The organism is Parabacteroides timonensis, assembly GCF_900128505.1.
Taxonomy (GTDB): domain Bacteria; phylum Bacteroidota; class Bacteroidia; order Bacteroidales; family Tannerellaceae; genus Parabacteroides; species Parabacteroides timonensis.
Genome location: NZ_LT669940.1, coordinates 1556165 through 1671507 on the forward strand (window position 1 = coordinate 1556165; position 115343 = coordinate 1671507).

Annotated in this window: 94 protein-coding genes, 2 tRNA genes, 3 rRNA genes and 1 other RNA gene (2 of these 100 running past the window's edge); 38 read left to right on the forward strand and 62 right to left on the reverse strand. The window is 40.6% G+C overall.

The genetic code is table 11. The annotated features are described in order from the left end of the window. Positions 1 to 392, reverse strand: partial view of a FecR family protein gene (locus BQ7394_RS06700; protein ID WP_075556657.1) — the beginning only. Its footprint begins 589 nt before the window's first position; the window shows 392 of its 981 coding nt (coding positions 1–392); its start codon is at positions 390 to 392; its stop codon lies beyond the left edge, outside the window. 65 nt (positions 393 to 457) lie between these two features. Next, the gene (locus BQ7394_RS06705; RefSeq protein WP_075556658.1) at positions 458 to 1054 is read right to left on the reverse strand and encodes an RNA polymerase sigma-70 factor; all 597 of its coding nucleotides are present in this window, start codon (positions 1052 to 1054) and stop codon (positions 458 to 460) included. A gap of 182 nt (positions 1055 to 1236) precedes the next feature. Here BQ7394_RS06705 and BQ7394_RS06710 point away from each other — a divergent pair, with 182 nt between their 5' ends. Next, a complete protein-coding gene (locus tag BQ7394_RS06710; RefSeq protein WP_075556659.1) occupies positions 1237 to 3300 on the forward strand; it encodes a DNA topoisomerase 3 in 2064 nt (687 codons plus the stop codon). A gap of 95 nt (positions 3301 to 3395) precedes the next feature. Here BQ7394_RS06710 and BQ7394_RS06715 read toward each other — a convergent pair whose 3' ends face one another. Continuing rightward, positions 3396 to 3644, reverse strand: a complete 249-nt coding sequence (locus BQ7394_RS06715) for a hypothetical protein (protein WP_075556660.1) — start codon at positions 3642 to 3644, stop codon at positions 3396 to 3398. 100 nt (positions 3645 to 3744) lie between these two features. Between BQ7394_RS06715 and BQ7394_RS06720 the strand changes: the two genes are divergently transcribed. Next, the gene (locus BQ7394_RS06720; RefSeq protein WP_075556661.1) at positions 3745 to 4236 is read left to right on the forward strand and encodes an NUDIX hydrolase; all 492 of its coding nucleotides are present in this window, start codon (positions 3745 to 3747) and stop codon (positions 4234 to 4236) included. Positions 4237 to 4410: 174 nt separating this feature from the next. Here BQ7394_RS06720 and BQ7394_RS06725 read toward each other — a convergent pair whose 3' ends face one another. From BQ7394_RS06725 to BQ7394_RS06835, 23 genes are all read right to left on the reverse strand, one after another. Next, a complete protein-coding gene (locus BQ7394_RS06725) occupies positions 4411 to 6474 on the reverse strand; it encodes a BT4734/BF3469 family protein (RefSeq protein ID WP_075556662.1) in 2064 nt (687 codons plus the stop codon). Further along, complete coding sequence (locus tag BQ7394_RS06730) at positions 6471 to 7085, reverse strand: HU family DNA-binding protein (RefSeq protein WP_075556663.1); 615 nt, start codon at positions 7083 to 7085, stop codon at positions 6471 to 6473. The genes BQ7394_RS06725 and BQ7394_RS06730 overlap by 4 nt, the downstream gene beginning before the upstream one ends. 476 nt (positions 7086 to 7561) lie before the next feature. Then, positions 7562 to 8083, reverse strand: a complete 522-nt coding sequence (locus BQ7394_RS06735; protein WP_075556664.1) for a hypothetical protein — start codon at positions 8081 to 8083, stop codon at positions 7562 to 7564. A 195-nt stretch (positions 8084 to 8278) separates the two neighbouring features. After that, positions 8279 to 9121, reverse strand: coding sequence for an Lcl C-terminal domain-containing protein (locus BQ7394_RS06740; protein ID WP_075556665.1), 843 nt, complete (start codon positions 9119 to 9121; stop codon positions 8279 to 8281). Between the two features lie 15 nt (positions 9122 to 9136). Beyond that, the gene (locus BQ7394_RS06745; protein WP_075556666.1) at positions 9137 to 9856 is read right to left on the reverse strand and encodes a tetratricopeptide repeat protein; all 720 of its coding nucleotides are present in this window, start codon (positions 9854 to 9856) and stop codon (positions 9137 to 9139) included. A gap of 52 nt (positions 9857 to 9908) precedes the next feature. Then, a complete protein-coding gene (locus BQ7394_RS06750; RefSeq protein ID WP_075556667.1) occupies positions 9909 to 10484 on the reverse strand; it encodes a hypothetical protein in 576 nt (191 codons plus the stop codon). Between the two features lie 201 nt (positions 10485 to 10685). Then, positions 10686 to 11957, reverse strand: a complete 1272-nt coding sequence (locus BQ7394_RS06755; RefSeq protein ID WP_075556668.1) for a hypothetical protein — start codon at positions 11955 to 11957, stop codon at positions 10686 to 10688. A 2-nt stretch (positions 11958 to 11959) separates the two neighbouring features. After that, positions 11960 to 12511, reverse strand: a complete 552-nt coding sequence (locus BQ7394_RS06760; RefSeq protein WP_075556669.1) for a retropepsin-like aspartic protease — start codon at positions 12509 to 12511, stop codon at positions 11960 to 11962. After that, positions 12508 to 13134 (reverse strand): hypothetical protein, encoded by a 627-nt coding sequence (locus tag BQ7394_RS06765; RefSeq protein WP_075556670.1) that lies wholly within the window; start codon positions 13132 to 13134, stop codon positions 12508 to 12510. Before BQ7394_RS06765 ends, BQ7394_RS06760 begins: the two co-directional genes overlap by 4 nt. A gap of 1 nt (position 13135) precedes the next feature. Further along, the gene (locus tag BQ7394_RS25885) at positions 13136 to 15034 is read right to left on the reverse strand and encodes a hypothetical protein (RefSeq protein ID WP_075556671.1); all 1899 of its coding nucleotides are present in this window, start codon (positions 15032 to 15034) and stop codon (positions 13136 to 13138) included. A gap of 35 nt (positions 15035 to 15069) precedes the next feature. Beyond that, entirely contained in the window at positions 15070 to 16017 is a 948-nt protein-coding gene (locus BQ7394_RS06775) for a hypothetical protein (RefSeq protein ID WP_075556672.1), read from the reverse strand. A gap of 23 nt (positions 16018 to 16040) precedes the next feature. Continuing rightward, the gene (locus tag BQ7394_RS06780) at positions 16041 to 17114 is read right to left on the reverse strand and encodes a hypothetical protein (RefSeq protein ID WP_075556673.1); all 1074 of its coding nucleotides are present in this window, start codon (positions 17112 to 17114) and stop codon (positions 16041 to 16043) included. Between the two features lie 284 nt (positions 17115 to 17398). Next, positions 17399 to 18166: a LytR/AlgR family response regulator transcription factor gene (locus BQ7394_RS06785; RefSeq protein WP_075556674.1), complete on the reverse strand. Its 768-nt coding sequence runs from the start codon at positions 18164 to 18166 to the stop codon at positions 17399 to 17401. Next, a complete protein-coding gene (locus BQ7394_RS06790; RefSeq protein WP_075556675.1) occupies positions 18163 to 20211 on the reverse strand; it encodes a tetratricopeptide repeat-containing sensor histidine kinase in 2049 nt (682 codons plus the stop codon). The genes BQ7394_RS06785 and BQ7394_RS06790 overlap by 4 nt, the downstream gene beginning before the upstream one ends. 484 nt (positions 20212 to 20695) lie before the next feature. After that, complete coding sequence (gene glmM / locus BQ7394_RS06795) at positions 20696 to 22084, reverse strand: phosphoglucosamine mutase (RefSeq protein ID WP_075556676.1); 1389 nt, start codon at positions 22082 to 22084, stop codon at positions 20696 to 20698. Positions 22085 to 22092: 8 nt separating this feature from the next. After that, the gene (locus BQ7394_RS06800; RefSeq protein ID WP_075556677.1) at positions 22093 to 22668 is read right to left on the reverse strand and encodes a BamK family beta-barrel-assembly machinery protein; all 576 of its coding nucleotides are present in this window, start codon (positions 22666 to 22668) and stop codon (positions 22093 to 22095) included. A 55-nt stretch (positions 22669 to 22723) separates the two neighbouring features. Then, positions 22724 to 23773: a DHH family phosphoesterase gene (locus BQ7394_RS06805; protein ID WP_075556678.1), complete on the reverse strand. Its 1050-nt coding sequence runs from the start codon at positions 23771 to 23773 to the stop codon at positions 22724 to 22726. A 44-nt stretch (positions 23774 to 23817) separates the two neighbouring features. Then, positions 23818 to 25101 carry a ComEC/Rec2 family competence protein gene (locus tag BQ7394_RS06810; RefSeq protein WP_235848682.1) on the reverse strand — a complete coding sequence of 428 codons (1284 nt, stop codon included), beginning with the start codon at positions 25099 to 25101 and terminating at the stop codon, positions 23818 to 23820. 34 nt (positions 25102 to 25135) lie between these two features. Beyond that, on the reverse strand, positions 25136 to 25786 hold the full coding sequence (gene rpe, locus BQ7394_RS06815; protein WP_075556679.1) for a ribulose-phosphate 3-epimerase: 651 nt from the start codon (positions 25784 to 25786) through the stop codon (positions 25136 to 25138). Between the two features lie 76 nt (positions 25787 to 25862). After that, positions 25863 to 26039, reverse strand: coding sequence for a hypothetical protein (locus BQ7394_RS25955; protein WP_165359931.1), 177 nt, complete (start codon positions 26037 to 26039; stop codon positions 25863 to 25865). A gap of 83 nt (positions 26040 to 26122) precedes the next feature. After that, positions 26123 to 26716 carry an RNA polymerase sigma factor gene (locus tag BQ7394_RS06825; RefSeq protein WP_046148865.1) on the reverse strand — a complete coding sequence of 198 codons (594 nt, stop codon included), beginning with the start codon at positions 26714 to 26716 and terminating at the stop codon, positions 26123 to 26125. 201 nt (positions 26717 to 26917) lie between these two features. Continuing rightward, the gene (locus tag BQ7394_RS06830) at positions 26918 to 28528 is read right to left on the reverse strand and encodes an OmpP1/FadL family transporter (RefSeq protein WP_075556681.1); all 1611 of its coding nucleotides are present in this window, start codon (positions 28526 to 28528) and stop codon (positions 26918 to 26920) included. Positions 28529 to 28615: 87 nt separating this feature from the next. Continuing rightward, positions 28616 to 29980 carry a hypothetical protein gene (locus BQ7394_RS06835; protein ID WP_075556682.1) on the reverse strand — a complete coding sequence of 455 codons (1365 nt, stop codon included), beginning with the start codon at positions 29978 to 29980 and terminating at the stop codon, positions 28616 to 28618. Positions 29981 to 30608: 628 nt separating this feature from the next. On the opposite strand from BQ7394_RS06835, the gene BQ7394_RS06840 reads away from it, so the two are divergent. The 9 genes from BQ7394_RS06840 (at position 30609) to BQ7394_RS06880 (ending at position 40115) form a co-directional block, all read left to right on the forward strand. Next, positions 30609 to 31802, forward strand: a complete 1194-nt coding sequence (locus tag BQ7394_RS06840; RefSeq protein ID WP_075556683.1) for a saccharopine dehydrogenase family protein — start codon at positions 30609 to 30611, stop codon at positions 31800 to 31802. Continuing rightward, positions 31802 to 32260: a thioredoxin-dependent thiol peroxidase gene (gene bcp / locus BQ7394_RS06845; RefSeq protein WP_075556684.1), complete on the forward strand. Its 459-nt coding sequence runs from the start codon at positions 31802 to 31804 to the stop codon at positions 32258 to 32260. The genes BQ7394_RS06840 and bcp overlap by 1 nt, the downstream gene beginning before the upstream one ends. A gap of 5 nt (positions 32261 to 32265) precedes the next feature. Further along, on the forward strand, positions 32266 to 33309 hold the full coding sequence (gene recA / locus BQ7394_RS06850; protein ID WP_075556685.1) for a recombinase RecA: 1044 nt from the start codon (positions 32266 to 32268) through the stop codon (positions 33307 to 33309). A 108-nt stretch (positions 33310 to 33417) separates the two neighbouring features. Beyond that, positions 33418 to 34371 carry a GNAT family N-acetyltransferase gene (locus tag BQ7394_RS06855; protein WP_075556686.1) on the forward strand — a complete coding sequence of 318 codons (954 nt, stop codon included), beginning with the start codon at positions 33418 to 33420 and terminating at the stop codon, positions 34369 to 34371. After that, a complete protein-coding gene (locus BQ7394_RS06860; RefSeq protein ID WP_075556895.1) occupies positions 34368 to 35669 on the forward strand; it encodes a UDP-2,3-diacetamido-2,3-dideoxy-alpha-D-glucuronate deacetylase VimE in 1302 nt (433 codons plus the stop codon). Before BQ7394_RS06855 ends, BQ7394_RS06860 begins: the two co-directional genes overlap by 4 nt. Beyond that, positions 35666 to 36751: a non-hydrolyzing UDP-N-acetylglucosamine 2-epimerase gene (wecB, locus tag BQ7394_RS06865; protein ID WP_075556687.1), complete on the forward strand. Its 1086-nt coding sequence runs from the start codon at positions 35666 to 35668 to the stop codon at positions 36749 to 36751. The genes BQ7394_RS06860 and wecB overlap by 4 nt, the downstream gene beginning before the upstream one ends. Continuing rightward, positions 36748 to 37995, forward strand: coding sequence for a glycosyltransferase family protein (locus BQ7394_RS06870; RefSeq protein ID WP_075556688.1), 1248 nt, complete (start codon positions 36748 to 36750; stop codon positions 37993 to 37995). Before wecB ends, BQ7394_RS06870 begins: the two co-directional genes overlap by 4 nt. Further along, complete coding sequence (locus BQ7394_RS06875) at positions 37988 to 39118, forward strand: mannosyltransferase (RefSeq protein WP_075556689.1); 1131 nt, start codon at positions 37988 to 37990, stop codon at positions 39116 to 39118. The genes BQ7394_RS06870 and BQ7394_RS06875 overlap by 8 nt, the downstream gene beginning before the upstream one ends. Beyond that, entirely contained in the window at positions 39111 to 40115 is a 1005-nt protein-coding gene (locus BQ7394_RS06880) for a class I SAM-dependent methyltransferase (RefSeq protein ID WP_235848683.1), read from the forward strand. Before BQ7394_RS06875 ends, BQ7394_RS06880 begins: the two co-directional genes overlap by 8 nt. On the opposite strand, the gene BQ7394_RS06885 is transcribed toward BQ7394_RS06880, so the two are convergent. Beyond that, positions 40044 to 40463, reverse strand: coding sequence for a 2-amino-4-hydroxy-6-hydroxymethyldihydropteridine diphosphokinase (locus BQ7394_RS06885; RefSeq protein ID WP_075556691.1), 420 nt, complete (start codon positions 40461 to 40463; stop codon positions 40044 to 40046). The two genes, BQ7394_RS06880 and BQ7394_RS06885, sit on opposite strands and share 72 nt — an antisense overlap. Before the next feature lie 148 nt (positions 40464 to 40611). Here BQ7394_RS06885 and feoB point away from each other — a divergent pair, with 148 nt between their 5' ends. The 6 genes from feoB (at position 40612) to BQ7394_RS06920 (ending at position 48818) form a co-directional block, all read left to right on the forward strand. Beyond that, a complete protein-coding gene (gene feoB / locus BQ7394_RS06890) occupies positions 40612 to 43095 on the forward strand; it encodes a ferrous iron transport protein B (RefSeq protein ID WP_075556692.1) in 2484 nt (827 codons plus the stop codon). Between the two features lie 299 nt (positions 43096 to 43394). Further along, positions 43395 to 44879: an MBOAT family O-acyltransferase gene (locus tag BQ7394_RS06900; protein ID WP_075556694.1), complete on the forward strand. Its 1485-nt coding sequence runs from the start codon at positions 43395 to 43397 to the stop codon at positions 44877 to 44879. 5 nt (positions 44880 to 44884) lie between these two features. Next, positions 44885 to 45805, forward strand: a complete 921-nt coding sequence (locus BQ7394_RS06905) for a hypothetical protein (protein WP_139317682.1) — start codon at positions 44885 to 44887, stop codon at positions 45803 to 45805. A 182-nt stretch (positions 45806 to 45987) separates the two neighbouring features. Continuing rightward, a complete protein-coding gene (locus tag BQ7394_RS06910; RefSeq protein ID WP_082211749.1) occupies positions 45988 to 46509 on the forward strand; it encodes an acyltransferase in 522 nt (173 codons plus the stop codon). Next, positions 46493 to 47548 (forward strand): glycosyltransferase family 4 protein, encoded by a 1056-nt coding sequence (locus BQ7394_RS06915; protein ID WP_082211690.1) that lies wholly within the window; start codon positions 46493 to 46495, stop codon positions 47546 to 47548. The genes BQ7394_RS06910 and BQ7394_RS06915 overlap by 17 nt, the downstream gene beginning before the upstream one ends. A 475-nt stretch (positions 47549 to 48023) precedes the next feature. Further along, positions 48024 to 48818 carry an O-antigen ligase family protein gene (locus BQ7394_RS06920; RefSeq protein WP_235848684.1) on the forward strand — a complete coding sequence of 265 codons (795 nt, stop codon included), beginning with the start codon at positions 48024 to 48026 and terminating at the stop codon, positions 48816 to 48818. On the opposite strand, the gene BQ7394_RS06925 is transcribed toward BQ7394_RS06920, so the two are convergent. Together BQ7394_RS06925 and BQ7394_RS06930 are read right to left on the reverse strand one after the other, a co-directional pair. Next, positions 48813 to 49553, reverse strand: coding sequence for a WecB/TagA/CpsF family glycosyltransferase (locus tag BQ7394_RS06925; RefSeq protein WP_075556698.1), 741 nt, complete (start codon positions 49551 to 49553; stop codon positions 48813 to 48815). The two genes, BQ7394_RS06920 and BQ7394_RS06925, sit on opposite strands and share 6 nt — an antisense overlap. Before the next feature lie 77 nt (positions 49554 to 49630). Next, complete coding sequence (locus BQ7394_RS06930) at positions 49631 to 50758, reverse strand: sialidase family protein (RefSeq protein ID WP_075556699.1); 1128 nt, start codon at positions 50756 to 50758, stop codon at positions 49631 to 49633. A gap of 164 nt (positions 50759 to 50922) precedes the next feature. On the opposite strand from BQ7394_RS06930, the gene BQ7394_RS06935 reads away from it, so the two are divergent. Continuing rightward, positions 50923 to 52122: a glycosyltransferase family 4 protein gene (locus BQ7394_RS06935; RefSeq protein ID WP_082211692.1), complete on the forward strand. Its 1200-nt coding sequence runs from the start codon at positions 50923 to 50925 to the stop codon at positions 52120 to 52122. A gap of 15 nt (positions 52123 to 52137) precedes the next feature. On the opposite strand, the gene BQ7394_RS06940 is transcribed toward BQ7394_RS06935, so the two are convergent. The 13 genes from BQ7394_RS06940 to BQ7394_RS07000 all read right to left on the reverse strand — a co-directional run bounded on the left by BQ7394_RS06940 (position 52138) and on the right by BQ7394_RS07000 (position 65425). Continuing rightward, positions 52138 to 53274 carry a hypothetical protein gene (locus BQ7394_RS06940; protein WP_075556700.1) on the reverse strand — a complete coding sequence of 379 codons (1137 nt, stop codon included), beginning with the start codon at positions 53272 to 53274 and terminating at the stop codon, positions 52138 to 52140. Further along, the gene (locus tag BQ7394_RS06945; protein WP_082211694.1) at positions 53271 to 54533 is read right to left on the reverse strand and encodes a lipopolysaccharide biosynthesis protein; all 1263 of its coding nucleotides are present in this window, start codon (positions 54531 to 54533) and stop codon (positions 53271 to 53273) included. Before BQ7394_RS06945 ends, BQ7394_RS06940 begins: the two co-directional genes overlap by 4 nt. Positions 54534 to 54660: 127 nt before the next feature. Next, positions 54661 to 55398, reverse strand: coding sequence for an SDR family oxidoreductase (locus BQ7394_RS06950; protein ID WP_075556701.1), 738 nt, complete (start codon positions 55396 to 55398; stop codon positions 54661 to 54663). Next, on the reverse strand, positions 55382 to 56311 hold the full coding sequence (locus tag BQ7394_RS06955) for a Gfo/Idh/MocA family protein (protein ID WP_075556702.1): 930 nt from the start codon (positions 56309 to 56311) through the stop codon (positions 55382 to 55384). Before BQ7394_RS06955 ends, BQ7394_RS06950 begins: the two co-directional genes overlap by 17 nt. Then, positions 56308 to 57033: an acylneuraminate cytidylyltransferase family protein gene (locus tag BQ7394_RS06960; protein ID WP_075556899.1), complete on the reverse strand. Its 726-nt coding sequence runs from the start codon at positions 57031 to 57033 to the stop codon at positions 56308 to 56310. The genes BQ7394_RS06955 and BQ7394_RS06960 overlap by 4 nt, the downstream gene beginning before the upstream one ends. Positions 57034 to 57050: 17 nt before the next feature. Further along, positions 57051 to 58091 carry a nucleotidyltransferase family protein gene (locus BQ7394_RS06965; RefSeq protein WP_075556703.1) on the reverse strand — a complete coding sequence of 347 codons (1041 nt, stop codon included), beginning with the start codon at positions 58089 to 58091 and terminating at the stop codon, positions 57051 to 57053. A gap of 1 nt (position 58092) precedes the next feature. Then, positions 58093 to 59247 carry a UDP-N-acetylglucosamine 2-epimerase gene (gene neuC, locus BQ7394_RS06970; protein WP_075556704.1) on the reverse strand — a complete coding sequence of 385 codons (1155 nt, stop codon included), beginning with the start codon at positions 59245 to 59247 and terminating at the stop codon, positions 58093 to 58095. Then, a complete protein-coding gene (gene neuB / locus BQ7394_RS06975; RefSeq protein WP_075556705.1) occupies positions 59244 to 60248 on the reverse strand; it encodes an N-acetylneuraminate synthase in 1005 nt (334 codons plus the stop codon). The genes neuC and neuB overlap by 4 nt, the downstream gene beginning before the upstream one ends. A gap of 4 nt (positions 60249 to 60252) precedes the next feature. Then, entirely contained in the window at positions 60253 to 60891 is a 639-nt protein-coding gene (locus tag BQ7394_RS06980; protein ID WP_075556706.1) for an acetyltransferase, read from the reverse strand. Then, a complete protein-coding gene (locus BQ7394_RS06985; protein WP_075556707.1) occupies positions 60888 to 62027 on the reverse strand; it encodes a LegC family aminotransferase in 1140 nt (379 codons plus the stop codon). Before BQ7394_RS06985 ends, BQ7394_RS06980 begins: the two co-directional genes overlap by 4 nt. Then, positions 62020 to 62997 carry an NAD-dependent 4,6-dehydratase LegB gene (locus tag BQ7394_RS06990; protein ID WP_075556708.1) on the reverse strand — a complete coding sequence of 326 codons (978 nt, stop codon included), beginning with the start codon at positions 62995 to 62997 and terminating at the stop codon, positions 62020 to 62022. Before BQ7394_RS06990 ends, BQ7394_RS06985 begins: the two co-directional genes overlap by 8 nt. 4 nt (positions 62998 to 63001) lie before the next feature. Then, complete coding sequence (locus tag BQ7394_RS06995) at positions 63002 to 64615, reverse strand: GumC family protein (protein ID WP_317043284.1); 1614 nt, start codon at positions 64613 to 64615, stop codon at positions 63002 to 63004. A gap of 12 nt (positions 64616 to 64627) precedes the next feature. Beyond that, positions 64628 to 65425 (reverse strand): polysaccharide biosynthesis/export family protein, encoded by a 798-nt coding sequence (locus tag BQ7394_RS07000; RefSeq protein ID WP_075556709.1) that lies wholly within the window; start codon positions 65423 to 65425, stop codon positions 64628 to 64630. A 278-nt stretch (positions 65426 to 65703) separates the two neighbouring features. On the opposite strand from BQ7394_RS07000, the gene BQ7394_RS07005 reads away from it, so the two are divergent. Beyond that, the gene (locus tag BQ7394_RS07005; RefSeq protein WP_075556710.1) at positions 65704 to 66549 is read left to right on the forward strand and encodes a CvfB family protein; all 846 of its coding nucleotides are present in this window, start codon (positions 65704 to 65706) and stop codon (positions 66547 to 66549) included. A 391-nt stretch (positions 66550 to 66940) separates the two neighbouring features. Here the strand turns inward: BQ7394_RS07005 and lepA are convergent, their stop codons facing one another. Further along, positions 66941 to 68728: a translation elongation factor 4 gene (gene lepA / locus BQ7394_RS07010; protein ID WP_075556711.1), complete on the reverse strand. Its 1788-nt coding sequence runs from the start codon at positions 68726 to 68728 to the stop codon at positions 66941 to 66943. Positions 68729 to 68812: 84 nt separating this feature from the next. Between lepA and BQ7394_RS07015 the strand changes: the two genes are divergently transcribed. Beyond that, positions 68813 to 70981, forward strand: a complete 2169-nt coding sequence (locus tag BQ7394_RS07015) for a tetratricopeptide repeat protein (RefSeq protein ID WP_075556712.1) — start codon at positions 68813 to 68815, stop codon at positions 70979 to 70981. Positions 70982 to 71036: 55 nt separating this feature from the next. Here the strand turns inward: BQ7394_RS07015 and BQ7394_RS07020 are convergent, their stop codons facing one another. From BQ7394_RS07020 to BQ7394_RS07055, 8 genes are all read right to left on the reverse strand, one after another. Next, positions 71037 to 71960 (reverse strand): AraC family transcriptional regulator, encoded by a 924-nt coding sequence (locus BQ7394_RS07020; RefSeq protein WP_075556901.1) that lies wholly within the window; start codon positions 71958 to 71960, stop codon positions 71037 to 71039. Between the two features lie 129 nt (positions 71961 to 72089). After that, positions 72090 to 72200, reverse strand: a 5S ribosomal RNA gene (rrf, locus tag BQ7394_RS07025). Positions 72201 to 72316: 116 nt separating this feature from the next. Further along, positions 72317 to 75193 (reverse strand): 23S ribosomal RNA (locus tag BQ7394_RS07030). 111 nt (positions 75194 to 75304) lie between these two features. Further along, positions 75305 to 75378 (reverse strand) — tRNA-Ala (locus BQ7394_RS07035). A gap of 24 nt (positions 75379 to 75402) precedes the next feature. Beyond that, a tRNA-Ile gene (locus BQ7394_RS07040) sits at positions 75403 to 75476 on the reverse strand. Positions 75477 to 75624: 148 nt separating this feature from the next. Then, a 16S ribosomal RNA gene (locus BQ7394_RS07045) occupies positions 75625 to 77151 on the reverse strand. Together the 16S, 23S and 5S rRNA genes with 2 tRNA genes alongside form the textbook arrangement of a ribosomal RNA operon. Before the next feature lie 546 nt (positions 77152 to 77697). After that, on the reverse strand, positions 77698 to 78558 hold the full coding sequence (locus BQ7394_RS07050; RefSeq protein ID WP_005641668.1) for a sigma-70 family RNA polymerase sigma factor: 861 nt from the start codon (positions 78556 to 78558) through the stop codon (positions 77698 to 77700). A 143-nt stretch (positions 78559 to 78701) separates the two neighbouring features. Beyond that, positions 78702 to 80279, reverse strand: a complete 1578-nt coding sequence (locus tag BQ7394_RS07055) for a Do family serine endopeptidase (RefSeq protein WP_075556713.1) — start codon at positions 80277 to 80279, stop codon at positions 78702 to 78704. A gap of 339 nt (positions 80280 to 80618) precedes the next feature. Between BQ7394_RS07055 and rnpB the strand changes: the two genes are divergently transcribed. The 3 genes from rnpB to BQ7394_RS07070 all read left to right on the forward strand — a co-directional run bounded on the left by rnpB (position 80619) and on the right by BQ7394_RS07070 (position 83726). Continuing rightward, an RNA gene (gene rnpB / locus BQ7394_RS07060) (RNase P RNA component class A) lies at positions 80619 to 80975 on the forward strand. Positions 80976 to 81018: 43 nt separating this feature from the next. Beyond that, positions 81019 to 82395: a YihY/virulence factor BrkB family protein gene (locus BQ7394_RS07065; RefSeq protein ID WP_075556714.1), complete on the forward strand. Its 1377-nt coding sequence runs from the start codon at positions 81019 to 81021 to the stop codon at positions 82393 to 82395. Beyond that, positions 82392 to 83726 carry an MATE family efflux transporter gene (locus tag BQ7394_RS07070; protein ID WP_075556715.1) on the forward strand — a complete coding sequence of 445 codons (1335 nt, stop codon included), beginning with the start codon at positions 82392 to 82394 and terminating at the stop codon, positions 83724 to 83726. The genes BQ7394_RS07065 and BQ7394_RS07070 overlap by 4 nt, the downstream gene beginning before the upstream one ends. Before the next feature lie 67 nt (positions 83727 to 83793). On the opposite strand, the gene BQ7394_RS07075 is transcribed toward BQ7394_RS07070, so the two are convergent. Continuing rightward, complete coding sequence (locus BQ7394_RS07075; RefSeq protein WP_075556716.1) at positions 83794 to 84396, reverse strand: riboflavin synthase; 603 nt, start codon at positions 84394 to 84396, stop codon at positions 83794 to 83796. Between the two features lie 132 nt (positions 84397 to 84528). Here BQ7394_RS07075 and BQ7394_RS07080 point away from each other — a divergent pair, with 132 nt between their 5' ends. The 5 genes from BQ7394_RS07080 (at position 84529) to BQ7394_RS07100 (ending at position 87862) form a co-directional block, all read left to right on the forward strand. After that, complete coding sequence (locus BQ7394_RS07080) at positions 84529 to 85869, forward strand: hypothetical protein (RefSeq protein ID WP_075556717.1); 1341 nt, start codon at positions 84529 to 84531, stop codon at positions 85867 to 85869. A 67-nt stretch (positions 85870 to 85936) separates the two neighbouring features. After that, positions 85937 to 86278, forward strand: coding sequence for a TM2 domain-containing protein (locus BQ7394_RS07085; RefSeq protein ID WP_075556718.1), 342 nt, complete (start codon positions 85937 to 85939; stop codon positions 86276 to 86278). 14 nt (positions 86279 to 86292) lie between these two features. Continuing rightward, a complete protein-coding gene (locus BQ7394_RS07090) occupies positions 86293 to 86664 on the forward strand; it encodes a DUF2752 domain-containing protein (protein ID WP_075556719.1) in 372 nt (123 codons plus the stop codon). A 55-nt stretch (positions 86665 to 86719) separates the two neighbouring features. After that, complete coding sequence (locus BQ7394_RS07095; protein WP_075556720.1) at positions 86720 to 87055, forward strand: TM2 domain-containing protein; 336 nt, start codon at positions 86720 to 86722, stop codon at positions 87053 to 87055. A 33-nt stretch (positions 87056 to 87088) separates the two neighbouring features. Then, on the forward strand, positions 87089 to 87862 hold the full coding sequence (locus tag BQ7394_RS07100; RefSeq protein ID WP_082211696.1) for a tetratricopeptide repeat protein: 774 nt from the start codon (positions 87089 to 87091) through the stop codon (positions 87860 to 87862). A 72-nt stretch (positions 87863 to 87934) separates the two neighbouring features. Here the strand turns inward: BQ7394_RS07100 and BQ7394_RS07105 are convergent, their stop codons facing one another. From BQ7394_RS07105 to BQ7394_RS07155, 10 genes are all read right to left on the reverse strand, one after another. Continuing rightward, entirely contained in the window at positions 87935 to 89581 is a 1647-nt protein-coding gene (locus BQ7394_RS07105; RefSeq protein ID WP_075556722.1) for a diphosphate--fructose-6-phosphate 1-phosphotransferase, read from the reverse strand. A gap of 200 nt (positions 89582 to 89781) precedes the next feature. Further along, the gene (locus tag BQ7394_RS26070) at positions 89782 to 91836 is read right to left on the reverse strand and encodes a DUF805 domain-containing protein (RefSeq protein WP_210436522.1); all 2055 of its coding nucleotides are present in this window, start codon (positions 91834 to 91836) and stop codon (positions 89782 to 89784) included. Positions 91837 to 92240: 404 nt separating this feature from the next. Beyond that, positions 92241 to 92891, reverse strand: a complete 651-nt coding sequence (locus BQ7394_RS07120) for a DUF1349 domain-containing protein (protein WP_075556902.1) — start codon at positions 92889 to 92891, stop codon at positions 92241 to 92243. Positions 92892 to 92956: 65 nt separating this feature from the next. After that, positions 92957 to 94189, reverse strand: a complete 1233-nt coding sequence (locus BQ7394_RS07125) for a phosphatase PAP2 family protein (protein ID WP_139317684.1) — start codon at positions 94187 to 94189, stop codon at positions 92957 to 92959. A gap of 64 nt (positions 94190 to 94253) precedes the next feature. Then, positions 94254 to 95324: a sensor histidine kinase gene (locus BQ7394_RS07130; RefSeq protein WP_075556723.1), complete on the reverse strand. Its 1071-nt coding sequence runs from the start codon at positions 95322 to 95324 to the stop codon at positions 94254 to 94256. Then, positions 95321 to 95995: a response regulator transcription factor gene (locus tag BQ7394_RS07135; protein ID WP_075556724.1), complete on the reverse strand. Its 675-nt coding sequence runs from the start codon at positions 95993 to 95995 to the stop codon at positions 95321 to 95323. The genes BQ7394_RS07130 and BQ7394_RS07135 overlap by 4 nt, the downstream gene beginning before the upstream one ends. Then, positions 95992 to 96408, reverse strand: coding sequence for an EamA family transporter (locus BQ7394_RS07140; RefSeq protein ID WP_075556725.1), 417 nt, complete (start codon positions 96406 to 96408; stop codon positions 95992 to 95994). Before BQ7394_RS07140 ends, BQ7394_RS07135 begins: the two co-directional genes overlap by 4 nt. Before the next feature lie 52 nt (positions 96409 to 96460). Next, complete coding sequence (locus BQ7394_RS07145; protein WP_075556726.1) at positions 96461 to 99586, reverse strand: efflux RND transporter permease subunit; 3126 nt, start codon at positions 99584 to 99586, stop codon at positions 96461 to 96463. A gap of 9 nt (positions 99587 to 99595) precedes the next feature. Then, the gene (locus tag BQ7394_RS07150) at positions 99596 to 100489 is read right to left on the reverse strand and encodes an efflux RND transporter periplasmic adaptor subunit (RefSeq protein ID WP_075556727.1); all 894 of its coding nucleotides are present in this window, start codon (positions 100487 to 100489) and stop codon (positions 99596 to 99598) included. Between the two features lie 15 nt (positions 100490 to 100504). After that, entirely contained in the window at positions 100505 to 101794 is a 1290-nt protein-coding gene (locus BQ7394_RS07155) for a TolC family protein (protein WP_075556728.1), read from the reverse strand. Positions 101795 to 101992: 198 nt separating this feature from the next. Here BQ7394_RS07155 and BQ7394_RS07160 point away from each other — a divergent pair, with 198 nt between their 5' ends. The 10 genes from BQ7394_RS07160 to BQ7394_RS07205 form a co-directional block, all read left to right on the forward strand. Further along, on the forward strand, positions 101993 to 102895 hold the full coding sequence (locus BQ7394_RS07160) for a DUF6268 family outer membrane beta-barrel protein (RefSeq protein ID WP_082211702.1): 903 nt from the start codon (positions 101993 to 101995) through the stop codon (positions 102893 to 102895). Between the two features lie 46 nt (positions 102896 to 102941). Beyond that, positions 102942 to 103700 carry a LytR/AlgR family response regulator transcription factor gene (locus tag BQ7394_RS07165; RefSeq protein ID WP_075556729.1) on the forward strand — a complete coding sequence of 253 codons (759 nt, stop codon included), beginning with the start codon at positions 102942 to 102944 and terminating at the stop codon, positions 103698 to 103700. Between the two features lie 10 nt (positions 103701 to 103710). After that, on the forward strand, positions 103711 to 104718 hold the full coding sequence (locus BQ7394_RS07170) for a sensor histidine kinase (RefSeq protein WP_075556730.1): 1008 nt from the start codon (positions 103711 to 103713) through the stop codon (positions 104716 to 104718). 300 nt (positions 104719 to 105018) lie between these two features. After that, on the forward strand, positions 105019 to 105633 hold the full coding sequence (locus BQ7394_RS07175) for an HU family DNA-binding protein (protein ID WP_075556731.1): 615 nt from the start codon (positions 105019 to 105021) through the stop codon (positions 105631 to 105633). Between the two features lie 77 nt (positions 105634 to 105710). Next, positions 105711 to 107273, forward strand: coding sequence for an ATP-binding protein (locus tag BQ7394_RS07180; RefSeq protein WP_075556732.1), 1563 nt, complete (start codon positions 105711 to 105713; stop codon positions 107271 to 107273). Positions 107274 to 107300: 27 nt separating this feature from the next. Then, positions 107301 to 107693 carry an MmcQ/YjbR family DNA-binding protein gene (locus BQ7394_RS07185; protein WP_075556733.1) on the forward strand — a complete coding sequence of 131 codons (393 nt, stop codon included), beginning with the start codon at positions 107301 to 107303 and terminating at the stop codon, positions 107691 to 107693. A 68-nt stretch (positions 107694 to 107761) separates the two neighbouring features. Then, entirely contained in the window at positions 107762 to 110998 is a 3237-nt protein-coding gene (locus tag BQ7394_RS07190; RefSeq protein WP_075556734.1) for a DUF4132 domain-containing protein, read from the forward strand. An 8-nt stretch (positions 110999 to 111006) separates the two neighbouring features. After that, positions 111007 to 112119: an ATP-binding protein gene (locus BQ7394_RS07195; RefSeq protein WP_075556735.1), complete on the forward strand. Its 1113-nt coding sequence runs from the start codon at positions 111007 to 111009 to the stop codon at positions 112117 to 112119. Further along, positions 112080 to 114473 carry a DUF5682 family protein gene (locus BQ7394_RS07200; RefSeq protein WP_075556736.1) on the forward strand — a complete coding sequence of 798 codons (2394 nt, stop codon included), beginning with the start codon at positions 112080 to 112082 and terminating at the stop codon, positions 114471 to 114473. The genes BQ7394_RS07195 and BQ7394_RS07200 overlap by 40 nt, the downstream gene beginning before the upstream one ends. Next, on the forward strand, positions 114458 to 115343 hold the 5' portion of the coding sequence (locus BQ7394_RS07205) for a VWA domain-containing protein (RefSeq protein ID WP_075556737.1). The gene runs 263 nt beyond the window's last position; only the first 886 of its 1149 coding nucleotides appear in the window; the start codon lies at positions 114458 to 114460; its stop codon lies beyond the right edge, outside the window. Before BQ7394_RS07200 ends, BQ7394_RS07205 begins: the two co-directional genes overlap by 16 nt.

Genomic DNA, 115343 nt, shown 5'->3' on the forward strand with positions numbered 1-115343 from the left:
ATAATCCGTTTATGTTCCCCGTTTTTAACCCGTATTTCCGTATATGCCATATTCTGTAAATCCGTTACTCTTGAGAACTGATAGACTCCTAATCCCACAGAAACAACAAGAGCCAGCATAGCGGCATATTTTAATAATGAAACGAATGGGAATTTCTTCTCTTCCTTACGGATACGGTTTAATAATATACGTGCCTCCATCGTATACCGTTCATGTTGAAGAGATGTTGTTTCCTCCTCCTGTGCCACCTGCCATACCTGATCCATTTCATCATCCACCTGCTTCGTATGTTGTTGCGTACGAAACAGGTCTATGATCCGGTCAGCATCTTTACGGGTATATATTCCGTTTACAAATCGTTTTAAAATAGTATTTTGTTTCAATTGCTCCATCTCTTTTTACGTGTATATAAATAGTACAGAGATAAGGGGTACAACTGGGATACCGTTAACTTTTATTATATATTTAAGCAGAATAGAAGTAACAGCAAGTCTGTATATGTCCCGGCATATTTAGCCAGGTAAATGCGGATTATCTTTAATGAAGCAGAGATATGCTGCTGAACCGTATAAACAGAAATACCTAATTCGTCGGCTATTTCTTTATGCGATTTCATCTCTTTCCTGCTCATGTCGAATATCCTCCGTTGTTGGGTGGTCAGATTCATTAGGGCTTTCTCCAACAATCCGTTCAAATCTGCATCCAAAATGGCTTCCTCCGTATCATTCGTGATTTCCACTGCCGCCGATAAGATTTTATTCTTTAGTTGTTGTTCTTTATCGATGCCGGCAAGCACATTCAATATCCTGTTCTTTACAATAGTATAAATATAGGGTGCAAACGGGGATTCCGGATTCAGAAAACGGCGATTCTGCCACACAGAGGCAAAAGCATCCTGATAAATATCTTCTGCGAATTCTTTAGACTTCAGAAACGTCATGGCAAAATACATCAGTCTGTTCTTATACAATGCGTATAATTCACAGAATGCTGTCTCATCATTATTGAGTAATCCTGCTATTAATTTACGTTCCTGTTCCGAGTTGATATACATCCTATTTATAAATATCTCGTTCTTGTTTACAGATTCCTTTCCAGTCGTCAAATATAAAAAGATTCCATTATATCCCCTATTACATTTGGAAGAAGTATTTGTTTCGGTTGTAACTTTCTTATGGAAATCTCAGCAGGAAAGCGTACATTTGTGTGTTTTTTTACGAAAGGATTAGATTGCAGATGAAAGTATGTATTGCTGAAAAACCGAGTGTGGCACGCGAGATTGCGGAAGTACTGGGGGCTACAAAAAAGATGAACGGGTATATTGAAGGAAACGGATATCAGGTTACCTGGACATTCGGACATCTGTGTACACTGAAGGAGCCTCATGACTATGCCGACGAGTGGAAACGATGGAGCCTGAGCGCCCTGCCCATGATCCCGCCCCGCTTCGGTATCAAACTGATCAGCAACCCTACTTACGAGCAACAGTTCAAAGTGATAGAAACCCTCATGCAGAATGCTGAAATGGTGATCAACTGCGGTGATGCCGGCCAGGAAGGGGAATTGATACAACGTTGGGTGATGCAGAAAGCCGGCTGTACCTGCCCGGTCTATCGGTTGTGGATCTCTTCTCTGACCGAAGAGGCCATCCGCGAAGGGTTCCAACATCTGAAAGAACAAACCGAATTCAAGACATTATATGAAGCCGGATTGTCACGGGCTATCGGTGACTGGCTATTGGGAATGAATGCAACCCGGCTCTATACAATACGGTACGGACAAAACCGGCAGGTATTATCCATCGGACGGGTTCAGACACCGACACTGGCCCTGATCGTAAACCGCCAGGCAGAGATCGACAATTTCAAACCCGAACCTTATTGGGAATTGAAAACAATCTACCGGAATACGACCTTCTCTGCTACAAAAGGTAAATTTACCAAGAAAGAGGAAGGGGAAGCTTTTCTCGAAGTAGTGCAAAAGGAGGATTTCACCGTCACTGACATTTCAGAAAAGAAAGGGAAGGAATATGCTCCCAGGCTTTTTGACCTGACTTCATTGCAGGTGGAATGTAATAAAAAGTTTGCTTTCACCGCCGACGATACATTGAAGTTGATCCAGTCGCTCTATGAAAAGAAAGTGACGACCTATCCCCGTGTGGATACCACTTTCCTGAGTGAAGATATCTATCCGAAAGTTCCGAATACCCTAAAGGGTCTGGTCGATTATACCGAGTTGACAGCTCCGGTGCTGGCTGCTAAAATCGCTAAAAGCAAAAGGGTGTTCGACAACTCGAAAGTAACCGATCACCATGCAATCATTCCGACAGGGGTTCCTGCCCGTAACCTGACGGAAAATGAACGGAAAGTATACGACCTGGTAGCCCGTCGTTTCATTGCCGCCTTTTATCCGGATTGTGACATCTCCACGACTACCGTACTGGGTAAGGTCGACAAAGTGGATTTCAAAGTAACGGGAAAGCAGATACTCAAACCGGGATGGCGTGTCGTATTCGGTGCCGAACAAAAAGATCCGGATGCCGAACCGACCGAAGAAGAAGGTGTATTACCTGATTTCGTGAAAGGTGAAAGCGGTCCGCATAAACCGATTTTAAAAGAGACATGGACAACACCTCCCAAACCTTATACCGAAGCGACTTTGCTTCGTGCCATGGAAACAGCAGGTAAGTTGGTCGACAATGATGAACTGCGCGACGCCCTGAAGGAAAACGGTATTGGCCGTCCTTCCACACGTGCCGCCATTATCGAGACACTGTTCAAACGAAACTATATTCGCAAGGAGCGTAAAAACTTATTCCCTACGGCTACCGGCGTCGAACTGATCGGTACCATACATGAGGAGCTGCTCAAAAGTGCCGAACTGACCGGTCTATGGGAAAAGAAACTGCGTCAGATCGAACGGGGTACGTATGAAGCCAGAACATTCCTGGAAGAATTGAAACAGATGGTCAACCAGGTTGTCATCAACGTGCTGTCCGATCAGTCTACCCGCACGATCACCATCGAGGAGGCTGCCAAAGAAGCTCCGAAAGCAGAAAAAGGGACTAAAGAGGAGAAAAAGGAAAAGAAACCTCGTAAGCCACGTGCTAAGAAGGAAGAGAAACCGAAAGAAATAGAAAAACCTGTTTGTCCGATCTGTAAGAAAGGAAATATCCTGCGGGGAAAAACGGCATACGGCTGTTCCGAATATAAAAACGGTTGCACGTTCCGTCTGGATTATGCGACTTATGGAGAAGGGTTATCGGATAAGGAATTAGTGGATGTTATAAAAGCATTATAATGGCCCTATCAGTTGTCATTATAATGCTCTTTCGCTTGTACTAGAGAAGGAAGCAATATCCACCTTAGCTTTCTCAGTAATAATCAGTTTATATTTCATAAACCAAGCAACTCTTTCTGAAGTTCAGGTGTCAACTCCACGACTTCTCCGTTTTCCTTCTGTTGCACAGATTTCCGGAAATGCGCCAAGTTTGCTGGGTTGGTAAAGAAAGGATCTTCTTTCGGAGTAGTAATACGTTTGATAGAGGCTTTTACTTTCTTTACTAAATCCATATCATCCAAGGCTAATACAATTCTTGCCAATTCAGCTTTTTCAGCTTCCAGGGCCATAGTTGATTTTGTCATAGTTATTTCTTTTATTGTGTCCTTTGCAAAAGTAATAATTAAAATCCATATTCCAACCTCCTTTATTCCTTATCTTTGCATGCTCAAAATACAGAAAAAGATGAAAGAAGAATGGTTCCCTCTGGTCAACGAAGAGGGAGAAACAATAGGTAAGGCGACTCGCCGGGAATGCCATAGTGGGAGTAAACAATTACACCCAGTCATCCACCTGCATATTTTTAATGATGCGGGAGAATTGTATCTGCAAAAGCGTTCGATGAATAAAGATATCCAGCCGGGTAAATGGGATACGGCTGTCGGCGGACATATCGATTATGGTGAAACAGTAGAGGATGCGCTTCGCCGGGAAGTTCGGGAAGAATTAGGTATAACCGAGTTTACACCACAATTCATCACCCGCTATGTTTTCGAATCGGCCATCGAAAAAGAACTGGTCAATACATTTCGTACCGTTTATAACGGAGAAATCCAACCGGATGCCGAAGAGTTGGATGGCGGACGCTTCTGGCCGATGGAAGAGATAAAAGCCAATCTGGGGAAAAGCGTGTTTACTCCCAATTTCGAACAGGAGTTTCAACGGTTGTTCTTATAACATATTAAAAATAGCATAAAAACCATTCACCGTTCACCTCATAACAACCTACATCTTGCAAAACAAGGCATTATAACATAAAATACCAGGTGAATGGTTTGCTCAAAAAGTGAACGGTTGATATCAACCATTCACCTCCAGTTCTTATCATATATGAGCTATCTACAATGTCAGTTACCATTCTTTCCTCACCAAACAATAATAATTTCCAGTTTTTGTATGCACCTTTCTAATACCTGAAGCATTTAATATCTTACCGAAACGGCAAGCAGAAGTATTACTGAACTTCCGTTTGGATCGCTCCGAAATAATATCCAACAACTCGACAGAGGTAAACCGTTCTCCCTTCTCCTCTTCTTCAGGTAAACGAAAATAGGAAAACAGATATTGCATCTCCAAGGGTTCATCCTGAAATCCAACATTGCTCTGCGTCAGTAACCGTTCCTCTTCCGTATTCAACCAATAACGTTCACCTGAACGGATCGCATGGAGTGCCTGCGCATACAACTGCTCATACTCTACAGGAGAAGAAACATCGATCACCCCAGTCACCTTCACACAGATATAACGACGACTTCCGGTAGGATCAGTCAGCAACTCCATCGGATTGGCTGTAGCAGAAAAGGAAGCCAAACGCCTCATCTGCTGAAATGTCTTCTGATGCGGACGGCGCACTTTCACTTCCGGTTTCTGAATCAAATGTTTCAGATCTGCCTGATACTTCCGACTCAAACGGTCGAATTCATCTATTGTAATCAACAGATTCTGGGACATCAGTAGTTCAGCTTCACTCTTATTCTCCAAATTGATACTTTCCGCATGATAATCTCTTAACACAGGTGGAAGGAGTAAACGGAAAAATGTCGATTTCGAAATACCTTGTCCGCCAACCAATACCGGCACCAGACTATTGGCATACAACCGGTCTGTTTTTTGCCAATGGGCAACCATACTGACAAACCAGAGATAGAACCGGTTCCGCCATTCCGCATCCAGAGTCGGCACTGTATCAGCCAATGCACGTATCCGGTCTTTCCCATCCCATACCGGTAAATTATACAGAAACTCCTCCAACGGATTATAATCAGGAACCCGTGGCGAATAGATATAGCGGCGCACATCCTTATCCCAGATATCGAGCCCTTCCTCCATCGCATTCAGGCAAATGCCATTCAGTACTTCCGCTGTCATCGGCCGGAAACGAAAGCAGAACGAGTGTTTCTCCCTATATTCCACCTCCCCGATAATCTCGTTCTTGCGAAACTCATACCGCCGCTTCAAAAACTCCTCCATCCGTGCCAACAAGTTCATTGGCTGCGGCAGGCAAGGCTTCTTTCCAAACGACTTACGGGAAAGATACACGTTATGAACCGTCAGCCTCAACAAATTCTGATCGCGTAAATTCCATACCCGGAAATAAAGCCAGCGCACGACATCTTCCTCCGGAACACCCGAATCAAAACAAAGTGCACTGACAGTTGCTATAAAATCTTTCGGTTCCTTTTCTTCCCAGCCAGGTCCATGTTCGCGATACACCTGATTCAAGCAAGTTTCGAAAAGCATTTCAATCTTTTTACGTTGTTCCACACCAGGAAGGATACGTGCCAACGGATCATCGGAAAGTTGTATCTGCTGCGTATATCCGGGATCTTTAGGCATCGTCAGCGGCTGTTCCATTCGGACAGGCAATGAATCGGGATTATAAAAGCATTCCGGATCATACGACAAACGACAGCCCCGGTCAAGCAACGGTTCTTTAAAATCGACTACCCATTGCAACTGTGCCTGATAATGCAATACCGCCCTACGATAGGCATGCGCATGGAAACAGGCCGCTTTCTCCTGTTCTATCGGCAACAAGCCGTCAGGTAAAGTATAACGAACCAACACTTTCACACTCAATCCGCTTGAACCGATAAAAGCCAATAAAGGTTGGTTATACTTTACAATCTCATCACGCAGTCGCCTGGCTTCCGAAAGATTGGCCAAACGATTGAATTCCAACAAAACCAAGCCATTATAATGTTTCCATACCCGATCCTTATAACCGGATGCAAAGATCACAGCCGCGATTTTCTCTGCATCTGCCACACGACCTCCCAGAGAACAATATGGGATCATTTCACGCATATTCTTCACTGGCTTAGCCTGAGCAGCATCCTTTATCCGCTCCACGACGGATGACAGTTCCACCAGTCTGCCGGAACTCAAATTCCCTTTCAACAATGTTATTTTCATTCTGCCTCCCCTTTCTCCGGTAAAACATAAACTGCAATTTTCGGCCCTCCCAGACGAACAATACGCTTTTCTTCCCTTAGTTGCTTCAGGTCGCCCTGTGCAATATAACGTGAACAAACATTCACTCCCATACAATCGGAACTGCTGATATCCCTGTGATTCGACAGATATCGGAGGATACGCTCCTGCCGTTGTTGCGGAGTATAAGCATCCTTCCTTCTATAATCGCTTGCCCTCTCAAAATGCATGGAACTCATCTCCTTCTTTAGTTCTTTACAAGCCCGGAAAGTAACTTTCGAAAACTGTATACTTTCCGCCCTGATTTCTTTCGGATTACGTATGGGTGGACATTTGGCGGTGACACTAAACAGCCCTATTCCTTCGATCTCCACCGAATCGCCATCCTTTAGTGCCTGAACCAGCTCTTCTTTAAAAGTAGCCATCATCCCCTTCACCTCTCCTTCATTAAAAGTAGTACGATCGGCAATCTTCCTACATAACTTATCGAAACGCAATACTTGCCCTTCCACAATGCGGGCATGCAATACTCCTTCTTCTTCTTTCTGACTCGGAGAATGGGGATTTTTGTAAAACAGATACTTAGCTGGCATATACAATTTATTTTTACTCCTTACCTCACTAGTAAGTAGGGAGTTAATTAGTACTATTTAAGGCAAACCCTATTATTCATTTACTTAACGACCAAGGTCAACAACCTTACTGAGCATTATCACAAAGCTTAACGACGGAGATCGCAAAGGTTAACGATGCTCATCCTTTGGTTTATAAGTCATAGCTAAAGATATAGATTATTATTGGTTTTATAATTATATATAAGGAGAAAAGTGATAATTATTTGAAGTGCCGGAGAAGATGATATTAAAAAGGTGAACGGTTTAAGCCAACCATTCACCTTTTCGAGTAACCATTCACCGAGTATTCACCTGGTTAAATAACCATTAATCAACAAATTAAGCATAAACTGATGAAAGGTGAAGGATATATACATATTTTCAATTAGAACAATTAATCATCCAGCAATCCTAAAATACAGACTAAAGACACAACTACCTTATTTAATCCGCCACTAATAATAACCTAAATAAAAAGGCTGGATAAAATGTCCATCCCGATCAAGAACAGCAGAAATCCAAGTATCCGGCTCTACCCCAAAACCATCTTCATCACCATGACTACCTTCTTTCAAAACTTTTCGCGCAACGAACTTATCAGGAGATAGTCGACAGATCTCTGCATATACAAAACCATTTTTATTACTTTCTGCCACAAAGTCCCAAAAGGCATGATATTCGCGACAAACTTCCAGTGCGTCACATATACCCCATTTCCTTTTCGCTTCATTTTCTTCTTCAAGCATTTGTTCCCAGGAATAATATGTAAATGAGTCTTTATTTACTTCCAAATAGGTAGAAACAGACCGGATATCAAGAGATGTCAATACCTCACAAACATCTCCCCAACTAATTCCTTTTGGAAGCCAATAATGATCACTATAACAATAAGCATCTCTTCCCCAATATTTTTTCAACAAGCGTTCTTTTTCTTCGTCTGTTTTTGCTTGCTTTAATTGTTCTATTTTCTTATTCATCCTATGTCTCCTTCTACATAAAAAATGATAATATATCCATCTGATCATATATTATTCATCCTCATCAAATTATATTTATAACAGAGATAGTAGCCGTCATCTTCTCCACATCCTGATTGATGCCGATCTGAGTAAACCAAAACTTTCACACCTTTTCCAATAAACCCGGAAGACATAGATTCTAGTATTTTTACTTCAAAACTTACGAATTAATCTTACTAAATTCTCTTTATTCTTTTTTTGTCCCATGTTACCTTCTGTTACATTATTAGAAAAATCAATTATATATGCAATATCAGCATACTCTCCACTCATTTCACTAGAAGTCCAATAAAAATGACTCTTTATGTTTTTTAGATACTCCTTATTTTTTTGAAGTAATTTCCCCTCCTCCAAAGAAGGAATATACCAATCCTCAAAACCATTATACTTAAAACCTCCTTTAAACCAATATCCCATCTCCGATTCACTGTTAGACTTCCCCGCAAGTAGCGAAGTATTAACCATACCGTCTGAATTGGAGACGCCAAGCCCATCTGTTGGTCCCCAAATAAACAAAGTTCGGTCTATTCCCACCATGTCTCTATCAGAGGCAATCAAACCATGTTTTCCTTCCATATCTAATGAAAAGATCGTTCCTCCCTGGTACATATCCCCTAAATTAAGTTTCAAATCAACAGATGCAGGTAGTGATGTATAAGCAACCTTATTACTATTAGACTCGACTTCCGCACTTATATAATATTTTCCCGCTGCCATATCGTGAGGAGTATACTTTACAGAAAATGGATATTGTTTCACTTCTCCTATCTGCATCTTTTCCAGTCCATCAGTAAAAGACGCTTCCGAATACATCCAAAAAACAACACTCTTTACTTCACTATCTTCTCCTACTCCAAAACAGACTTCAAACTCTTCTCCATTTTGTATTGATTCAGGAGAGACTATTTGACACAAATAGACATTCTGTTCTTCACTACAAGAGTTAAAAATAATACTTGCCAACAAACAGGTTAAAAACAGATAATACTTTTTCATCTTTTTATTATTTATCTAATTATTAATCTCTCTTTCCAGTTCTTTAGCTTTTACCTCACTTTTTTCTACCCCAAGACCTTCCCGATAGCATTTTATCAGATTTTTCTTTCCTGAAAGACTTCCTTTTTGAGCAGCAGCATTAAACAAGATAAAAGCTTGTTCTTCATCTTTATCAAAACCTTTTCCATATAAAAGACAAACTCCTAATAACACTTTCGCATCCAAATTGCCTTGATTCGATGACTTCTGAAGATATTCTATAGCCGTTTCATAATTTTGTTTCACTCCTTTACCTTCATAATAAAAAAGGCCCATCAAATATTGAGCTTTGGCATCTCCTAATTGTGCTGACTGTTTTGCCCATTTTACAGCGGGAATCATATCATTATTATTATTGTAATGAACAGCCAAGTTTGCTTGTGCCCCTGCATGTCCTTGCAAAGCTGCAGCTTTAGTCCATTTCAGTGCTTCTACCTCTTTTCTATCAACAAAATACATATACCCAAGCTGATATTGAGCATTCATATATCCTTGGCTGGCAGACCTCGTCAACCATTCGATAGACAAAGCCGGATTATAGGAACTTTTACCTTCTTCAATATAAAAAAGCCCCAATTCATATTGAGAGACAGCATCTCCTCCTCTTGCTGCTTCTATAAGCTTTTCAGATTGAGCAGATACACTAAATACACTCAACAGCCCAACGAACAAAACTGTTAAAATATTTTTTTTCATTTCTAATTATATTATTATGTTAGTTATTATTACATTATTCATAATAAGCCAATCAATACAATTCAGCCGTTAACGAACTTATCTGATCACGATAAGTTTGTATTAGCTTTTGTTGTTCTATGATCAACATCATACTTGTTGCCGATGGATTTTTCTCATTACTTCGTTCATAATTACGTAAACTACGTTCTGCATCCTTCAATTTATATTCCAACTCCGAAATACGAGCTCTGATACCCGCTTTATTTGAATTATTATTATAGTCAGGAATATAATCCGGCATATCAATACCCTGATTTGTTGAATAAATCCAATAAACAGACTGTCCGTTACTATATACTACATAAAGTTTCTCACCTGATTGCCACAGCCAGTCGTTGGCTGGTCCTAATTCAAAAGACCCATTATTTTCAAGGGAGTCAAGAGTATACTCCTGTTGTTGCCCCAACATTTCATTGACGCAGTAAACCTTCAAATTAAACAGACTTCTACCCGACACATTAATACCTCTAAAATAAATGTACGCTTGCCCTTGAAAGTTACCTGTATAAAAACTTCCTTTTATCTGTGAAAAACTATTTGCACAAATAAATAACACCGCAATTACATATAAATACCTCTGATTCATATTCTTTATTTTTATCTATTAGATATTCTAGTCCTACTTAAAAGATTTTATCAAATACCCTTTATCCAAAAATAGCCGATTTATCTCAAACGTTACCTAAAAATTAGATATTTCATACATAAAACTCATATTCAGCTTTCCCAAAAAAATCTTTCATACAACCTCCAAATGACTTTTAGAATCAATGACCTTTGATGATATTTAATATATAGTAAATGTTTTTGCTTTTAAACACACATTATTATACCATATTTCATAACGATATGAGCCACTACACCAATACCCACGGTTCCTTCCTCCCCATCCGGGTAGCTTAACTGTATTATTCCCTGAATATACAGTCACATCACATGAATAAGTATAGCCATTTGGTGATATTGTTGCATTAGAAAACATCCCATCAGAAGTATAAAGCCTTACATATAGTGTTATTGATACTTCCTTTAGTCCCTTATAATATAAACAAGGAGCTAAAAACATCGTATTTTTGCTGTAAATTACAGCACCATAATCAGTTTCCAAATTAAAGTCATTATCAACATTTCCAACCTCTACACTATCGATAATAAAAGGAAATACATTTGTAAGCAAAGATTTAAAATTTGAATATTCAGATTCTATATTTTCTTTTTCACAATTTAACATTCTTATTGAGTCCTTTCTCAAAACATTTACTTGCTCGGATTCTTCCAACATTTTTTGCGTTTGTTCAAGTATATTTTTCGTATTATTTAAGTTAACATTTAGAAAAAACAGACCACAGCTACATATAATCATCAGTAAAAAAAGCAGTATCACCTTATTATATTGCTTCTTCTGTCGCTTGAGCTTGACTATTTCGTCTTGAAGTTTTTCAATTTCTTTCTTAGCTGCAATGTTTTGCTCTCGGATAGAAGTTATCACTTGATGAATATAGCCGTTTTCAATTCCCATATCATCACTCACAAATACAGTGTTATACTGATTGCTTAGTAAAATTATTTCAGAATCTGTAGAATTGATATCTATAGTGTCTGATGACTTCACACCATTATAAATGGTCTTTAATACCTCTATTTCATATTTTTCTTCATTAACTTCAAGTTCAGTATTTATAAATACTTTTAAACTTTCAATCTCTTTAATTTCTTCACTGAACAATTTAATATTAAATTGTAATTCTCCATTCGCTACATACCTAATTATTCTCCCTGAATTAACTAACCGCTCCTCAATAATAAGTCGAAATAATTTTATAAGCTGTTTTGGTTTCAACAATCGTATATTATTAAATATCAAACAAAAACCAATAAAATTATTACTACCAATCTGCTCTGTATAAACATATTGAATCAGATTCATTTCTCGGTGAATCACTAAGCGAGAACCTTTCAAGTTTTTTTGCATTCCAACAAGAATTGGAGCAGTATAATCATCAGGATATTGATTATATCGTCCCTCAGGTGTTCCTAAAATATAGAAATTGAAATTCATTGCTATTTTTCAAATACTATTATTCCTGCCGATTCATCGAATGTATGCTTAGGAAGATTACTGATTATATTTTGTCCGATAAGCAAAGGCGCTTGTGCATTTGCCGATATGGTAGCTGCCACATCTTTTAAAATCAGATATTTATTATCTTGACCTTGTATATATATTTCTTTAATAATAAACACTGCTTCTTCCGTAGTAGAACCATCTGCCAATCCAGCTGTAATTGTCCCATTAAAATCCTCCGAACTTATTTTGCCTTCTTTGACCAATTTTTGGAGTTCAAGTTTCGATATGCAAGTTATTGATGCACCCGTATCCCACCACATATTAAAAGGTACACCATTTAGGGAAATCTGTATTTCGGCTAATCCAGAGTTGGTCCGTTTAAATGGTACCAAGACTTGTTCTCCACTGAGAGTAATTTCTTTCACTATGGAATTGTCAATATTTCCTCCCCATACATCATCTCTACTTGATGGTTTCTGCCCACTACCGCACGAGGTACAGACCAATATTAAAACAGTAAAAATTAAAGTTAACTTTTTCATCATTCAAAATATATTAGAAATTTATTATATCTTTCTGTGAGAATTGGTCGAAAAAAAGCTTTTTGATTTTCAGAAAGTGATGACATATCCATAGCTTCAATCTCAGTAATCATCTTATCTAGCTCATAAACATCTTTTTCAATTTCATCGCGTATTATACTTTGGGAATCTGTATTATTCAATATAGATAACCTAGTAGCAATATCCTCTACTTTTTTTTCTACACTCTCTATTTTAATGCGAAGTTCAGTTATTCCCTTTATCACCCCTATATGTTGTTTCAAACATAAAGGTATACTGTCAACTGATATAAGAGGTTCAAAAAAGACAATAGTATCGGGGGATAATAACAAACGAATCCTATCTATTTCACATTTTAAAGACGTTTTTGTATTCTTCAATTTTGATAGTTCATTTGTTAGTTGTGTAGTAAGCATATTATAATCACCAACTTGAGCAGATAAAGTATCTATTAATACGTCTTTCTTTTTAATATCTCTAATAAGAGAATCACGAAAAGCAATACGATTTACGACACATTTAATTAACGTATCATCAGATTTGCTTTGAGCATATAAATTAGCCACATTTAGCAATATTAAAAATATCAATATATTTTTTCTCATTTCAATGTGTTCTTGGTTTTACTTTTTCAGCAGTTATTGTTATTTCTACATTACCGCATCGGAATACATACTTTCCAACAACGTCGAGATTAATTATCAATCCACCGTCGTTTTCTGGGTTAATATCTTTGAATGGACAATCTTTGCCAAAATGAATAGCACCTTTGTTACAGAGTATTTTTATCTTTGTTCCCACTTTGTAAGACATACCAATTTTATTTTCGGTCTTGCGCTGTGGCTCATTATTACCATCCAATACAGTGAAAGTTGTTACAGGGGGGACTAATGTGTTTTGATCTTGGATAGTGGACACGGACTCAATTACCTTACACTGATCTAGACTATTAGTCAAATTTTTAAATCGATCAGAATATTTTTTAATAATATCTTTCCCTGCATTATAGTCAGATTGAATTATCTCCTTTTTGTTAATAATAGCCTTTAATGTATCGTAGTCTTTAAAAAGTCGAATCCAATATTGTTTTGTTGAATCAGTAAATCCCAAATAGCACAATAAGTCATTGTTTTTCACAAAATATGTCAAAAGACTATCCTCTTGATTTTTTGGCTCATCCAATATTGACATCAATTGATTCTCTACACCCATTTGTAACATATAAGCAGCTGCTGTATCTTTCTCATTTTTAATACACTCATAGGCTCCATTCAAATCTCCATTTTCAATTAATTCATTAATATTCAACTGATTGTTCTCTTCAAATTCTTCTACCTCTTTAGAAAAGCCTGAGTTATTTGCTTCTACTTCAGTTGTAACACTATCTTGTCCATTATTTTTAGAACAACTACGTAGCAAAAAAACAACGAACATTGTTAAAACTATCACACTTACAGCCAAACCTATTATTAATCTAATGTTTTTACTTTCTATTAAGTTCAAACACTTAATAGGAGTCATTTGCAAACGATCATTATCGTCTATTCTATTAGAATATTTTAAATTAGTTTGTTCTGTTTCTCTATTTTCTTCATTTTTCTCAACACTGTTTTTAGGCTGTGATTGACATAGTATTTTTATTAATGCTTTTATACTTTTACACAACGAAGCATATTTTTCACTTAAATCCTTAAATTTACTTGCTTCTTCCATGTCAGAAAGAGTAGGTAAATATTTAATCAAATTATTGTAAACGTCCTCTGATTCTGTACTCATCTTCTCCAGATCTTCTAATGTGCCTCTGGTAATATCAACAGCAATAGGGAGAAGAGTCTGATTTATTTTATTTAGCTTTACTAACAAATCATCATAATCGAACTCTACATCCACTACTGGCATTTCCAATTTATAACTTTGCTCCAATTTACGGTATTCTGGAGAAATACTAATCCATCGATACTCTTTAAATGCTGCTAAAATAAAAGTATTTTCTTCTTGGTCATTAAATCGCGCAATCTGTCCTATTTTATTCGAAGAAAAAGAATTGTCATATTCTACTAATACTGTATTAGCAACTGATGAGAATATGTTAGGCAAATTCGATTTAATCCACTCTACCTCGGTAATATTATCGGCAAATTTATGAATTTTATATTGAATTTCCCCATCTTCACTTTTATGAAATATGGAATCTTCACGATTGAGAATCTTATCAAACATATAGTCGAACCATTCCAAAATCCTTTTGAAGTCAGTACAATAATAATTAGAATCTATAACCAATGACATTCCAAAAAATGCGTTAGTAGGACGTCCAATCACTTCCCTCAGCCCATAATGTAGAAAGTTATATATGGTTTCTCCATTGTCACGACGATTAACCATAAGCCTTCTTCCTTCACGAGATGAAATATAAAAGCTTTTGAAGTATTCGTTATAGACAGAATCCTTCTCATAAAAGTCAAACCCATGTGGGTTACCATATATAAATGTCTTTTTTATCATTGATTTCAAATATGACTTGCGATAAATAATAAAATTTACTTAGTAAGAACATTCCACAATTCCTGACAATACCAGCCTTTTTCAGGAGTCCACACTTCTCGACCATCATTCGTAGATGTAAACACACCTGAAGAGAAACAGACTGCTTTAAAATTATATTCTCCATACAAAACTTTCATTAATCCTCTATTTTGATATTTAGTAAATATTCCAGGATATTGGTGTTGGATATTAGTAAAAAAAGCTTTTTTATTAGGCATACCATCTTTTTTGTATTGATGACGATGTCTATCTGATTTATTAAATAAGAATACTATTTTATCTTTAGGAGATATAAGCCCCTGCATGCTACATATTTTTTGTGCATAAAGGTTACGCTCATTTTGATCACGCCCCCAATCTTGTTCAACAAAAAATACCCAGACTTTTCTATTTGGTGCAGTACGTATTGCATGGATATAGGTTGGAAAATCCAATGCGGAAGTTCCATCAAAATAGTGTTCACCTGGCGCTTCAAGAAATTGACAAATAGGCTCTCCGACTGAATCTAATATTTTAACCAACATAAAACTTATAACATCTGTACCTCCTGGAGCATATTGACTATATGCCATATCTTTAAGATTTGTGCACATTTTAGCATAATGGAGATCTGTCTGAGGTCGAAAAACAGCTTCTGGTACTACTTGATATTTACCATAATCTTCAAGATGCTGATCATTGCCTGATTGATATTGGTCATGACCTTCAAGAAAGCGAATCATACGCAGCAACGCTAAAGTTTTTCCTGATGCAGGTGAACCAAAAAATACAACAATAGAAGTATTCGGATCTGGAATAGTAACAGTTATATTGTTAACATCATGTATTTCTTCATCAGTATATGTATCACGTGTTACTGTTTCCATATTTATATTACTAGTTCTATTTTGATTATTAACGTTATTATCGTTAATTAAATCATCGAAATTATTGGCATTCATTTACGTATCGTTTTTTAGTATTATTAGATTGCATTATTGTTACTTTTATTGAATGTAATGTCAAAAAAAACAAATCCCGCCAAATCTACAAGTAGAGCAATAAAAACCCACCAAATAAAACCATGTCCACTGTATTTATCAGTAGTAAGAAAATCTTTCCAGACATCGGGCACACTAAGCATTTCTTTAGCCTCCGGCATAGCACCTTCACGTGTATATCTCTTTTGGTCATTATCTTTAAAAGCTATATATTGAGAATTAGCTTTAATGAATGAATAACTATTAGTTAAGTCATCAACAGCAGCAGCAATTATTTCATTGACTATTCCATTCATTCTATTAATATCAGACAAGGCTATTTCACCGTTTTTTACTAAATTATCAAGTATTTTAGAGCCCATCATTCTCTTTATTTTTTCTATTTCCTTATCGCAAGTCGCACGATATATTTTTAACTGTTCATAAGCTTGCCCCTGATAATAATTTATAGCAGTTAACCATTGTGAACGTATAGTTCCAGTATTAGCAACTCGCTGAATTTTTTTATTAAGAGTTCTATCAAGCTCTACAAGAATAGTTTCGAATCGTGAACCGATACCAACAGCACTCGGATTATCTATTTCAGCCAAAAGGCGAAGGATAAGTGCATCAACAGCCTCTTTCTTGCTATCATAGTTATTCTCAATCTTCTTTATTTCCACATTGTTATCTTTCAATCCCTGCAAGTAACTTTGTGTACGTGTAAGATCTGACGTAATAATATTTTTGATTGATGCACGATAAAGTAGTGTATGAGTATTAGTAGGTAGACTTACCATAAGCCAAAATATGATAAGCCCCAAGAAACCAAGTAAAAACTGTCCTCCACGACCAAATAGTTTATCCCCAAAATACTCATTCCTATCAAGAGCCTTAAGCACCTTAGAGAAACATATAGAGGCAATAATATAAAATACAACTGCAATAAGCCATGCTCCAGCAAGGGTGATTGATGGTTGCCAAATATAAAGTGATTCCGCTGTCCAAAAACAACTAAATCCAGCAAGACCAAGAAATGCTACGACAGATACGATTTTTGTATAATTCAAAGTTTTCATCTTATATTATTTATTAAATACTAAAATATCTCATCACAATCTATGTTCTTTAAGTATTTGATCAAATCAACTTTATCGTAATATTACCTGCTATTTCCACGTATCGATTCAGTTCATTTTTCTTTATTTCTTTTCAAAAGAATTATCAAATACTGAAATTATTTTAAACAAATGTATCAAATTAAACAAACTTCACTATGCGACATATCATCATAGAATGTTTATTGAACCTAGAATTATGATAAGCGATATTAATTTATTCATAAATGCACTAATTTAAATACTCATAGTATCTCTAATGCCTCTTTTAGTCTCCTATAATATCTCTGCGATACATTTAACTCAATATCCGTAAACGGCGGATACAATTTACATTTTAATGTCACATTTTCAATTGAACATAAATAATTCAGATTGACAATGCAATCTTGATTTATCTGTATCAAAGAAAAATTGATACCTAACAAATCTTTAGCATTCGTACTCATACGTAACTTATAAAGTTTGCAGTCTGTTAACATCATTTGCCAACAACGTTGCTCTTTTAGATATTGGAATAAAAGAATCTCTTCACATTTCACCAAAACCAATCCAGAAATGGTTTGTACTGCAAACTTATTATGTAGAACAAGTAATTTACGCAAAGCTTGTTCTATATTCACTTTTTCACTTTTAGCAAGATGAGAGCGAAAACGACTTATTAAATCATCCAATTCTTTCTCTTTATACGGTTTTTTCAAATAATCAAAAGCCGAGATACGAATCGCATTTAGCAAATATTCATTGTAAATAGTATAGAAAACAACATGCATATCCGAATGAATATCAGATTGTATTCGCTCCAAAAGCTCTAAACCAGACATTCCCGGCATCATAACATCGATAAAAAGTAAATCTGGCTGCAACCGGACTATCTCACGGGCAGCATTATCAGAAGATGTACATGTTGTTACGACACGTATTTCCGGGAAGCGTGATAAATCATTTTCTAAACATTTGATACAAGACTGTTCGTCATCGACAATGACTGTAGTAATTTCATTTATATTCATAAGGCAAAGTTGTAATTAAGTGGGACAATTAATGAGACATTGGTTCCATGCTGTTTTCCTGAAATAGAATATAAATTTTTGATGGAAAACTGCATTTTACAAATATTGTAAGTATTCAATAAATCTGTTGTACGATATAATATTTTTAAACCTTGGCCAGTACTTCTTTCATCCCTCGCATGTGCACCAGGATTGTAGCCAATACCATTATCGTCTATCGATATATGAAGTTCTTCATCTTCAACATAGATAGATATCACAATAGTCGGATCCAAAGAATCGGCATTAAAAGCATATTTCACAGCATTCTCTACTGGTATTTGAATGGACATCGAAGGGATCAACGTTTCCAATGGCACATCGGAAGAAACATTCCATTCAATATGAATACACTCCGGATCACCAAGCATCTTTAATTTCAGATAGTTCTTCACATAAATGATTTCATTTTCTAATGGAACTGCCAACTGTTCGGAAGAAAGCAAATCACCTCTCAATACATCGATCAATAAATTCACAGGTTCAGAAAGTTCCTCATAACGACGGAAAATAGGCATCACTGAATTCAATACATTAAATATATAATGTGGAGCAATGCGGTTTCTGACAACTGCCATACGTAATTGGGTAATAGTAGCAACTTGTTGTTTATAACGAAGCTCTTTCTTCCTACGAATATAGAATAGAATACAAACCATTAATAAAACAACAATAATTAATCCCAACCCAGCGATCCATGCAAACCACATCCATTGCAGAGCTTTAGCTTCAGTATTAGCAATCCTGATGTCTTTCTTCAAAAGAGTCGTATCCTGCCGATAACGAAAATCTGTTTCACGGATGCTATTTTCAATCTTCATATTTCGTAAAGAATCTCCACAGACGTCTGCCTGGTTCCTGTAATAATATGCCTGGGCTAAGTCATTTTTCTTACGATATAGCTCTTCTAACCGTTTATTATGATAATACTGATATTGAAGATCCGTATGAAGTGTATCATAAGATTGTTCCAATCGCCGGGAAGCTTCCTGCAAATCATTTTCCAGCAAAGCCAAAGATGCAAACAAACCATCCATATAAAATTTAATACCAGGCTGTTGTAACCCTGATTGTCCGAAAAAAGCGACAGAACGTTCCAGATAATGACGGGCAGAATCCGGCTGTTCCTTCAATAGGTAGATTTCACCGATATTACCTTCTACTATACCCCGGTAAATGGGTTGAGGAAAGTTGGCAACTATCGCATTGGCCCTCTGAAACCAAATTAGAGCTTTATCATACTCTTTGGTTACATAATAATAATTACCTCTTGAGTTTGTAAAATAATACTTTTCATAATCTGTTCCTTTACTCCAATATTGCTCCGCTTTTTGAAAATAAGAGTCAGACAACGGATAGTTTTCCAGTTCCTGATACAACCGACCCAACCCCGAATAAATAGGATAGTTCATCTTATCACCCACAGACAAAGAATCTGAAAGAAATAATGCTTTACGATAATAAAAACCAGCCCACTCATAATGCCCTTGGCGCTGATAACAGTCTGCCAAATTTATATATACATTTACAGCAGGCAAACGATCCTTGACGTTTGCCTGCTGTAATGCTTCAGAAGCATTACACAAACAGACAATGGCCGAATCCCATTGATTCATATCCTGAAAAAAAACACCGCGACTATTATATGCATCAGCCGATAATTTTAGTGTACGATTATCTTTCTCTGGTTGCCTTTCAATAAAATTCAAGATACAATCATTCAATAAAAATGCGGAATCTGTTTGGTTACTAAAATAATAACAACGGGAGATTGTTTGCTCCATATTATAATAGTTTATACTATCCGATACATTTTTCTGATCAACCCTCAACTTAAAAATAACTTCTAATGGTTTTACAGCCAAAGAGTCCATATAGAGTGAAAGCAAAGAATCGACCTTGCTCGTTTCAGCATCTTTTACAGATGATCTCTGAAATGAACAACCTAATAAAAGACTAAACAGGATAACAAATATCCCATATGGCGTTAACTGTTGTTTTTCCATACTTACCTTCCCTTTTTAACAAAGGACATAAATTATTATGATATTTACAATCGTTCAAATCCATTTTAACGTATAAGCAATCATTATTTCGTTTAAATACCATATTTCAACACATAAACGCGAAAGCAAGTTTGATTTTCAAAAGTCATTAATCATATTTACTAACTAATAAAGGAAATAGTACAAATCTATATAATGGTTACATTGTCACAGGTATATTTGAATCACAGGAAAATATAGTAAATTCTCCCCGTCAGGATGCTAACACACAGCCCGGTGATTTAAAATTTAAAGATATCAATGGAGATGGAGTTATTGATGAAAGCGACAAGGTTACGGAAAAATATTTATCAGAAATATTAAGAACAACAAACACAACTTCTAAAATTACTGTTTATATTGCGGCAAAATAAATACGATCCTATTTCAACTAAAAGAGGATGCCCCAATGGAGCATCCTCTGTCATTTAATATATGTATAAATTTACTTACACATCTCATTAATCACCGCGATCAACTCTCCACCTATTTCTTCAGCTTCTTTCATTGTATGAGCCTCTGCATAGATACGGATGATCGGTTCAGTGTTACTTTTGCGAAGGTGAACCCACTTATCCGGGAAGTCGATCTTTACCCCGTCGATATCAGTAATATCGTATTGAGCGAACTTTTCTTTTACCTTAGCTAAAATTGCATCCACATCGATCTCCGGAGTAAGCTGAACTTTCTGTTTAGAGATAAAATACGGAGGATAGCTGGCACGTAATTCGCTTGTTTTCATTTTCTTCTTTGCCAAATGAGTCAGGAACAAAGCGATACCCACCAAAGCATCACGTCCATAATGGCTGGCCGGATAGATCACTCCACCATTACCTTCACCACCTATAACAGCATTGGTCGCTTTCATTTTGGCAACAACATTTACCTCTCCTACTGCAGCTGCATTATATTCACATCCATGAGCACGAGTCACATCACGCAATGCACGGCTTGAACTCAAGTTACTTACCGTATTACCCGGTGTATGGCTTAACACATAGTCAGCTACTGCAACCAAAGTATATTCTTCACCAAACATTTCACCATCTTCACAGATAATAGCCAAACGGTCTACATCAGGATCGACAACGAAACCTACATCTGCTTTGGCATGCTTCATCAAATCAGAGATCTCAGTTAGGTTCTCAGGAAGAGGTTCCGGGTTATGAGAGAAATTACCATGAGGAGCACAGTGCAGTTTGAAAATTTCTTTTACACCTAAAGCATACAATAAATCCGGCAGAACAATACCACCTACGGAATTTACGGCATCAATAGCAACACGGAAGTTGGCAGCTTTAATCGCTTCTACGTCTACCAGGTCGAGATTGAGTACACTTTCGATATGTTTCTGTTTATATGTATTGTCGACGATCACTTTTCCTAAATGATCGACATCTGCAAATTCAAAACTTTCAGAAGCTGCAATTTCCAGAACCTCTGCACCTTCTGCCGCATTCAGGAATTCGCCCTTTTCATTCAGCAATTTTAATGCGTTCCATTGTTTTGGATTATGACTGGCAGTCAGAATAATACCGCCGCATGCTCCTTCCATGGCTACAGCTAATTCAGTAGTCGGAGTTGTTGCCAGGTCGATATCGACCACGTCAAAACCCATTCCCGTAAGCGTACCTAAAACCACCTGTTTTACCATCGGGCCGGAGATACGGGCATCACGTCCTACTACGATCTTGTTTGATGTTGCTTTTGTGCTTTTTCTAATGAAGGTTGCATAAGCTGCAACAAACTTCACAATGGCTAACGGATTTAATCCGTCCTCCGGTGTTCCGCCTATTGTACCGCGAATACCGGAAATAGATTTAATAAGTGTCATAAGTTAGACTATTTTTCGAATGTATATTTTACTTTGCTAAAATAAATTGGTCTGTAAGCACTCTGGAAAGTATTACTCATTCTTTTAAATGGAACTATCAATCTAATCACAGCCTCATTTCCGACATGGTATAAACCTGTAGCCAGACCCTCACCTACAAAATAATCAGGAACATAATCTCTTGCTTCTCCGGAATAAACATTGTAACCGAAAATAAACTCGGTAGGATATCCATAATAAGCGACTCCATAAGTCAGATTATTAACATATAAAGAATCACCATCCAAAACACCATTTGCTTCAAAACGGCAAAGGACCTTTGTTGTTCCAAGTACTGCCCGCTCTCCATTTCCTGAATCTATTACATTCAGATACACATCATTATCCAATTTCACGAATTCATTTTCCTTAAAGACCCCATCTGCCGGATAGTCCTTTAGAACCTTAATTCCTTCACGGTCAATCAATCGATCGATTGCTTTCCTCTCATCCTTCAACCTCTCTGTATATGACTTCGTTTTATCGCATGACACCACCATCAGGGCAGCACACAAAATCATCAGGATATAAAAACCTCTTTTCATCTGTTATTCTTTAATGTATAAATGAGCGACAAATGTAAATAATATCCGCCATATCTCAGGCAAGTTTCTCTATTTCTTCTGTTTTATTAGGATTAAATTCTTCTAATCCTTTCTCAAAGACAGCTACAGCTTCTTCCAGAGAACCATGAAACTCTCCACCGGAAGCATTTTTATGGCCACCTCCATTAAAATACTGGCAAGCAAATAGGTTACAGGGGAAATCTCCAACCGAGCGTAAAGATACTTTTATATAATCTTTATCTTCACGGATAAAGACACTAAACGATACTCCTTCAATACTCAACGGCATATTCACGAAACCTTCCGTATCACCGGTTACATAGTTGAACCGGTCTAATTCGGCTTGTGAAAGAGTGATCAATGCAGCATGTTTTTCCGGGTAGATCTTCATCTTTTCATACAAGACATAGCCTTGCATGCGAAGACGTGATTCTGAATAGACCTGGAAAACTTTACGATAAATCAAATCTTTATCTATTCCTTTCTTTATCAGTTCACCGATAATCGTATAAATTTCAGGTTTATTCGAATTATAGGTAAAAGAACCTGTATCCGTCATCATTCCGGTATAGATACAAACGGCAGCCTCTTTGTTAAGCAGATCGAACATACCCATACGACAAATAAAACGGAAAATCATTTCACTGGTAGATGACATTTCCGGATATGACATGGAAACCCGGCAAAAGTCAGCAGGGTTCAGGTGATGATCGATCAAAACCTTACGTCCTTCCGCAGCGATAACAGCCGGAGCCAGTTTCTCTATACGTTTAGGTTCATTAAAGTCCAGACAAAAAATCACATCCGCGTCATGGATTAGCAGCTCCGCAAATTCCGGATACTTTTCGTGTATCACAATATCCTTTGCTCCCGGCATCCATTTATAGAATAACGGGAATTCATTGGGAACAATTACTGTTACATTATCTTTACCATAGGCTGTAAGGAAATGATACAATCCCAAAGAGGAACCGAGGGCATCGCCGTCGGGAGTAACATGGGTCACGATAACAAAACTTTCGCCTTTCTCTACGTATTTCTTGGCTTTCTGAATTTTCTCTTCCTGAATGATTTTTGTAATCATATATTATCTTGTTTACAAGGACAAAGGTACTACTTTTTTATGTTCTACACAGTAAAAAAACGTTCAATAAGCAAATCAAACAATAGAAATAACAATAGAAGTAGCGAGACGAATAAAAATCGCGGACGCCGGGTTTGCAGGAACAACAGGAAAAAGAAGACAACTCCATATCCTACAACGGTCAGAAACAAACCAAGCCGAAAAGAGAAGGTAGCTCCCGGCACTTTACTAAAAGCCTCCACAATTTGTAATAAAGCATGTGTCATTGTTTCTACAAGAGATTGAAGTAACTCATAACCAGGAAAGCCGACAGGCAAAATAATCCAAATGAGTCCGGCCGGTATAAGGAAAGTGGCCAGTAGGGTTAATGGTAAATTTGTACATAGAAAGACCAGGGAGAATTGCCGGAAGTAATATAAGCAAAGCAATGTTGTCCCGGCCTGTGCTGACAATGTCACAGTTATCCAACCCCAAGGAGCAGCCAAAATCGGATTCCTTATTTCGATCAACTTCTGAAGCCTGGGTTGCAGATATAAAATAGACAATACAGCCAGATAGCTTAACTGGAAACCGATATCGAATAAATAAAACGGATCAAACGTCAACATGCAAAAAGCCGAAGCCGCCAGTGTATTATAACCGTCAGTTCTTCGCCGCAATGTTCTACCTGTCAGATACAACGTCAACATCAATCCGGCACGGATAGCAGAAGCTGCAAACCCGGTAATCAGGACAAAGCCCCAAAGCAAACTAATCGTCAATAAAAACTTCAGCCATCTATAAAAGGTATTTTTAGGAAAGAAAGAGAAAAACAAAGAAAGGAAACCGCAGACAATAGCGACGTGAAAACCACTTACCGCCAAAAGATGGGCAACTCCGGTCACCGAAAAACGTCTTTTTACTTCCCGGCTCATTCCTTCCCTATGTCCCAGGGTAATCGTTGCCAACACCGATTTTTCTTCATCCGATAAATGCAAACGTTCGAAAGGATTCAATAAACGATGTTGTCCTTGCCCGGCCAATTCTGAAACAGAAGAAAAAGCAGGTCTTTCATTCCTACTCTGCCAATATGCCGTTTGTTGAATAGAAAAAGACAGTAATAACAAAAGAAATACCGCTCCCCATATCCAACGAAATTCATAACTCCAATAGTTCTTTTCCGGTTGGGATATTACAGCTACATGAGAAAACAAAATGATCAGTAAAGGGATAAGCATCAACAATAACGATAGAATACGGCAATCAAGGTAAGCTTGCAATAAGATTCCGGTTATCCATATTAAAAGCGGCCTGATAAAAGGCCGCTTTTGTATTTCTTTTATTATCATACAAAGGTTGGTTTTGGTTGGTTAAATACATTTTCTACATATCTTTCAGTTCTTTTATCGTTCGTATCGGATCAGGAGAACTAAATACAAAACTTCCGGCAACCAGCACATCCGCACCGGCATCCACCAGCCGTTTCCCGGTTTCCAGATTTACGCCACCATCTACTTCTATCAGAGTTTCCAATCCTTTTTCCCGAATCATTTCTTTCAGACGAGCCGTTTTATTTACCGAATGTTCGATAAAACGTTGTCCGCCAAAACCTGGATTGACAGACATAAGCAGTACCATATCGAGATCCTGGATAATATCCTCCAACAAGCTGATCGGAGTATGTGGGTTTAACGTAACTCCTGCTTTCATGCCAGCTTCCTTTATCGCACCGATAGTACGATGCAAGTGTGTACTAGCCTCATAATGAACATTCATCATATAAGCTCCGGCGGCAGCCACTTCTTTCACAAACTTCTGTGGCTCGACAATCATCAGGTGCACGTCCATAGGCTTCTTAAGGAGAGGCTTTACAGCCTCCAGTACCGGAAAGCCAAAAGAGATATTCGGAACAAATACCCCGTCCATAATATCCATATGCAACCAGTCCGCCTCACTGTTATTTATCATTTCTACTTCTTTTTGCAGGTTCAGAAAATCGGCAGCCAGCAAAGAAGGAGCAATCTTATGTTTCATAATTTCAAGTCTTTTATGCAAAGGTACAAAAAAAGAAAGAGAACACTATTACCAGTGTTCCCTTTCCTTCAATTTCTTAGTTCATCACATAACCACATAGTTCCGGTTGCATTGCAGGTTCTGCATGATAAATCCTTGCAAACTGAGAGAGAAAATCAAGCGTCTGTTTGCTTGGTGTACTTTTCTTCTCGTTCCGGTTCTTTTTAGTTTTATTCTCCAGTCCATTCATACATTGAGTAGAAAATCTCTTCATAGGCATCCCCTTTTTTATTCGTTTGATAATAAAACGGGAGCAGTTTCTACTTATTGTACGAGTAGCGGAATATTTTTACCGGATTATGCCAAAGATAATTCTATATGGTTTTCGTCAGCCATACGACGCATATTCAGGATAGCATAACGCATACGTCCCAGTGCTGTATTAATGCTGACACCTGTAATATCTGCAATTTCTTTAAAACTCAAATCCTGGTAATAACGCATTTCCAGAACTTCACGCTGGCTGTCGGGAAGATGTTTTACCAACTTCTTCACATCCGACAATACCTGATGACGCACGATATTGTCTTCGATCGTTCCATCGCAAAGTTTGATATTATTGAAAAGATCAACTTCCACTTCATCGTTAGATACAGTATTTTCACTGCGCTCCTGACGGAAGTTGTCAATGATCAGATTGTGTGCAATACGGGTGATCCATGCTTTAAACTTACCGTTTTCTGTATAGCGGCCTTGTTTAATAGTCATAATCACTTTTACAAAAGTTTCCTGGAAGATATCTTCCGTTAACTCTTTATTGCGGACTATAAAGTAAATATAGGAATGGATACTGCTCTTATGACGATTTAACAACACATCAAAGGCGGTATTATTACCCTGTGCATAAAGGACAACCAGATCTTCGTCTGTCATCGATTTTAAAGTCTTCATTACTTCTGTATTTTATAGTTTCTTGAGTAATGTTTATGCTATAGGCAATGAGGTTTTAAATGTTATACAATTTTGTTTTCGAAAGCAAAAGAACAAAAAGTATTTTAAACAGGCAAACTTTTCTGTTACTTTTACATAAAAATGTCCCCTGCCTATACGTTTTATGTACAAACAGGGGACATTTACTAACAAACTATATTTTTAGAACTTATACCCCAAAGTTAAAGCGACCTGAGTAGTCTTTGTCTTCAATGAAGCAGGATCGGATTTAACAAATACCTCCCCATTCTCTCGGAAAGTACTTGGAAATGCATAAGCATCTTCTTTATATTCACGATACACACATGCAACATCAGCATAAAAGCTTGGAGTAAAACGATAACCCAAACCGATAGAATAAGAGTTTGTGCCTTTATCAACGGTATAATTAGGAATTGTACCGACAATACCTACTGCATCCGCATAATAGGTTCCATCCGGCTTCTGTGGAGAAAGTCCATCCTTTACATGCTGTTTCATCGGCGAAGTCCTCCATAGAGTACCAGCACGAACTGAGAACTGAGGAGTAATCTTCACTTCTGCCCCAACTTTCAATGTCCCAGACATTCCAAAGTCATTTTTTATATCTTTCTGCTGAGGCATATCATATCCATCCAAATCGTTCAGATTCATTCTCTTATAATTAGTCAATTCATAATCGACACTTACCAGGAAGTTTTTACCGACACCGGCTGCACTGAATATCCAACGATCCGGCGTACGCATATGATAACTACCCGACTGATACTCAGGTGTTTCATGAGGTTTATCTCCCCAAGGTATATCATTTATATAAGTTTGAGCCGAGCCATGAAAATAATCTGTTAATTTATACCACGTCGGAGAATTATAAGCAACCCCAAAACGTAAAAAATCAGTTGGACGAACAATAGCTCCCAAATTAAAAGCATAACCGGTTCCTGATGTAGTGAGCCCGTTATCCAACCATGCATAAGTTGTTGTAGTAAAATCTTCTGTATATTTTGTAGACAGACTATAATCCATATCGGTAATAGCAACTGTTGCTCCTAAAAAGAAGCGATCAGAAATATTCGTTGCAAATGAAAAGTTGTACTGCCCGATCGACCCTTTTTCATTCACCTGTAAATCCGCATTCTGTGGACTATAAGCCTCCCAACCATTAGCCCCTTGCTTTCCAAAAGATGAATGATATTCTTTTCCTCCTTGTTGATAAGGTTCAAAAAAACCGGCTTCATATCCCAATGTCGATAGCCAAGGTATGTCACTGTCAAAATAAGGATCATAATTATTAGTAAGAATCAAATCCCCTTCACTAACACCATACGTTAGATCAGCCATATAATCAGCCAACGAATAGGCCTGCGCCCCATTCATCCGATAATTACGGTTAAAACTCTTTACGCGATTGTAAGAGACACCCAGGTTCCACCCAACGATGCCTTCATCATTTCCGGTCGGGAAATAACCGACATAAGCAATATTGTCAAAGTTAAACCTTGTCTTGCTCTCATCCGCTTTCGAACCGTTCCAGTTCGTGTTGGCCTTTATTGACGAAAGACTTATCGTAGTTACGACTTCCGAACTACGATATATCCCCAACCCTGCAGGGTTAGTAGACATAGACGATATATCCCCACCTAATGCTCCAAAAGCTCCACTCATGCCCAGATAACGGGCAGTCCCGTTCAGGTCGGTCTGAGACATTTTGTATGCATCCATTTCACCTTGTGCATATGCGACACCACCGGCCAGGAAAAATGCCGATATAAATAAGCACGCTACTCTTTTCATCGTTTCTGTTTATTTCTAATACCTTAAATATATAAGGGCTCTAGTACGCATACCGGCCCTTATATTATAATTATATTATCTCTCTCATTATCTGCGTCCACCTGAACGGCCGCCACCGCCGCCGCCACTTGAACGACTGCTACTGCCACCTCCGCTACTGAACGAACCACTACTCCGGCTACTGCTGCTACTTCTTGAAGGTGCAGAATATGTACTCTGGCTTCTTGAAGGTGCAGAGTTACTGTAACTTGAACGTGTACTGCTGCTTCTTGTAGACGGACTTGCCTGAATACCGGAAGAAGAGCGCGTAGATGAGCCACTACTGTAGTCGCTTCGACGAGTAGCAGGACGTGTACGAACTGTTGCATCCGATTGTACCCGGCTAGAAGAAGTTCCTCTGCTTGAACGGATACTACTGCTTGTTCCTTCACCTCTTGTGGACGATGACGAACGAGTTGAATAACGGTCAGAGCTCAATCCTCTTGAACTGCTAGTACGGTTGCTTTCACTCCTCAAAGAAGATGCACGGCTCGAAGACCTGTTGGAAACTGCACGTCCGGAAGAAGCGGAGCTATAACGGCTGGAAGAATTTCTACCTGTTGTATAGCGGCTCGACGTCGTACGTCCACGTGAAGCATAGTTATAAGGATTATAATAATGGTGATGATGGTGTCCGTAATAACCACCTCCCCAGTAGCCTCCACCCCAGTAACCACCGCCCCAATAACCGGGACCGTAATAACCTCCATACCATGGACTGCTCCAGCCGGCGTAGAAACCTCCCCAGCCCCAGCCGAATCCCCAACGAGGGCCGTACCAGGAAGAGTAAGTCCACCACGGACTGTAACTATACCAAGGATCGTACCAGTTATTATACCACGGAGAATACCAGCCTCCCCAGCTATTGCCCATGTTGATATTCACATTTACATTGGCATTGCCGTCGGAGTAATCCGTATCATACCCATAACTGTAATAACCGTCGCTCAGATACAAATCTACCTGATCGGCACCGGCTATCGTAATCTTGCTGGGTGAATGATAACGAACAATACGTTCGGTATATTCCGAGTCGGAACGACGTTCCGATTTCTTTGTTACTTTCTGGTCTTTAGAAGGTAGCTCTTCAACATAAGTACCATCCTCCTCGTCCAGATCTTCATCGTACGGTTCTTCTACGTCGACAGATGTATATCTGCGATTATATTCGTCTACATCACGATCTGCGTCGTATGCCGAACTATTGGAGTCGGAGGCCGACGCCAATACAATTGCCGATGATGACTTCGTTGTTTCCTCATGTTTGGGCTGTATAACCTTCTCTTCTTTTTTGTCCTTCTTTTTGTCTTTACTTGAAGAGAAATACACATCATCAAAGAATTCCTCCTGGGCTGCAGCACTAAATGCTACCAGAAGCATCACCACTAAAGATGTTAATTTCATGGGTTTCATATTCGTTTCTCCTCTACATTAATATATTTATTCTATTGTTTAGACTATGTTTCCACGGTCAGGGTTTAAATGTATATTCTTAATAACTATAAAAATATTGCATTCTACTTACAAATATAACACGTTCCCAATAAGTATCAAGCATTTATATATACTTTAACTTTAATATTTATCCTGCCATTGCCTATTCATATATGATATGATGCCGTTTCATTTACAAACGCTGCATCTTCATCAGAGAATAAGGCCATTTGCAATCGACTTGCCCACTCAAACAACCTCAATCTGCATGTCCTTATAATTTCCTGCTGAGGAAATTACAGTTTCCCGCCTAAGAAACGCGAGTTTCCTGCGGAAGAAACTGTAGTTTCCTGGGCAGGGAACTGCAGTTTCCAAAGCAACGAACTACGAGGAAACTGTAATAAACTATCAGCCAAACCACTAGAGCATTTTCACACATTCCATTTGTTCAACAGAAAGACATACCTGAAACGTAGAAGGCAGAGAATTAGCAGGTTGATTGTTTTTACACTGTCGATAGAATTTATTCCAAAGATAAATCGTATATTTGTCCTTTGGTTTAAAACCTTGTAAACTGTATATTAACAAGATTAATTCTATTTAGTAAATGGGAAGAGTATTAGTTATTGGTGCCGGGGGCGTAAGTACCGTTGCTGTTAAAAAGATCGCGATGAATGCCGATGTTTTTACCGATATCATGTTGGCAAGCCGCACAAAAAGTAAGTGTGATCAGATTGCTGCTGATATTAAGAATGTAAAAATAAAGACAGCGCAGGTCAATGCAGATAATGTAGACGAACTCGTTGCATTGTTTAATGACTTCAAGCCCGAGTTGGTCATCAACCTGGCTTTACCTTATCAGGACCTCTCCATCATGGACGCCTGTCTGGCTTACGGTGTGAGTTATCTCGACACTGCCAACTACGAACCGCTGGACGAAGCCAAATACGAATATAGCTGGCAATGGGCTTACAAAGACCGTTTCGAAAAGGCAGGGCTGACTGCAATCCTGGGTTGCGGATTCGACCCTGGGGTAACGGGTGTATATACAGCTTATGCAGCTAAACATCATTTCGATGAAATTCAATACCTGGATATCGTAGACTGTAACGCCGGAGATCATCACAAGGCGTTCGCAACAAACTTTAATCCGGAAATCAATATCCGCGAGATCACTCAGCGTGGTAAATACTTTGAAGACGGGGAATGGAAAGATACGGATCCGCTATCGGTTCACAAACCGTTGAATTACCCGAATGTAGGTCCGCGCGAATCTTACCTGATGTACCACGAGGAACTGGAAAGCCTGACCAAGAACTTCCCGACTATTAAACGTGCCCGTTTCTGGATGACCTTCGGACAGGAATACCTGACTCACTTGCGTGTGATACAGAATATCGGTATGTCGCGTATCGATCCGGTGATGTACAACGGACAGGAAATCGTTCCGATCCAGTTCCTGAAAGCCGTATTGCCAAACCCGGGCGACCTGGGAGAAAACTATACAGGTGAGACGTCTATCGGCTGCCGCATCCGTGGTATCAAGGACGGCAAGGAACTGACATATTATGTATATAACAACTGTAGCCACGAAGCAGCTTATAAAGAAACAGGTGCACAGGGCGTAAGTTATACAACCGGAGTTCCGGCTATGATCGGTGCCAAGCTATTCATGCAAGGCGTTTGGAAGAAACCGGGCGTTTGGAACGTGGAAGAATTTAACCCCGATCCATTTATGAAAGAACTGAATGAACAAGGTTTGCCCTGGCATGAAATGTTTAACGTAGATCTGGAATTATAATGGCATTACAAGTAGGCGATAAAGCCCCCGAAGTACTGGGGCTCGATCAGAATGGAAACGAAATAAAACTCAGCGACTTCAAAGGGAAAAAGCTGGCTCTTTATTTTTATCCCAAAGACAACACCAGCGGTTGCACGGCGGAAGCCTGTAGCCTGCGTGACGGTTACCAGGAATTACAGGCAGCCGGTTACGAAGTTGTCGGGGTTAGTAAAGACAGTGCTAAGTCTCATCAGGGATTTATCTCAAAGCAGAACCTGCCTTTCCCCCTGATCGCTGACACGGACACAGCCCTGCAACAAATATTTGGCGTATGGGCCGAAAAGAAACTGTACGGACGTTCATACATGGGGACTCTCCGCACCACCTTTATTATCAACGAAGATGGAATCATCGAAAAGATAATCGGTCCGAAAGAGGTGAAGACAAAAGACCATGCAAATCAAATCCTTAATTCATAAAAGGGATGGCAAAAGAAGATAATTTATTCGAAGAAGGAAAAACACCGGAAGGTAAACCGGCAGTAAATGCCGACAAGTTAAAAGCACTTCGTGCAGCGATGGACAAGATTGAAAAGAACTACGGAAAAGGTTCTATCATGAAGTTGGGCGACGAAAGCATTGAAAATATCGAAGTGATCCCTACCGGATCTATCGCCCTGAACGCAGCATTAGGCGTTGGCGGTTATCCGAAAGGACGTGTAATCGAAATATACGGACCGGAATCTTCCGGTAAGACAACATTGGCAATCCACGCAATTGCTGAAGCACAGAAAAAAGGAGGTATCGCCGCATTTATCGATGCAGAACATGCCTTCGACCGTTTCTATGCTGAAAAGCTGGGTGTAGATGTAGAAAATCTATGGATCTCCCAGCCGGACAACGGCGAACAGGCTTTGGAAATCGCAGAACAGCTGATCCGTTCTTCAGCAGTCGACATTATCGTTATCGACTCTGTGGCCGCTCTGACGCCGAAAGCTGAAATTGAAGGCGATATGGGTGACAGCAAGATGGGCTTGCAGGCTCGTTTGATGTCGCAGGCATTGCGTAAGCTGACCGGAACTATCAACAAGACAAACACGACTTGTATCTTTATCAACCAGTTGCGTGATAAGATCGGTGTCATGTTCGGTAACCCGGAAACGACAACGGGTGGTAATGCACTGAAGTTCTATGCTTCCGTACGTCTGGATATCCGCAAGATCGGAACGTTGAAAGACGGAGACGAAATGAAAGGTAACCAGGTACGTGTGAAGGTTGTGAAGAACAAAGTAGCGCCTCCTTTCCGCAAAGCTGAATTCGATATCATGTTTGGAGAAGGTATCTCACATGCCGGCGAAATTGTCGACCTGGGAGCAGAACTGAACATTATCAAGAAAAGTGGTTCATGGTACAGCTACAACGAAACGAAGTTAGGACAAGGCCGTGATGCTGCAAAACAATGCATCAACGACAATCCGGAACTGGCCGATGAGTTGTCGGCTCTGATATTCGACGCTTTAAAAGCATAATATTCCTACATATAATAATATGTATATTGAAACGTGTGACGAATACCTTTTCCGGGTTTTCGTCACACTTCATATAAACCGGTATTAAGAATTTTCAAACCTTATAATATGACTGACAAAGACAAATATCGCCAACTTTGCAATAGAGAAACAAGCCTGCCCCTGTTTTCACGTGATTGGTGGTTGGATACGGTTTGTGGCGAAACCTTATGGGATGTCTTGCTGGTTGAAGAAAAGGAGAAAATTCTGGCATCGTTTCCATTATATATTCCACATCAGGGTATCATAACAATGCCTCCTTACACCCAGACAATGGGGCCCTGGTTTGCTCCGGAACCTACTGACGCAAAATATACCCGGACTTTAGGCAAACACCAGGCTATCTGTAAGGTATTTACAGATGCATTAAAGAAATATCCGCACTTCTTGCAATATTTCAGTTACCGGATAACAGATTGGTTGCCGTTTTACTGGGAAGGCTACAAACAAACGACACGGTATACTTACCTGTTGAATAACATCCGGGATGAGCAATCATTGTGGGAAAATATGAGTGCCAATATCCGTCGGAACATTACAAAAGCAAAAGAGAAACAGGGCATCACAGTAAAGAAGGGTATTCCCATCGACGACTTCCTAAGAATTCAGACCCTTACATTCAAACGTCAACAGCTCTCTGCACCCAAAGAACGTGAAATACTGAAAAAGATTATATCTGTCTGCCGTCAACGTAACCAGGGAGATCTCTGGGGAGCCTACGACGACAAAGGGAACCTTCATGCCGTAGCTTTCATTGCGTGGCAGGAAAGTTCCGCCTATTACCTGGCAGGAGGAGGCGATCCCGAATTACGGGCATCGGGCGCACATAGCCTTGTCTTATGGGAAGGTATCCGCTTCACTGCACAATACACCGATTTATTCGACTTCGAAGGGTCGATGATACCCGGTGTCGAACGTTTTTTTCGCGAATTCGGAGCAATTCAAACGCCCTTCTTCACAATAACCAAAGGGAATCTGAGTTTATTACATAGGGCCTGGCTGAAAATAAAGAAATGGAAATGAACGATCGCACTATACATTATATTATACGTTTCCTTCTTGGAGAAGATATTTCCGGGGGGGTGATTGCCGCTGTCGGATATACAGCGGATAGAAAATTATATGATCGTTATAGTATAGTAATCGTACCCTCTGGATTCTTTAACAACCAGATATACGGAACTGCTGCTTCCCTCCCGGAGCTGCCGTTGCAGGAAATAGAAGGAACTCCTCTCCTGTTTGGTTCGCCTCAAATAGAACTGGTAGGCGATACCCTGGTGATTCATGCTGATATCATTGCAAGCACCTATTTTCTTATTACCCGTTACGAAGAAATTATACAGCGGAATGAGCGGGACGAACACGGACGTTTTCCCGGAAAAAAGTCTTTGCCATATCGGGCAGGCTTCCTTCACCGGCCAATTGTCGACGAATACAGGTTATTATTACGCAGCTGGCTGCAACGTTACGGACTTCGGGTGCCTGACATAAAAAAACAAATACAACATATTTATCTGACTCACGACCTGGACGCTCCAACGCTTTACCGTTCATGGAAAGGTTTCATTCGCTCTCTCAGGGATGGCAGAGGATTGAGAAAATCTATTGAGGGAAGATGCGGACCGGTCGAAGATGATCCGTATTATACTTTTCCCTGGATGTTTCAACAGAACAAGACGCTTCAGGATCAGGTGGGGACAGATATCTGTAAGTCTGTTCTTTTCGTCCGTAGCGGGGGTAAAAGTAAACTGGACAAACCCCATTACAGTTTACGGAATAAGGATGTAAACAATCTGATACAGTCTGCTTTGTCCAACAATATGACAGTCGGGCTACACAGCAGTTATCAGGCAAGCATTACTCCTACCCTCATCCGAAAAGAAAAAACAAGGCTGGAAGAAAATATCGGTAAAAGTATATACTGTAACCGCCATCATTTCCTGGCCAGTCGCGAACCGGAGGATATGACTCAACTGGAAGCTGCCGGAATTACACATGATTTTACGATGGGATATGCAGATGTAGCCGGTTTCAGATTAGGCACCTCCTATCCGGTACGATGGATCAACCCTGTAAACCGTCGGTTATCTTCTATCCTGCTCCATCCGTTAACGCTGATGGAATGCTCGCTGGAAGAGAAAAAATATATGGGATTAGATTATGATAAAGCGCTCACTTACAGTCTCAACCTGGTTGAACAGGTAAAAAATGCCGGCGGAGAATTAACCCTTCTGTGGCATAACACCAGTGCACAGGAAAATACAGACAGTTATTTAAGAAAGCTTTATAGCCATTTATTAAACGAACTCGCAAAAAAATGAAAATTGTTACTATTGTCGGTGCCAGGCCTCAGTTCGTAAAGGCGGCCATGGTAAGCCGGGCGATTATGGAACATAATAAACACAATGTTTCTCCTATTGAAGAACTTCTCCTTCATACGGGACAACATTATGACGCCAATATGAGCGACATCTTTTTCAATAATATGGGAATTCCCCAACCTGTCTGGCAGTTACAATGCGGAAACGGGACGCACGGGGAAATGACCGGCCGTATGCTTATTGAAATTGAAAAGATATTATCCGAGACATTACCGGACTACGTTCTGGTATACGGTGATACCAATTCAACGCTGGCTGGAGCCCTGGCTGCATCAAAACTGCATATTCCGGTTATACATGTCGAGGCTGGTCTACGTAGCTTCAATAAACAGATGCCGGAAGAGATAAACCGTATTCTGACGGATCATATAGCGACTCTGCTTTGTTGTCCGACTCTTGCAGCAGTAAAGCATCTGGCGAACGAAGGAATTCAGGAAGGAGTGCATCATGTCGGCGATGTGATGTACGATGCGGCTTTATTATTCGGAGAACTGGCTGATAAATCGTCACAAATATTATTCCAGCATCATCTTACAAGTAAACAATTCAGACTTTGTACTGTTCACCGGGCAGAAAACACGGACAACCGGGAATGCTTATCCGATATTATCGACGCGCTGAAGGAAATTTCGTCTCCTTCTTTTCCTACTGTCCTCCCTCTGCATCCCCGTACACGCAACTGCCTGGATAAATACGGCATGCTTTATGCACTGGAAAAACAGGAAGGTATTCAAATCATTCCCCCAATCAGCTTTTTAGATATGGTAATGCTGGAGAAACATGCTGCCACGATTCTAACCGATTCGGGGGGCGTACAAAAAGAAGCGTATTTCCATCATACCCCTTGCATCACTCTGCGGAATGAAACGGAATGGGTGGAAACTGTCGATGCCGGATGGAACCAGATTGCCGGATATAAAAAACAGAATATTCTGCATTGTCTGGAGAATAATCCGATACGAAAAGAGATAATAGAATACGGAACCGGTAATGCTTCCGATCAAATTATTGGTTTATTATGAAGAAGGTATTAGTCATCTGCGACCTTTTTCCTCCGGCTTTCGGTCCTCGTATGGGATATCTGTGTAAGTACCTTAAGCATTATAACTGGGAGCCTGTTATCCTGACGGAAGCTGTGGAAGAGAAAACTTTTACTTTCCTTGCCGGAAAAGATAAGGTTACTTATGTAAATTATTATACGGCCAAAAATCCGGTTCTAAAGAAGCTTCAATGGATCAGTACCCTTTTTCTTGATCTGTGTTTCGGTTACAAAGATACCCGTATGTATAATGCTGCGAAGAAACTGCTCGAAGGAAATACATTCGACCTGATATTATGTAGTAGTTTCCGGACTTTCCCGTTGCCTGCAGCACAGAAAGTCGCCGATAAATATAAACTGCCTTTAGTGGTCGATTTAAGGGACATCATCGAACAATATACGGGAGATGAATTTATGTCGCATACGTTACCTTCGTTTTGCGGATTAAACAAATTGTTTGTTTCGGTATTCAAACGAAAAAGCCTTCGCGACAGAAACCGGGTACTGCAAAAGGCCAGCTATGTAACAACAATTTCTCCCTGGCATGTAGATATATTGAAACAATACAATCCAAAAGTAGAGCTGATTTACAATGGCTTCGATCCGGAACTATTCTATCCGGAACAAAAAACGACCGATCAGTTTATCATTACCTATACAGGTAGACTGCTTAGCACAGCTATGCGTGATCCAGGACTGTTAATGGAGGCATTGGCAATCTTATCCGCTGAAAATGTTTTTACGGATAAAGACTGCCGGGTTTATTGGTATGTCGACGATGCATCCCGGGAGATTATAAGTGAAGAAGCCTGGAAGTATGGAGTTCTGCCCTTCATGGATTTCAAAGGATATGTTCCGGCTTCCGATATCCCGTCGATATTAAATAATAGTTCCGTATTATTATTACTGACCAACCGGGCTCAAGGTACAGGACCTAAAGGGGTTATGACCACAAAGTTCTTTGAGTCATTGGCAGTAGAGAAACCGATACTTTGTGTACGCAGTGATGAAAGTTACCTGGCAAAGGCTATCGATGAGACGAAGGCCGGACTTGCTGCGACCAATGTAAAAGAGGTTTGCCATTTTCTGAAATATTATTACAAAGAGTGGAGAGAGAAAGGATGTACATCTTCACCGATAGATAAAAATAAATTGCTCCGTTTTTCACGCGAAGAGCAGGCGAAACAGTTCATACAGATATTCGAAAAGATAAATATTCATGGATAAATATATCAATATAGTTGCATTCAATATTCCCTGGCCGGCCAATTATGGTGGAGTGATCGACGTTTATTACAAAATGTTGGCTTTACACAGGTGTGGTGTAAAAATCATCTTGCATTGTTTCGAATACGAACGTCCCCGTTCCAAAGAGTTGGAAGCTTTATGCGAAAAGGTTTATTATTATAAACGAAAGACGGGGATACTCGCCAATGTCACTTTATTGCCATACAACGTATTCAGCCGGAAAGATCCGGAACTGTTGAAAAACCTTTTACAAAATGACTATCCGATATTATTCGACGGGTTGCATTCCTGTTACTACATAAATCATCCCCAATTACAAGGACGAATGAAGATATACAGGGAAAGTAATATCGAACACGACTATTATCGCCACCTGGCCAAAGCAGAAACCAATCTGATCAAAAAGTATTTCTTCCTGCTCGAAGCCTGGCGCTTTGAACGTTATCAGGATATATTAAAACATGCAGACCTGATGATTGTCGTATCTGTCACCGATACGGATTATCTACGTAAGATATTCCCTGACAAGAAAGTAGAATATATGCCCAGTTTTCATATCAACGATCAGATATCTGTAAAAACCGGATCGTCGGACTTCGTTTTATATCATGGAAAACTGTCTGTAACAGAGAACTCTCAGGCTGCTTTATTCCTGATAAAAAATGTATTCTGTAAACTGGATTATCCTTGTATTATCGCCGGCATGAACCCGCCTGCCGCATTACTGGATGCAGCAGCACCTTATCCCAACATCACGATAGAAGCAAATCCGTCTGACGAGCGAATGGATTACCTGACTCATGAAGCTCAAATACATATGCTGATCACTTTCCAGGATACAGGTTTAAAACTAAAATTGCTGAACAGCCTTTTTGGAGGAAGATACACTATCGTAAATCAGAAAATGGTGACAGGCAGTGGATTGGATCCTTTATGCTATATCGCCAATACACCGGAAGATATGATAGAGACCTGCGACAGGTTGATGAAACAACCGATGACAGAAGAGCTAATCGGGAAAAGAAAAGAGTTTCTGTTTCCGACCTATTCAAACCACCAACAAGGAGAACGACTTTATAAAATGATTTATGAAAATGCATAACTTATTACATATTGCCAGGTCGCTGTCGGAGCGTTTACAGGAGATTGATTACAATCAACTACCTATCAGCGACTATAACAAACAGTATATTGGTAACCTGAAACCTGCTATGCATTATTATATGAAGATTTATAGTACATGCTTGTCAAAAGGTTTCGATATCCTTAAGCGTTCTCCTCAAGATATCACCTTTGTCGATTACGGAGGCGGAAGTGGGTTTCTCAGTATCCTGGCAAAATCAGCCGGAGTCGGAAAAGTGATCTATCTTGATCTTAATCCGAAATCGGTAGAAACCATTCGCATATTAAAAAAAGAAACTGGGATCGGCCCAGATATCATTTTACATGGGAATTCCGACACATTGGCCGATTGGTGCAAAGAAAATAATATTCACCCGGATTTGCTGATCGCAACAGACTTGATCGAACATGTCTACGATCTGAAAACATTCTTTAAAGATCTTGCCGGCATAAATCCAAAAATGCAAATGATCTTTACGACAGCCTCTACTCCTTTCAATCCCTATGTAAAGCGCCGCCTGCATAGATTAATGGATAACAGTGAGGCCGGAACAGCAGAAATCCCCAACTATTACACATTAAGAAAAGAATATATTGAAAAAAACTATCCCAACCTCTCTGTCGATGAAATAAATAAATGGACGCAGCAAACCCGTGGACTTATATACCACGATATAGACAAAGCAATTAAAGCCAATCAACAGCCGGAATTGAAAGATGCACACAACACTTGTGATCCGGCAAGCGGAAACTGGACGGAACGGATTCTGCCGATCGAAGATTATCGTTCTTTGGTCAGAGCTCATAATTATTCTCTAAAAGTGGATAAAGGCTTTTACAATACGGACAGGAATAACTCAGTCAGTTCAATTATATTCAAATGCATCAATCTGTTGATCCGACTTTCAGGAAAAGGAGGTTTTCTGATTGCTCCCTTCATTTTCTTGTCCTGCATCAGACAACGTTCTGAGAGCTGACTGAACATAGGAACGTTGTAAGTCTAGCGGTTTTAACAAACGATCATTCCATTGCAGCAAATCGATATCGATAGGAATACTTTCTTTTAGTTTGTCATCCGGTGTACGTCCCAACAACCGTTCTATCTGCTTAAATGCATCTATTATCTTTTCCGGACAGTCCGGAGTAAAAGCAATGGCAACCTGATTCAAAAAGACAGATGGATTCTGCATATTTACCGGTTCGGTATATACTGCCTCTGAAAAGTGAATCGAAGCAAAATGATCACGCAAAAGTTGATCTGCTAATTCAATATTCTTCTCTTTATCCCGGTTTGAACCGAGACATAATATCACTTTATTCAACATACTTATTTACTCCTTCCGGTAATCTTCGTTTTTTGAAATACAAAGCTAAAAAAAAATAACAAATTACATTACGCCTTTGCTGAATACCTATTTTTAGGTATTGATTATACAAGCTTTTACTTTTACCTTTGCACAAGAATTTAAGAAAATGAGATTATCAGAGCTTCGCACAGGCGAAAAAGGTGTTATTGTAAAGGTAATGGGACGCGGGGCCTTCCGCAAACGCATTATCGAGATGGGATTTATCAGGGGAAAAGAAGTGGATGTTATACAAAATGCTCCTCTCAAAGACCCTATTCATTATCGTGTAATGGGATATGACGTATCATTGCGCCGTAATGATGCCGCTATGATAGAGGTTATCAGTGCAGCCGAATATGCCAAAGTGCAGGCCTCGGAAGAAAAAGAAAAGCGTTCTGCTGATTCTTATATTTCTCCATCCACCGAAGATTTACAAGCTATTGCCATAAATAAAGGGAAAACGATCAACGTAGCATTGGTCGGTAATCCTAATTGCGGAAAAACCTCTTTGTTCAACTTTGCTTCAGGAGCCCACGAGCATGTAGGTAATTACAGCGGGGTCACAGTCGATGCCAAAGAAGGGACTTTCCAACAAGACGGCTATACATTCCGGATCGTAGATTTACCGGGAACTTATTCCTTATCTGCTTATACTCCCGAAGAATTGTATGTCCGTAAACACCTTAGCGAAGAACAGCCGGATGTAGTCATCAATGTGATAGATGCCTCCAATCTGGAAAGAAACTTATATCTGACTTGTCAGCTTATCGACATGGATGTCCGTTCTGTCATAGCATTGAATATGTATGACGAGCTGGAACGGCAGGGTAATAAGTTCGATTACGAATCTTTATCCCGTATGATCGGGACTCCGATCGTTCCTACAGTAAGTAGAAGTGGTTTCGGAATCGAAGATCTTTTCAAACGAGTTATCAAAGTTTACGAGGAAGAAGATCCGGTAATCCGCCATATCCACATTAATTATGGCGAAGTGCTAGAGAAAGGTATTACAAATGTTCGCAAGGCTATCAAAGAGAATGCGAATATAGCCAAAAGCCTTTCAAAGCGTTACCTTTCTATCAAGTTACTGGAAGGTGATCCCGAAATCGAAGGATTTATACAAACATTGCCATGTGCGGAAATAATCCTTCAGGAACGTGACCGTAATGTGACTCAAATCGAAGAGTTATTATTGGAAGATTGTGAAACGGCATTCACTAATGCTCGTTATGGTTTTATATCAGGAGCACTACGGGAAACCTTCGAACAAAATAAAATAAAAGAAGCAACCAGCACTCAGATCATAGACCTGTTTGTTACCCACAAAGTTTTAGGTTTCCCCATATTTATCCTGTTTATGTGGATTATGTTCGAAGCGACATTCCGTCTGGGAGAATATCCGATGGGATGGATCGAAGATTTGGTTGGTTTTATCGGCAACTTTGTACGGTCCCATATGAGTGAAGGACCTTTAAAAGATTTGTTGGTAGATGGTATCATCGGTGGAGTCGGCGGCGTAATTGTCTTCTTGCCTAATATCCTAATATTATATCTATTCATCTCTTTTATGGAAGATTCGGGATATATGGCACGTGCTGCTTTCATCATGGATAAGATCATGCACAAAATGGGACTTCACGGAAAATCGTTCATACCGCTGGTGATGGGATTCGGATGTAATGTGCCGGCAATTATGGCCTCACGTACAATTGAAAGCCGTAACAGCCGGATGATAACCATGCTGATTAACCCGTTAATGAGTTGTAGTGCTCGTCTTCCGGTGTATGTATTATTGACCGGAGCATTTTTCCCTAATAATGCCAGCTTTATTCTGCTCGCATTATATGTTACCGGAATTATTCTGGCTGTGGTTATGGCCCGATTGTTCAAACGTTTCCTGTTTAATGAAGAAGATGTACCGTTTGTAATGGAGCTTCCCCCCTATCGTATGCCTACGGCTAAAGCAATCATGATCCATATGTGGGAAAAAGCGAAGCAGTATCTTCATAAAATGGGAGGTGTCATATTAGTTGCTTCTATTATTATTTGGTTCCTGGGGTATTTCCCCCGTAATACAGAAATAGGCGACGTATTCGACAAGCAAATAGCGGAAGTTGAAAATGCAGAACTGGATTCTACCGAGAAAACAGAAACCATTGCGGAACTGGAACGTTTGAAGAATATAGAACATCAGAAAAGTTCTTATATCGGAATAGTTGGTCAAACAATACAACCGGTACTCAATCCATTAGGTTTCGATTGGAAAATGAGTGTCAGCTTACTTACAGGTATGGCAGCCAAAGAAGTTGTTGTAAGTACTCTGAGCGTATTATATACAGGTGAAGAAGAAGATAGCCAAGCTTTATCCGAACGCTTGAAACAAGATATGGATGAAGAAGGCAACCCTGTATTCACCCCCCTTATAGCTTTAAGCCTGATGCTTTTCGTGCTCATCTATTTCCCATGTATAGCAACAATCTCTGCTATCGTCAATGAATCAGGATCATGGAAATGGGGAATATTTGTAGTTATTTACACGTGTGTCCTGGCTTGGATCGTTTCGTTTGTGGTTTATCAGACGGGAAGTTTGTTTATTAATTTAATTAATTAACGACATCAATTATGTGGCAGGAAGTAGCTATCGTCATTATCGGTTTCATTGTCATTTTCTATATAGGAAGAAAAATATACAGACTAGTTCACCCTTCAAAAGCAGACAAATCCTGTTGCGGATGCACTGGTTGTGCCCTTAAAGATATAAAAAAGGAAAATTCGCGATATTCTTTAAAAGGATGTAAGTGAAGATATATTATATCTCAGAAAAACAGAGGTTCATATCTTTCGATATTTAAGAGGAATGGCTATATTTGCACGCTAATCTAACTTAGTATACAACGAAAGAAGAATTATATGCTTTTCAATTCCATAACATTTCTGATATTTTTAATTATTGTCTTCATATTATACTGGTATGTATTTAATAAGAATTTAAAATCTCAAAACTGCTTTATTTTAATAAGCAGTTATATCTTTTATGGTTGGTGGGACTGGAGATTCCTTTTATTAATTGTATTTACCTCTTTCTGCAGTTGGTTAAGCGGATTGTTGATCCAGCATAAACGGGATACAGATCACAATACGAAAACAGATCAGAGCCGTAGATATTGTAGATGGATTGTCGGAACAAACATTGTTATAAATCTTATCATCCTTGGATTTTTCAAGTACTACAATTTCTTTGTCGACAATTTCGTCAGTGCATTTGCAGAAGTAGGCATAAACCTTCAGGTATCTACACTCAAAATAATTTTACCGGTTGGCATTAGTTTTTATACTTTTCAGGCGTTAAGCTACTCTATTGATGTTTATAGAAAACAAATAGAACCGACTAAAGATATTATTTCTTTTCTTGCATTTATCAGTTTTTTTCCACAGTTGGTTGCAGGTCCTATTGAAAGAGCCACCCATTTATTGCCACAATTCTATCATCCACGCAGATTTGACTATATAAAAGCGGTAGATGGTTTACGACAAATACTCTGGGGATTTTTCAAAAAAGTGGTTGTTGCCGATAATTGTGCTATATTAGTAAACAGTATATTTGAAAACCAAGAAACAGCGAATGGTAGTGCTTTGTTATTAGGAGCTATTCTTTTCACATTCCAGATATATGGAGACTTTTCCGGTTATTCAGATATCGCTTTAGGAACAGCGCGACTGTTCGGTTTCGACTTAATGAGAAACTTTAATGTTCCTTATTTTTCCCGAGATATTGCTGAATTCTGGCGTAGGTGGCACATATCGTTAAACACTTGGTTTCGAGATTATATATACATACCATTAGGAGGTAGTAGGGGCGGTAAATATCAAACAGTCAGAAATACTTTAATCATATTCATTGTGAGCGGTTTCTGGCATGGAGCCAATTGGACATATATTATATGGGGAGCTTATCACGGATTACTATTTCTTCCTCTAATATTACTAGGACAAAATAGAAAATATACCGGAGAGATATCCCCTAACCGTATATTACCTTCATTTAAAGAAGGTTGGCAAATGATTATCACCTTCGTCATTGTAATGATTGGATGGATCATTTTCAGAGCAACGGATATACAGTCAGCAATCGCTTTCCTGAAAGGTATTTGTAGTCCCTCTCTGTTCTCACTCCCTAATACCAAAGATTTAGGGATCGGTAACTTCATTCCTTTTGGCTGTTTTATTTTTATCGGAATCATGTTATTTATAGAATGGATGCAAAGAAATAAGACACATGGACTTGATTTCAATATACCATCGCCAATGATTCGCTGGATGATATATGTATTCCTTATCATGTGTATATTTTTTCTTCAGGGAGTACAAGAAACTTTTATTTACTTTCAATTTTGACAGACATGAATATCTTCATCAAAAAAATATTTATTGCATCTTTCTCTATTTTGTCCTTTCTCATTATAGCGATAATAATAATGATGATACACATTGGCAGTTGGGATGAGATAGCATTAGCCGATGTTCAAAAACGAGAACAAATAAAACAAATAACAGGACAAAAAATTGTCTTCATAGGAGGATCAAATTTGTCTTACGGAATGGATAGTCAACGCGTTCAAGACTCATTACGCATTACGACATACAACATGGGAATACATGCCGGGTTCGGTTTACATTTTATGTTGGAAGAGATAGAACCCTATATACAGCCCAATGACATCTTAGTAATTATTCCGGAATACCACCAATTTTCTAATTATGAAGGCTCCGGAGTATTGGCAGATCTTATTATTCAGGATAAGCGTTGGAATGAAATTTGGCTATATAAGGACTGGGGGACTTATCCTTCCTACTTTTGTTCCAAAGTATATATTCCTTTTGCCTTAAAAAGTATGTCAGGAGGGATAAATAAAGATCCGTATGCAGACAATCCTGCTGGTTTCAATGAGAAAGGAGATTATATACTTCACCTAAATCAGCCCAGGAGAACAGTTACTCGGATGATAGCACCGGCTCCTTCTCAAAAAACACTAAAGAAAATAATAGACAAGATCAATAAAATTAAACAACAAGGAGTTCAGGTCATCTTTTTGCCTCCTTGCTTTCAAGAATCGAGTTTCGAAAAATCCCATGAAAACATCAATCAAATACAAACGGATTTAATAACTAATGATTTTCCTTTTAATGCACCTGCTGAAAGATATAGTTTCAATGATACATTATTCTGGAATACAGCTTATCACTTAACAGGAACAGGAAGAGATATAAGGACAGGATATGTGATTGAAGATCTAAAAAAACAATTAAAAACAAGTTTATAGCTTTACAAGTATAAATCTTATACTAAAAATTTGTACTTTTGAGGATATCGACCCCTAAATTTGTATAAATAAATTATTCGAAAGCAAGTATGTTTATCAAAATAGTCCGTCTTACAGAAAGGTTTTCCCATTCTATCGAATTTATAAAAGATTCCATATTATCGTTACTTTTCAAAAAAGTGATGAAGAAATGTGGAACCAACGTAAAAATAAAACCTTGCACATCAGTATATTTCGGATTAGAAAATCTAAGTATTGGAAACAATGTCAGTATTCCCAGATACGCTCATATATTTTGTACGGAAGCACCGCTAAACATAGGTAATAATATCGTATTCGGGCCATCTCCTACGATCGTAACAGGAAATCATCGAATTGATATGGTTGGAAAATTTATTGTAGACTCCCATGAAAAACTACCGGAAAATGATAAAGAAGTTAACATAGAAGACGATGTCTGGGTAGGTGCTAATGTGACTATACTCATGGGAGTTACAATAAGCAGAGGATCGGTTATTGCAGCCGGGGCAGTTGTCAATAAATCCTGTCCCCCCTATTCTATCATAGGCGGTATACCGGCTAAAGTCATAAAACCAAGATTTTCCATTGATGAAATAATTGAGCATGAAAAAATGCTTTATGCAGAAGATAAAAGAATTGCCAAAAACATATTAGAAAAAATATACAATGAAACATATACCTAAAGTTTTAATTGTTGCAACCTCACATAAAACAAGGGGAGGCATTACTGCCGTGATAGAAGCTCACAAAAAAGGAGTTCAATGGGAAAAGTTTCATTGTAAATGGATTGAAACGCATATAGATAAAGGCTTTTTATATAAGTTACTATATTTTATAAGATCATTTATTCTATTCACTGCAGTTATTCCTTTTTACGATATTATTCATATCCATACAAGTGAAGTACCTTCTGCTGTCCGTAAATGTTTCTATTTTTTCATTGCACGTTTATGGAGAAAAAAAATAATCATACACTTCCATGCTTTTTCACCTCACAGTACTATAAAAACGAAGTTCAGGCCTGTATATAAATATCTATTCAGTCATGCAGATAGAGTTGTACTATTATCTGAATACTGGAAAGATCAGGTAACAGAAGAGTTTCAATTGCCAGAAGGTAAAGCGATTGTCATATATAATCCGTGTACCACCATCATAAGTTCAAAATCGTACATTCAGAAAAAACAAATATTATATGCCGGAACCTTGAATCCCAGAAAAGGATATTCAGATATGATCAATGCTTTTGCTCTTATAGCTCCTAAATATCCGGAATGGGAAATCGTATTTGCAGGCAACGGTGAAATTGATAATGGAAAATTATTAGTACAGCAGCATAATATTGAACAAAGAACAACGTTTTTAGGATGGGTAGATGGCGAACAAAAAGACAAAGCTTTTAAAGAAGCGATGATCTTTTGCCTACCGAGTTATGCCGAGGGCTTTCCAATGGCAGTATTAGATGCTTGGAGTTATGGTCTGCCGGTTGTTACAACTCCTGTAGGGGGAATTCCTGATATCGCAATAAACAGAACTAATTTGCTTTTGTTTACACCAGGAGATGTTCAAACACTCGCAAATAATTTTGAAGAACTAATAAAAGACCCTTCTCTATGCAAAACAATAGCAGATGAAGGAAAAAAATTAGCATCGACAAAGTTTAATATTAAAACGATCAATCAAGAAATAGAGTCATTGTATAATACACTGACGACAAAATAATGTTTATTTGTATTACAAATTCAAATAAGCTAAGATAAAAATATATTTAGAAATGATACAAGATTTTGTAAACAGACATTTTTACAGTTTATTCATAATAACTCTAATATTCGGAATTGTGACATATGGATTGATTGGTTTTCAATCTATCGATGAATTATGTGGCATCGTACTATTTATTATGTTTATACACTACATGTTCCATACTTCAGACTGGAGAATTAACAAAATATTTATCTACATATTGGGTATATTTATTTTCTATCTCATATATTCATTTCAGATTAACAGTAACTCAAAAAAAGCCATATTAGTCGATTTCATTATACAACTAAAGCCATATATAGCTTTTTTCTGTGTATACCAAATAAAGCCTCTATTCAGTAAAAAACAAAACATACTGCTTAATCAACTATGCCTATTATGTTGGGGGTTATTGGTGCCTTTTGGCATAATAGAGCTATTTTATCCTAATATGCTGAAGTTAATAGCAGGGCACCCATCTAATTATGCATCTGCCATCGCTGCACTGGCATTGGTCTACTTGTACACAAGTAATAATACCAATAAAGAAAAAATCATATTTATTTGTATGCTTGCTGTCGGACTACTCTCTGCCAGATCCAAATACTATGGTTTTTTTGTATTAGCCACATTCGCCATTCTATTTTTCAGTAATGCTAAAAATTTAAAGTTCAATTTTAAGAACTCAATTATAGCATTAATAATGATAGGGATAATACTGTTTGTAGCAAAAGAAAAAATAGAACTTTATTTTTTACAAGGTATTTCTGCAAACAGTGAAAAAGACTATATTGCCAGATTTGCTCTTTATGCAACTTCTTTCCAGATATTTAAGGAATATTTTCCTTTCGGTTCAGGATTGGCTACTTTCGGTACACATGCTTCCGGAGCCTACTATTCTAATATTTACAAAGATTATGAAATAGACGGTATTTGGGGACTAAGTAAACATTATCCTTATTTTATATCAGACACTTATTATCCGTCATTAGCCCAATTTGGAGTAGTCGGAGCACTCTTATTCGTTATCTTTTGGATATACTTATGTAAAAAAGCATATACTTATTTCAAAAAAACATATGATTCAAAACTTACAACCATAGTTATTATTATATCAGGATATTTTGCAATCGAGAATATTGCCGATGCAACCTTTACAAGTAATCGAGGGTTATTTTTTATGATGTTTTTGGGACTCGTATTTTCCAATATGACACATAATATGAATCAAAAAGAAACATTATAATTTCTTTGAGAAAAAGGATTTAATATATAATGTTCCTATCTTATATAGGAAAACGACATTATATATCAGATACCTCTTCCACAATCGTCGTGGATCGGTGATCAACCTACCAAACCATTCCAAACCGCAATTAATCATCCATTGTGGTGGACGCTTTTTGGTTTCAGCATAAAAGTCAAAAACTGCACCTATTCCACAGATAACCTTAGTATTAATATTATTATGGTTATGATAGATCCATGTTTCCTGCTTGGGAGCTGTCATCCCTACAAAAACCACATCCGGAGAAAACCGATTAATAACATCATACATTTCCTGATTATCAGCATCCGTAAATTGTTCTTTAAAAGGAGGACTAAATGTTTCGACACAAATATTAGGATATTCTTTGTTTAAACGTTTTCTTATCAGGTCTAATGTACTTTGGGATGCCCCCAGGTAAAAACAACGCCCCTTCTTCTTATTCAACAAATCCAACAAAAGACAATGTAAATCAGCCCCAGCCATTTTCTTTATATGTTTCCCAGCAAGCAGACGAGCTGCATATACGATAGCAATGCCGTCAGGCAATAAAATATCACTCGTTTGTAAAGCCTTCTTAAAATCAGGAAAACGATCTGTCATTGTCCATGAATAGGCATTTATTGTATTTATTATTAATGTCTTTTCCGGAAATTCTGTAAAAAAAAAATCGGTTGTAATATCAAAATCCCCTAGCTTCACTATATCATACATCGTTTATATCTTATTTTTGACAGACAAAGATATAACTAAAAGTAGAGATTCAGAACCTCACAATATATATTTACACCTTATTTATCCAAATTCAACGATTTTCTTAATATCCTGGATATTGTAAAGGACTCTAATCCCCATAACTCAGCTTTACCCATACTATAGGAAATAAGAACGGCATTATTAGGTAAAAAAAGAATAGCCGGATACGCGAACCATAAGTTCGGGTTACTTTCTATTAAAACTTTATTAGTCCAACTCGCACCCTCATCTTTAGATAAAGCCAGACACAAAGGTGTCCGAACTGTTTTACTATTATTCCAGACAGCAATAAGCGCTGTACTTTGAGGATCACGCACTATCAGTGCAGGAGATTGAGCTGAAGGCAAATTACCTTCCTGAGCTACCGACCACGATTTTCCGGAATCTTTTGAATAAGAAAAATATTGGAAGCCGGAATTTGTTCGCATATACAATAGTATTTTCCCATTTTTCAATTCAACAACACCCGGTTCCTGAGTCACCAAATCTTGTCTTTTAGTAACAAATTCACCTCTTACCCATGTCTTCCCATTATCATCTGAATAGCAACAGAATATATGTCCACTCTCATTTAAGGTGGAATTACTCGTTGTATGAAGAGACAATGGCATTAATAAACGACCGGACTCCAATCTTATTACCCGGCTATTATTTAAAACATAATAACCACTTTCAGGTACAACACATGCTACAGGATCAGACCATGTTACCCCTTCATCTTTTGATGTCCGCATAACTGGGTAACAATCATATATACTATTCTTAACTAAATAAAATAAAGCAATATCATTATTTTGTAGCCTCAATAAAGAAACAGACATTACATTCTTCTTCCCTCCGCCAGTAACAATATCCCGTTCATCACCCCATGTATAACCACCATCATCAGAAATACGTCCCGACAATACAGCCTTATTATGATCTCCCTGACCATCAATAAAACGTGTATAAATAGTTAATATACGATTATCTTTCAGCAGTATAATATCCCCCTCGCTACAACGAGGCGTTGTAGTCGAAGCTTCTAAAAGAAGAGAGGTTGATTTCAATACGTTAGGGAAAAGTTCTTCTTCCTCTTCAGTAGTATCACATCCCCCTGAAAGTAACAGACTAAATGATAAACAGATAGCCGTAGAACAAAATTTAAAATTTAGCAACTTCATATCCCACAATAGTATTTATCAAAGATAAATAACTTGTAAATACATACACTACCCAGCACACCACTTTAATTATATTTAACTTATTTATTCTAATAATACAAACATACAATCGTTTATAATTCAATACGAGTGTAGACAATTTAAATATTTTGTACATTTGCAATATGAATAAGATATCAGAAAACACAACAAACAGGACAATAAAAATAGTATATTGTATTCCAGATCTATTCAGACCGGGAGGAATAGAAAGAATCATTTCCATGAAAACGAACTATCTCGCTGAATATAACAATGGAAACAGTTATGATATCACTATAATAACAACAGGTCAGGGGAAACGTCCTGCATATTATGAATTCTCAAATAAAATAAAATTTATTGATCTCGATATTAATTATGACGAGATCGTATCTTATTCTTTTCTGAAACGGACTTTGATACGTAGAGAAAAAAAGAAAAAGCACAAAACCAGATTGGAAAAAGTACTGAAAGATATCTCTGCGGATATTGTAATTTCCACATTTACGCATGATGCGACTTTTCTTCCATCAATAAAAGACGGGAGTAAAAAGATTTTAGAATTTCATTTTTCCAAAGGATATAAACTACAAAGATCTATAACAGAAAATTGGTCTTTCATTTTCAGATTGGCATATGGACTTCGTAGTTTTTGGGAAGAATATACTATACCTAAGAAATACGATGCATTCGTTGTCTTAACAAAAGAAGATAAAGCTGCCTGGGATGTAATTCGTCCCGATACCATTGCAATTCCTAATATTATACCATTATTATCAACAGATGTGTCGTCAAAAAACAACAAAATTGTTATTGCGGTAGGGAGACTTGACAACCAAAAAGGATTCGACCGTTTAATTGATCTTTGGGATCTGGTAAAAAAAGACAACCCAGATTGGTCTCTTCGTATTTTCGGGACAGGAGAAGATAAAGAAAAATTAGAGTTACAAATACAGAATAAAGGACTACAAAACCAGATAAAGATTTTTCCTCCAGAAAAAAATATTGCTCAAAGGTATTTAGAATCATCCATATTCGTCATGACTTCCAGATTTGAAGGTTTTCCGATGGTTTTACTGGAAGCAATGAGTTTTGGGTTACCTAGCGTGTCATACTCATTCAAATGCGGCCCCAAAGATGCAATAAAAGATGGAATAAATGGTTTTCTCGTAGAAGAAGGCGATAAAGTTGCATTTGCAGAAAAAATAAATATCCTGATGAAGGATCAAGCTCTCCGTAAACAAATGGGAAATAAAGCACATGAAGCCACCCAAAAATATACTTACAAAATAATCATGCAAAAATGGATCGATCTATTTCAAAATGTCTTAATCGGTAAATAACAAAGAATCGAAAACCTACATTTTTTTGAATTCAGCAATCAGTAAATCGACATTTGAAGTATTCATAGTTTCTTTAGATGCCAAATAAGAGTTAATATACTCAGCACGCTTCTGGGAATCCATTCTTTGTACTTCCATTGTATTCACATCTATTTCATCAATGTTATAAATAGATTTACCTAATACCACAGCCAATTTATTCAAAGTATTCTTTATTAAGCCATTCTTATTGTATTCATTATTAGTAATCAATTCAAATGGCTTATCATTCAAAATTGCAGATGAGACAGAATTACTAGAATGTAAAAAGACCATTGCTGCCTTTCGTACTAACGAGGCCGTATCTCCTTTCAATATTTTGCGGTTACCAAACTCAGTACCAATATAATTGGACTTAGGATGGGCAGCAATTACAACAGGCAAATTAAACCTTTTTTCCATTTTATCAAAAAATGCAGTCAAACTTTGTTGGTAACAATAAGCAGATATTTTTTCATATCCAAACATATAAATTAAATCAGGATGTAATGGAAAAAAGACATCTAAAAAAACAATATACTTATCTTCCGAATCAAATTCTAATGTTCTTTTATATGATTCATAATCAGGATGGTTAATAGGTACTCTATTCATAACTAAATAAGATGATGAAAAGATTTTATCATATCCCTTCACTTTATTTCTCTTTGTAAATAAATCAAATCTTCTTTGTTGTATTTGTCGCAGTAGTATATCAGGTATTCTGGAAATAGACAAACCAGCTAATTTAGACTTCAAAGGAACATTCAACACTGTATTTCCATACATATCGATTCGGACCATATAACATTGCTTATCCGATAACACCTTAAATAGAAATCTATTATTCCACGAATAATTAACTTCGACAATAAATATACTATTGACAATATCCTCAACATCCAAGATTCTTTTAAGCGAATCCAGATCATTTATCTTTTTTACATAAGATACTTCCAACTGATCAGCTAACTTAATACCTGGATATATAGCTTGAGATAAATCCCAATATTCCACATTAAAGCCAGCATTTATATATTCCTCTATATAAAAATTAGATCTGATCCGAATAGTTAATGGTTCATGACAAATAATTATTATTTTTTTTAACTGCTCAATCATAGCTATCATCATCTTAATTTATAAATTCTACGGCTATATAAGAAAACGAGAAAAGCTATTAAAAAGTTAATAACCATCGTTATATAAGCTGTATACATTATCGAATATCTTGTCAATAACAAAGATAGTAAAAAGTGCAAAATTGACATAAAGAAAGTAATAAACATTAACCCTTTCGTCTTCTTATAGTAAAAAAGATAATTTACAAATAAATAGTAAATACACTGAAACATAGCAGCCATACAGAGAGGAAATAAATAAGGAATGGAACCTGCATAGTTAGGGACCAATATCGGAATAAAAACAGAAGTTCCCAGACAAATCAGTATAGCTAATAAGAAAAAGAAAATCAACATCACTTTAGTCTGTTTCCATAAGCGATCTCGTGTATCAGTATTATTCTGGGCCAGATTTTTATAGATAAAGACAGAATTAGTTGCATTAAATGCAAAACCGACAATTTGAATAACATTCGCAAAATTGTAAGCAAAACTAAACAAACCGACATCCGATGTTACGAAAAAATAATTGATAATATATCTGTCAAGTCCTTGTCGTATCCAGGTGGATGTACTATGCGGTATTAATGGTAAGCCAAAATGTAATGCATCTTTAATCGATCGCTTATCCGGCCAAATCCTTTTTAAATATCCTCTCTTTATTAAAAAGATAATACTAATAAAGAAAAAGACAATACCAACCCCAACTTGTGCATATAAACGCCCTAACCAACCTTGTTGAAATGAAATAACTAAGACAAGTGTCAAAATAAAATTCAACAAAACAGTAGAAACGCTATACAAACCGTAAGAAACAGGTTTCTCTTCCAATCTCCATATATCCAGATTTATAGAGGAAAACACTTGCAAGTAACAAATCAGCAATGCCAACCATTGATATTCGACAGAAAGTCCAACCGCCAGTTTCAGAAAATGAGAAAAAATCAACAACAAAAAAGTAAAAAAACAAAGTGTCCCTGTTGATAATAACAACACTCCATTGAGTATTTTTCGAAACTGCTGCTTAGATGTTTTAAAAAATTCAACAGAAATAATACCGGTAGTATTTAAAGATATCAGCATACTCAAAAGAGTAACGAATGTATTAAACAAATTAAGCTCACCGTATTCTAACGGAGAAATAAAATTCGCAAGAATAATCAAAAGCAAAAAGTTAATCCCACTATTTAAAAATGAAAACATTGTAAACAATATCCCATTTTTAAATACGGTATTCGTACGTAGCTTTCTTAATTTGTTTCCTATAAACATAAATTCTATCTCACAAATACTTGATAATCTTTGTAGGTATACCCACTGCTATTTTTTCCCGAAGAAACGACCCGTATTCAGATCTAACTTATTCTATTCGAATATATCTCTGCACCAAAACTCTTTATCATATAGCGGTCCACCCTCCGTCAACTGCCAGATTTTGTCCGGTTATATACTTTGCTTCGTCAGAGAGAAGAAAAGAAACTGCAGGAGCTATATCATCGGGGTTCCCCATTCTTCCCATCGGTACCTTTTCATTATAACGCCTTAGGAAAGATTCATGCTGATGATCAAAAATTCCACCAGGAGAAACACAGTTAACACGTATATTTTTTCTTCCATAATAAGACGCCAAATAACGTGTAAAATTAATAATTCCGCCTTTTATTGCCGAATAAGCAGCAGGAGATGTCCCACCATATTCTTCATATAGAGTAAAATCATTTCCAACAATACCATAAATAGAAGCTATGTTAACAATAGCTCCCTTTTTCTCTTTCGCCATATATTTTAAAACATACTGGCAAAACTCGAAGCAACTATTCATTTGCATATCTACATTTTGCTTCCACGAGACAGGGTTAATATCTTCAAAAAAAGCACCCCAATCTTTCGTTCGTGGATAAGCACTATTTACAAGTCCATCAATATGTCCAAAATAGGTATAAATCTCTTCAACAGCATTTCTAATAGAAGCGCTATCTGAGACATCGACATTTATCGTCCCATTCGATAAATCAGTCGAAACATTAATATCTGCATTTATTGCATATCCGCCTTTTCTCTTGATATCGTCAACTATTTCCCGACCAATCAGTCCGGAACCACCTGTAACTATTATTATTTTATCTTTTAGTATCATCTGTCAAACAAATTTTTAAAACATTAAAAGCATCGCATATAGTATTTTGAGAGACTGTTTTTCTTTCTTCAATCAATTGCAAAACATAGTCCATCTGTGCCAAATAAGTATCTCCAATAACCTGATCCGATGAAAATACAACATTATCGCCACATATTATTTTATTTGTGAGCAAATCAACCGACCATGTTTCATCTTCAAACACCAATTCTAATGTACGCTTTGTATCTTTCCTGTAATAATTTAAAACAACATTTGCACAAAAAGAATCATATTCCAAACAATAATTTGCATAGTCATAGGCATCTATACATAATGTAGAACGACTGGAAAAAATCGAATGAACATTTCGAGGCATATTGAAAAACCAATATAAATAATCCAATTCATGAATTAAATCAAGATGAACACCTCCCCCCATAGAGGATATTGCACTATAATTTTTTCGGTAATCTACTCCCGCACGCCAATCGGGCAAAAAAGATCCGCAATAAACATTCACCTCATTAAGGCATTTCTTTTTTTCAGATAACACCTCTTTAACAAACTTCAAACAATCCAGAAAACGCAAATTACATGCTACATAAGTCAATTGTCCGGATCTTTCTACTTTATGTACTAAATCTTCAATAGCAAGAGAATGATATAACGGCTTTTCGATGAACAAAGGTATTTGTAAATCCAACAATCTCTCTATCGCCCATTTATGTTCTGATGTAGGATTAGATATTATTACAAAATCAAGATTCAAATCTACTAATTCTTCCCAGGAATATATATCCTTAACGCCATCAAAAGACAAAGAAGAAGATGAAGAACGCAAAGCATAGACAAGCATATCCGGCCTTAATTTTCTTAAAGCAGATAGATGCTTTTTTGCAATAGATCCTAAACCTACAATTAAAACAGTCATAAATCAAAATCAAGCTTATTGTTTGTAATCAAATAAGATATAATTTCAAAATCAATTGGATGATCCAAATCAAAGCAAATGTGTGGGACTCTATATATCAATGATTTATCCGTTATAGCCCCTTTATATCCCAAATCAAAAAAAGCTCTCCTGTAAAAGTAGAACGACGCATTCAGGTCATAGGTCAGCGGAGCTGACTGACGGGTGAATACATCTCCTTCAGGTCTCTTTACCTGGGCAAAATAACCATTAGATTTTTGTTCTACCATATTAAAATAAGGACTACGATTTGCATCGCTGACAGAAAACAGATTGATAGCTGATGGATCTTGCTCCAACAGTTTATAAGCTTCACATAAATCCAAAACGTTACGCAAAGGAGAAGTAACATCTAAATCTAATATATACTCGTACGTCTCTGAATTCTTCTTCTCGTGATATAATAATAAATCTTTTATTGCATCTATCTTACCCACTTTATCCCCTGCCAAAAAATCAGGCCGGATATAGTCAGTGGATAATCCAAAATTTTCTGCAACTTTTCTAATTTCTTCAGAATCGGTCGACAAAGCGATATCTACTGAACCCAATTTATCCTTAAACGACTTAGCGACATCTATTGTATAAGCAATCAAAGGCTTTCCGTTCAATGCTTTTATATTTTTACCGGGAATTCCTTTAGAGCCCCCACGTGCACATATTGTTATTAAAAATTTTCTCATTTTTCCCAACTATCCTATCACAAATGTTTTACTAATTCTCTGGCTTTTTTCAAATCTTCATGCTGCCCTATATCGATCCAATAACCAGTTAGAGGAAATCGTATTACCTTATATCCTTTTCCAATCAATAAATCAATAAAGTCCGTCGCATTATAAAATTCACCAAAAGGAATCAAGTCCAGCAAGTTTTTCTTTATCAGATAAATACCTGCATTCGCATAATAATTAATCGTTGGTTTCTCCTTTATTCCGATTATATCATGTCCTGATAATTCAAAAACACCATAAGGAATATTTACCGAATATGGTACAGCTGCTACAGACATATCTGCATCATTATTCATAAAATGCAGAAAAAAGTCTTCATAATCAATATTTGTGAACAAATCCGAATTCATAACCAAAATCACATCATTGGTAAATGTATCCACAAATTTAACAGAACCGATCGTTCCTAAATATTGAGGTTCTCTGATACATTTAACTTTAACAATACCTCTTTGGTTTGAAAAATAAGCTTCGATCTGTTCTTTCAGATAATTAACCGTAACAGATATATTATCCACCCCAAAATTCATCAAACGATCGATATTATAATCGATAATAGGTTTATCTCCTACAAAAAGTAAAGGTTTAGGAGTTTTTTCCGTCAAAGGACGCAATCTTTCCCCTTTTCCTCCAGCCATCAAAACTGCATCTATAGGCAGTATTGACTTATTCTTTTTCAGATTATATATTTTATCGATTTTGCCATCTTCTGTTAATAAGGGCACTAAAGTTATTCCCAATTCTTTGAACTTTTTTATAGATGGCACCTCAATTTTCCCAGATTTAACAAAACAAAAATTACGATTCATTGCCTCAGAGACTGGTCCTTCCAAAGTACCACCATCAATTAACCATCTACGTATATCTCCATCCGTCAAAGTTCCGATCATCTCTTCCCTTTCATTTACAACAAACAAAGTCAAAATATCATTTGACAATTTATTTAATGCATTTAGAGCTTCACGAATAGATGCAGTATTGTTTATTATATATTTTAACCACTCTTTCATTTTATGAATTATAAAAAGTTTTTTGAATAATACCTTCTAAAGGATATGATCTCAGAACTTTAATTATAAATTCGATAGTATTATTTTTTTCATACGGATTATTCCGTGCTTTTGCAACTTTCATAATCTCTTCTGAAAAAAGTCTGTCAAACCCTGTATTTATTTCCTCCTGTGTTGTTCCGCAATGAACAACACTAGCAGCAGCAATACGTCCTTTTTGTCTGTCACCGATATCCAACGTGGGAATACCAAAACTCGGTACTTCCAATATTCCACTGGAAGAGTTCCCTACTACGGCAGATACGTAGTTCAACGCTGAAAGATAACGAATTTTACCTAAAGAAGTAAAAGCAACAGCTCTATTTTTATTGCGGGAAACAAAATCCTGCATACACTCCATTATAATCCGTCCTCCTGTATCTGAGTTCGGTAATGTAAATAAAATTTTATATTCAGGATGTCGCTCTAAAACAGCCAACAGATTATTGCACTGTTGACGAGCTGTATCATGCTCCAAGGTTACAGGATGATAAGTTACCAATAAACTTTTATCTCCTAAATTAAAGTTCAGACTTTTCTCCAGTTCTTCCTTTGATAAAAAGGTACATTTTTTTATATTATCTAATCCGATAGCGCCTACATTAAATACTCGCTCCGGCGATTCTCCCAATTGAATAACCCTTTTCCGATAATCTTCCGTAGCTGTAAAATGTAAATGACTCATTTTGGTAATAGCATGACGTATAGAGTCATCATATGCACCTTCTGTTATTTCCCCACCATGTAAATGAGCGACAGGTATCCGGTAAAATAATGCTGCAGATACAGCTGCTAATATTTCATACCGATCACCTAAGACTACGATTATATCCGGAGATAAGTCATTATAAGCATCAGCAAAACCAATCACTCCCAATCCCACAGACTTAACGGTCGCATTTGCCGTATCGGAAGAAAGCAACATTTCAACTTTCTTGTCGATAACAAAACCATCTTTTTCTATTTCACGATAGGTAAGTCCGAACTCCGGAGATAAATGCATATTGGTAGCGATCACCTGAAGCACAAGATCTTCCGACTGTTTAATCTCTTGCATCAGGCCACTCAATAAACCATATTCTGCACGACTGCCAGTTACAACACAGATTTTTCTCATAATTCAATTAAATCATCAGGCTTATACACTTTTGCAGCAACTTTCCCTATTACTTCCGGCCACTTCATCGGAGAGAGACCGTTCCCAGGGCGTTTAACTGTCAGATTCTGCTCTGTAAAGGTCTCCCCTTTCTCTATTTTACGAGCAGCAACAATGCTTTTTCTCGCAATAAGAATATTCTTTTCTTCAGAATGAGTCACTTGCTTATCATACTTACCAAGGGCCTTCTCGATATTCCTTATAGACGTAACCATTGTTTTCAGTTCATCTGGCTCTAACGACGCTTTATGATCAGGACCTTCCATAGAACGGCTTAAGGTAAAATGCTTTTCAATGACAGTAGCTCCCAAAGCAACAGCAGCAACCGGCACTTCTATTCCTTTAGTATGATCAGAATAACCAACTCTGATACTGAACTTTTCCTTCAAAAATTGCATTGCATGCAAATTAACATCTTCCATAGGAGTAGGATATTCCGTATTACAATGCAAAATAGTAATCATATCTTTCGAAATGCCATTATTAACCAACAAATTGACAGCATCTGAAATTTCTCCATAAACAGACATTCCTGTCGAAAGAATAACAGGCTCATGATAACCGGCTATTCGCTTCAAATAGGGATAATTGGTTATTTCCCCCGACGGAACTTTCCATATACCCAAATGCAAATCACCCAGGAAGTCGATACTTTCCAAATCAAATGCCGTCGAAAGAAAACGAACGCCTTTCATTGCACAATACTCTATCAATATTTTATGCTGAGCCGAAGATAATTCCAGTTTTTTCAACATTTCATATTGAGTGGATGCCTTATGCATATTATTTTTTTGATATTCAGCCATCAAAGCATCTTTCGATACTAAACGATCCGCACTGAATGTCTGAAACTTGACATAATCGACTCCAGCTTCTGCAGCAACATCAACCAACTGCTTCGCTATTTCAATGGAACCATTATGATTAACGCCAGCTTCTGCAATAATAAGCGTTTTTCCCATCAGATCACAATTTTATTTTTAGTAATGCCGGATTCCCGGAATAAATTCCTTTTCTTATTATATTTTTCCGAATCATACTTCCTGCTGCAAAAACGCATCCATCGGTAATACTAATACCATTTACCAAAACAGATTGACTACCCAAGAATACACCTTGCCCTACTGTACAATTACCGTTTACCATCGTACCGGTAGAAATATGACAATAATCACCAATAACAGCATCATGCTCTATGTTGGCAAAGGTATTGATAATGCATCCTGCACCTACATGTGCATCCGCATTAATCACAGCCTGGTGCATGACCACACTGCCTTCACCTATCGATGCAAATCTTGAGACACGAGCTGTCGATGCCACTAATGTAGCAAAATGACCACCTGCACTTTTTATTCGTTCATGCAATTTTATCCGCAAAGAAGGATCTTTTATATGCCCGACAGTCACCACGAACAAAGCGTCTTCCACATAATCGGATATATTATCATCCGTACCGATTACAGGATAGCCTAAAACTGTCGAACCGACCAACTCGGGTATATCCAATATACCTCCAATGGAGTATCCTGCACTTTCGGCGACATCGATCACAGACTTGCAATGTCCTCCACCTCCTACCAGTATGATTTTTTTATCGTTCATAAACGAACACTACTCGGAATATTTACAATACGTTCTTCGAACCAATAAGTATTAATCAAATCATCCGTTTCACAATTTTCAAACATTGGAAGTTTATTCATCAATCCCCAAACAGGACGTGTCATAACTCCGTTATCATTCGTGTACTCCAAAAATCGATCACGATCGGATTTATCAGGAAGTATAACTGCATTCAACCAATAATTGGAACAACTATCACCCGGCTCTGTAAAGAAATCCATCGATAAATCAGCAAAGAATTTTTTATATATCTCAGCTGTCTCACGTTTGTTTTCCACATAACGACTAATATTCTCCATCTGGGCACAACCTAATGCTGCATTTATATTTGGCATACGGTAGTTGTAACCGATATGATCATGTATGAACTCCCAACGATGGGGTACTTTAGCCTGTGTTGTCAGATGCTTCGCATACGCTCCCAGTTCATGATCTCTGAACAAAAGTATACCACCACCACCTGTCGTTATCGTTTTATTTCCATTAAAACTGATCACTCCTATTTTACCAAATGTGCCGGTATGTTGCCCTTTATAAAAACTACCGATACTTTCAGCGGCATCTTCCACCAACTCGATATTGTATCGATCACATACACGTGCCAGTTCGGATATTTTAACCGGATGCCCGAACGTATGCATCGGTACACAAGCTTTTATTCGACGACCGGTTTTCTTATTATAACAAAAACCGTTCTTCATTTCAGCAGAAGCCTGCAGCCATTTCTCTAATTTTTCAGGCGACAATCCCATCGTATCCTTATCTACATCGATAAAAACAGGATGTGCACCAATATAACTGATGGCATTAGCCGTTGCAACAAATGTCAAAGCCTGCGATATTACTTCATCGTTCCGCTCTACCCCAACCAGCAACAAGGCCATATGAAGCGCATTTGTTCCGCTGACACAGACAACAGCTTTCGCTGTACCCGTATAATCGACAATCATTTCTTCGAAACGATCGACGAATTTACCGACACTGGATACGAACGTAGTATCTATGCATTCGTTCAGATACTTCTTCTCATTTCCTATAAAGCACGGTGCATGAAGAGGAACCAGTTCATCTGTACCATACAACTTATGAATAAAATCAACTACCGACTTATACATTATACATATCAGCTTTATACTTCTTCAAATTATCTTTATCCAAAAACCAGTCGATTGTCTCTTTCAATCCCTCCTCCAATGAATAAGAAGGAACAAAATCGGTTAATGATTTAATCTTTGTGTTATCTCCCCATAAACGGAATACTTCCGAGTTTTTAGGACGAATCCGGGCTTCATCTTCAATGAACCTGACATCCGAGTTCATAAGCCGGGCTATTGTATTCAATGTGTCGCGCATAGAGATTTCAAAGTTACTGCAAATATTGACCTCTTGCCCTATCGCTGCTTCACATTTTGAAAGCTCAATAAATCCCTTACATGTATCTTTGACAAAATTAAAATCACGTGTAGGAGTCAAATCACCCAGTTTAATTTCTTTTTTACCATTCGCTATTTGAGTAATAATTGTCGGAATTATAGCCCGTGCCGATTGACGCGGTCCATAAGTATTAAAAGGTCTTACCAACACTATCGGCAATTCAAATGCATTATAAAAGCTCATAGCTATTGCATCTGCACCAATCTTTGTAGCAGAATAGGGCGACTGAGGTTGTTTCGGATGTTTCTCATCGATTGGTACATATTGAGCAGTACCATACACTTCCGAAGTAGATGTAATAAGTACTCTTTCCACTCCGTTTTCCTTAGCTGCCTGACATATATTTAAAGTTCCCTTGATATTTGTATCGACGTAACTATCTGGTGCTACATAAGAATAAGGAATAGCGATCAAAGCAGCCAGATGAAATATCTGTTTGACATCCTTAGTTATATGTTTACAAAAATAAGGATCGCGAATATCTCCTGTTACAACTTCTAAATTAGGATGTTTTACATCATTCAACCACCCCCAATCATTAAAAGAATTATAATAAGAGAGTGCTTTAACCTGATATCCCTGTTCCAACAACATCTCAGTTAAATGAGAACCGATAAATCCATCGGCGCCTGTAACCAATACTCTTTTCATGATCTTACTTTGTTTCTTTAAATTCTTTCTTCAATGCCAAAAACTGTTCTTTACCAAACAGATAGCCTATAGGTACCAACAATGTAAAAAGTAACATACCGAAAGCTGCATATAATTTACGCGGTCCGATAGGATGTTGTTTTACATAAGGAGTTTCTATCACGCGTGCACGTTCTTTTTTCTCTCCGATGGATAAAGCCAGGTCTTCTCTCTTTTGTAAAAGTATTAAATAAACGGCCTGGAATATCTCCTGCTGACGTTTATAATCGACATATTCTCTTTCTATAGAAGGAACTGCCCCCATCTTGTCCATCAGTTGTTTCTCTTTGCTAGTCAGATCATCCAAAGTCATTTTTACACCTTTCTTTGCATTCTCGATAGACAGATAAACACTTTCTCTTAATTGATCGACCTGCTTGTTAACCTGATCAATCAAAGGGTTATTCCCCTTCGTACTCTGCAAAATCTTAGCCCGTTCGAGTAAAGCTTCATTATAAGTCGATATCGGACTGGACTTTTCGCCATCGCTGATCGACAATAAAGCAGGAATCAAGTTATAACGATTCTGTGGGTCTTTAATATAGCTATCAAGTAACTCTACCACACGCATCTGGGCTTCCAGCTCTATAATTTTAACCTGAAGATCTTTTACTTGCTCTACATAGAATTGGACATCATATTCTATGTCCGTCATTTTATTTTGTATCTTATAACGTTCTATTTGCATTTCAACCTTGCTAAGGTCATTCATTACGCTTTGAATACGTCCATCTAAAAATTCAATAGATTTTTCACTTTCATGACGTTTAACAGAATCTTCCTGATAATTATAAATATCAATCAATTTGTTAAGCATGTCCAACCCTCTGCGTCTCTCATAATCCGTATAAGAGATTTCTATTACATTCGCATTCTTTGAATAGTCTTCAAACGATAATTCATCGGATAAAGTTTCTGCCGTCCAACCGGCAGGAGCAACCTCTATATCCATGGATAATGGTTTCACGACATCTCCTGCATAAGATAATGTAAAATTACCACCATCCAGTTCTATATTTGCAGGTAATGATTCGAAATTCAAACGGATTTTATCTTCGCTTTCAGGTGATTCGATCTTCACCGAAACCCGTCCGTCTTTCTTTATATTAACATCAAACGTGTATGTTCCATTCAATTTTGATAATATTGCATTATCCGGAACTAAGCGAAGAGGTATATCCTCATACATTTTATATTGGTAAGCATAGGGCTTATAATAAGACACATTCAATCCCAGTGCCAAAACCATTTCTTTTAAAGTTGAAATAGAAGTCAATTTGGCCATTTCATCATCCAAATTGACACTACCACCGCTAATACCACCCAAACCGAAAGATTTCATCAATCCGGTTGCTTCTCCTACATTAAATCCGGAGCCTGCATTACTCTTGTCTTCCAATAGTTGTATTTTCGCCATTAACTCATAGGTCTTTGGCGTAAAGATGAGATATAGCAATGCCGGTATAAAAGAAATAATCCCTGCTATTACAAACAACTTCCAATGCCGCACATAAGAAATAATAATTTTCTTTAGACTAATTGTTTCTTTATCAGGCTGAATAGACTCCATATTCTTCATTTTTCATTTTTATTATTTGACAATTGCTACTATCACACTCGTTACAATTGATACAGTAGTCATTATAGTCGTTAACAAAGACATTGTGAACTGCCTGTCTGAACTTGTACGAGTACGTTGTTTATTCTTTATCGGTTCTACATAGACAACATCATTTTGTTTCAAATAAAAACCGGGAGACGCAAATGCAGCCGGATCTGTCAAATCTATTCGAATTATATCTTTCTGACCTTCATTTTCACGTATTACCAAAACATTCTTTCGATTCGCTGTAATCGGCAAATCACCAGCCATACCTAAAGCATCTAAAATAGTCATTCTATCGTTCTTTATTGAAAATGGCCCTGGTCTGCTTACCTCTCCCATAACAGTTACTTTAAAATTCAGGATTTGTACATTTACCAGAGGTTTCTCAACATATTTAGATATCATCTCTTCCATTTTTTCCGCTAACTGTAAACGGGTCAGACCTGCTACGTAAATCTTTCCTAATACCGGAAAATTGATATATCCATCACGATCGACCAAATAAGTATATAGAGACTGGGAGCCTGTAACAGGTTGTTCGCCTTCTGAAGAATAAGAAAAAGCAGGAGGATTAAACGGTGTTACAGATGCAGGGTCCCAAGCTGCAACAGTAATAGATAATAAATCATCATAGGTTATACCTGTTATATATTTCTGACTCATATTCGCCAACTGCTCTGTTGATAATGAGTCAATGCCTTGAAAATAAACAACATCTTTCGGCGTAGAACAGGCACACATCAAGCCACAAAAGAATGCAAATAAATAATACTTCAACTTCATCCTAATTTACTTATTATATTTCGATTCTAAAAATTGCAAAGATACAATTTTCATAGCAACCTTTTGCTACAGGTAGCTTATAAAAACTATTACATTTATAACGATGTAATATATCAGATATTGCTGCTTCACCCATAAAAAACTCAACATATTTTAGTGTTTCTCCACAAAATATAAATCATAATAGTAATACATAACCAAGTTTCACACGAGACAGATTGAAAGAATAGGATATTATTTCTTTTTCAAGTACTTTTGTACAAAAATATATTAGATATATGCTTGAAGTAGGAAAATACAACACACTCAAAATAGTCAAAGACCTGGATTTTGGAGTTTATCTGGATGGCGGCAATGGAAAAGAGATACTTCTTCCGGCTCGTTATGTTCCTAAAAACGTAAAACCGGGAGATGAAGTGGAAGTCTTTATCTATCATGATAATGAAGGTAGACTCATAGCCACTACAGCCCATCCGCTGGCAACTGTCGGTGAATTTAAGTTTATGGAAGTCAAATCGGTCAACAATACAGGGGCTTTTCTGGAATGGGGCTTGATGAAAGATTTGCTCGTACCTTTCAAGGAACAGAAAATGCCGATGCGGGAAGGCAAATGGTATCTGGTGTATGTTCATATTGACCATATTACAGGACGCATTGTCGCTTCTGCCCGTATCGATAAGTATTTGGACAATGTGATACCCGAATATACTCCCAATCAGGAAGTCGACTTGTTAGTTGCCGATGAAACAGAGATCGGCTATAAAGTTATCATCAATAACCTTCATTGGGGGCTGGTTTATTATAATGAAGTCTTCCGCCGTCTGGAAAAAGGGGAGGCAATTAAAGGTTATATCAAAGGAGTCAGAGAAGATGAAAAAATAGATGTAAGCCTCACTCCGCTGGGATATCAGAAAATAGAAGGATTAGCCGGTACTATTCTCGAATCCTTAAAAAGCCAGGGAGGATTTATTGCAGTACATGATAAAAGTGATCCGGAGGTCATTCAATCGCTTTTTCAATGTAGTAAAAAAAGCTTCAAGCAAGCGATCGGAACTCTTTATAAACAACATCTTATCACATTGGAGGACGGTGGTATAAGTTTGTCTCGTCCTGATTTTGGTTGACTATGATAAAAACACTTCGGATAAAAAGTATATCTTCCTGAAAAAGTTTATTATTTAGGAAGGAATAGTTTATAGAATAACATCCCTCTTTCTACATCATTATTCATAAACTTCTAATCATTTGACCTGGGTCAAATATAAGTTTCACCAGGGTCAACTAAAAACACGACCTGGGTCAAACAATCGTTTCACTAAGGACAAATGATTAATTCATTCCGACTTTACCACGAGCTATATATAATCAAATATCTTAAAATCAATAGAATTGCCTCTAAAAAAACAGATCAAAAACATTATACAAAAAAGGTGACGCCGTTTGCTTAGTATGGCGTCACCTTTTAGATATTGATTATAATAGCTTCGTTTATATATTTCTTTTTTGAAGCTGTTTTTAGTCTAACTTTAATACAGCCAAGAATGCCTTCTGCGGAACTTCTACTGTTCCGATCTGTTTCATTCGCTTCTTACCTTCCTTCTGTTTTTCCAGCAGTTTACGTTTACGTGAAATATCACCACCATAACATTTTGCCGTTACATCCTTACGGACAGCTTTAATTGTTTCGCGAGCGATAATCTTTGCACCAATAGCTGCCTGAATGGCAATATCGAACTGCTGCCGGGGAATAAGTTCTTTCAGCTTCTCACACATACGACGGCCAAATGTTACACTATTATCCACATGTGTCAAGGTCGATAAAGCATCGACAGGCTCTCCGTTCAGCAAGATATCCAACTTAACCAGCTTACTCGGGCGGAAGTCATGAATATGATAATCAAAAGAAGCATACCCCTTAGAAATACTTTTGAGCTTGTCGTAAAAGTCAATCACAATTTCACCTAAAGGCATGTCATAATGGATCTCTACACGATCACCTGAAATATATTCCTGCTTTAACAAAATACCACGCTTACCCAGACAAAGTGTCATGATCGGGCCAATAAAAGTCGTATTAGTTATGACAGAAGCACGAATATATGGCTCATCGATATGATCGATTAGCGTAGGTTCGGGCAAACCGCTTGGATTATGAACTTCCATGCAATTCCCTTTTTTATCATATACTTTATACGATACGTTCGGTACCGTAGTGATCACATCCATATTGAACTCACGATCCAAACGTTCCTGGACAATCTCCATATGTAACAATCCAAGGAAACCGCAACGGAAACCAAATCCCAGGGCAGCTGAACTTTCCGGCTGGAATGTCAAAGAGGCATCATTCAATTGCAGTTTCTCCAACGATGCACGCAAGTTCTCAAAATCTTCACTGTCTATCGGATAAACACCGGCAAACACCATCGGTTTCACTTCTTCAAAACCTGCAATGGCCTCTTTTGCGGGACGAGCTACATGAGTAATCGTATCCCCCACCCGTACCTCACGGGATGTCTTAATACCAGATATTATATAACCAACATCGCCGGTTCGAATCTCACTACGAGGAGACATATCCAATTTCAATATACCTACTTCATCGGCATCATACTCCTTACCTGTTGCGATGAATTTCACATGATCCCCTTTACGAATTACCCCATTCACAACTTTGAAATAAGCTATAATACCTCGAAAAGAGTTAAATACCGAATCAAAGATCAAGCATTGAAGCGGTGCTTCCGGATCTCCTTGTGGAGCAGGAACCTTGTCTATGATGGCATCAAGAATCTGATATACACCTTCCCCCGTTTTGCCACTTGCACGGATTATATCTTCCCGTGGACAACCTAGCAACTCGACAATCTGATCCTCTACCTCATCCGGCATAGCACTCGGAAGATCTATTTTATTCATGACAGGAATTATTTCCAGGTCATTCTCGATTGCCATATACAAGTTAGAAATCGTCTGCGCCTGGATTCCCTGGGCGGCATCGATAATAAGCAAAGCTCCTTCACATGCTGCAATAGAACGGGAAACTTCATACGAAAAGTCTACGTGTCCCGGAGTATCGATCAGGTTCAAGGTATATTCTTCACCTTTATAATTATACTTCATCTGAATGGCATGACTCTTGATCGTAATGCCTCGTTCACGTTCCAGATCCATATCATCCAGAACCTGCGCTTGTAAGTCTTTGCCTTCGACTGTCTTGGTATACTCAAGCAAACGGTCGGCCAAAGTACTCTTACCATGGTCAATATGAGCAATAATACAGAAATTGCGGATATTCTTCATCTGCTAATTTATTTTAGGTGTGCAAAGATAGGAAATTTAGGCCGAAATCTATACTTTTGGCATACCATTTGTTGTTAATATTATATGACACTACTAGAAATAAATAAAGCTTATAACCGAATTATCGGTTCATTAGATAACAAGGAATTAAAGAATGCTTTTGATTCCATTCAAGCTCTTATATCCGGAAGCCGTGAAATTTCATTTCAGGATAAATTAAATGAGCTGCAGGACACGTATAAATATATGTTACGTTACCGCATCGAAGGTGCTAAAGATCCGATGCAGGAACAAATATATAATAAAATACAAACATCTTCTTACGAGTTGGCCGATCAGATCAGGCACAAGGCACTGGCTATCGAATCTCCTTTATCTTTTTACAGTCGTCGCAGAAGTTTGAAAGTACAGCCTAACGTAACATTCGAAAACTTGCATCTCCAGTTAAGTAAACATTATGCTACTGGGAACAGGTCAGAATACGATGCTCTATTGATCGTCCTTTTCAACAAAATCTGGGTATCCGATCCCTTTACCACTGAAGAAGCTGAAGTTATAAAAAATATCCTCTTTGATGAAGAGTTACCTTTTACAGCCGGTTGTCAAATAGTTTCAGCCCTGATGCTGGGATTACAAGCTGCATTCGATCTGGAAAAGTTAATGTTGTTATTTGATTCTGCCAATCATAAAAGTGAAGAGATTCGTGTACGAGCTCTAATTTCAGTTCTCTTGACATTATACATATATCGGAAAAGAACAGCACTTTATCCTCAAATAGCAAACAGGCTGGATGCCCTTTCCGAAACGCCAGGATTCACCAAAGCGATTCGGACGATCACCTTACGCTTTATTCTAGCGCGTGAAACGGAAAAGATAACTAAAAAGTTACAAAATGAGATCATTCCTGAAATGATGAAACTGAGTCCTAAAATCAGTAATAAGATAAATCTCAAAGATATAACTCCTGAACAATTAGGGGATGAAATGAACCCGGAATGGGAAAACATTTTTGCTGATAGTTCACTCGGGAAAAAAATGGAAGAATTCAGTGAATTGCAGCAGGAAGGAGCAGATGTTATGCACTCTACTTTCGTTCACTTAAAAAGTTTTCCTTTTTTCCGCGAACTGAGTAATTGGTTATTGCCATTTACAACAGAACATTCATCATTCGGCGATCGTTTTCACCAAAATAATGGAGAAAAACAAATGCTGGACTCCATGACCGTTGCCGCGTTTATGTGCAATTCAGATAAATACTCATTATATTTCAGTATGATGCAATTACCTGAAGAGGCCAAAAAGATGATGATGAACCAATTTGACAGTCAGGCGACAGAAATGATTCAACAAAATAAAGAAGAGTTGATCAGTAAACGAGGTAAACTTGAAACAATAACCGGACAGTACATACAAGACTTATACCGATTTTTTAAGTTATATCCAGGCCATCTGGATTTCGACGATATCTTTACGCTGCCTCTTGACTTCCATAACCTGAATATTTTACAGCCTTATATCTCTGACGAAGAAAGTCTGAGCTCCATTGCTGAATATTATCTGAGGAAAAATTATTTCAGCGATGCTTTGACAATATTCAACCATCTGGCTGAAAAAGATCAGAGCAGTGATATTCTTTTCCAGAAGATCGGTTATTGTAAGCAAATGAACGGCGACTTACAAGAAGCATTGGATGCTTATTTAAGAGCCGATTTACTGAATCCAGGAAGTAAATGGGTTATCCGTAGGATAGCTGGTTGCTATCGTTCTTTGAAAGAACCCGAAGAGGCATTAAAATATTATCGACGTTACGAAAAATTAAATCCGGATAATCTATCCATTACAATCAGTATCGGTCATTGTTATCTGGAACTCAAGAATTACAGTGAAGCCCTGAAATGTTTCTTCAAAGTCGATTATATGGATAGTAACAGTAAAGCATGGAGACCTATTGCATGGTGTTCTTTCCTGACCGGCAAGTATGATCAGGCACGTAATTATTATAAAAAGATATTAGAAAACCAGCCTAACACACAAGATCTATTGAATGCCGGACATACGGAATGGGCGCTACAAAATATAAAGGGGGCCATAGAATTCTATAAACAGGCAGTAGATATGGAATATGGAGATTTCCATAAATTTCAGGAAGAATTCAATCAAGATATTCCTGATCTGATAGTAGCGGGTATAGAAGATTCAGAAATATCTCTGATGATGGATCAATTAAGATATGTACTAAACGATTCTTTATAAACAACAAAAAGCCCTATCACTTCATGTGAATAGGGCTTTTTTATTTCTTAAAGATTTATACCGGATCGGCAGGTATACAAATATCAACAATAAATTTCTTTTCCGGATGTTCATCATGATTATTCTGATAGATTTCATAGTGATGACCATGCCCACATTTGCATCCATTCTCCTCCAGTAAATCGAACATTGCAGACCAAGCTGCCGGAAATTCATTCATTGCTAATTCGAAACGTCCAACAGCGTATAACCCTGAAGTAAGCTTATAACAGCCAATCATTCCCTCCGGTTTTATATCTGTCTCTACAAACATTGCTGCATCAGCTGTCAGTTTATCGACAGGAGTAACACGTGGGTCATCATGATAAACAGATAATAATTTCATATCCGGATGTGAGACCAATCCCCTGGGTAATGCCCATTTCATAAGATTGGCAAAAGCTTCCTGCATTTGATTCAATGCCCCCTGATGACGACAATAAATAATAGTTCTCTCAGGCATTTGTTTAATTTCAAAAGTGCAATTCATATTCATACCATTTACATTAATTGTTTTATCACGACAAAAGTACCGTGAATAAAGTGAGGTATGTTGCTCATTTATGCTCTTGAATTGACAATTCTTGCTATCCGGATATCTATTTTTGCGACGATACTCTTCCGCAGATACCCCAAAATGACGTTTGAAACTACGGCAAAAAGAAGATACAGAAGAAAAGCCTCCGTCGTAAGCCACATCTTTGATAGCTACTGGTTCTCCTAACAAAACATTGGCTGCCCGTTCCAACCTTCTCCGAAGAATGTATTTACCAATAGGCTCTCCGATCAGGGAAGTAAATATTCGATGAAAATGATAAGTGGAAAGATCCACAAGGGATGACAACTCATCAATTGTAATCGATCTGTTCAAATTCAGGTTAATATAATCTATAACCCTATTGATCTGTTTGGTGTGATCCTGTAATGTTTTATCTACCACGCTCAAATTTAGTTTGATTATAACTGACAAGATACGAATAAACGTTTACTTTCAAAACCCTATAACCCAAAAAAGGAACCAACCTTTCGATTGATTCCTTTCTACCTTTTCAGTCTTTCGACCTGACTAAAACGGCGGCTATCTACTCTCCCACTTTTACGCAGTACCATCGACGTGGTTGGGCTTAACTTCTCTGTTCGGAATGGGAAGAGGTGGATCCCCAACGCTATAACCACCTTAATTTCTTTTTAAGATGTTTGACCTTGGACAACGCTACTCTAACAGTAACCTTTCGCTATATGGCTTTGTTGTTACACTCTACCACATCTGCTGATATATCAATCCTTCCTTCCGGAAAAAGAAAGTCTCGGGCTATTAGTACTACTCGGCTTCGACATTACTGCCCTTACACCTGTAGCCTATCAACGTCGTAGTCTACGACGACCCTTGAGGGATATCTTATCTTGAGGCTGGCTTCGTACTTAGATGCTTTCAGCACTTATCCAATCCAGACTTAGCTACCCGGCGGTGCACCTGGCGGTACAACCGGTAAACCAGTGGTCTGTCCAACACGGTCCTCTCGTACTAGTGTCAGAGCCTCTCAAATATCCTACGCCCACGATAGATAGAGACCGAACTGTCTCACGACGTTCTGAACCCAGCTCGCGTGCCACTTTAATGGGCGAACAGCCCAACCCTTGGGACCTTCTCCAGCCCCAGGATGTGACGAGCCGACATCGAGGTGCCAAACCGCTCCGTCGATATGAGCTCTTGGGAGCGATCAGCCTGTTATCCCCGGAGTACCTTTTATCCTTTGAGCGATGGCCCTTCCATACGGAACCACCGGATCACTATGCTCTAGTTTCCTACCTGATCGACTTGTATGTCTCCCAGTCAAGCACCCTTATGCCATTACACTCTACGACCGGTTACCAATCGGTCTGAGGGTACCTTTAGAAGCCTCCGTTACTCTTTTGGAGGCGACCACCCCAGTCAAACTACCCACCATACAGTGTCCCCACATTTCGCGGGTTAGAACTCAAACAACCAAAGGGCCGTATTTCAACGATGACTCCACAAATACTGGCGTACCCGCTTCATAGTCTCCGGCCTATCCTACACATTAGTTGCCCAAATTCAATGTAAAGCTATAGTAAAGGTTCACGGGGTCTTTTCGTCCCATCGCGGGTAATCGGCATCTTCACCGATACTACAATTTCACCGAGCTCACGGTTGAGACAGTGTCCAGATCATTACACCATTCGTGCAGGTCGGAACTTACCCGACAAGGAATTTCGCTACCTTAGGACCGTTATAGTTACGGCCGCCGTTTACTGGGGCTTCAATTCAAACCTTCTCTTGCGATGAGCTCTCCTCTTAACCTTCCAGCACCGGGCAGGTGTCAGGCTGTATACTTCATATTTCTATTTCGCACAGCCATGTGTTTTTGTTAAACAGTTGCCTGGACCTATTCTCTGCGCCCTACCTTTCGATAGGGACCCTTTATCCCGAAGTTACAGGGTCAATTTGCCTAGTTCCTTAACCGTGAATCACTCGAGCGCCTCAGTATTCTCAACCCAACTACGTGTGTCCGTTTACGGTACGGGTACTTTATAAATATGCTTAGCGGATTTTCTAGGGAGCCTGCTTACATCCATATTACCTTGTACAAGTACTCGGTATACTGTCAGGTTCGACTCTCATGGCGGATTTGCCTACCACGATCAACGTCTACACCCTTTAACCAACTATTCCGTCAGTTGGCAGGATTGTCACTTCTCCGTCTCCACATCGCTCTATAAAGTAGTATGGGAATATTAAACCATTCTTCCATCGGAATCGCCGTTCGGCTTATCCTTAGGTCCCGACTTACCCTGATCCGATTAACGTTGATCAGGAAACCTTAGTCTTTCGGCGAGGAAGTTTCTCACTTCCTTTATCGTTACTTATACCTACATTTGCTTTTCCAGTCGCTCCAGCAAGGGTTATCCCTTACCTTCTACGCCACTGGAATGCTCCCCTACCATGTCTTACGACATCCATAGCTTCGGTAAACAGTTTATGCCCGAGTATTATCCACGCCAAACTCCTCGACTAGTGAGCTGTTACGCACTCTTTAAATGAATGGCTGCTTCCAAGCCAACATCCTAGCTGTCTCTGCAGTCTGACTTCGTTAGTTCAACTTAACTGTTATTTGGGGACCTTAGCTGATGGTCTGGATTCTTCTCCTCTCGGACGCGGACCTTAGCACCCGCGCCCTCACTCCAGGGCAATATATAATACGCATTCGGAGTTTATCTGGACTTGATAGGCGGTGAAGCCCTCGCATCCAATCAGTCGCTCTACCTCATATTATACTAACCCTAGGCTGCACCTAAATGCATTTCGGGGAGTACGAGCTATCTCCAAGTTTGATTAGCCTTTCACCCCTACCCACAGTTCATCCGAAAGCTTTTCAACGCTTACCGGTTCGGTCCTCCAGTTAGTGTTACCTAACCTTCAACCTGACCATGGGTAGATCACTTGGTTTCGCGTCTACTCCCTCCGACTATACCGCCCTGTTCAGACTCGCTTTCGCTTCGGCTCCGTATCTGAAATACTTAACCTTGCCGGAGAAAGTAACTCGTAGGTTCATTATGCAAAAGGCACGCCGTCACAGCTTACGCTGCTCCGACCGCTTGTAGGCAGACGGGTTCAGGGTCTATTTCACTCCTCTGTTCGAGGTTCTTTTCACCTTTCCCTCACGGTACTGGTTCGCTATCGGTCTCTCGGGAGTATTTAGCCTTACGGGATGGGCCCCGCTAATTCACACAGGATTTCTCGTGCCCCGCGCTACTCAGGATACTACTAAGCTTCGTCAGTAAGTCGTATACCGGGCTATCACCGTCTATGGCCGTTCTTTCCAAAACGTTCTACTTTACTAAGTTCTTGCTACATCGTAGTCCTACAACCCCGATATTGCCTAAACAATATCGGTTTGGGCTCTTCCGCGTTCGCTCGCCACTACTTGCGGAATCATTTTTATTTTCTTCTCCTATGGGTACTTAGATGTTTCAGTTCCCCACGTTCGCTCCTCTTACGAGGTGACAGATCTTCAATCTGACGGGTTGCCCCATTCGGAAATCCGAGGATCAAAGATTATTTGCATCTCCCCCCGGCTTATCGCAGCTTATCACGTCCTTCATCGCCTCCGAGAGCCAAGGCATCCACCGTCTGCCCTTGCTTACTTTCTTTTTTCCGGTCACATCTCTGTGATTCGGATTGATATATCTTCAGCTTGCTCTTGTTACTTTATTTTACGTTGTCCATCATGTCAAAGATCTTTTACTCATTGCTGAGTCATGTGGAGAATAACGGATTCGAACCGTTGACCCTCTGCGTGCAAGGCAGATGCTCTAGCCAGCTGAGCTAATCCCCCAGGTTTCTCGTTTTAGAGATTCTGTAGTCCCAGGCAGAGTTGAACTGCCGACCTCTACATTATCAGTGTAGCGCTCTAACCAACTGAGCTATAGGACTGTCAACTTTGCCTTGGTTGCCCTCAGCATCATTTTTCTCTCTTACTTACTTTTTATCGTAAGTATGATCTATATTTTATACATATTCAACCGTAGTACAAGTTAACTAATACCTTATAGTCAACTTGATAACGAACTCTTCGCTCCAGAAAGGAGGTGTTCCAGCCGCACCTTCCGGTACGGCTACCTTGTTACGACTTAGCCCCAGTCATCGGTTTTACCCTAGGCCGATCCTTGCGGTTACGGACTTTAGGTACCCCCAACTCCCATGGCTTGACGGGCGGTGTGTACAAGGCCCGGGAACGTATTCACCGCGCCATGGCTGATGCGCGATTACTAGCGAATCCAGCTTCACGAAGTCGGGTTGCAGACTTCGATCCGAACTGAGATGGGGTTTGGAGATTAGCATCCTGTCGCCAGGTAGCTGCCCTTTGTCCCCACCATTGTAACACGTGTGTCGCCCCGGATGTAAGGGCCGTGCTGATTTGACGTCATCCCCACCTTCCTCACAGCTTACGCTGGCAGTCTCTTTAGAGTCCTCAGCTCGACCTGTTAGTAACTAAAGATAAGGGTTGCGCTCGTTATGGCACTTAAGCCGACACCTCACGGCACGAGCTGACGACAACCATGCAGCACCTCGCAAATGGCTATTACTAGAAGAAGTGTTTCCACTCCGGTCCAAATGCGTTCAAACCCGGGTAAGGTTCCTCGCGTATCATCGAATTAAACCACATGTTCCTCCGCTTGTGCGGGCCCCCGTCAATTCCTTTGAGTTTCACCGTTGCCGGCGTACTCCCCAGGTGGATTACTTAACGCTTTCGCTGTAGAGCTTACTGTGTATCGCAAACTCCTAGTAATCATCGTTTACTGCGTGGACTACCAGGGTATCTAATCCTGTTTGATCCCCACGCTTTCGTGCTTCAGTGTCAGTTATAGTTTAGTAAGCTGCCTTCGCAATTGGAGTTCTGCGTGATATCTATGCATTTCACCGCTACACCACGCATTCCGCCTACCTCAAATATACTCAAGCCCTCCAGTTTCAACGGCAATTTTATGGTTGAGCCACAAACTTTCACCGCTGACTTAAAAAGCCACCTACGCACCCTTTAAACCCAATAAATCCGGATAACGCTCGGATCCTCCGTATTACCGCGGCTGCTGGCACGGAGTTAGCCGATCCTTATTCATAAGGTACATACAAAATGGTACACGTACCACACTTTATTCCCTTATAAAAGAAGTTTACGAACCATAGATCCTTCATCCTTCACGCGACTTGGCTGGTTCAGGCTCTCGCCCATTGACCAATATTCCTCACTGCTGCCTCCCGTAGGAGTCTGGTCCGTGTCTCAGTACCAGTGTGGGGGACCTTCCTCTCAGAACCCCTATCCATCGCAGACTTGGTGAGCCGTTACCTCACCAACTATCTAATGGAACGCATGCCCATCTATCAGCAATAAATCTTTAACAAATATTCCCATGCGGGACCCCTGTTTTATGCGGTATTAGTCCGACTTTCGCCGGGTTATTCCCCTCTGATAGGTAGGTTGCATACGCGTTACTCACCCGTGCGCCGGTCGTCATCTCTGTATTGCTACATCATGTTACCCCTCGACTTGCATGTGTTAAGCCTGTCGCTAGCGTTCATCCTGAGCCAGGATCAAACTCTTCGTTGTTTAAATTGTTTTGTCTTGCTCAGAATTCGTCTTTATTTTCAAGTTTTTGACGGTATTAATTTTTAATACTTGTACTACTTGTTGATATGTAAATCTTTCAAAGAACTCTTGTTGTTACACTCGCTAGTTTTTTAGCGAACGTGGATGCAAAGATAAGAACTTTTATTTCATACTTCCAAATGTTTTAGGAAGTTTTTCTAAAAGTTTTTTTCATCATGTTTTGCAGTGCCGTTCTCTCTCGAATGCGGATGCAAAAGTAGTGCTTTACAACATACACTCCAAACTTTTCTTACTTTATTTTTTACTTAAAATCGTAGTAATACAACTACATTTCTGTATCACTGAATGTTACGAGTAAAAAAAAACAATCAACAACAAAAGAACTCTAAGCCTGAGAAATCGAATACACATATATTATATAGAAAATACGATAATCATAATTGCTTATTCATTCCAGAAATAGACAAACCATACCCAATAAAAAAACAAAAGCCCCTTACCCTTCCGGATATGGAGCTTTGTTTACCTCTCTGGTTTTACCCGAGGTTAACCTAAATACGATTTGAGGAGCTTGCTACGTGTTCCTTGTCTTAACCTTCTAATTGCTTTTTCCTTGATCTGGCGGACGCGCTCTCTAGTGAGGCCAAATTTGTCGCCAATCTCTTCCAATGTCATTTCCTGACAGCCTATACCGAAAAACATTTTGATTATTTCACATTCTCTTTCGGTCAGTGTAGCAAGTGCTCGATCAATTTCTTTAGCCAGTGACTCGTTCATCAACGATCGGTCAGCGATAGGAGCGTCGTCGTTCACAAGCACATCCAAAAGACTATTGTCTTCGCCCTCTACGAACGGAGCATCTACTGAGATATGTCTTCCGGACACCTTTAGAGTATCTGAAATCTTATCTACAGGAATATCCAGTTCGTCTGCAAGTTCTTCGGGAGATGGTCGACGTTCGTTTTCCTGTTCGAATTTAGAGAAAGCTTTACTGATCTTATTCAGCGAGCCAACCTGATTCAACGGAAGACGAACAATTCTTGACTGTTCTGCCAAAGCCTGCAGGATAGACTGACGAATCCACCATACGGCATAAGAAATAAACTTAAACCCTCTCGTTTCATCAAACTTCTCGGCTGCTTTTATCAATCCCAGGTTACCTTCATTAATAAGGTCAGGCAAACTAAGCCCCTGATTTTGATATTGCTTTGCCACAGAAACGACGAAACGCAGATTTGCTCTGGTTAATTTCTCCAATGCTCTACGGTCTCCTCTTTTGATTGCCTGTGCCAATTCTACTTCTTCTTCAACTGTAATAAGATCTTCGCGGCCTATTTCCTGAAGATACTTATCAAGCGAAGCACTTTCGCGATTGGTAATGGACTTTGTAATCTTTAACTGTCTCATCCAATGTTTTTAATTGAGAAATATCAGGGTGCAAAGATAATATTATTTTTATTGAGAAAATTGGTCGTGTGCACCCTACACCCGACCAATTATAAACCTTTAACAATCTTCCCGCCAAATAAGACGAATATAACTTTATTTTATTATTCGGCTAGATCAATAGCATAAACTTTTGTACGTCCATTCGGATAAAAACCTTTCACAACGATGTAACGATCATCAGAATTTCCTTTCAATACTTTATCTACCAACTTTTCGAGTTGTTCAGGTGTAGATATCTTCTGGTCATTGACAATCATGATTATGAAGCCTTTCTGGATTCCGGCATCTTTCATTTTACCTTTTAATAATCCGCTTACTTCAACACCATAACTTACACCTAGTTCACGTTTTTGTTTATCCGTCAACGCTTTAAAAGCGGCTCCAAGAACATCTGCACTATTATCTCCTGCATTCTTTACAACAGATGTACTACCTTGTGCATTACGAAGTTCTACAGTAAATGTCTTATTACTTCCATTACGATCGACAGTGACTTCTACCTTATCTCCAGGACGGTATTTACTGATCTGTTCCTGTAATGCATTCGCATTTTTCACTTTTGCACCATTTACAGCAATGATCACATCACCCTTTTCGATACCGGCTTCTTTAGCAGAACTTCTATCAGCGAAATCAGAAACACAAGCTCCTTCAGACACTTTAATCTTCGATTTCAACTCAGTCAGCTCCTCTTTCAGTTTACTATCCAGGTTAGGATAACTCAACTGCTCGGCAATATCACCCACACTCATCATCAAAACACCCAGAACAGCACGCTGTACAGTTCCATATTGTTTCAAATCGCTTGCCACTTTACCTGCAATACTAATAGGTACGGCAAATGAATATCCGGCAAAGTTTCCTGTTTCTGAATAAATAGCCGTGTTGATACCAATCAGTTCACCTTTTGTGTTTACTAAAGCACCACCACTATTACCAGGATTTACAGCTGCATCAGTCTGGATAAATGATTCAATTTTACTTCTGTCACCTCCCATAGAAATACCGCGGCCTTTTGCACTAACGATACCGGCAGTAACAGTAGAGGTTAAATTGAATGGATTACCTACAGCCAACACCCACTCACCTACTTTCAGTTTTTCAGAATCACCAAACGGTATAGTAGGAAGATCCTTTGCATCTACTTTTATTAAAGCAATATCCGTAGAAGGATCGGTCCCAATCAATTTTGCCGGGAATTTACGGTTGTCATTCAAAGTGACTTCCAATTCATCAGCACCATCGATCACATGGTTATTTGTAATAATGTATCCATCTGTGGAAATAATGACACCCGAACCAGAACCTACGCGGGGTTGTGGTTGCGGACGCTGGAAACCTCCACCTCCTCGTCCTCCAAATCCGAAGAAGTATTCGAAAGGATCAACATACTGCTGCTGGCCTCTACCACCATCAGCATATTGCTTAGCATTCGTCGTAGCTTTAATATGCACTACCCCATGTACCGTACTTTCTGCAGCTTTGGTAAAATCCGTATTTTCAGCAGCCACTGCATTCAATCCGGCATACCGGATAGGCTGATTAAATGTATTTGTTGAATCAGTGACATAAACCGGTTGTTTTTTATTCATCAGATAAGCACTTGTCCCAACCGCAGCACCGGTACTGATGGCAGCAACAAGAACGACTCCTAGCACATTTTTCCACATTGTTTTCATACTCTTTCTATTTTATCAAACATTTAAATTTAACACTTTTCTTTCGACAAAGAAAGTTCAAAAAACGTGCGATTATTCCATTTGCCTTTGATTTTTTATCACTTTTAACGGCGATTTATCCGGGGTTAACTGCGCTTAACAGTACTGTGTATTGCAAAGTACCTTTTTAACAATCATTCCCCTGCCAAATGGTCATGCTTTCAGTAATATAACAGTAAGAACGGCAGAAAGTTCAACCGGATTGACAGCAGGCTAGTGAATATAATAAGCGATAAGCCCTACAAAATTGTCAACCGTCAACCGTCAACTATCAACTAAAATACCTATCTTTGTCGCATTGCAGCCTGCCGGTCTGTCGCTCATCTTCGGATGTGAGGAAAGTCCGGGCAACACAGAGCACCATACTTCTTAACGGGAAGCTGTTCGCAAGGGCAGAGTAGTGTAACAGAAAATAACCGCCGGATTCGTCCGGTAAGGGTGAAAAGGTGAGGTAAGAGCTCACCGGGTCCCATAGTAATACGGGATGCCGTACATCTTATGGGTTGTAAGGTCATGTATACCGGCGTATGTAGGATTGCTCGTCCGATGCCGGGGGGTAGACCGCTAAAGCTTGCCGGTGACGGTAAGACAAGATAAATGGCAGACACTTCAGCTTCGGCTGAAGTACAGGACCCGGCTTATAGGCAGGCTGCATTTTTTATTCATCCGGCAAACACTCTTTGCCCCTACATTTCACAGCATGAAGAAGAAGACGGATAAAAAGACTGCTGAAAAAAAGCCTCTGGGAGAACGGATCAACGCCTTGCTGACACGAACCATTCATTTTGTTACTTACGACATCTGGCGAATTACAGAAAATGAAGTAAGCGGCCTGAAAGAAATATATATAAACACGATCAAGACAGTCATACTGGCCATACGCGGATTCAACAGCGAGAACCTTCAAACGAAAGCATCCGCTCTTACTTACAGTACATTATTGGCTATTGTTCCCTTACTGGCGGTATTATTAGGTATTGCCAAAGGCTTCGGATTCCAAGAAGCAGTACAACAGGAACTCTTCGATTATTTTCCCCGACAAGAACAAGAGTTAAGCGAAGCCTTTAAGTTCGTAGAAAGATATCTGGCACAAGCACAAGGCGGAGTCATTATCGGAGTCGGTCTTATTCTTTTATTCTACACAGTCATTAACCTGATTTCGTCTATAGAAGATACATTCAACGATATCTGGCAAATCCAAAAGTCGCGTCCATGGCACCGGAAAATCTCCGATTACCTGGCTTTATTCCTCATATTACCGGTATTAATGACAGCTTCAAGCGGTTTGTCCATATTTATGTCTACGCTGCAAAACTCATTCTTAAGCAACTATGTATTCTTCACTCCTTTGGTAGAGTTCTTCCTGAATATCGCTCCGTTCATAATCACAATAATGGTATTCACAGCCTTGTATGTTTCCCTCCCCAACACGAAGGTGAAATTTGTAAACGGACTTGTTGCCGGCATACTGGCAGGTTCCGCTTTCCAGTTTTTCCAGTTCATTTATATCAGTGGGCAGATATGGGTTAACAAATACAATGCTATCTATGGTAGCTTCGCTGCTTTACCTTTATTATTATTATGGTTACAGTTATCCTGGTTAATCTGCCTCTTTGGAGCAGAACTATCTTATGCTTCTCAGAATGTAAAGAAATTCAGTTTTGAACGAGATAGTAAAAACATCAGTCGACGATATAAAGACTTCCTAACCTTATTGATCGCTTCTCTGATCGTAAAACGCTTTGTGAAGGGAGAAAGGCCATATACTGCCGATGAACTGTCTGACGATTATCGCATCCCCATCCGGGTAACAACGGAAATACTTTATTTGCTTACCGAACTTCATATTATCATAGAAGTCAACTATGAAAATGACGAACGGGTAGTCTACTATCAACCAGCCATTGATGTAAACAAGATCAGTGTAAGTTACCTGTTGACGAAGATGGATGAATACGGTTCCGAGAACTTTAAGATCGATACCTCCTGCCTGTTCACAAAAGAATGGCATGCCTTGCTCAAAACAAGAGAAGATATGATTAAAGCGAACAATAATATCCTGCTTAAAGACTTATGACCCACGACCTGACACATGGTCCGGTATGGAAAGTGATCGTACGCTTCGCACTCCCACTACTCATCGGTAACCTGCTGCAACAGTTATATAATGTAACCGACAGCATCATCGTCGGACAATTTCTGGGAAAAGAAGCGCTTGCAGCCGTTTCCGCCTCTTTCTTTATTTATTACTTCATTATTTCATTAGTGATCGGAGTCGGAAGCGGAACATCCGTTGTCGTTTCACAATTTTTCGGAGCAAAACAATACGATAAAGTTCAACGCGCCTTCTCTTCTTTTTTTATTTTCATGCTCGTAGCCGGGATCGCTCTTTCAATAGCCGGCATCATCTTTTCCGAGCCTATTTTTCGCCTGACCAACACACCGGAGGAAGTCATACCTGATGCTGTTGCTTATTTCAGAATATATATCGGAGGAACTTTTCTCTTCGTCACATTCAACAGTATAATCTCCATATTAAGAGGTGTAGGCGAATCCGTTCGACCAATGATCTTCATATTTATTACCACCGTACTGAATATCGTTTTAGATTTATTATTCATCGTTGGTTTTAAGTGGGGAATTGAAGGAGCAGCACGCGCAACCGTCATTGCACAAGGAATTGGAATGTGTATCGCCTTAGGATATGTAAATAATACGCATCCCCTACTCTCGATCAAAAAACAAGACTTGCTATTTGATATGAAACTCTTTAAGGAAGGATTGAAAATAGGACTTCCCACTAGTGTTCAACAATGTGCAATTGCCCTAGGCTTGATTGCCTTGCTTGGAATTGTCAATAGTTTTGGAACCGACACGCTGACAGCCTATGGAGCTGCAGGTAAAATCGATACAATCATAACACAGGCCGTTCTCACTTTATCGGGTGCACTGGCAGCTTTCTGCGGACAAAATATCGGAGCCGGCCATTTCGACCGTGTCCGTAAAGGTTTACGATTTACCATGCTGGTCAATCTCATATTCAGTCTGATTACATTCACTGCCATTTACTTTTTCGGAGAAGAAATGATGCGGGCTTTTACCAGCGACCAGGCAGTAATCACTATCGGAAAAGAATATTTACTGATTATAGGAGGATTCTTTATTGTGCACGGTGCACTGAATATATATAACGGTGCACTCCGGGGAGCAGGAGATACTATCTTCACAATGGTAACCAGCTTACTATGCCTGTGGTTGATCCGTATCCCACTCTCCTACCAGCTAAGCGCATGGTACGGACGACAAGGAATCTGGTGGGCTATCGGAATCAGTATCGCCATTGGATTTGTCATCACTTATATCTATTATAAAATGGATCTGTGGAAGAAAAGATGTGTCGTAAAATAACCGGCAGGGCGAAACAGGTCAAATACCTGATCGCTCTGCTGTTATTATGCTAATGAGAGGAAATCTTTCATTTGAACTGCATCATTTTGCTGATGTATTTGCCCACAATATCAAATTCCAGATTGACAACAGTGCCTTTTTCGATCTGGCAGAAGTTCGTATTATCATGTGTATAAGGAATAATAGCCACTTCAAAGCTATTTTGCTGTGAGTTACAGACAGTCAGGCTGACGCCGTTCACACAAACGGAACCTTTTTCCACTGTCATATACCCTTGCTGCGCCATTGCCTTGTCGAAAGCATATTCAAATGTATAATACCAGCTACCATCCGCCTCGCGTACATCTTTACATACAGCAGTCTGATCCACATGTCCCTGCACGATATGACCGTCCAGGCGACCGTTCATCATCATGCTTCGTTCTAGATTTACCAGATCACCTATTTTCAGTAAACCAAGATTCGAACGATCCAAAGTTTCCTGAATAGCAGTCACCGTATATGTATCGTCGGTCAGACTTACAACCGTAAGGCATACGCCGTTATGTGCCACACTCTGATCAATTTTCAGTTCATTTACAAACGAACATTTCATTGTGATATGCAGGTTTCCCTGATCTGCGTTCAACGCAACCACCTGAGCAGCTTCTTCTACAATTCCTGAGAACATAGTCTTGTGTTGTTTTAATTAATATTTTCAACATCAAAGATAAAGAGAATTGATGTACTTTTCCTCAAAATAGGTAAATTTGTGCAGATAACCTTATGAACATATTATTATCACTTTAAAATTAGAGCCATTATGTCAATGCACGAAATAGAAAGCCTGGTAGAATATTCTGTGAAAACAGTCGCAGCCGCTTCACCCACTCCACCTCTGGCAAAGAGCATCTGCTCCAGTCTTTACCAACTTCAAAGTCATTTCGACTGTGGATACACCGTACTGCGTGTACGAGAAGAACTGGAACGACTTGGATACCTCTACCTTCTGCCGCCGGAACAACTGCCCGAGCCGGAACGTAGCGAAGCGATGAAACTAGTCGGAAAAGGCGGCTTCTTCACCAAAGGAACATATTTTGATGCAGTAACAAACCGCTGCTATATTACTGTCGACTCAGCGCTGTATCAAAAGTTGCTCTCGCTCGGTATCTTACCGGCAGAAACGTCACAAGAAATTCAATCCTTCTCCCCTCTCGAACTGATAGAAGCCATTGCTCCACTGGCTTCGAAACAATCAGCCCAAGATAGCCAGGTTGCGACCGATACACTGGGACTCTGGTACGGACTCTTCCCCGTCATTTACCTTATGACAGGATATGACGAGAAGCCAGATAACGAAAGAATTCAGAAATTGCTCCGCTACCTTGCCACCCCCGAAACTTTTAAAGCCGCAGAAGAATATATCCGGGAAGTAGATTTCGAAGACTTTGCCGATGACGAAGAACTGCCCTTCTGTGCAGAATGGAGCACCCCTTATAAGGATTGGAAAGAAAGAAAAGAAGACGACAAAACTCCATATAACGAGTTTTGTAAACGGATGGTATACAATTTCATGGGTAATAATGAGTTTGCAGAAGCCGACAAGTACGCTTCCCAGATTGGAGATGAAAACGACCCTGCCCGCCTACTCCACCGTGGCATGGTCAGTATCGCCTGCCACCAATGGTTAACAACACAGGAACCCGGTACCCTGCCGCCAAAAGGCCTTCTCTCCCTCTGCGAAGCAAAAGTCGGATTTGAATACCTGGCCGGATTAGACCTGCCGGAGCAGGGACGAACAGTCTGCCGCATGTATATCTTACAGGCTCTGAAATTACAGGGCGATTCTCCGGCCTTAGTCGAGTTATTACAGCAGATGTACAACGAAGCAATTGCCATAGTTAAACAACGCCCCTACGGACAAACCAAGCAGTTACAATATATTGCATTATCTATCAGCTACTATCAAATGCTCTTAGAGAATCTCCCGGACGGCTATCTCCCTAAAAAAGAACTGATGCGAAACGGTCTGCCAGGGCTGTTTGACTTGTCTGCCATCAAAGACAAATGCAACGAATTGCATCACGAAATGCCGCAGGCTGCAGAAACATTGCAGCAATACATGGAGCAATGCGACTCGTTGATGCAATACATCCAGGAATAATACCTATCATATGTTCCAATATCATATAAAATACTATATTTGTCATTAGTAATCAATCTAAAAAATTATGGACGCACAGAAAGTGGACTTGTTCCTCCTGACAAACAGTAGCAAACTACCTAGCAGTCATATATCTATTATAAGAGACCGCCTACTCGCTATGGATGAATCCAAACTGATTTATCTGCAAACTTGTGATTTTAAAGACCCGACAGTAATACTTATTATTTCCGTATTCCTGGGTTCGCTCGGCATAGACCGTTTCCTTATCGGTGACGTCGGCCTGGGTGTCGGAAAGTTAGTCACTTTAGGAGGTTGTGGTATCTGGTGTATTATCGATTGGTTCCTCATCATGGATGCAACCAAAAGAAAAAATCTGGAACAGCTGCAAAACGTATTAATGTTTTAACTTCTGCCCTCATTGTGGGAACAAGAAATAAATATGCATATCTTGCCATAATCATAATGGTCGGATATGCATTATCTGTATTTCCCTGCATATTCCACACAATCACCGGATATCCCTGTCCTGCCTGCGGAACACGCCGTGCACTTCTAATCTTATTAACAGGAAATATCTACGACTCCATCCTGATCAATCCGTATGGCTTATTACTCGTTCTACTGACAGCCATCTATCTTACCGGCATGACGATAGACTATATCCGAAAAAAAGATCAGTTCCGAAGCTGGCTGAAAAAAGCGGAACGACATCTCATGAACAAATACATCCTCGCTTCCATTATTCTCCTAGCTATCCTCAATTGGATATGGAATATCTATAAAGGACTGTAAATAACACAGGAAATTCGTATCTTTGCATCATATTCACAAACCGACCGAAAATAATATGGAAGCAAACAAAGTCGATAAATTTCTTCTGGCGAATGAAAGCAAATTTCCTGAATATGAAATTCCTATCCATCGGCTATTAAACCTCACTCCCGAACAGGAGATCATCCTGGAAACAACACGGTTCAAAAGACCGGGCAGGATATTACTCACCTCTATTTTTCTCGGAATACTAGGAATAGACCGTTTCCTTATCGGAGACATAGCCAAAGGAATCTGTAAACTCCTTACCGGTGGCGGACTGGGAATCTGGTGGCTCGCCGACTGGTTCATGATCACCGGAGTGACGAAAAGAAAAAATATGGAAAAACTAAATCAGATAATCAATATCTAAAAATCATTACAGAAGCGTAAAACAGCATTTGTTATGGATAAGAGAAATCTTCATAGACTACGCCGAATGCTTATTATTACAGCATCCTACCTATTATATTCTCATCTCGCCTATTGTCAACATATTGAAATATGGTGGCAGAAAGCGAAGGCAGCCAAAAAGGCAAAAAACTATACCGAGGCTGTCAAATGGTATCATAAACTGGCAGAAGCCGGCCATTCCATAGGTCAGTTCTACCTGGCGCATAGCTACAGCGAAGGTTTAGGCACCGACATCAACCTTAAAGAAGCCGTCAAATGGTACAGGCGGGCTGCCGACAAAGGACTGGCCGAAGCCCAGCTCAATCTGGGACTTTGCTACAGCAGCGGCGAGGGCGTTGAAGTAAATAAAATGAAAGCCCTCCTTTGGTATCAGAAAGCGGCAGACCAGGGAATGGTGGAAGCGCAATTTAACATCGGTTGTATTTATGCTAACGGAGAAGGAGCCCTTCAAAATGACCGCATGGCTGTTTACTGGTATCGGAAAGCTGCTGTCGCCGGATATGAGAAAGCACAGCATAATCTGGGAACATGCTATGAATACGGGAAAGGCGTTCCTCAAAATTACGAGTTAGCCCTTTACTGGTATCGCAAAGCGGCAGACCAGGGATTCCCCGATTCGGAATACAACATTGGAGTATATTACTACTTGGGCAGAGTAGTCGAATATAATCTGGAAGAAGCATTAAGATGGATGCAGAAAGCTGCTGATAAGGGACTGGAAGACGCACAGAACGCTATCGAATATATTCACAATCAGGAAAAATAAAAAAGACTGTCGAAGTCTGTATTGCTACAAACTTCAGGCAGCCTCTTCTTTTATAATATGCCTGGAACGCTATTATTTAGCCTGTTCCAGCTGCAAAGTCTTAGTCGGTTCGTCGCAAACTTCTGTCGGACCGAAATACTGGATCGGACCCGGATAAACATAGCTTGTAGTCAACGCCCATTCGTCACGGTTAGCAGCGAACTTCTTGAAAGGAGCACCGTCCAGCTTCACCAAAGCTTTCTGGATAACCGGTTTCATTTCGCCATGACGTTTTTCCATGTTCATCATCATTGTTACAGGAATACCACCGGCAATCCACTTGTCAGCAGGAGCAGTTGTATTACGTACAGATGACATATAACCAGTCTTACCAGAAGCGATCAGGCAAGAAGCAGTGTAACCCAAAGAATAGCAGTAGTCAGCATCGTAGTTAGACGGAGCAGCGCAACGACCTTCGTAACCGAAGAAGTGGTGCTGTGCAGCAAACTTACCGTTATATTTACCTTCTGCCTTCCACTGAGCCAGCTTGTTGCCAACCATTTCAGACAGCAGTTTTTCTGTTTCGATCAGAGAAACCTGAACGTTTCCGTGCGGGTCGCGATCCAAAGAAAGCTGACGTGCAACGCCTTCCGGCAGAGAAGCATACAGGTCAGAGTTTTCTTTTGTCAGCTTGCTGATGATATAAGCACGCTGTTCGCTCTTCTTGATCATCTTAAATTCTGCATCGTGTTTAGCCAGGAAGTCGTTCAATTCAGCGATCAGACGCTTCATAGCCGGAACGAATTCAATCAGACCTTCAGGGATCAATACAGTACCGAAATTATGTCCTTCTTCAGCACGTTTTGCAACGATACCTGCGATATATGTAACAATATCATCCAAAGACATGTTCTTTTCTTCCACTTCTTCAGAAATGATACAGATGTTCGGCTGAGTCTGCAAAGCACATTCCAGTGCAATATGAGAAGCAGAACGTCCCATCAATTTGATGAAGTGCCAGTATTTCTGAGCTGAGTTACAGTCACGTTGGATGTTACCGATCACTTCTGAATATACTTTACAAGCCGTATCGAAACCGAAAGAAGTTTCAATCTGTTCGTTTTTCAAGTCACCGTCGATCGTCTTCGGGCAACCGATAACCTGTACACCTGCGTTGATAGCTTTGTAATATTCAGCCAATACGCAAGCATTTGTATTTGAGTCGTCACCACCGATAATAACCAGAGCAGAGATACCCAGTTCTTTCAGGATTTCAAGACCTTTGTCGAACTGTTCTTTTGTTTCCAGTTTAGTACGACCTGAACCGATCATATCGAAACCACCTGTATTACGATATTCATCGATAATATCAGCAGTCAGTTCCATATATTTGTGATCGATCAGACCACCGGGACCCAGGATAAAGCCATACAGACGAGAGTCTTTGTTTGTAGCTTTTACACCGTCGAAGATACCGGCAATCACGTTATGACCACCAGGAGCCTGACCACCTGACAGGATCACACCTACATTGATAGCAGGCATATTTTTCTTTTCGCTGCTCTTTTCGAAAGTAACGATCGGCATCCCGTACGTGTTAGGGAACAGTTTTTTGATATCTTCCTGATCGGCTACTGATTCTGTATACTCGCCATCAACGGCTTTTACAGCACCTTTCAATGCAGCGGGTACCTTAGGCTGGTAAGCTGCTCTTGCAATTTGTAATGCGCTCTTTGTCATTTCTTAATCTGATTTATATAGAAATTATCTGATTTACTCCTAAAAGCGGTGCAAATATAGAATTTTTTCTTTAATCGTGAAAGAGGAAAGAAAAGTAAATAGCAGAACCACTTCGAGTAAAACTTGAAATATCAGCTTCTGTCTAATTCTTCATCATAGGATCTATTTTTAATTAGTATTACAGCCTTTTACTTTATAAGTCAACGATTCAAAGCATTTAATATATACTTTGTTTCTTGTTGCATTATAGGGACTTCGACTAAATAATACTTATTATAAGATGAATGAAATATAACTAAGAACATTTGATCTATATTTATTCCATAATTGTTTTCCACAATATATTTATACAAATTTTGTTGTAAACAATAATGATTATATGAGGAATCATCAAGATGCTTTAATCCTCCAATGCCATTTTGAAAGGAATTTCTTCGTATTACAAAACCAATTCCGTTGGGAATAATAATTTTCTCGCTCCGTTTCCAATCGAACATGATATATCTATTCTCTTTTTTAGCGATAAGATCAATAGATCCTGCTATTTGATATTTAGAATCAAAAACTCTCCATTCTGTCCGATATGGGGTAAATTCATGTTCTTTAATAAATAAATCAAAGAAATCCAACTCTTTTTCTATTGATTTACAGTTTGAAACTTTAATATCTTTCCCGTTATAATTGAATTGGTATATATTTTCTCTTATTTTCCCTCCAAAAGTATTTTCTATTTGTGTATGCAAAAAAGTACCGCACTCTTTTGCCATATTCCCTTTACATTCCCACTCTTCCAAAATATAATCTATCGTAACACCTCTTTGACTTGCTTTCATCTTAGCAAATTTTTCTTTATCAAACTCATGAAAAAAGCGAGAGACCGCAGTACTAACCGGAATAAATTCAATATTATTTACAAGATATAAATGTTCTTCAGGATAGAATTTAATAATGTCATCATTTTTATGCTTATTATTTTTATTAATTGGGAACGGACTATAATCAGGCAATGAATCATTAAAAGAATCTATAATAACATACAGCTCTTCATTCTTTTCTTTTTTCGATAATTCAAATGGATATTCTGAGTCTATGATCTTTTGTTCTAAAAAATGATCTATTCCTAAATAAGCTTCTCTAAACTTATCTTTTTCCATCTTTTGTGCTTCAAGATTAGTCCATTGATCTTCCTCTTGGACATCTACTTCATTTTTTAAAGACAAAGGGATTATGAAATCTGGATAGATTGATTTCAATAACATAACAATAAATTTCACACAACTTTTTTCTTGAGTATGGATTTGTTTTTCAGTAAACCGAACAACAATCCAACCTCTCTCAATAAACCAAATATTTCGTTTGGTATTTTCCCCCAAACAGTGACAAGCCTGTCTAGTTATAGCAGCATAAGGTTCATCTATTTCAATATCAATTCTAATATCTAAGCCTAAATTATCATCAATTATTACTATATCAGGTTCAAACGGTTTCGTATTTTCCGAAGTATTCAAATGAACATTACCTAATATCTTAAAAGAATCTTTTATATATCTTTTTAATGTGTTTTCAAAAGAAAGTTCCTTATACCCTCTAAGTCTTGTTTTTCCCTCTCTATACGATCTTATCACACTATTTTTCTTAGGACAAAGAACTACTGGATATTTCCAAGGCAAGTCTTGGATATAATTCGGTGGTATATTATACTTAACAAACAGAACTGGTTCGTCCAGAACTGGTTCGTCCAGAACTGGTTCGTCCAGAACTGGTTCGTCCAGAACTGGTTCGTCCAGAACTGGTTCGTCCAGAACTGGTTCGTCCAGAACTGGTTCGTCCAGAACTGGTTCGTCCAGAACTGGTTCGTCTTTTTTTTCTAATACATTTTCCCTCAAAATAGATAAACATGACGGATCTGATCCATATTCATTATATCCACAAATACCCTTTTTACTCAATAAAATTAACAAATATAACCATCCTATATAAGGAACAAAATTCCATAAATAATACCAACCACTTTTACCTATATCGTGTAAACGCCTAACAGAGATTGCGATTGAAGGAATAATTGTAAGAATTGCATACAATGTGCTAAATACCCCATAAGACGAATCACCAATTGTCGTTCCCAATAAGGTATCTATTACAAATGTAACAATCAAAAAAAACATATAGTAAAAAAAGAATACCCAAAATTCTACTCGACTTGCCCTCCCTTCATGAACAGAATATTTCTTTAATGCATCAATAAAATATTTCATATAATATTTAGATTTAACGTACTTCAGTATCCCAATAGTACAAATAAAATAAAAGCGTGGAACTGTGTGCTGCTTTATAGATGGAGGTCCTCGGATGACCTTAAACACAAAACAGACAGCAGACCCACGCATATACGTGTGAACCCACTGTGCTGTCCTTGTGTTTAATTCAAATGAAAATTTCCGAGGTTTCCATCTATAAGGACAAAGCACAACGCTTCTTTTTCTAAAATAATAAGGAGTATCGACTCTTCGAACTTCTCTTAAGGAACAAAGATATAAATTCTTTTCGCGTATTTGAAAGTAAATCAAAAATTATTTCATCCTTTACATTTCATATCTGTTACTTATTACAAATTAATTAAACGGATAAGACAATATACTTACTCAAAATCAATTCTATTTTATTCCGCATTTTTCTTCAGCCACTCCAATCTGCGCAAATCAGGCAAATGCTTTACCTGGAAATGTTCAAACTTTACATTAAAACCGTTCCCATCAGGACAAGCACCCATAAAGCCGACTTTTACCGGCGTATTATCCTGTAGCCAGGCATTTCGCATCATGGTGTAGGTCTTGTCATCAAAGGAGTAGAATATTTCGACGGCATCCAACCGTCTGACTGCCTTGATCCAGATATAAGGGACAGGTTTATCCAGTGTTATCACACTCCAGTCGCTGGTCTTATGGGTAACGACCGTGCTCAGATTGAATTTACCGTCTACAAATTCGATACCGGCCTTGATATAATTCTCATGGTCTATACGCAGCATCAGTCCCGCCTGATCGAAACGCTCTTTATAATCGCCCGTGATCTTCACTTTGGCTTCAAACTCGCCGCCATAGGTCGCATAATAGAAAGGCGCATCATCGACGGTAAATCCATAATGAGAGATACGCCAGTAATCGCTTTGCGGGGTGACGAACATAGACAATGTCTTGTCCTTGATCTCCCATTGTGCTGGTTCGTTGAACCACTGCATCTTTTCGAGTGTCTGTGCCGATGTTGTTTCCATTGCCAGTAAGGCGAATACGCCTAAGATTATTTTCTTCATTGTTTTCATACATTTTATTTACCTTTGCAAAGGTAGACCTTTGCCGATAAACATACAATACAAAATTAAAACGTTACCGAAATAGAACTCCCCACCGTAAGGATCTGTGTACACTTCTTATCGGATGGGGCAGCCGCCGGCGTCAAATTGTAATCCAGAAAGAACTTTACCCCCAGATTCTGTTTAGCCAGGAACGTCATCGAACCACCCGTTTCCATACTCATACCGCCCCTATTACCGATCGTCACGGTCGACAGGTCACACGCGGAATAGTGACCGTATCCGGCCAGCAACTTACTACCGACCAACAGACGGGAAGCCAACGGATAAGAGAAGTATGCTCCGGCATATCCCGCTATCCAATCCAACGACTCGTCTTCGGCTACCTCATTCAAGATCACAGACATATTCGCTGCCGTGAACTTTCCGCCGAACCCGACATACGGGTTGATGAACCAGGCTCCCTCGACACCGGCACTGCTACCGGAAGAAAAACTCATCCGGGAATGACCATTTAAGCGATACTCGCCGGGAATAACACTAAGCCCCAGATGAAGCCCCAGAAATGAAGGAACATGGAAACGATCGAATGTCTCAGAAGAAGCGGAACGGTTCAGCCCTTTCTCTTTGAATATCAGGTCAGCAAAGAAATATCCCAACTCCGTCGACAGGATACCGAAACCGGCCCCTGCCAGGATATCACTCAGCCAATGTTTGTTGTTTGCCATCCGCGTAAGCCCGGTCGCAGTAGCCACCGAATAAGCCCCGATACTATACCACGGACTTTTGAAACCATATTCTTTGCTCATCATTGTCGCCGTCATAAATGCCGTTGCCGTATGGCCGGAAGGAAAAGAATGATCGTTGGAACCATCAGGACGCATCACTTTGGTATGAACTTTCAACTGCCCCACCACCGTCGACATGATCACAGCGGAAAAAGCATCCGAAACCAGCATCCGTCCCCACGAACTTCGACTTTCCACGCCTCCCGCTTTCATTCCCAGCATCACGGCAGCCGGAAGATATTGGGTATAATCATCGTAACGGCGGCTGAACGCAGGCAGATAAGCATTCCTCAACTGCCGGAAATGGTCGTCTTCACTTTTCACGATCAACCCTCCGACAACAAGCGGGACACCGATATAAGTCATCTGATAAGCCCGCGAAGAAGTTACCTTGTTTATAGTCCGCTGAAAGCCACTCTCCCGGGGAAAGATCTTTACAGTATCGACCTGTGCATGCACACCCCAAGAGACAGATAATAAGAATAAAAAGAATAGTTTGCTACGCATCATTGAATATAACTATGAATGACGGCAGCAAAACTAGAAAGCAATTTTGTAGATAATTTGAATTTGGTCAGCCTACTTCCTTCTTGTCGAAAGATACGGTAAACCGATGCAAACCTTCCTTATATATATAATGTATATGCCAACCATGATATTCACATATAGCCTTTGCGATAGCCAACCCCAAACCGTTCCCCTGCACCTTCTCCGAAGGACGGTAAAAACGGCTGAACAACAACTGCTCGTCCAAACCCGCCTCCGCCGACGTATTCGCGATGGTCAGCCGGCGATCCGTTACGGAAATAAAGATTTCCCCGTCTTTCACATTATGACGTACAGCATTTATAATCAGGTTATTTATCAGGCTTTCCAATAACGTCCGGTTGGCCTCTACCTGAACCGGAAGAGCTCCGAGATCCGTATGCACCGTTATCCCTTCCGTCAGCTTTACCAGTAAAGGCAACATTTCTTTCAAAGTCCGCGCCACATCCATCTCTTCCATCTGTTTATACTGATCGTTCTCGATACGGGCAAGCAGCAACAGGTTTTTATTCAGGCGGGACAGGCGGCGCGTCACTTCATACAGGCTCTGGACGATCTCCGCCTGTTCTTCCGTCATATCGGACTGCTGCAACAATAGGTCCAGTTTGCTTTGAAACACAGCTAAAGGGGTTTGCAGTTCGTGCGAAGCATTCTCCGTAAACTCCTTCTGCAAACGGTAACTCTCCAGGTTCTTTTTCATCAGCTGGGTAAGGGCGGCATTCAGCCGGGTAAACTCCTGTGTGTCATTCGGCATAAACCGGGGAATACTTCCTCCTTCGAGAGAGAATCTTTCTATACGCCGGAGCGTATCGTCGAAAGGTATCCACAGGCGCTTGGAAATAAGCCTCATCATCAGGACAAGGGCAATACTCAACACACCGGTGATCAACACAAACTGCAGAACCACTCCGACCAGCAGATCCCTCTCCAGATCCATTGCCGGCAACGGATTTCCCGCCTCTACCGCCTCTATTATATCTATCAGATCCTCGGCATAAAAATACTTCGTCAGATAATAGAACAAAGGAGTAGCAAGCAACAACAACACAGCTGCACAGACGATAAACTGCGTCAGGCTTTTATGTAACAGACTTTTCATTCGATCCATTTATATCCGGTTCCATACACGTTCTTGATACAATCGTCCGCACCGGCTTCCGCCAGCTTGGCCTTCAGGTTCTTGATATGGGCATATACAAAATCCTGGTTATCCAGCATATCTGCCATATCACCGCTCAGGTGTTCGGCAAGGGCACTTTTAGAGATCACCTTGTTACGATTTCCGATAAAGAAAAGCAACAACTCATATTCTGTCCTGGTCAGAACCACTATCCGGTCCTTTACATGGACTTCCTTGCTTAACAAGTCGACACTGATATCGTTGCTAGACAACGTATTGCTGCTTGAAAACTGCCTGCGGCGGATAATAGCATAAATACGCATACTCAGTTCAGGCAGATGGAAAGGCTTGGCCAGATAATCATCAGCCCCGATCTTCAGACCGTTCACCTTATCATCCAGAGAGTCTTTCGCTGAAACGATGATCACTCCGGCCGGATTGTTCTGCCGTTTTATCTCCCGCAGGACATCCAAACCGTTGCCTCCGGGCAACATCAGGTCCAGCAGGATACAGTCGTAATCGTATAAATTGACTTTCTCCATCGCTTCCCCGAAAGTAAAAGCCTGCTCACACAAATAGTTCTCGGAATTGAGGAAGCCGGCAATGCTGCCGGACAATTCCCGTTCGTCTTCAATGATCAACAGTTTCATTTCACAATCATTAAAATGCTTCCACCGGTTATCAGCAGTCCGCCGATAATCACTCTCAAACTTACAGGTTCCTTCAGAAAGAGGAAAGAAAGACAGATCGTGAGAACAACGCTCAGCTTGTCGATCGGAGCCACACGTGAAACATCCCCTTCCTGTATCGCCTTGAAATAAAACAACCAGGACAGCCCCGTCGCTATCCCCGACAGGATAAGGAAAGTCCATGTATGCCGGTTGATCTCTTTTATCTCACCGACATGATTACCAAAGAATACGATCCCCCACGTGATCAACAAAATAACCAACGTCCGGATAGCCGTCGCCAGGTCTGAATTAATTCCTTTGACACCCACTTTCGCAAATATAGCCGTTAAGGCAGCAAAGAGAGCCGATAGAAGCGCATAATATTTCCACATAATACATACTGATTAGGATATGACAAATTTACATATTTCCTGAGAATTCTTTTTACCGTTTATAAATTAACATCATCAGGCTCGGCAGAACGATCAGCAGCAACGGCAGCCCGGCAACAAACCCTCCTATGACGGCTACAGCCAGCGGTTGCTGCATCTGTGCCCCCATACCGATACCGAGAGCCAACGGCATCAGTGCCAGGATCGCCCCTATGGCCGTCATCAGTTTGGGACGGATACGCAAAGCGATGGCATAATTGACAGATCCCGCCACATCGCCACCGGCTTTCCGGTTCATACGATACTGATGGACCGTGAAGATAGAGTTCTCCGCAATAATACCGACAATCATAATTATCCCCGTATAACTGCTGACATTCAACGGAACACCTGTCACCCACAATGCCAGCAGGCAACCACAGATACCCGTTACCGAGATAAACAACACAGCCAATGAAATCCTCCACTGCCGGAACAGGGACATAAGTACACCGAACACCAACAAAATTGCCAGACCGAGAATCAGCAATAACTCTTTAAACGATTGCTGTTGCTCGGAGTAAGCGCCTCCGTAGACAAGGCTGCAACCTGCAGGTAACGTCAATTGCCGGGCAAACGCCTGTTGCAGGTCACCCATCGCGCTACCCAGATCACGATTTTCCAGGCGTGCAGTCAGGGTGATGTTACTTTTCAGGTCTTCACGCCGTTGTTCTATTTCACCGGGAATGACTGTTACCCGGCAAAAGAAAGAAAGCGGGCGCGTACTTCCGTCGGGAAGGAAAATCAACTGGTTACGGAGCTTTTCGGGTGAGTTGTCCGCAAAGTCGGTAAAACGCAACAAGATACGCCTCATCTGTTCTCCCTCCTGAATAGAACCGATCTGTAAACCACCGGTCATAGCCGCCTGCGCCGGGTTAGGCTCAATGACGTCTGCATGAAGTCCCAACGGAACACCCCCTGTATATGCAGCCAGTTGCTCCTGAAAGTTTGTCAACGAGATACCGAATTGCGACAATCGTTCCTGGTCAGGGATAAAAACCAGGGAAGCTCCGGCAGGAATCAGCCCGTTATCGATATCCACTACGCCGGGCACAGTTCTCATCACCTCCTCCGCCCGGGCTGCCAGCTCCTGCAAAGTAGCATAATCATTTCCGAATATTTTCACTTCAATGGGTTTGGGTGTGCTCATCAGATCACCCAGCAGATCGGAAATACGTTGCCCGAAGTCAATGGTCATGGCCGGAACAGCTAAAGAAAGAGAGTGACGGAGGTCACTGATCACCTCCGGCGTCGTCTTCGTCCTCATCTTCTTCAGTTGGATCAGATAATCCCCGAAATTACTCGGACGCGTCTTGAAAGACATCCCCAAAGCAGTACGACGGGAATAAGTATCCACATAGGGATGCGCCAGAATAATCTTTTCCATCTGCCGACAAAGACGATCAGTCTCTTCAATATCCGTACCGGAGGGAGAATGATAGTCGAGCACGATCGTCCCTTCATCCAGATCAGGCAGGAAACCGGTAGTCAGTCGTGAAGAAGCGAACCATCCGCTCCCTGCCAGAAAAAGGACAAAGCAGACGGCAATCCACGGTTTGCCGTAAAGTACGGTAAGCCTGTGAACTTTATGAACGGCTTTCTCTTCCATATTATTATCGGCCGGAGCATCTGCCCGCTTCGGTCCGAATACCTTTTTATAGCCGATCATCAGATGAAAGACCGGAAGCAAAAGCCAGGTCACCAGAAACGAAGCCACCATCGTCAACTGCATCGTGTCGGACAACTCTTTAAAGAAACTTCCCGCCAACCCGCTCATCAGCCGGAACGGGAAATGAATCACGATGGTAGCCAGCGAAGAAGCGACCATTGCCGGAAACAGATTCCGTATGGCATGCCGGACAACCGTAAACCGGTCGGTTCCGGGACGCTCTTCATGCTCCCGGTAAATCTGTTCGATAATAACGATCGCATCGTCTATTATCAGTCCAACAGAAGCGGCTATGGCTCCCAACGACATGATATTGATCGTGATACCAGCCAGATAAACCAGTAAAATACTAAAAGCCAGTGTCACCGGAATAGTCAGCATAACCACCAGACTCGCACGCCAGGAGCACAGAAAAAGAATCATAACTACAATGGCGAGGAACAATCCTTCATAAATCGTCTTTATAACGCTATGTATGCTGTCGCCGACAAAAGCACTCTGATTGTAATAAGGTTTCAACTCATAGCCTGCGGGAAGCTGTGCCCGGACCTCATCTGCCCGAACATCCACATCCCGGGCAAATTCGAGCAGGTTGACTCCCGGCTGCTTGACCAGGTCGATCAGTACGGCATCATTCCCTCCGGCATTGATCTTCAGAAACTCCTGTTGTTCCTGCACTTCCACACGGGCGATATCTTTCAGGCGGACCGTACGGACACCGTCGTTGCAGATGATCGTGTTCTCCAGTTCCTGCATATCATTGATACGGGTATCGGTCAGGGTCAGATACAAACGGTTATAATCCGCCACATTCCCATTGCCCAGCACAAAGTTAGTCTGTTCAAAGACACTTTTTACCAACTCCGGAGTGATGCCGAGGGAAGACATCCGTACCGCATCCGGAATAACGACAAACTCTTTAGCCTTCCCGCCTCTCACGACCACGTTGCTGATCCCTTTAACCTGTGAAAAGACAGGCCGCACGATCAAATTCCCCACATCCCGCAACGCGATACGGCTATGTGTTTTACTCTCCAGCGTATAACCGTACACCGGGAACAAAGACTGGTTCATCGCCTCGGCAGAAATGACAATCCCTGCCGGAAGGAAACTCTTTATCTCGTTAATCCGACTCTCCAGTTGAGTCTTGAGTGCGTAGATATCCAGTCCCCAGTTAAAATACACTTCGATCACGCAACTGCCCCGACTGGTGCTGCTTTTCACCACGGTTACTCCCTGCACTTTCTTTACTGCACTTTCCAGAGGTTTGGTCACGGTAATCATCATCCTGTCTACCGGCTGCTGCCCCGCATCGGCAATGACGGTAATACGCGGGAACAACACTTCCGGAAACAGATTCGTCTGCATACGGGTATAACAAAAGATACCGGCCATCAGCAACAATAAACCGAAAAAGAGGATCGGTTTGCTATAGAGCTGATGAAAACTTCTTTTCTGTATTGTGTTCATTGCTGCTTTCTATTTGAGGATAACGACACGGGCACTGTCTTCCAATGCGTAACTGCCGCTCAGGACAATGCGGTCGGAAGCAGAAAACAAAGGGGATACTATCTCGATACTGTCCGCTGAACTATTTCCTATGATTACGGGAATCCGGACAGCAGTACTATCGTCTGCCAGCTTCATCACCCAATAACCGGTCAGCATCTCATCGCTTTGTACGGCTGCTTTAGGCAGAAGCCTGATTTCATTTCCGGTATGTCCGGTATCCACCAGCACTTTGACAGTCAATCCTTCAGGCAAGAAAGACGAACGAGCGTGGGCCACTACCTGCTGGACCTGCGAAGCGGTGTTCATCGTCGCCAGCGGAGTCCGGATAACAGCCTTCAAGACCGTCGCATCCGGTAATACGATCGTACAGGTCTTCCCCGGTATAATATAACGGCTTTGTTCGTAAGGCACGTTCAACTCAAAGACCAGGCTGTTCAGATCGGCAAGCGTGCAAAGGGCAGTCCCTTCGGCAACGAAACTGCCTGTTTGCTGCATCACAGACGTTACGATTCCGGAGGCAGCCGCTCTGACAGCCACCATCCCCAACCTGTTTTCCTGCGGTTCACCGGACAAGGCACGGTGTTCCTTGCTTTCCAATTTGTAAAGAAGCTGACCTGCCTCTACCTTCATGCCGGGTTGTACATTTACTTCAGAAATAAAGGAAGGGATAGGAGCCGTAACTATCGTTTTGTTCTGATAGACAGTCGTACCGGAAAGTACGATTTCGTTCCTGATCCTGCCGGGTGTAACATGTGTCAGCGTAACGGATGTCCAGGGCTTCTCATAGGAAGTCTCCGCATCGCCGGATGACCGCCCGCAGGCAGTCAGGCATATTGCCAGTAATAATACGATACATTTCATAAGATATGATATTTATTACCAATTCCAGTAATTAAAAGTATTGATGAGTAATTGACGGTTTGTCTCCAGTAATATATATTCTTTTTCTGCTTCTATCCTGTTCCTCAGCACGGTAATATAATCGATGACAGATAATTCGCCTGCCTGCATCTCTTTCCTGTAGCCCGCAAGTACCTGCCGGTATTCCGCCAGACGATTTTGCAACAACCGGCACCTTTCCCCGTAGGTCTTCAGTTCCGTCAGATATTGTTGCCTGCGTAACTCCTGTTGCATATTGAAATTATCTTTATAGAAAGCGATGCTGTTCATACGGGCACGCGCCTGCTTCTCCATCAGCCGTTTTTGTTTGCCGTCATACAACGTCCATGAAAAGGTAAGCCCCGCACTCATCCCGAAATGCTTCTGCATGGAAACAAACTCCGAGATACGCAGACCTCCGTCGACAAACAAATGGAGCTGTGGTTTATATTGTACGTTGAACGAATGCAGAGACATAAGTGTGTTCAGGCTATCCAACCGGTATTGCTCCATAAAGGCCGACGAAGCGGCAGGAAGCAGCCGTAGCGTCAAAGCCGGTTCTTCCAACAAAACCACCGCAGTATCTTTGATACCGCACAGCATATTCAAATCCATCAAATGCGTATAAAAAGATTGCCGCGAAGCGATCTCCATGTCCTGATTACTCTGCCGTTCTATCGTCACCAGTTGCAAATCCGAAAGCTTTGCCAGACCGCTTTCCGCCAGATACCGGACAACGGCAGCCTGACGGTCGAGCAGTTGTCCGACAGAATCGGCAAAGGCTATCTGTTTACTATCCAGCAGGCAAAGAAGATACTGTTCCGTTACCACCCGCTCCAACTGATGTTGCTCCAGATGCATCTTATCGTTCAGTATCTCCGTATTCATCCGTGCTTGCTCGCCAGCTACTTTATAGGCACTGTGCCCCAGCAACGGCTGCGTCCAGGTCACTCCCGCCTGAAAATGACCACTGCTCTGTCCCAGATCATAACCATAATAATCGACCCCATCCTGCGGATTCCATTCAAAAGAAGTCTTCCCGTTATCCTTCGAGATGACAGGAACAAAGAGGTAATCTCCGTTCAGTGTTACCTTCGAACGAGTGTATAATGCTTTCAGCCGTTGTCGTTCATAAACCTCAATTTCTTTCTGATTCCTATAATCCTGAATAAGAGGACTGTTCTCCCGCGCCGATTCCAGATAATAATCCAATGTATACGAAACCTGTTGTCCCTTTACTGAAAGCAGGTAACAACTAAGCCCCAAACCAATCAATAACGTCTTCATCTCTCGTTTTTTTGCGACAAAACTAAGAGGGAATATTGAAGACATTTTGAAGATAGAAACGCTCATCCTCTCAATTACGCATTTCAACCAACTCAAACAGCACTCCATCCGAAAACAATTGAACCACAGGACTCCACTCGCCTACCTTTGCGCCCAACAGACTGACACTATTCATTATAATATTTAAAAGAAAAATACATGACACTATTCAAATTGTTCTGGGCCTCCCTATTCTTGTTCCTCTTACCTTATACTACTATGGCACAAGGATATATAGAAACCGGCTACACGCCCTCCCGTTCATTTCTCGACAAAGACGAAAACAGATGCGGTTCCGGCAACCAGCTGCAACTCTCCGGTCGATACACACTTCCTTTTTCCGTAAAACAAAACGACAAAGGCCAGCCTATCGCATGGTCCGGCACATTGAGTTGTTCGTATGCTCTCCTCAACAACAAAGAGGAAGCAGCCGAAATAAATCCTGAACGCATACTCAATACCAGCTTCAACCTCTCCCACACGCGCCCCATTTCAGACAAATGGTATCTGATAGCTTCGTTCGGAGCCGGCATCTATTCCTCTCCCGACCAAATTTCCTTCAAAAGTCTACTGGCTAACGGCGCCCTCATCTTTGCCTACAAGTTAAAGGGCAATCTCGACATCGGAGTCGGTGTCGGACTAACCAACTCATACGGCCTTCCGCTCATCATGCCCATGTCCTTCCTTAAATGGCAGACCAACGGCAGCATCGACATCGACGTAGAGATAGCTGGCAGAATGAAAATAGCTGCTACCAAACGAATGAGCAAGCACTTCGGACTAAGCCTGGTCTTCCTCGATATCGACGGACTATCAGCCGTAATGAATCTGGACGGTAAAGATAAAATATACGGAGCAACCCGGCTGAGGTCTTACCTGCGTCCCGAACTGAAGATCGGACAAAAGATATCGGCATACGCAGGAATAGGTCTGGAAATGTACAACTCCGTCAAAATATCAGACCGAAGTCTGAAAGGATTCGCCAGCAGTTTCAAAGGAGAGAACAGCTGGGACTTCAACAGGACATTCCATATTATGGCAGGAATACGTTACGGTTTCTGACTAAATATCGTATTTTTGGAAAAGATTATTATTCAACAAACTATATATGACCAATTATATATTAATAGAAGACGAACGGCTGGCTTACGAAGAAATCAAGCGAATGATGCAAATACTACGCCCGGACTATCAGATGACCGGCTGGGCACAAAGCATCGAACAGGCTATCCTGCTGCTTAGGCAAGGCAGAATCGACCTGATGATTACAGACATCCGGCTGTCCGACGGACTCAGTTTCGAGATATTCGAGCAACATCCTGTCGACCTCCCCATCATCTTCACTACCGCCTACGACGAATATGCGCTTAAAGCATTCAAGACAAACAGCATCGACTACCTTTTAAAACCCATAGAAGAAAAGGAGCTCGACGCCGCCTTATGTAAGTTCGAACGCAATCATCTGTTGCGCTACGACAGCCCAGCTTACAAAAGTTTGGAAGTCACCTATCTGGACCGCAACAAGAAAAACCGTTTTCTAATCCAAACGGGAGATTGTTTTCAATATGCAGAGACAGACGAGATTGCCTTCTTTTACAGTGAAGACAAATATACCTTCCTCCACCTGTTCACCAACCGGAGGCACATCATAAACTACTCGCTGGACCAACTGGAAAGCAGACTTGACAGGGACCGATTCTTCCGCGTATCGCGCAACTGCATCGCAAACATCAAGTCCATCAAAAAGATATCCAAATACTTTGCCAGCCGGTTAAAACTATCTTTCCAACCGGAATGCCCTCATCAGATAACAGTCAGCCGCAACCGTATCAGCGACTTTCTGAAATGGATAGACGACACTCAATAACAGATATGCTATGGAAAAGAAAAAGACAATCCTACTGTTCGTATTGCTGATTGCCGCATCCTTATTGATGTGCATTCTCACATTTGCAATATTGTCTGGCAACGAAAACTCACAAAAGATAATCCAGAACTTCGTATACAACATGCCTGTCTGCTTCCTCATCGGAGTGATAGACTACAAGATAGTCAGCCTTTCCCAACAAAGAAAGCGGAAGACAACCAGCATACACATCATCTCCGACATACTGCTGACGGCCCTGTTCATCGCCATACTGTCCGGCGCCGCCAACTATTTAATAAGCCTATTCCGCTCACATGAATTTAATCTGATGAAGAGTGTCCTTCCTATTATATTATGGAATAGCATCATTGTCTTATTCATCGAAATATTCTTCTATCACAAACGACAGATTGAGCACGAGAAGCAACTGGCAACCATCGAGAAGAAAAAGGCCTTATATCAATTTCAGGTCCTGAAAAACCAGATAAATCCTCATTTCCTCTTCAACAGTCTTAATATCCTGGCTTCGCTAGCCTATCAGGATGCAGCCCGGACAAACCTCTTCGCCAAGAAGCTCTCCAACGTCTACCGCTATTTGCTTACTACTCACGAACGGCCTACGGTGACATTGGCAGAAGAGCTGTCGTTTGTCGACTCTTATCTATACCTGGAACAGATTCGTTTCGGCGACACCCTGCAGGTCGAAATCGAAAACAGAGAGGACTGCCAGACATGCCACGTCATCCCTGCCAGCATACAAATGCTCGTCGAGAACGCCCTGAAGCACAACATCAGCACAAGCAAATCCCCATTAATCATCCAAATAAGAATAGAAAACGAAACCATCACCGTCTCCAACAACCTCCAGCTACGCAATTACGTAGCCAGCAACGCCACAGGACTAAAAAACCTGCAACACCAATATTCCCTTTACGGCAAAGCGATCGAGGTAGCGAAAGATGAAAAAACATTCACAGTCAAAATGCCTTTTATTCAATCCGTTCACTTCTTCACCTGAATGCAATATATACTTCTAAACTAGCCAGACATTATGGAATTTATTCGGTTCCACACACAAATGAACCTGGATTCTCTTGCTTTTCATCCCTATATTTATTATCTTTGGAAGGCAGGGAAGTTGTTGCCGACACTGTCGGCAAAATAAACGACAGTGTCGGCAAAGCTTTCGACAGTGTCAACAATATTGTCGACAGCGTCGGCAACAGATTATATAGGCAGATAAATAAGATTCGGACGCACCTTGTCTAAGATACATCCGAGGTAATAACAACTATATCAGTACTAAAATTAAGCGATTATGGGAAGAATTAAATTCGGAGTATACAAGGCCCCTAACACCAGCGGCAAGGAGCAACAGTCTTGCGCCCGGCTTATATCCAAAGGGACCATGAGAATGGAAGACGTCTGTGAATACCTCTCTGATTCGAGTACCCTCACTTCGGCAGATGTGAAAGGAGCGATCGAGGCATTAATCACTTATATCGGAAGGAATTTATCCAACGGATATTGTGTGGAACTGGAAGGATTGGGGCACTTCTCCCCTGCCCTCAAAACGTTACAGAAAACGGATGAGAAAGGCCGGACTGTCTTCTTTGCGAGGGCGGACGGGGTAAATTTCCGTTGTTCCAAACGATTGAAAGCATTGGTCAATAAGGAGCGGCCGATAAAAGTCAAAAGGGAAAATGTGACTTCCAACGAACAGGAAGACCGGAAAAAGAAAATGCTCAGATACCTGCAAAACAATCCGTATATCAATCTGACGGATTATGCGTCGCTAAACGGTTGCAGCCGCTACCGGGCTACGGAGGATATGAAACAGTTTACGAAGGATGGAGTAGTGATCCAGATGGGATACCGGACACACAGGGTGTATTCGTTGCCGCCGCAGGCAGACGAAATATCACCCGCATAGACAAATGCGCCGGCAGCAACCTGCGGCAGAATTCAAATTAAATAACTATATTTGCTACTTTATAAAGCAGTACAACTATGGCTAGATCAATCTTACGCAAATTCCCGATCGGGGTGCAGAGTTTCAAAAAGATCCGCGACAATCAATTCCTGTATGTCGACAAAACAGCCCTTGTTTATGAACTGGCCAACAGCGGAGGTTCTTATTTTCTGAGCCGTCCACGGCGATTCGGCAAAAGCTTGCTGATATCGACCTTCGAGGCCTACTTCAAAGGGCAAAAGGAGCTATTCGAAGGACTTGCCATCGAGCAGCTGGAAAAAGACTGGATTGCCTATCCGGTATTGCATATAGATCTGAATGCCGAAAAGTTCGACGCCCCCGAACAGTTGGACGCCCTGCTCAGCAATCAACTGACACAATGGGAAGAAATCTACGGAAAAGGGAAGGATGAAACAACCCTTTCCCTTCGTTTTAAAGGGGTGATACGCCGTGCTGCCGAGCAAACAGGCCACCCCGCCGTTGTCCTAGTTGACGAATACGACAAGCCGCTATTACAATCGCTGCATAAAGAAGCACTCCATTCAGCCTACAAGGATACTTTGAAAGCGTTCTACGGCGTACTGAAAAGTGCCGACCAATATCTGAGATTCTATCTATTGACAGGCGTCACCAAATTCAGCCAGGTCAGCGTCTTCAGCGACCTCAACCAGCTGAACGATATCAGTATGGACAAGCGCTATAACGAGATTTGCGGCCTCACCTGGCAAGAAATAGCTGACAATTTCGAACCCGAACTGAAAGAGTTGGCCGAAGACAACGACCTCACTCCCGAAAAGACACGCGAAACCATGACACGCCTCTACGACGGTTACCATTTCATGTTTGGGCAGGAAGGTATCTTCAACCCCTTCAGCGTCTTGAATGTGTTGGACAGAAGTCAATTCGACAACTACTGGTTTAAGACCGGAACCCCGACCTTTCTCGTCGAGCTGCTGAAAAAGACCGACTACGACCTGCGCGACATCGACGGCGTACAAATGGCAGTCGATGGTTTTGCCGATTATAGAGCCGACGTGCAACGTCCCATCCCGGTGATCTATCAAAGCGGTTACCTGACGATTAAAGACTATGACAAAGAATTCCGTCTTTACACCCTGGGATTCCCAAACGAAGAGGTAAAATACGGATTCCTCAGCTTTATCGTTCCCTTTTACACTGCTATCCCCTCTACCGAAAGTCCCTTCTATATCAGTAGATTCGTCATAGAACTTGAATCGGGGGACGTCGATGCCTTTATGGAGCGCCTGCGTACCTTCTTTGCCGATATTCCCTACGAACTGAATGACAAGACCGAACGCCACTATCAGGCCGTCTTCTATCTCGTCTTCAAGCTTATGGGACAGTTCACAGAGGCCGAAGTGCGCAGTGCCCGCGGTCGTACCGATGCCGTGGTGAAAACCCGCGACTACATCTACGTCTTCGAGTTCAAACTCGACGGCACCGTAGAAGAAGCCCTCCGCCAGATCGACGATAAGGGCTATCTCATCCCTTACCAGTCCGATGGCCGCCAACTAATCAAAGTTGGTGCCAATTTCAGTGCCGAAGAGCGCAATATCGAAAACTGGACGAATGTGAAATGAATATGAAAATTACCTTGACATGTTGATATGAATATCGAAGAGTTCAGAGAATACTGTCTTTCATTGAAAGGAGTGCATGAGAAGATGCCGTTTCCCAATGTGGCTGATAAGTACAGTCGGGACGTCTTGTGTTTCTATATTTCGGATAAATGGTTTTGCTTTGTTAATATCGAGGTCTTTGATTTCTGTTGTATCAAATGCAATCCGGATGAATCGGGGGAACTGCAAGGACGCTATGCAGGCATTACGCCCGGATGGCACATGAACAAGAAGTATTGGATCAGTGTCTATTTCAATCAGGATGTGCCGGATCAGAAGATTAAAGAGCTGGTGAAGAAATCGTATGAGATCGTGGTCGGGAGCCTGACAAAGAAAGAAAGGGAAAAGCTGGAAGAAAGGGGGACGAATGGGCATGAGTAAATAACGCATTACAAAATATTTTTATACATTTGCTTTTATATTAAATCAAAGCAAACTTTAAAGATACCATGACAAAAGAACAAATGCTCGAACAATGGTCCAGGATCTATGAGCAAGGATATTACAAATGCGCCTTTACCCCTAAAGTATATGAATATCTGGAAGAGAAGATCGACCAGGCACCCGAAGTGATTATTTCGGGCCCCAAAATATATGCCAGTTACGATAGTTGGCTCCTACAGGAGCTGAACGGAGAAAATGCAGAACTGGCACGCCGCATGTTAGTTATCATCTCAAAGATACGCCGTGACGGACCTATCCACAAATGGGACTTGAAAGACGAGTTGGAACTCTGCCTGCGTATCGGCTACGGCCACGACTTCAAGAACTTAATCAAAGAGTCGGTAAGCCGTCACAAAGCACAAGGCCCGGAATTATACGAAATAGCAGAGATATTGCTTAAATATTGCCCGGCAGAATCGGAGGCTTTTGCCGACCAACTTCTTTCCAACAAGCTGAAAGAACTGGAGGAACAACGAAACAGCAACCATGAACTGTATCTGGCATTATATCTGATGATACTGTTATTGGAGCAGGATGCCGGTAAATATGCCCGTTATCTGCCGGTGTTGACGGCTTTAACCGGCAAATATTCCGGTCCGAGCTTTACATATATCCTGTATTTCAGCTATAAGTTCAGCCCCGAGTTAAAGGAGCGTTTACTCCACTCCCTCAAAGATAAGATCTCGGCACGCGCGTTGTTCTATCATCTCAACCCGCATAAAATGCCCGCATTCCTGCAATCGATCGAGGCACCGCTGGACATATATTACTATCTGGTCCTGACCGAAGATAACGATATAGACAAACCCTCCCTGTTTCACACATTGTATAAAGAGAACAAAGAACTGTTCATGACTGTCTACCGGATGTTGGCAGAAACAACTGCCGTCCAGCAAGCGGTAAACAGCCTTTATCTATTGGCAATCCTTTTAGAGAATGGCGAGGGAACGGAAGAACTGGCTACAAGTAAGGAGCTGCAGGCCCGTTGCATGCTGAATATTCTGGGAGAATCTTTAGGCAATGCCGACAACCTGATCTCGGCAGCCATGAATGAATCCACTCCGCAGACTGTCTGGGAAAACCGATTAAAACTTTGCAGTAACTTCGGATATAACTACGGAGGAAATGCTCCGGGCCTAATGATCGGAGCTTTGGCCCTTTTATACGAACAGTCGGAACTTGCCAAGCGATTTATCAATATATTAATGATCCAGATTCGTACAAGTGTCACGGTAAACAATCCAATCCTTACGGCTTATATTTTCCTTGAGACACGGAAAAAATGGCTGAACCGCCCATCCCGTAAAAGTCTGCAGCTTCTATTGAACACGGCAAGCAATTTCACGTACGCCCAAGTCTTCAAAGCCTATGCCTATAACCCGTACCGGATGCAGGATACACTGGAAAAAGAAGATATCATCGACAACCAGTCAACCGCACTGGATCTATTAAACAGCGGCGAACTGTCGATCGAAGAGACACAAAACTGGCTCGACATGATCTACGGCACCTGCAAACTGACCGATATCAAACCGCTCATCGGATTATTATCCAATAAATCGAAGATACTCCGCAAAACAGCCGAAGAATTGATAAACGGCCACGAAGAAGCAACCCGCCCATTGCTGGAATCAAGCCTGCCCAAACTGAAAGGAGACGCATTGGCTGCCGGAAAGCGCATCATCAAACGTTGGGATAACGAACGGAAGTTCGGTGCCGACTTCACCTTCACGAAAGAAAGCGTCGTCGAATACTGCAACGACAACTTCGACAACGACAATGAAAAGTTCATCGCCTGGATACCCGAAGACATGTTCACCGATGTCCGCTTTGCCGATATGGCGGAGAAAGCACCGGCCATCGTCACTCGTTATATCCTTTCCGAATACCTGAGCCTGGAAGAAGCCTATAAGGTCAAAGCCTGCGATAAAGTGGTAGAACAATTGCACGCCCCCGACTTCCAACAGATGATGGAAAATATTTATCTGTTCTGGAAAGAGAACGGTGCGGAAGCCAAAAAGAAGATGATCATGGTTCCGTATTGCATCTACGGTTCCGACACACAGATCCTTCGCTTGAAAACACAGTTGAAAGACTGGGCCGAAGCATCACGCGGTGCCATTGCTGCCTTCGTTGTCAATGCCATTGCCATGAACGGAGGAAGCGTAGCACTGGTTATGATCGACGGTATCTCTGTCAAGTTCCCGAACAACCAAGTAAAGAATGCAGCAAAAGCCGCCTTTACGTTTGCCGCCAAAGCACTGGAAATACCAGAAGACGAACTCTCCGACAAGATAGTCCCCACGTTGGGTTTCAACAAAGAAGGAGAAAAGATACTCGATTACGGTCCGCGAAACTTCACGGTTACGCTGATGCCCGACTTCTCGCTGTCTATCTTCGACAATGAGAAACAAAAGACGATCAAGTCCATGCCAGCTCCCGGAGCAAACGACGATGCAGTAAAAGCAACGGCTGCCAAAAAAGAATTTTCCGAATTAAAGAAACAGATCAAAGCCACTGTACAGTCACAGACCAACCGTCTGGAGAAAGTACTTATGAACGGACGCCGCTGGACAGTCGATTCCTGGAACACGCTCTTTGTGGAAAACCCGATCATGCACCGTTTCGCTACCGGACTGATATGGGGTGTGTACGACGGGGACAAACTGACCGGCACGTTCCGTTATATGGAAGACGGCACATTCAATACGGTGGATGAAGAAGAATATACATTACCCGAAAAGGCTGCTATCACACTCGTTCACCCCATTGAACTGGAAGAAGATGTTCTTGCCGGCTGGAAGGAACAACTGGATGATTATGAAATAGTACAGCCCATCCCGCAACTAACCGCTCCTATAATTGTTTTAGGAGAAAAAGAGACGAATGGCAACAAGATCACGCGTTACAACGGTCTGATTGTCAAGTCAGGAAAGATAAGCGGTATTGCCAGGAAGCACAACATGGTACGCGGAGAAGTCTGGGATGCGGGAAGCTACACCTGTTATCACCTCGTGGACAAGTTTCTGAATATTGCAGCCCTGCTGAATTTCGAATACATGTACATGGGACAGGAGTATGACGATGACGTAACGCTCGGAGATGTCGTCTTGTACCGTATGGGAGAAGACCAAACGACCGAGGACGAGCCGAAGAACAACGTAATCCTCTCTCCCGAAAGCGTTCCCGCCCGTTTCCTTTGCAGCGTACTGGGTATTTTTGATGTATTGAAAGAAGAATAAGAACATCTATGGATAACAAAATACAAAAACCCTTGATGGAGATGCGGTATGCCGACGAGCTTGCCGCTCTCCGCAAACAAGATACGGGAGCCAGGCCCACCAACTGGCAACTCTCCCCACGTGCAGTCCGTGCCTTTATCCTCGGACAGAAGGAACCGATCGAACTGGACGGACGACAGATCACCATCACTCCGAAGTTCTTCGGCGACGATGCACTGGTGGAACGCTGCATTATCACCCTGGCAGGCAACCGGGGGCTTATGCTCGTCGGCGAACCGGGCACAGCAAAGACCATGTTAAGCGAATTGCTCTCTGCCGCCATCTGCGGTATCAGTACCAATACGGTACAAGGTACGGCGGGAACCAGCGAGGATAATATCAAATACTCCTGGAACTATGCACTCCTGCTGGCCAAAGGTCCGGTCAAAGAAGCACTTGTCCCCTCTCCCGTCTACATTGGTATGAAACGGGGCATTATCACCCGCTTCGAAGAGATCACCCGTTGTCCGCTGGAAATACAGGACAGCCTGATCAGTATCATGAGCGACCGGGTATTGAATATCCCCGAACTGGGAGAAGAAGGATTGCTCTTCGCCTCTTCCGGCTTTAACGTGATAGCGACCGCCAATACCCGCGACAAAGGAATCAACGAAATGAGTAGCGCCCTGAAACGCCGTTTCAACTTCGAGACCGTAGAGCCGATCCGAAGCGTGGCACTCGAAAGCCGTATCATCACCGACCAGTGCGAAGGCATGCTCGCCGCCAACGGCCTTGAAATGCCAATACAGGAAGAAGTGGTCGATATCCTCGCTTCCACATTCAATGAGTTACGCAACGGTACCTCCTTCGAGAAAGCCAAGATACAAAAGATGTCGGGCGTGATGAGCACGGCGGAAGCTGTATCCGTTTATTACCAGTCCGCCCTGGACGGCTATTATTACGGGGACGGGACAGTCAGTATGCGTTCGCTCGTGCAGAACCTACTGGGTGCCGTGATGAAAGAGAACAAAGACGATCTGCCCAAACTGAAAGATTACTTTAACGGTGTGGTCCGGTTGAAAGCCGAAAGACAAGGAGGAAAATGGAAGGAATACTACGACAACCGGACCTGGCTGAAATAGACCGCCTCTTTACCGGTAGTTTCGATATGGAAGGACAGGTGGTGTACTTTCCGGTACGTCACCACTCCCCGGCCTGTGCATTGCATCTGCGACGTACGATCGAGCGTTTCCGTCCGGAACTGATCCTGATAGAAGGCCCGTCGGACTCGGCTGAACTGCTTCCTTACATTGCCGACGAGCAGTCGGTCCCTCCCTTCTGTATCTACTACAGCTATGACGACAAGGATGGAAAAGTAAGCGAGGAAAAAGAAAAGTATCGTGCCTATTACCCTTTCCTGGCCTATTCGCCGGAGCTGGTCGCCATTCGTGAAGGGGCACGAAGCCATACACCGGTACGTTTCATCGACCTGCCTTATGCGCTCCGTCTGATAAACAAGATCGAGGAAGAACCGCAGACGCAGTTCTATTACAACGAAAATAAAGAATACGAAGTAAATACCTATACGGCTATGATTGCCCGTAAGGCAGGATGCCGGAGTTTTGCAGAGTTCTGGGAAAGCCGCTTCGAACTGGATGCTGCCAACCAGGAAACGCAGGCTTTCGTCCGCAACCTCTTCCACCTCGGTTACTTTATGCGTCTGGCAACGCCCGAAAACGAGGTCTCCCTGAAAGAAGACCGGTTACGGGAAACTTATATGGCAGAAGAAATACGGAAAGCACTACCCGACAATAAAAAGATATTGGTAGTAGCCGGTGCCTTCCATATCTCCGGACTTATGGAAGCGCTGCAATCGGACAAAAAGCCATCGCTCAAAACCTGCAACCGGGAACATGTCGCTTCCTACCTGATGCCTTATACTTTCAAGGAAGCAGACAGTAAAAGCGGTTATGCGGCCGGTATGCCTTTTCCGGCTTTCTACCAGGAAGTCTGGGAAAAGATAGAAAAGCAGAAGAAAGACCCGTTCGCCTCCACCGTCCTCGAATATATCATCAAGACAGCCCGATATGCCCGTAAGACACAGATGATCTCGCTGCCCGACGAGATCAATGCCCTCAACATGGCACGCTCACTGGCCGTATTGAGAGGCAAGCAAACTACAGGTGTTTACGAATTGCTGGACGGTGTACGAAGTTGTTTCGTAAAAGGTGACCTGAATGCCACCTCGACCTTCGAAGTGGACTTCCTGTATCGTCTTCTTTCCGGCATGGGGACAGGAAAGATCGCAGATAATGACTGCATCCCTCCCGTCGTACGCGAGTTCCGTGCCTTGTGTTCGCTCCACCGGTTAAAGACATCTACCATCGAGCGACAGGAAGTAACGCTCGACATTATCAAGAACCCGGCTCATTACAGGAAAAGCCGCTTCCTCCATCAGATGGAGTTTCTGGAGACAGGCTTCGCCACACTCCAGTCGGGTCCCGATTATGTGAATCAGAAGAATAAAAACCTTGTACGGGAACAATGGATATGCCGTTATGCCACGGGCGTTGAAACCCGTTTGATCGACCTGTCTGTCTACGGAGCTACCTTATCACAGGTCTGCAATTCGCTGATAGAAAAGAATTTCAAAGATAATATGACGGCTGAGGAATTGGGAAAACTGCTCCTCTCCGTCCAGGTTATGGGTATAGAAGGTTTCTATCTTCAATACGAAGATACTATCCGGCTGGTAGTGGAAAGCGAAGGGAATTTTATCAACCTTTGCAAACTGATCAACAGCTTGTTATACCTTGCTAACATGCAACAACTGATGGATGGGAATATCCAGCCCGTCATTGCCGAACTGGCACGGACCGCATTCAAGGGAGCCGTCGTTCTGATCCCTTCTCTGAAAAGCACGACGGAAGAAGAGGAACAGGAGATCTGCGAACAGATGCGTAACCTTTACAGTTTCACGATGGATACGAAAGGCTGGTTCGACACCGCCGCTTTCATCGCTGCCGTAGAGAAAGTATTGAACGACAGTTTCAGCAACAGCCGTCTTTTCGGTTTATGCCTCGCTATACATTATAAAGAAGGGCGAACCGGACAAGCTGCTTTTTGCCAACAGATAGCAGCCTACCTCGAAAGCAGCATTACCCACCCGGAACAGGCTGCTTCATTTATCTGTGGATTGTTCCTGATCGCCCGCGACGTATTGTTTGCCGACCCGCATATCCTGGAAGCTATAAACCGGGTCATAGCCAATGCCGACCGGGAGACTTTCCTCACTATCCTGCCGAACCTGCGTTATGCCTTTACCGGTTTCCTCTCGGCAGAGATCAGCCGACTGGGACAGCAGGTGGCTGAATATCACCAGGTATCGGAAGCCCGCTTAACAGGAAGCATCACCGTCTCGCAGGAAGAAATAACAGAAGCCATGCGCCTGGACAGCCTTGCCGCAGAAGCGCTTAAAACATGGAGGATCGCATGATGGACAACCCGAATAACAAACAGGAAATAGTCAACCGCTGGCGACTCATACTGGGTGACTTTGCAGAAAGCAGCTTGCCCCTCGATCCGGAAAATGCAGAACTGGACGGCGCACTTTATTTCCTTTACAACCGCGAATATACCGATGAACAGGGAATACGCAACGACTTCCCGAACCGGGGAGGCCGCGGAGGTTCCGTACTGACTGTTCCGGGATGGCTGAGAAGAGTAAAGAAGTTATTCCCCAAAAAGACCGTCGAGATCATGCAGAAGCAGGCGTTGGATAAATACAACCTGACCCAGCTGCTGACCGACGAATCCGTCCTGAGCCAACTCGAACCGAACCTCGGTTTGCTGAAAAACATTCTGACATTCCGCAATATGATGCCGGAACCTGTCCGTAAACTGGCTTACTCGATCGTGGAACAGGTCATCCGGGATATCCAGAAGAAACTGGAAATAAACGTACGGAAAGCTTTCTACGGGAAGAAACTGCCGCACACCAATTCAAGCTACAAGATATTCCGGAACTTTGACTTCAAGCAGACCATCGAGAAGAATCTGAAGAATTACAGTCCCGAACACGGCACGATCATCCCCGACCGCCTCTACTTCAACCAGAACGTACGCCGTTACAATCCCTGGCATATCGTGATCCTAGTCGATGAGAGCGGCAGTATGCTCGATTCGGTGATCTATACCGCCGTCATGGCTTCCATCTTTGCCAAAATGCCGTTCCTCTCGGTCAAGCTGGTCATATTCGACACCTCGGTAGTCGATTTGAGCGACCATCTCGACGATCCGGTCGGTATCCTGATGAAAGTACAACTGGGTGGTGGGACCGACATACACAAGGCGTTGGAATACGGAA

Bases quoted from the DNA above. Each gene is read 5' to 3' on its own strand.
- BQ7394_RS06705 (WP_075556658.1), bottom strand. From the start codon at position 1,054: ATGTATATCAACTCGGAACAGGAACGTAAATTAATAGCAGGATTACTC.
- BQ7394_RS06710 (WP_075556659.1), top strand. From the start codon at position 1,237: ATGAAAGTATGTATTGCTGAAAAACCGAGTGTGGCACGCGAGATTGCG.
- BQ7394_RS06715 (WP_075556660.1), bottom strand. From the start codon at position 3,644: ATGACAAAATCAACTATGGCCCTGGAAGCTGAAAAAGCTGAATTGGCA.
- BQ7394_RS06720 (WP_075556661.1), top strand. From the start codon at position 3,745: ATGAAAGAAGAATGGTTCCCTCTGGTCAACGAAGAGGGAGAAACAATA.
- BQ7394_RS06725 (WP_075556662.1), bottom strand. From the start codon at position 6,474: ATGAAAATAACATTGTTGAAAGGGAATTTGAGTTCCGGCAGACTGGTG.
- BQ7394_RS06730 (WP_075556663.1), bottom strand. From the start codon at position 7,085: ATGCCAGCTAAGTATCTGTTTTACAAAAATCCCCATTCTCCGAGTCAG.
- BQ7394_RS06735 (WP_075556664.1), bottom strand. From the start codon at position 8,083: ATGAATAAGAAAATAGAACAATTAAAGCAAGCAAAAACAGACGAAGAA.
- BQ7394_RS06740 (WP_075556665.1), bottom strand. From the start codon at position 9,121: ATGAAAAAGTATTATCTGTTTTTAACCTGTTTGTTGGCAAGTATTATT.
- BQ7394_RS06745 (WP_075556666.1), bottom strand. From the start codon at position 9,856: ATGAAAAAAAATATTTTAACAGTTTTGTTCGTTGGGCTGTTGAGTGTA.
- BQ7394_RS06750 (WP_075556667.1), bottom strand. From the start codon at position 10,484: ATGAATCAGAGGTATTTATATGTAATTGCGGTGTTATTTATTTGTGCA.
- BQ7394_RS06755 (WP_075556668.1), bottom strand. From the start codon at position 11,957: ATGAATTTCAATTTCTATATTTTAGGAACACCTGAGGGACGATATAAT.
- BQ7394_RS06760 (WP_075556669.1), bottom strand. From the start codon at position 12,511: ATGATGAAAAAGTTAACTTTAATTTTTACTGTTTTAATATTGGTCTGT.
- BQ7394_RS06765 (WP_075556670.1), bottom strand. From the start codon at position 13,134: ATGAGAAAAAATATATTGATATTTTTAATATTGCTAAATGTGGCTAAT.
- BQ7394_RS25885 (WP_075556671.1), bottom strand. From the start codon at position 15,034: ATGATAAAAAAGACATTTATATATGGTAACCCACATGGGTTTGACTTT.
- BQ7394_RS06775 (WP_075556672.1), bottom strand. From the start codon at position 16,017: ATGAATGCCAATAATTTCGATGATTTAATTAACGATAATAACGTTAAT.
- BQ7394_RS06780 (WP_075556673.1), bottom strand. From the start codon at position 17,114: ATGAAAACTTTGAATTATACAAAAATCGTATCTGTCGTAGCATTTCTT.
- BQ7394_RS06785 (WP_075556674.1), bottom strand. From the start codon at position 18,166: ATGAATATAAATGAAATTACTACAGTCATTGTCGATGACGAACAGTCT.
- BQ7394_RS06790 (WP_075556675.1), bottom strand. From the start codon at position 20,211: ATGGAAAAACAACAGTTAACGCCATATGGGATATTTGTTATCCTGTTT.
- glmM (WP_075556676.1), bottom strand. From the start codon at position 22,084: ATGACACTTATTAAATCTATTTCCGGTATTCGCGGTACAATAGGCGGA.
- BQ7394_RS06800 (WP_075556677.1), bottom strand. From the start codon at position 22,668: ATGAAAAGAGGTTTTTATATCCTGATGATTTTGTGTGCTGCCCTGATG.
- BQ7394_RS06805 (WP_075556678.1), bottom strand. From the start codon at position 23,773: ATGATTACAAAAATCATTCAGGAAGAGAAAATTCAGAAAGCCAAGAAA.
- BQ7394_RS06810 (WP_235848682.1), bottom strand. From the start codon at position 25,101: ATGATAATAAAAGAAATACAAAAGCGGCCTTTTATCAGGCCGCTTTTA.
- rpe (WP_075556679.1), bottom strand. From the start codon at position 25,786: ATGAAACATAAGATTGCTCCTTCTTTGCTGGCTGCCGATTTTCTGAAC.
- BQ7394_RS25955 (WP_165359931.1), bottom strand. From the start codon at position 26,039: ATGAAGAGATTTTCTACTCAATGTATGAATGGACTGGAGAATAAAACT.
- BQ7394_RS06825 (WP_046148865.1), bottom strand. From the start codon at position 26,716: ATGAAGACTTTAAAATCGATGACAGACGAAGATCTGGTTGTCCTTTAT.
- BQ7394_RS06830 (WP_075556681.1), bottom strand. From the start codon at position 28,528: ATGAAAAGAGTAGCGTGCTTATTTATATCGGCATTTTTCCTGGCCGGT.
- BQ7394_RS06835 (WP_075556682.1), bottom strand. From the start codon at position 29,980: ATGAAACCCATGAAATTAACATCTTTAGTGGTGATGCTTCTGGTAGCA.
- BQ7394_RS06840 (WP_075556683.1), top strand. From the start codon at position 30,609: ATGGGAAGAGTATTAGTTATTGGTGCCGGGGGCGTAAGTACCGTTGCT.
- bcp (WP_075556684.1), top strand. From the start codon at position 31,802: ATGGCATTACAAGTAGGCGATAAAGCCCCCGAAGTACTGGGGCTCGAT.
- recA (WP_075556685.1), top strand. From the start codon at position 32,266: ATGGCAAAAGAAGATAATTTATTCGAAGAAGGAAAAACACCGGAAGGT.
- BQ7394_RS06855 (WP_075556686.1), top strand. From the start codon at position 33,418: ATGACTGACAAAGACAAATATCGCCAACTTTGCAATAGAGAAACAAGC.
- BQ7394_RS06860 (WP_075556895.1), top strand. From the start codon at position 34,368: ATGAACGATCGCACTATACATTATATTATACGTTTCCTTCTTGGAGAA.
- wecB (WP_075556687.1), top strand. From the start codon at position 35,666: ATGAAAATTGTTACTATTGTCGGTGCCAGGCCTCAGTTCGTAAAGGCG.
- BQ7394_RS06870 (WP_075556688.1), top strand. From the start codon at position 36,748: ATGAAGAAGGTATTAGTCATCTGCGACCTTTTTCCTCCGGCTTTCGGT.
- BQ7394_RS06875 (WP_075556689.1), top strand. From the start codon at position 37,988: ATGGATAAATATATCAATATAGTTGCATTCAATATTCCCTGGCCGGCC.
- BQ7394_RS06880 (WP_235848683.1), top strand. From the start codon at position 39,111: ATGCATAACTTATTACATATTGCCAGGTCGCTGTCGGAGCGTTTACAG.
- BQ7394_RS06885 (WP_075556691.1), bottom strand. From the start codon at position 40,463: ATGTTGAATAAAGTGATATTATGTCTCGGTTCAAACCGGGATAAAGAG.
- feoB (WP_075556692.1), top strand. From the start codon at position 40,612: ATGAGATTATCAGAGCTTCGCACAGGCGAAAAAGGTGTTATTGTAAAG.
- BQ7394_RS06900 (WP_075556694.1), top strand. From the start codon at position 43,395: ATGCTTTTCAATTCCATAACATTTCTGATATTTTTAATTATTGTCTTC.
- BQ7394_RS06905 (WP_139317682.1), top strand. From the start codon at position 44,885: ATGAATATCTTCATCAAAAAAATATTTATTGCATCTTTCTCTATTTTG.
- BQ7394_RS06910 (WP_082211749.1), top strand. From the start codon at position 45,988: ATGAAGAAATGTGGAACCAACGTAAAAATAAAACCTTGCACATCAGTA.
- BQ7394_RS06915 (WP_082211690.1), top strand. From the start codon at position 46,493: ATGAAACATATACCTAAAGTTTTAATTGTTGCAACCTCACATAAAACA.
- BQ7394_RS06920 (WP_235848684.1), top strand. From the start codon at position 48,024: ATGCTGAAGTTAATAGCAGGGCACCCATCTAATTATGCATCTGCCATC.
- BQ7394_RS06925 (WP_075556698.1), bottom strand. From the start codon at position 49,553: ATGTATGATATAGTGAAGCTAGGGGATTTTGATATTACAACCGATTTT.
- BQ7394_RS06930 (WP_075556699.1), bottom strand. From the start codon at position 50,758: ATGAAGTTGCTAAATTTTAAATTTTGTTCTACGGCTATCTGTTTATCA.
- BQ7394_RS06935 (WP_082211692.1), top strand. From the start codon at position 50,923: ATGAATAAGATATCAGAAAACACAACAAACAGGACAATAAAAATAGTA.
- BQ7394_RS06940 (WP_075556700.1), bottom strand. From the start codon at position 53,274: ATGATGATAGCTATGATTGAGCAGTTAAAAAAAATAATAATTATTTGT.
- BQ7394_RS06945 (WP_082211694.1), bottom strand. From the start codon at position 54,533: ATGTTTATAGGAAACAAATTAAGAAAGCTACGTACGAATACCGTATTT.
- BQ7394_RS06950 (WP_075556701.1), bottom strand. From the start codon at position 55,398: ATGATACTAAAAGATAAAATAATAATAGTTACAGGTGGTTCCGGACTG.
- BQ7394_RS06955 (WP_075556702.1), bottom strand. From the start codon at position 56,311: ATGACTGTTTTAATTGTAGGTTTAGGATCTATTGCAAAAAAGCATCTA.
- BQ7394_RS06960 (WP_075556899.1), bottom strand. From the start codon at position 57,033: ATGAGAAAATTTTTAATAACAATATGTGCACGTGGGGGCTCTAAAGGA.
- BQ7394_RS06965 (WP_075556703.1), bottom strand. From the start codon at position 58,091: ATGAAAGAGTGGTTAAAATATATAATAAACAATACTGCATCTATTCGT.
- neuC (WP_075556704.1), bottom strand. From the start codon at position 59,247: ATGAGAAAAATCTGTGTTGTAACTGGCAGTCGTGCAGAATATGGTTTA.
- neuB (WP_075556705.1), bottom strand. From the start codon at position 60,248: ATGGGAAAAACGCTTATTATTGCAGAAGCTGGCGTTAATCATAATGGT.
- BQ7394_RS06980 (WP_075556706.1), bottom strand. From the start codon at position 60,891: ATGAACGATAAAAAAATCATACTGGTAGGAGGTGGAGGACATTGCAAG.
- BQ7394_RS06985 (WP_075556707.1), bottom strand. From the start codon at position 62,027: ATGTATAAGTCGGTAGTTGATTTTATTCATAAGTTGTATGGTACAGAT.
- BQ7394_RS06990 (WP_075556708.1), bottom strand. From the start codon at position 62,997: ATGAAAAGAGTATTGGTTACAGGCGCCGATGGATTTATCGGTTCTCAT.
- BQ7394_RS06995 (WP_317043284.1), bottom strand. From the start codon at position 64,615: ATGAAGAATATGGAGTCTATTCAGCCTGATAAAGAAACAATTAGTCTA.
- BQ7394_RS07000 (WP_075556709.1), bottom strand. From the start codon at position 65,425: ATGAAGTTGAAGTATTATTTATTTGCATTCTTTTGTGGCTTGATGTGT.
- BQ7394_RS07005 (WP_075556710.1), top strand. From the start codon at position 65,704: ATGCTTGAAGTAGGAAAATACAACACACTCAAAATAGTCAAAGACCTG.
- lepA (WP_075556711.1), bottom strand. From the start codon at position 68,728: ATGAAGAATATCCGCAATTTCTGTATTATTGCTCATATTGACCATGGT.
- BQ7394_RS07015 (WP_075556712.1), top strand. From the start codon at position 68,813: ATGACACTACTAGAAATAAATAAAGCTTATAACCGAATTATCGGTTCA.
- BQ7394_RS07050 (WP_005641668.1), bottom strand. From the start codon at position 78,558: ATGAGACAGTTAAAGATTACAAAGTCCATTACCAATCGCGAAAGTGCT.
- BQ7394_RS07055 (WP_075556713.1), bottom strand. From the start codon at position 80,279: ATGAAAACAATGTGGAAAAATGTGCTAGGAGTCGTTCTTGTTGCTGCC.
- BQ7394_RS07065 (WP_075556714.1), top strand. From the start codon at position 81,019: ATGAAGAAGAAGACGGATAAAAAGACTGCTGAAAAAAAGCCTCTGGGA.
- BQ7394_RS07070 (WP_075556715.1), top strand. From the start codon at position 82,392: ATGACCCACGACCTGACACATGGTCCGGTATGGAAAGTGATCGTACGC.
- BQ7394_RS07075 (WP_075556716.1), bottom strand. From the start codon at position 84,396: ATGTTCTCAGGAATTGTAGAAGAAGCTGCTCAGGTGGTTGCGTTGAAC.
- BQ7394_RS07080 (WP_075556717.1), top strand. From the start codon at position 84,529: ATGTCAATGCACGAAATAGAAAGCCTGGTAGAATATTCTGTGAAAACA.
- BQ7394_RS07085 (WP_075556718.1), top strand. From the start codon at position 85,937: ATGGACGCACAGAAAGTGGACTTGTTCCTCCTGACAAACAGTAGCAAA.
- BQ7394_RS07095 (WP_075556720.1), top strand. From the start codon at position 86,720: ATGGAAGCAAACAAAGTCGATAAATTTCTTCTGGCGAATGAAAGCAAA.
- BQ7394_RS07100 (WP_082211696.1), top strand. From the start codon at position 87,089: ATGGATAAGAGAAATCTTCATAGACTACGCCGAATGCTTATTATTACA.
- BQ7394_RS07105 (WP_075556722.1), bottom strand. From the start codon at position 89,581: ATGACAAAGAGCGCATTACAAATTGCAAGAGCAGCTTACCAGCCTAAG.
- BQ7394_RS26070 (WP_210436522.1), bottom strand. From the start codon at position 91,836: ATGAAATATTTTATTGATGCATTAAAGAAATATTCTGTTCATGAAGGG.
- BQ7394_RS07120 (WP_075556902.1), bottom strand. From the start codon at position 92,891: ATGAAGAAAATAATCTTAGGCGTATTCGCCTTACTGGCAATGGAAACA.
- BQ7394_RS07125 (WP_139317684.1), bottom strand. From the start codon at position 94,189: ATGATGCGTAGCAAACTATTCTTTTTATTCTTATTATCTGTCTCTTGG.
- BQ7394_RS07130 (WP_075556723.1), bottom strand. From the start codon at position 95,324: ATGAAAAGTCTGTTACATAAAAGCCTGACGCAGTTTATCGTCTGTGCA.
- BQ7394_RS07135 (WP_075556724.1), bottom strand. From the start codon at position 95,995: ATGAAACTGTTGATCATTGAAGACGAACGGGAATTGTCCGGCAGCATT.
- BQ7394_RS07140 (WP_075556725.1), bottom strand. From the start codon at position 96,408: ATGTGGAAATATTATGCGCTTCTATCGGCTCTCTTTGCTGCCTTAACG.
- BQ7394_RS07145 (WP_075556726.1), bottom strand. From the start codon at position 99,586: ATGAACACAATACAGAAAAGAAGTTTTCATCAGCTCTATAGCAAACCG.
- BQ7394_RS07150 (WP_075556727.1), bottom strand. From the start codon at position 100,489: ATGAAATGTATCGTATTATTACTGGCAATATGCCTGACTGCCTGCGGG.
- BQ7394_RS07155 (WP_075556728.1), bottom strand. From the start codon at position 101,794: ATGAAGACGTTATTGATTGGTTTGGGGCTTAGTTGTTACCTGCTTTCA.
- BQ7394_RS07160 (WP_082211702.1), top strand. From the start codon at position 101,993: ATGACACTATTCAAATTGTTCTGGGCCTCCCTATTCTTGTTCCTCTTA.
- BQ7394_RS07165 (WP_075556729.1), top strand. From the start codon at position 102,942: ATGACCAATTATATATTAATAGAAGACGAACGGCTGGCTTACGAAGAA.
- BQ7394_RS07170 (WP_075556730.1), top strand. From the start codon at position 103,711: ATGGAAAAGAAAAAGACAATCCTACTGTTCGTATTGCTGATTGCCGCA.
- BQ7394_RS07175 (WP_075556731.1), top strand. From the start codon at position 105,019: ATGGGAAGAATTAAATTCGGAGTATACAAGGCCCCTAACACCAGCGGC.
- BQ7394_RS07180 (WP_075556732.1), top strand. From the start codon at position 105,711: ATGGCTAGATCAATCTTACGCAAATTCCCGATCGGGGTGCAGAGTTTC.
- BQ7394_RS07185 (WP_075556733.1), top strand. From the start codon at position 107,301: ATGAATATCGAAGAGTTCAGAGAATACTGTCTTTCATTGAAAGGAGTG.
- BQ7394_RS07190 (WP_075556734.1), top strand. From the start codon at position 107,762: ATGACAAAAGAACAAATGCTCGAACAATGGTCCAGGATCTATGAGCAA.
- BQ7394_RS07195 (WP_075556735.1), top strand. From the start codon at position 111,007: ATGGATAACAAAATACAAAAACCCTTGATGGAGATGCGGTATGCCGAC.
- BQ7394_RS07200 (WP_075556736.1), top strand. From the start codon at position 112,080: ATGGAAGGAATACTACGACAACCGGACCTGGCTGAAATAGACCGCCTC.